The organism is Sphingomonas sp. Leaf28 (genome assembly GCF_001421685.1).
Classification (GTDB): domain Bacteria; phylum Pseudomonadota; class Alphaproteobacteria; order Sphingomonadales; family Sphingomonadaceae; genus Sphingomonas; species Sphingomonas aurantiaca.
Genome location: NZ_LMKX01000001.1, coordinates 1 through 112,594 on the forward strand (window position 1 = coordinate 1; position 112,594 = coordinate 112,594).

The window sequence follows — 112,594 nt, forward strand, 5'->3', positions numbered from 1 at the left end:
GTCACCATCACGTCGCAGTGGAATTCCACGACACGACAGCTCATCTCAAGGAGCCGCTCTGCACAATATTCTTTACGTATGGATACGTGAAGGACATATGAGAACGACTTAGCTTTAAACGATTACCCAGAGCCTTGAGGACCCTAGAAACCGCAAGCCGCCGCCCACATGTCCCTTCATCTAAACCTACAATGTCAAAGAGCCGACAAAAATACCGACACTCGCATAACCTCCCTTGCAGGAAGCTTGGAGCATCTGGTTTTTTGCGACCGCTGCAGAAGCCGGTGAGGCACTCCGCTGCGGTGACACCCCTCTACGGCCACCCCACACACCCGTCAAACGGTTTTTTACAGTTCCAGGTCACTTTTCGAATCTCAGCCCGACAACGCCTCCTCTGGTCCCCTGCGGGCCCCGGTCATCGCGGATGCAACCGGGCAAGTGCGATCCCGGCTAGATTCTGCGCGCGCCCGATATGGCGCAGACGAACGCGGTCGAAGCCCAACGCGATTTCGGCAAACCTGGCCCGGTGCGCCTTCAGCGCGGCCGAACGGCACGGCGCACGACCATTGGCCTGCGTGACGACAACCGTCGAATCGCCGAGCAGCACGACATCGAGGTCCCCATGACCCGCGGCGAGCTCCAGTGCGTGGATCGCGGCCAGCCACTCGGCATCGCTATTGTCGCCTTCGCCGAGATCATGGCGGTAGTGGACGACGCCCTTGCGGACGACCGCGCCCTCAATCTTGCCGGGATTGGGTCGGCACCCGCCGTCAAAGAACAGCTTGATCGGCAGCACCGACATCAGGCTTCGGCCTGTATGATCGGCACCGCCTCACTTGGCGCAGGCGCCTTGCGGTGGGGGAGCACTGCACCGACAGCTATCAGGCCAAGCCCCGCGACGGGCGAACCTCGACGGATCGACCGCAGACCGGCGAGCGCCAGTAGCGAAGCGGGAACCCCGCCATGCACGCCGCCCAAATGCGCCGCTGCCAATACCCCTACCCCGCCGGTTGCCGCGGGCGATGGAGTTTCCGCGGGTGTATCGGTCATAGCGACCGTATCCGCGACCGCCGCGCCACGCAGGCCCATCGGCGCCGCCTCGCCCGTCGTCGTGTCGCGCGTCGTCTGGTGCTCGAGTTCCGAGTTCAGCTCCGCGCCGAGCAGGAAGACATAGGCCGACAGCCACAACCACGTGAGCAGGATGACGACTGCGCTCAACGAGCCATAGGTCGCGCCATAATTGCCGAAGCGCGAGACATACACGCCGAACCCGATCGTCGCCGCCATCCACACCACTGTCGCCGCCAGCGATCCGGGCGTCAGCCACGCCCATTTGGCCTTATGCCGGTTGGGGCCGAACCGATACAGGCACGCCGCCGCCGAGACGCCCAGACAGGCGAGAACCGTGTAGCTCACCAGCCGGATCGCCAGCAGCACGATGTCCGGAGCCCCCGGGATCAAGCTGTCGAGCAGCGCGAACGCCGCCATCGAGAGCGCGGCGACCAGCGCGAGCACGACCGCGCCCGCAGTGATTGCGAAGGCGAGCAGGTTGAGGCGGATGAAACCGCGTGTCTCGCGCTCCTCATAGGCGATGTTCAGCGCCGTCACGATCGACGACGCCCCCTTCGTCCCGCCGTACAAGGCGATACCGAGCGCGACGACGAGGCCGAACCCCTTCTTGCCCTCCGACGTGCCGACCACCGTGGCCAGCTGGTCGGCGATGACTCGCGCCGCGTCGTCGGGGAGCACGTTGAACAGCGCGCGGATGTTGGCGACCACCGTCGCGGTATCTGCCACCAGCCCGTAGATCAGCACCACCGACGCGAGCAGCGGGACGATCGCGGCGAACCCGTAAAATGCAGTCCCCGCCGCGATCAGCCCGATATTGTCGTCGCCAGCCTCGGCCCAGGTCCGCTTGAGGACCTTCCACCAGTCGCGCGACGACATCGACCAGGGGCTGCTCGCGTCATTCTGGTCTCGTGGCTCGGTCTTGCTCAGCGTCTTGCCCCTTGGTCGTCGTACGTTCCCGCCCAACGCCGCGCGCGCGCAAACGTGCCCTCAGAGTTGCCGCAACGCCTGCGCCGGTCGCGCGCCGAGGATCGGCCAGGCCCCGATCAACCCAATCCCCATCGTCAGCCCCGCCCCGCCGAGCAGCGTGGCCATGATGGTCGGGTAATCCGGTCGCCATTCGAAGCTGAACAGCTGCGTGATCACATACCACGCGCCGCCAAGGCCGAGCAGCAGCGCGAGCACCGACAGGATGATGCTCAGGAACGCATATTCGAGCGCCTGTACCGCGAGCACCTGCCGCCGCGTCGCGCCGAGCGTGCGCAGGATCACCCCGTCATAGGTGCGCGCCTCGCGCGCCGCGGCGATCGCGCCGATCAATACCGCGACCCCCGCCAGGATCGCGACCGACGCCGCCGCGGTGATCGCGGTCGCCATCTGCGAGACGATATCGCGGACCTGCCCCAGCACGCCGCGCACCTCGATCACCGATACCGACGGGAAGCGCGGGAGCAACGCGCGCATCACCATCGATTCCTCGCCGGGCGCGAGATCGATCGTCGCGGCAAGATTGTGCGGCGCATCCTCGATCGCGTTGGGCGAGAAGACCATCACAAAGTTGAAGCCGAGAGTGTCCCAGCTGATCCGGCGGAACGAGGCGATCCGCGCAGTCCGTTCGACGCCGAGCAACGTGTAGCTGAGCGGATCGCCAATCTTCAGGTCGAGGGCCTTCGCCAGTCGCTCGTCGATCGAAACCAGAGGCGCCCCGCGATACTCGCGCGGCCACCAGCGGCCGGCGGTCAGTTCGCTGCCTTCGGGCAGGGTCGCGGAAAAGGTGATCCCGCGTTCGCCGCGCAACGCCCAAGCGCCTTCGGGCAAGGTCTTCAGGTCCGCGACCCGCGTCGTGCCATAGCCGGTGATCGTGCCGCGCATCGCCGGCACCGTCCGGATCACGGGGTGGATCGCGATCCGCTCGACGGTCCGGCGAAAATCGGCTTCTCGATGGGGGGGTACGTCGAGTGCAAACAATGCCGGCGCGCGCTTCGGCACGGTGAGTGCAATATTCGCATCGATGCTCGTGCGAATGCCGGCGAGCAGGACGAACAGCGTCAGGCCAAGACCGAGAGCGACGACCAGCGTGCCGGTGCGCGCACCCGGGCGGTGGAGCCCGGCGATCGCGAGCCGCAACAGCGGCCGCCGGGACCGGGGCAGCAATGCCGCGATCCGGCGTATCGCCCAGCCGAACGCGGCGAGCACCAACAGCACGCCCGCCACCGCCGCCAGGAATCCCGCGCTCAACCCGGGCTGTTCCGCGGTCGACAGCGCCAGCGCGACGATCGCGGCACCAGCGCCGACGACCCAGGGCAAGGTCCGGCGCAGTGGAACGGGGCGATTGCCGAACACGCCGCGTAGCAACCCAGCCGCGGGAATGCTGCCCGCCTCGATCAAGGGCGGCGCGGTAAAGGCTAGCGCGATCAGCATGCCATAGGCGGCCGCGAGCGCGAGCGGGCCGAACTGGAGCGAGAAGCTCGGCGCGACCGGCAGAACGTCGCCCGCCAGCCAGACGATCAGCGGCACCGTCGCAGCGCCCGCGACCAGCCCGGCGACAATCCCCATCGCCGCGACAACCGCGACCTCGAGCAGATAGATCTTCGCGATCAGGCCGGAGGTGGCGCCCAGCACCTTCAACGCCGCGATGCTACTGCGGCGAGCGGCGAGATAGGAGGAGACGCCGTTGCCGACGCCGATCCCGGCGATGACCAGCGCGGACAGGCCGACGAGCAGCAGGAACTGGCCCATCCGGTCGACGAAGCGCTCGGCCCCCGGCGCGGCGCGATCACGCGTCTTGGTTTCCCAGCCGCCGGTCGGGAACGCCGCCTTGAACCGGTCGACCGCGGCGGTGGGCGACGCGCCGGGCGACAGCCGAACGCGGTATTTGGTTTCGTACAGGCTGCCGGGCTGGACCAGCCCGGTCCGCGCGATACCCGCCATCGACACGATCGCGACCGGGCCGAGCGTGAAGCCCTCGCCAAGGCGGTCGGGTTCGCTCGCGATTACGCCAGCCACCGTGAAGTCGGCGACGCCCAGCCGCACGGTCGCGCCGCGACCGATGCCGAGCCTTTGCGCGAGCGCGGGGACGATCCAGATCGCGCTGGCATCGCGCACCGTCGTGGCCGATCCCCCTTGCACCGCAAGCGTGCCATAGAGCGGATACACCGCATCGACGCCCTTGAGCTGGACGGGCACGCTGTTCGTGCCGCGGATCGCGGTCGCCTGCATCCGCACTGTTTCGGACACCGTGCCGAGCCGGGCCATCGCGGCGCGCTCGTCCGGCGTCGCTGCGCGCTGCGACGTGCCGAATTCGACGTCGCCGCCGAGGATCGCGCTGCCACGCGCGGCAAGCTCGCCGTCGATCGACTGAGTCAGGCTACCGATTGCCGCCAGCGCGCCGACGCCGAGGAACAGGCACGCGAGCAACAGCCGCAGCCCGCGAAACCGAAAATCGAGCTCGCGACGGGCAAGCCGCCACGCCAGCCGCCATTCGCTCACCGCAGGCGATCCGCGGCGATCCGGCCGTCGGCAAGTTCGACGATCCGGTCGCAGCGCGCCGCGAGCACGGGGTCGTGCGTGATGATGATCAGCGTGGCACCGGTCGCGGCGCGGCGGTCGAACAGCAGGTCCATCACCGATGCGCCGGTTGCGGCATCGAGGTTGCCGGTCGGCTCGTCGCCGAACACGAGCGGCGGACGCGGGCCGAGCGCGCGGGCGATCGCCACGCGCTGCTGCTCGCCCCCCGAAAGCTGCGTCGGATAATGGCCGATCCGGTGCGACAGCCCGACCGCGGCGAGTTCGGCCTCGGCCCGCGCGAACGCATCGGGCATGCCGGCCAGCTCCATCGGCACCGCGACATTCTCCAGCGCCGTCATAGTCGGCAACAAGTGGAAGGCCTGGAGGATGATCCCGATCCGCCCGCGCCGCGCCCGCGCCAGCGCATCCTCGTCGAGCGTGCCGAAATCGAGCCCCGCCACTTCGACCCGGCCGCCGCTCGCCCGCTCCAGTCCGGACAACACCGCCATCAGCGACGACTTGCCCGAGCCCGACGGCCCGAGCAGCGCGACGCTGGTCCCGCGAACGACATCGAGATCGATGCCTTTCAGGATCGCGGTGGCGGCGGTCGATGCGCCGAGTGTCAGCGTGACATCGCGGGCCGAGATCACCATATCGGCGGAAGCAGGTTCGGACATGGAGACCAATATCTTGGAGAGAAAAATGCGACGCTGGCCTCTTTATGGGGGCGGACTGGCGCTTCTCCAAGCGGGGCTACTGGCCGGCTGCGACCGGACAGCCGAGCCCCCTGCCCCGCCGCCTGCGACCAATCTGGTCGCGCCGGTCGCCGCGACGCCCGCGCCACAGGGACCGCAGCGGCTGATCCTCGCCTTTGGGGACAGCCTGTATGCGGGCTATGGTCTCGACCGGGGGCAGAGCCTGCCCGACGCGGTGCAGGCGCGGTTGCGCAAGGACGGGATCAACGCGACGATCGTCAATGCCGGCGTGTCGGGCGATACGAGTGCCGCGGGGCGACAGCGGTTCGCGTTCGCGCTCGACAACATGACTCGCAAACCCGACCTCATCCTGATCGGGCTTGGCGGCAACGACGTTCTTCGCCAGATCTCGCCGGAGGAGACGCGCGCCAACATGACGGCGATGATGGACGAGGCGAAGCGTCGCGCGATCCCGGTGATGCTGACCGGTATGATGGCGCCGCCCAATCTCGGCCCGGATTATACGCGTGCATTCAATGCGATCTGGCCCGATCTTGCCAAGCGGTATGACGCCGCGCTCTACCCGTTCATCCTCGACGGGGTGATCGGCGACGGCCGCTTGATGCAGGCGGACCGCGTCCATCCCAATCGGACCGGCGTGGACCGCATCGCCGCCCGCGTTGCACCCGTGGTCGAAAGCGCGTTAGGACGGCCACGCTGACGGCTGTGCATTGGCACCGACGTCGACAGGTTTCGAGACGCGCGCGCGGATCATAACGTGTGCAATGATGATTCCGCACTATGACCGGCAAGGGCGGCGCGCGGGTAACAGGGAAAAGGGACACGGATGCAATTGAGCGGTTTGATCGCACGGCTGGGGCGACATCTCGATCTCACCGATGCCGAGCGCAAAGCGATCCTGCACGCCGAACGCGGCGAGCGGCGGTTGCGTGCGGGCGATGTCCTGGTCGCGGAAGGTGGCGAAAGCCACGCGCTGTACGTCGTGCGCCAGGGCTGGCTGCATTCGTCGACCAAGCTGGTCACGGGCGGACGGCAGATCCTGCGCTTCCATTATGCAGGCGACCTGATCGGGACGTCGAGCATGGCCTGGTCGCAGGCCGCCGCCACGCTGACCGCGATCTCGGACTGCATCGTGATCGACCTGCCCAAGACCGAGCTCGGCCTGCTCTTCCGCGCGCAGCCGCGGGTCGCCGGGCTGCTCTACGCGATCGCCGCGGCCGAGAATGTCGCGATGAGCGACCGGCTGACCACCATCGGGCGGATGGGAGCGAGCGAGCGCCTGTCGACTCTGCTGCTCGACATCATGGCGCGACTGCGCGTGACCGCAGGCGGGATCGTCGACTCGTTCGACCTGCCGTTGACGCAGACCGATATCGGCGATGCGCTGGGTCTGACCAAGGTCCACGTCAACCGTACGATCCGCGCGCTCGAAAAGTCGGGCGTGATCGAACGGACCGGGCGCCGGGTCCGGATCGTCGACGAAGCCGCACTGGTCGCGGCGACGGGCTTCACCGATCGCTACGGCGAGATCGAGACCGCGTGGCTACCGCCCGCGATCTGAGGCGGCCCTAATCCTCCCCTCCCCAGGGGGAGGATCCCGGCCTCAGGTGCGGTCGACGACGAACAGCGTGACCCGGTCATACTTGATATCGCCGGGGTTGAAGATCGCGTCGGGCACGAACGAACGGTCGGTGACCTCGATATCCTTCAGCCCCGCCAGCTTGAATGTGCCGAGCTTGATCTCCTTTGGGGGCTGACCGTCGCGCTCGAGCGTGATCGCGTCGACGAAGACGTCATCATGCTTGGTGTAGAGGATGTGCGGGGCCAGCGTGCAGACCATCCGGTTATACGTCGCGGTGATGCATTTGCGCAGCGCGATCGCCTGCAGCAGCAGCGCGTTGGCGTTGGACGGGGCGGACTGGTCTGGAGTCGAGGTCATGTTGTGCATCGCAGCATAAGTTGAAGGATCGGTGGCGTTAGGCCGAACGCGACACGGGCGACAAGGCCTAACTTGACGCTTTAGCCGGTTTAGCCCGTTGATTCGAGCGCATCGGTGTGCACGTCGAAGCCCACCAGACGCGCCGGGCCGAAGCTGGTGGTGAGCGCGGTATCGGTCGCGTCGCGGCCGCGCGCCATCAGGATCCGGCCGATCCGCGGGCGATTGTGCCGCGCGTCGAGCGTGTGCCACGTGCCGCCAAGATACACGTCGAACCAGGCGGAGAAATCCATCGGCGCGTCGACCGGCGGGATGCCGATGTCGCCCAGATAGCCGGTGCAATAGCGCGCGGGGATGTTCATGCAGCGGCACAAGGTGACCGCCAGATGCGCGAAGTCGCGGCAGACGCCCTGGCGCTCCTGGTAGACGTCCCACGCGGTCTTGGTCGACCGCGCGAAGTGATAGCCGAACTCGACATGATTATGCGTGAAGTCGACGATTGCCTGGACTCGCTGCCAGCCTGCGGGGACATGGCCGAACAGCGACCAGGCGGTCTCGGACAGGCGGTCGGTCTCGCAATAGCGACTGCCGAGCAGGTAGATCAGGATGTCGTCGGGCAGATCCGCGACCGCATGCTGGACCGCGTCGGGGGTCACCGAATCCGGCAGGCCGCTATCATCGATCGTGAAGTCGCACGACAGCGTCAGCCCGCCGCTCGGCACGGTGAACCGCGTGCATACGTTGCCGAATGCATCGAGATAGTCATAGGTCGGCACGTCTGGGCTGGCAGCGATCCGGTGCGGGGTCACCAGATCCTTGTTGCGCGACGGATGCACGCTGAGCATCGCCAGCATCGGCGTGTCGACGTCGGTTTCGAAACGTATGTCATAGCCGGCCCGGATCAGCATCGATGTCCCCCTGTTCAAGCTGTTAGCGATGGATGTTGCATAACCGTCTCATCCTCGTCGACAGTGATGTCGACCGACACGGTCATGTCGAGGAAGCTGCCGGGAAAGCCGCTCCAGGTGCCGGACACAGGGACCGCCTGGTAGATATCGCGTGCGATCGCGACGCGGATGAGACCGCGATTGCCGACGATGCCGTTGGTCGGATCGAACTCGACCCAGCCCGAGCCGGGAATGTAGACGCGCACCCAGGCATGCGTGCTGCCGCCGCCCGTCCGGCTCTCCCGACGTGTCGGGTTGTAGACATAGCCCGAGACGAACCGCGCTGCGAACCCCAGCGCGCGCACCGCCTCGATCATCAGCATCGCATAATCGCGGCACGTGCCCTTGCGCCTGGCGAGCGTCTCGATCGGCGACTGCGTGCCCTTTTCGGGGCGCTGGACATAGGTGAACTCGCGCTTGATCGCCGCGGTCATCTCGGACAGCATGGCAAGCGTGTCGGTCTGCCCGCCCGGCGCGACGAACCGGCGCGCCCAGCTGTCGATCTGGCGCAGCGGATCATGATGCTGGCGCTCGATCGAGCGGAGCAGGTCGGGCATGTCTTCCGACGAATAGGTGAACGGATAGAAGCGCGCATAGCGCTCGATATCGACGTTCTGCAGCTCGGCGGGGCTGTGATCGAGCCGGACCCGGCTGTCGATCACGAGATCCTTGGCGCGCTTGTCGAAGGTGGCGATCGCAACTGCATTGCCGAACACGTCGTGCAGCCAGCGGACCTCGGCGGGCTCCGGCGTGATCGTCAGCTGCGTGTCGATCAGCCGCTGGTCGTAGCTTTCGCGCGGCCGGACCATGATCCGGTGCTCGCCGAACGCAACCGGTTGGCGATACGAGTATTTGGTTACATGAGAAAGCGTTAGAGATGGCATCGAGGATCCACGTCGCATGAACAGCACTGCCAGCCTATCGCTGCTAGGGACCGAAGATGCCGCACCGGTCACAACGATCAACCCCAAAGGCGCGTCATCGTTCCTGCTGATCGGCGATCATGCGGGAAATGTCGTGCCCAAGGCGCTGGGGTCGCTGGGGTTGAACGAGGCTGAGCTGTCGCGGCACATCGGCTGGGATATCGGCATCGGCGAACTCGGCGCGCTGCTCGCCGAACGGCTCGACGCGGTGTTCATCCGCCAGACCTATTCGCGACTGGTGATCGACTGCAATCGCAGCCCCAGTCAGCCCGACGTGATCGCCGCGGTGAGCGACGCGACGGTCATTCCCGGCAACGCCGCGCTGTCCGAGACCGACCGCGCGGCGCGGTTCGCCGAGATCCACGAACCCTATCATGCGGCGATCGCGGCGGAGATCGCGCGACGCGACGCGGCGGGGATGACCACGCTGATCGTCGCGCTGCACAGCTTCACGCCGGCGATGAAGGGCGCATTGCGCGATCAGGACCGCCCCTGGCAGATCGGCATCCTGCACGACGGCGGCGACACCGCATTCGCGCACGCGCTTCTCGACGTCCTGCGCGACGAGCCGGACCTGGTGGTGGGCGACAACGAGCCGTACCGGATGGACCTGATCGACTACACCATCCCACGGCACGCTTATCCCGAACGCCGGCTCTATGCCGAGATCGAGGTTCGCCAAGACCTGCTCGGCGACGCAGCCGGCTGCGAAGCCTGGGCGAACCGGCTGGCGCGGCTTTTGCCGACCGCGGCCACCACTTATGGGTTCGAGCCGGACTGAGCGCCGACACGTCCGGTCGCGCCAGTGCGCGGCACGCGCTGGATCCACAGGCTGCCGCGTGTTGCATTGCGGTAACAGGTTCCATCCATTGCCGCACATGGCGAGATTGTCACTTGATATGATGTATCATTAAATTTACCCGAGCGGCGTACAGGGACGACACAAGGGAATTTCATGAAGACGATTCTGTTCGGCGCCACCGCCCTGGCTGCGCTCCTCTCGACGCCCGCTTACGCGCAGTCCGCGCCTGCTGATCCGAACGCTCCGCCCCCCGCCCCTGCTTCCACCCAGACATCGGTCGGCTCGACCAACCAGCGCGACATCATCGTCACCGCGCCGCTCCAGACCAGCGAGCGCGACGTGTTGCAGGGTACGACGGTCCTCACCGGCCAGGAGCTCACGCGTCAGTTGCGCCCGTCGATCGGCGAGACGCTCGCGCGTCAGCCCGGCGTCTCCGCCAGCTCGTTCGGACCGAGCGCGTCGCGTCCCATTCTCCGCGGCTTTCAGGGCGACCGGATCCGCGTACTGACCGACGGGATCGGCTCGATCGACGTGTCGAACACCTCGGTCGACCACGCCGTCATCATCGATCCGCTGCTCTCCGAGCGTATCGAGATCCTCCGCGGGCCCAGCGCGCTCCTCTACGGGACTTCGGCGGTCGGCGGTGTCGTCAACGTCATCGACACGCGCATCCCGCGCACCGTGCCCGAGAATGGCTACCGCGTGAACGGCATCGCCAATTACGGCTCGGCCGCCAACGAGCGGTCAGGCGGGATGGCGGGCGACGTCGCGGTCGGCCCGCATCTCGTCCTCCACGCCGATGGATCCTATCTGAAGTCGGGCGACCTGCGCACCGGCGGCTATATCCTGTCGCGCGACGCACGCGCGCAGGCGCTCGCCGCCGCCGCGCAGCCGGCAGATCCCAACGCCGCCGATCCGATCGACTTTGCCGCATCGGCGCAGCTCAAGGGCAAGCTCCCCAACACGCAGGCTGAGACCTGGACGGCGGGCGCCGGCGCCTCGATCATCACCGACACCGGCAGCCTCGGCGTGTCGTACAGCCATTATGACAGCCTGTACGGCGTGCCGATCCGCTACGCCACGCAAGTCGGCCAGGAGCAGGAAGCGCCACGTCTCGACATTGTCCAGAACCGGGTCGACCTGCGTGGCGAGATCGAGACGGGTGGCGACGTCATCAGCAAGATCCGAGTCCGCGTCGGGCAGGCGAGCTATCGCCATTTCGAGCTTGAGCAAGACGGCTCGGTCGGCACCGCGTTCTACAACAAGGGCCTCGAAGGACGCCTCGAAGTCGTCCAGGCGAACCGCGGCGGCTGGCAGGGCGCCTCGGGCGTGCAGTTCTACAACCGGATCTTCAACGTGGTCGGCGACGAGGCCTTCCTGCCCAAGAACGAAACGAACCAGACCGGGCTCTTCACGCTGCAGCAATATGAATCCGGCAAGTTCCGCGCCGAGGGCGGCCTGCGCTACGAGATCACCGATCTCGCAGCGCGGACGCCCGAGGACGATCTGCGCTTCTTCCGCGGCAGCCAGAGCTATCATTCGGTGTCGGGGTCGCTCGGCGCGTCCTATGCGCTCTCCGACAGCATCCGGGTCGGGCTGAACGGATCGCGCACCGAGCGCGCGCCGTCGGGCGAGGAGCTGTTCGCGAACGGCGCACACGCCGGCACGCAGGCCTATGAACTCGGCAACCCGGACTTCAGGCTGGAGAAGTCGTGGGGGCTCGAAGGCACGCTGCATGCGCATGGCGACGGCTTCAGCTTCGACGCATCGGCCTATTACAACTGGTTCTCGAACTATATCTCGGAGAATCAGGTCGCATCGTCGGTCTGCCAGGCCGCCGCCAATCCCTCGGGGCGCACCGTCGACCTGCCCTGCTTCCAGTATCAGCAGGCCAATGCGCGCTATTACGGGTTCGAGGCGGATGCGTCGGTGAAGGTCGCGCAGATCGGTGGCTATGCGGTCAACGCCGACGTGCTGGGCGATTACGTCCATGCCAACATCGTCGACCAGGGGCCCGTGCCGCGCATCCCGCCGATGCGCGTGCTCGGCGGGATCGAGGCGCAGGGCGACCGGATCAACGGCCGCGTCGAGGTGGAGCATGTGTTCGACCAGAACCGGATCGCCGCGTTCGAGACGAAGACCAACGACTATACGATGGTCAACGCGTCGATCGGCCTCAGCCCGTTCGGCAAGGACTCGAAGACGACGCTGTTGCTGAGCGCGAACAACCTGTTCGACGTCAATGCGCGCCGCGCGACGAGCTTCCTCAAGGACTTCGCCCCGCTCGCCGGTCGCGATTTCCGCGCGACGTTGCGCTTCGGCCTCTGACCTGACGGGGGGGGGCCGGCGACGCGTCGCCGGCTCCTTAGTCCTCGATCCGCTCGAGCCCCTCCGCATATACACGTTGCCGCGCCGCATAGGCCGCGGCCGACAGCTTCAGCGCCGCGATCGCCTCGGGCGACAGGTCGCGCACCGCCTTTGCCGGCGCGCCGACGATCAGGCTCCCCGCGGGGAACACCTTCCCCTCGGTCACCAGCGCGTTCGCCCCGATCAGGCAATCGTCGCCGATCACCGCGTTGTTGAGGATCGTCGCGCCCATGCCGACCAGCACATTGTCGCCGATCGTGCAGCCGTGGAGGATCGCGTGGTGGCCGATCGTGCACCCCTCGCCCACGCTCAGCGGCGCGCCGGGATCCGAATGCAGCATCGCGCCCTCCTGGATGTTGGTCCGCGCGCCGACCAGGATCGGCGTGTTGTCCGCGCGGATGACCGCGCCGAACCAGACGCTTGCACCCTGCCCCAGTCGCGCATCGCCGATCACGTCGGCGGACGGCGCGATCCACACGTCGTCCGCCACCGTCGGGCGTTTCCCCTCGATCGCATAGCGGGGCATCAGGCGTCCTGCGCCTTCACGCGCGCGCGATAGGCGTGGAGCAGCGGCTCGGTATAGCCGTTGGGCTGGCTGAGGCCATCGAACACGAGCGCACGCGCCGCCTGGAACGCCAGGCTGTCGTCCTCATGCCCCGCCATCGGCCGGTAGAGCGGGTCGCCGGCATTCTGCGCATCGACCTTCGCCGCCATCCGCCGCAGCGCCGCGTCCGCCGCGTCGGGCGTGGCTATGCCGTGGAGCAGCCAGTTCGCCATGTGCTGCGAACTGATCCGCAACGTCGCGCGATCCTCCATAAGGCCGACGTCATGGATATCGGGCACCTTCGAACAGCCGACGCCCTGGTCGATCCAGCGGACGACATAGCCGAGAATGCCTTGCGCGTTGTTCTCCAACTCCTCGCGCACCGCGTCCGGCTGCCAGTTGTGGCCGGTCGCGACGGGCACCGTCAGCAGCGCGTCGAGCGACGCGACGCCCTCGCGCTTGCGCTCGGCCTGCCGCGCGAAGACGTCGACACGGTGATAATGTGTGGCGTGCAGCGTGGCCGCGGTCGGCGACGGCACCCAGGCGGTCGACGCGCCGGTTTGCGGATGCCCGATCTTCTGGTCGAGCATGTCCGCCATCCGGTCGGGGGCGGCCCACATCCCCTTGCCGATCTGTGCCTTGCCGCCGAGACCGCAGGCGAGCCCGATCTGGACGTTGCGATCCTCATACGCCTTGATCCAGCTGGCGCCCTTCATCTCGCCTTTGCAGATCATCGGCCCCGCGCGCATCGACGTGTGCATCTCGTCGCCGGTCCGGTCGAGGAAGCCGGTGTTGATGAACACCACGCGGTCCTTAACCGCGGCGATGCACGCGGCGAGGTTGGCGGAGGTGCGCCGCTCCTCGTCCATGACGCCGACCTTGATCGTATGACGCGCGAGCCCCAGCAGATCCTCGATCGCGTCGAACAGCCGGTTGGTGAAACCGGCCTCGTCGGGGCCGTGCATCTTCGGTTTGACGATGTAGATCGACCCCGCGCGGCTGTTGCGCAGCGCACCCGCGCCGTTCAGATCGTGCAGCGCGATCAGCGAGGTGACGATCCCGTCGAGGATCCCCTCGGGCGCCTGGCTGCCATCCGGGAGCAGGATCGCGGGCGTCGTCATCAGATGCCCGACGTTGCGGACGAACATCAGGCTGCGGCCAGGCAGGCTTAAAGCGCTGCCATCGGGTGCGGTGTAGCGACGGTCATGATCGAGCGCGCGCGTCTGGGTCCTCCCGCCCTTTTCGAAGCTGGCAACCAGGTCGCCCTGCATCAACCCGAGCCAGTTGGCATAAGCGGCGACCTTGTCCTCGGCATCGACCGCGGCGACCGAATCCTCGAGATCGGCGATCGTGGTCAGCGCGGATTCGAGTACCACATCGGCAAGGCCTGCAGGATCGGAGCGGCCGATCGGATGCTCGCGATCGATCACAAGTTCGATATGCAAGCCGTTGTGGCGCAACAGGATCGTGTCGCCAGCATGCCCGACGAGCTGGCCCGGATCGGCAAGATCGGGGGTACCGCCGGTCCAGTCGGTCCATGACCCATTGGCGAGCGGCACTGCCTCGTCCAGGAACGCCTTGGCCCAGGCGATCACCTGCGCGCCGCGGGCTGCGTCATAGCCGCCGGGAGCCGCGGTGCCCGGAATCGCGTCGGTGCCGTACAGCGCGTCGTACAGGCTGCCCCAGCGCGCATTGGCGGCGTTCAGCAGGAACCGCGCGTTCAGGATCGGCACCACCAGCTGCGGCCCGGCGAGCAGCGCTACCTCCGCATCGACGTTGGTCGGCGCGACCGCGAACGGCGCAGGCTCGTCGACCAGATAGTCGATCTCGCGCAGGAACGCCTGGTACGCGGCCTGATCGATTGGCGTGCCGGCCTGCGCGTCGTGCCACGCATCGATCCGGGCCTGAAGGTCGTCGCGAACGTCGAGCAGCGCGGCATTCTCGGGCGCGAACCGCTGGTAGATATCCGCCATCCCCTGCCAGAACTCGGCGGCATCCAGCCCGGTCCCCGGCAGCACCCGCGTCTCGATAAACGTCACCAGCGGCTCGGCGATCTTCAGACCCGCCTTGTCGATCCCGTCGGCCATGCTGCTCTCCTTCTGCTCTGCCCCGCACGATAGACGCTGCTCACCTTCTCCACTAGACGTCGTAAACCGAAAGCTGTTGATCGCCAGGGGAACGAATGGATCCCGATATCGTCCTCTTCGCGGAAGTCGTCCGCACCGCCAGCCTCAGCGCGGCGGGGCGATCACTCGGCATCTCGCCGGCGATGGTGTCGAAGCGGATCGCCCGGCTCGAGGCGCGGCTCGGCGTCCGACTGCTCAACCGGACCACGCGGCGGCTCGACCTCACCGCCCGCGGCGCGGTCTATCACCGCGACATGATCGAGATCCTCGCGGCGATCCGCGAGGCCGAGGCGCGCGTCGCCGATCGCGCCGATGCGCCCGCGGGGCCGTTGCGGGTGAGCGCGCCGACCTCGTTCGGGCGGCTCCACATCGCCCCGCAGCTCAAGCCTTTTCTCGACTCGCATCCCGCGATCGCGCTCGATCTCGATCTGTCGGACGGCTTTTCCGACGTGATCGGCGACCGGCTCGACCTGGCGATCCGCATCGCGCCCGCCATCCCCACCGGGCTGACCGGCTACCGCCTCGCCGACAGCCGCCGCGTGTTGTGCGCGGCACCGCGCTATGTCGAGGAGCACGGCCAGCCCGGCGATGCCGCCGCGCTCGCGGGGCACCGCCTGCTGGCGGCCAAGGGGCAGATGCCGTGGCGGCTTACGGGTCCCGACGGCACGCTGACGATCGACCGGCCGAGCTACGTCGCGACGAATTCGAGCGAGGTCGTCCGCGAACTCACGCTGGCGGGCGTCGGCATCGCACTGCGCTCGCTCTGGGACGTCAGCGCCGATCTGGCCGGCGGCCGGCTGGTCCGGGTGCTGCCCGCCTTGGCTGGATCAGCGGAAATTGGGATCTTCGCGGTCCATGCGCCCGGCCCCGTCTCGTCGGGCACACGCGCGCTGCTGGGTTATCTGCGCGGGCTCTGGTCGCCATCCCCGCCCTGGGATTCCTGAACGAGGTCGATCGCCACCGCATCGATCCGCCGCAGCATCGCGACGAACTGCGCGACCTCCGCACCCGAAAACCCCGCGAAGATGCGCCGCTCTAGATCGAGCGCCTTGGGCGCGACCGACGCGTACAGCGTCTGCCCGTCCTCGGTCAGCCGTAGCAGATGCGAGCGGCGATCGTCGGGGTTCGCATGACGCTGCATCAGCCCGCGCTCGACCAGCGCGATCGCCGCGCGGCTGACGGTGACCTTGTCCATCCGGGTCTGCTGGCCGATCTGCTGCTGCGTGATCCCGCCCGCCTCGGCAACCACCGTCACCAGCCGCCACTCCGGAATCGTCAGCCCGAACAGCGCCTCATAGGTGTTCGCGACCGCTGCGCTGACGAGGTTCGAGGTGATCGACAAGCGATACGGGATGAAATCGTCCAGAACGAGCGCGCGGTCAGCCATGCGGAGATCGTAACGATTGACACCAGTTCTTCAACAGAGCAGATTGGTAACAACGGATACCAAGTAAGGATCGAGCGATGGACCATATGGACGTAAACCCGATGGGACTGGACGGGTTCGAGTTCGCCGAATTCACCTCGCCCGATCCCGACCGGATGGCGGCACAGCTCGAGCAGTTCGGCTTCGTCGCCGCCTCGACCCACCCGACCAAGGCCGTCACGCGCTACAAGCAGGGCCGCATCAACCTGCTGCTCAACCGCGAGGACGGCGGCCAGGCCGCCGTGTTCCGTGCCGATCACGGCCCGTCGGCAAACGGCATGGCGTTCCGCGTCCAGGACGCGAAGTCGGCGTTCGACGCAGCACTCTCGCGCGGCGCCAAGGCCGCGGATGCCAGCATGGGCGCGCTCGGCGAGGACAGCTATGTGCTCGAGGGTATCGGCGGCTCGTTGCTGTATCTGGTCGACAAGCACGGCGCGGCAGGCAGCCTGTACGACGACTGGAACCAGGTTCCAGGCGCGGCCGAAGCCGAGGCTGCCAACAATGTCGGGCTCGATCTGCTCGATCACCTCACGCACAACGTCAAGCGTGGCCAGATGCGCACCTGGGCCGAATTCTACGGCCAGATCTTCGGCTTCGAGGAACAGAAGTATTTCGACATCAAGGGCAAGGCGACCGGCCTGTTCAGCCAAGCGATGATCGCGCCCGACCGCGCGATCCGCATCCCCCTGAACGAAAGCCAGGACGACAAGAGCCAGATCGAGGAATTCCTCAAGGATTACAACGGCGAGGGCATCCAGCATCTGGCGCTGACCACCGACGATATCTTCGAGACGGTCGAGAAGCTGCGCGCGCGCGGCGTCAAGCTGCAAGACACGATCGAGACTTATTACGAGCTGGTCGACAAGCGCGTGCCGAACCACGGCCACGACCTCGAACGCCTGCGCCGCAACCGCATCCTGATCGACGGCAATGTCGGCGAGGAGGGGTTGCTGCTCCAAATCTTCACCGAGAACATGTTCGGGCCGATCTTCTTCGAGATCATCCAGCGCAAGGGCAATGAAGGCTTTGGCAACGGCAATTTCCAAGCGCTGTACGAGAGCATCGAGCTCGACCAGATCCGCCGTGGTGTGGTGACCGTCGACGCGTGATGGCCGAAACCCTCTCCCCTCAGGGGAGGGAAAGGCGCGCCAGCGCCGAGGGTGAGGGCTCGCGAGACGCCAGCGCGTGCCCTCACCCTTCCGCCGCGCAAGCGCGTCTCCCTCCCTCTCCCCGAGGGGAGAGGGTAGAAAAGAGAGTTTGAACGGCCGGCGGTCCGGGCGTTGATCGGAACAGGTGACGGAGAGGAAGCCATGACAATCCACCAGCCGACCAACACCGCAGGCGAGACCGCCGGCCAGAGCGAGTACCTCCCCGGTTTCGGCAACCACGTATCGACCGAGGCGGTCCCCGGCGCGCTGCCGATCGGTCGCAATTCGCCACAGCGCCCGGCGTTCGGCCTCTACACCGAGCAACTCTCCGGCACCGCCTTCACCGCGCCGCGGCATGAGAACCGCCGCAGCTGGCTCTACCGGATGCGCCCGACCGCCGAGCATCCGCCATTCGAACGTTACTCCGGCGCCAAGCGGTTCACGCCCGGCACAACCGACGTGCCGCTCGCGCCCAATCGCCTGCGCTGGGACCCGATCGAGGCTCCCGCCCCCGGCACCGACCTGATCGACGGCATGACGACGATGCTCGCCAACCGTGACCCCGCCGATCTCGAGGGCGTCGCGCTCCACGTCTACGCCGCGAATGCCGACATGACCGACCGCGTGTTCATAGATGCCGACGGCGAGCTGCTGTTCGTGCCGCAGCACGGCCGGCTGCGTTTGCTGACCGAGCTCGGCCGGATCGACATCGCCCCCGGCCAGATCGCACTGGTCCCCCGCGGCGTCCGCTTCCGTGCGGAACTCCCCGATGGCCAAGCACGCGGCTATGTCGCAGAGAACCACGGCGCGCTGTTCCGCCTGCCCGATCTCGGCCCGATCGGCGCCAACGGCCTCGCCAACCCGCGCGATTTCGAGACGCCCGTCGCCTGGTTCGAGGATCGCGACGAACCCGTCGAGGTCGTCCAGAAGTTCATGGGATCGCTGTGGACCACCACGCTCGATCATTCGCCACTCGACGTCGTCGCCTGGCACGGCAACCTGGCCCCCTGGCGGTACGACCTGTCGCGGTTCAACACGATCAACACGGTCAGCTTCGATCATCCCGATCCGTCGATCTTCACGCTGCTGACCTCGCCGAGCGACGTGCCCGGTCGCGCCAACGCCGATTTCGTGATCTTCCCGCCACGCTGGATGGTGGCGGAGGGGACGTTCCGCCCGCCCTGGTTCCACCGCAACATCATGTCCGAGGCGATGGGGCTCATCACCGGCGCCTATGATGCCAAGGCCGAAGGGTTCGCGCCCGGCGGTATCTCGCTGCACAATCTGATGTCCGGCCACGGCCCCGACCTGGCGAGCTGGCAGGGCGCGAGCGCGGCCGACCTGAAACCGCACAAGATCGACGGGACGATGGCATTCATGCTCGAGAGCTGCTGGCCCTACGCACCGACCGCCTATGCGCTGGACCATTCACAGCTCGATTACGATGCGGTGTGGTCGGATTTCCCCAAGGCGATCCTGCCGCGGTGACCCCGACGCTCCACGGCTATTGGCGCTCGACCGCCGCCTACCGGGTGCGCATTGCGCTTGCGCTGAAGCGCGTGGACTATACGCAGGTCACGCATGACCTGCGCACCGGCGCGCACCGCGAGCCGGGCTTTCGGGCGCTCAATCCGCAGGCACTCGTACCGGCCCTCGAAACCAACGACGCCGTCCTGACGCAGAGCCCCTCGATCCTCGAATGGATCGACGAGACCTATCCCGATCCACCTTTGCTCCCCGCCGACGCGCAGGGTCGGGCAACCGTCCGCGCGATGGCCGCGACGGTCGCGTGCGATATCCACCCGGTGAACAACCTGCGGATCCTGAACGCGCTGCGAAGCGAGTTCGGCGCCGACGATGCCGCCGTGAAACGCTGGATCGCGCGCTGGATCGGCGAGGGGTTCGCCGCGCTGGAGGTGATGATCGCGCGTCATGGCAGCGGCTTCGCATTCGGCGCGACGCCGACGATCGCCGACTGCCACCTGGTGCCGCAGGTCTATTCCGCCGAACGGTTCGGCGTCGACCTGACGCCCTACCCGCACCTCAAGGCCGCCGCCGACACGGCCCGCGCCCTGCCCGCTTTCGCTGCTGCGCACCCCGACCGGCAACCCGACGCGGATCGGCCATGAGCGACGGCGAACGGCTCACCGCCACGCCCGCCGGGATCAAACTCGCGCCGCTCGACGCGGTCGCCGAGGGCACGGCGCGCAACTTCGTGGTGCAGATGCGCGCCGGACGGTTCCACGGCTTTGTCGTGCGCAAGGACGACGCGGTGGTCGGCTATGTCGATCGCTGCCCGCACATGGGCCTGCCGCTGGCGCAGGTGCTCGACGACTATCTCACCCCGCGCGGCGACCTGATCGCGTGCAGCTGGCATTCGGCGCTGTTCGCGATCGACAGCGGCGCCTGTGTCGGCGGGCCTTGCGGCGGAACGAGACTGACGCCGTGGCCGGTCGCGGTGGTCGACGGGATGATCGTCACCACAGGCTGACGCGGCAGGCGCGGTGCGCTAAGGGAGCGCACCTCCTCCCCTGCACGATGAACCGATGACCCAAACACTCCCCATCCGCGTCGTGGCGCTGTATCGCTTCACGCCGTTCGCCGACATCGCCGCGATCCAGCCGCCGCTTGCGCTCGCATGCTGTTCGAACGGGGTGAAGGGGACGCTGCTGCTCGCGCCTGAGGGGATCAACGGGACGATCGCCGGGTCCGAGGCGGGGATCGATGCCGTTCTCGCGCATATCCGTGCGTTACCGGGGTGCCCCGACCTCGACGTGAAAGAATCGCGCGCCGAGACGATGCCGTTCCACCGCATGAAGGTGCGTCTGAAGCGCGAGATCGTCACGATGGGCGAGCCGTCGATCGATCCGCTGGGCGGCGTCGGCCATTATGTCGAGCCCTCGGACTGGAACGCGCTGATCGCCGAGCCGGGGACGATTCTGATCGATACGCGCAACGATTACGAGGTGTCGGTCGGCACGTTTGCCGGCGCGGTCGATCCGCACACGCGCAGTTTCCGCGACTTCCCGGCATGGTTTCGCGCGAATCGCGCCGAACTGGTCGGCGATGGCCCGCCGCCCAAGATCGCGATGTTCTGCACCGGCGGCATCCGCTGCGAGAAATCGACCGCGTTCCTCAAGGCCGAGGGGCTCGAAGAGGTGTATCACCTCAAGGGTGGCATCCTCAAATATCTAGAGACGGTGCCCAAGACGGAAAGCTTGTGGGAAGGCGAATGCTTCGTCTTCGACCAGCGCGTCGCAGTCGGCCACGGCCTCGTCCCCGGCAGCCACGTCCTGTGCCACGCCTGCCGCATGCCCGTCAGGATCGCCGATCGCGCCTCGCCGCTCTATGTCGAAGGGATCAGCTGCTCGGCTTGTCACGACGCGCGCAACGCGGATCAGCGGGCGGGTTATGCCGAACGCGAACGCCAGATGCGCCTAGCCGAAGCCCGCGGCGAAACCCATGTCGGCGCGGTACTACCCAAGACTCACGGGACCGACGATCACCACACCCTCCCGTCATCCTGACGAAAGTCAGGATCCAGAGCCAAGGATGTAGCGCGCGTTACCCAGGATCCTGACTTTCGTCAGGATGACGGACTTGGGGCAGCAAACCGCGCCGCCAACGCGGTGTTGCCCTGCGACAGCGCCAGCGAGTGCACGCTATTACCGGCAGCATCCGCAACCGAAGCGTCCGCGCCATGCTCCAGCAGCAGGTCGATAATCGCCGTCTTGCCCACCAGCGCAGCCATCATCAGCGCCGTCTGCCCGACGCCATTGCGGCGGTTCACGTCCGCCCCCGCGTCGATCAGGACCTGCGCGATCTCGGCATAGCTCTTGAAGCACACCCCCATCAGCGCCGTGTTGCCACGCGCGTCCGCCGCACCATCGACCTTCGCACCCGCCGCAAGCAATACCGCCGTGGCGTCGGCCTGTCCGTTATAGCTGGCGATCACGAGCGGCGTGTAGCCCTTCGCATCGGTCACCTCGATATCGACCCCCGCCTGCAACAGCGCGGGGATCATCTCCTCGCGCCCCATCCGCGCCGCGTCGAACAACAGTTCGACCAGCCGCTCCATCGGCGGCAAGGGGGGAAGTTCGCGCGCGTCGGTCATGTCAGGCCTCGATGATATGCGGCACGAACCGCGCGAGATTGCGCGTCACGACCGTGTCATCCTCCCGAACGCCGATCCCCGCGGCTTCGTTGCCGACCATCCACGCGCCGATCACCGGATGCCGCCCGTCGAACACCGGCGGCGGCGCATAGGCCTGCCGGATCGCACCCTCGGCGCCATAGCCCTGGTCGAGCACCGCATGCGCCGCGTCCCCGATCACCTCGACATTCGCACCCTCGCGGGAGAACAGCGGCTTCCGCACATATTTCGGCCCCAGGATCTCCGCGGCGGGGCCGTCGTCGAAGAACGCAGGCAGCAGGTTCGGATGCCCGGGATGCCGCTCCCAAAGCAGCGGCAGGATGCCCTTGTTCGACAGGATCGACTTCCATGCGGGCTCGATCCAGCGCACATCGGCGCGCGACAGATTGGGCGCATAAGGCTCGCGGAGCATGAACTCCCACGGGTACAGCTTAAACGCCGCCTGCACCTCATAGCCGTCGGTATCGACGAAGCGCCCATCCGCGGCGAGCCCGATATCCTTCATCTCGACGAACTTGGGCTCGATCCCAACCTGGCTCGCCAGATCCTCGAAGAAGCGGACGGTCTGCCGATCCTCGATCGCAGACGCATCCGCGGCGAAGTGGACGAAGCCTCCACTCGGGAACAGCGCGCGGAACCGCTCGCGCAGCTTGTCGAACAGGCTGTTGAACTGGTCCGTCCCCGCCGGCAGCTTTCCGCTGGCGAGCAGATCTTCAAGCCACATCCACTGGAACGTCGCGCATTCGAACACCGATGTCGGCGTATCGGCGTTGTATTCGTACAGCTTGGCCGGCCCAGTCCCGTCATAGGCAAAATCGAACCGGCCGTAGAGCGACGGCTGGCGCGTCCGCCACGTTTCCGCGACATAGTTCCACTGCTCGCGCGGGATTGCCAGCCGCTCCATCAGCACCTGATCGCGCACCACCTCGTCGACCAGATCGAGGCACATCGCGTGCAACGTCTCCGCCGCCGGCTCGAGGTCATTCTCGATCTCGGCCAGCGTGAAAGCATAGGCCGCGCCCTCGTCCCAATAGGGTTCGCCATCGGTGTCGTGATAGACGAAGCCGATCGCGTCCGCCCGCTCACGCCAGTCGCTGCGCGGGTCGACCGCGATCCGGCGCATCAGCTGTCCTTGCTGTCGTCGCGCTGGCCGATCTGCAGCGTCTGGCCAAGTTCCGGCGTCTTCGGCGCAGTCAGCCGCGCGAGCACGTCGTCCGCCGACGACTGGCCCGGCAGGATCCCCGCCAGCCGCAGCTTCTCGTCGAGATCGGCGCCCGTACGACGGTCTTCCAGCTCGCCCGCCGCCTTGATCCGCTCGCCGCGGATCGCCTGGCGTTCGCGGATCCGCGCGAGGCTGTCGGCGGCCGAACCCAGCTTGTTGCCCGCCCCCATGCTGCCCGACGCGACCGAGGCCTGCGCCTTCTGCACCGACTCGTTGACCTTGACGACCTCGACCTCGCGGCGGAGCTGCTCGATCTTGCGGTCGGTCTGCGCGACGGCGGTGTGGATCTGCTCCTCGGCGGCGCGCATGTCCTCGACCTGCGGGCTCTTCAGCGCGATGTCCTGTTCGAGATCGGCGATCCGCTGCGCGACCTGCCGCGCAAGATCCATATTGCCCTTCTCGACCGCGACGCGTGCCGACGCCTCATACTTGGCCGCCTGCGCACGGAAGCTCTCGACCTCGGTCTCGAGGATGCGGCGCCGCGCGACCAGTCCGGCGAGATCGTCGCGCGCCTTGCCTTGCGCCTTGTCCGCATCGCGGATTTCCTGGTCGAGGATACGCAGCGCGTTCGCATCGACGACCGCCGCACCGGCTTCGTGCGCACCGGCGCGACCGAGGGTGAAAAGCTTGCTCCAGATGGCCATGCCAGTCTCTCCGTTTGTATCTAAATCAGGCGGCAGGAATCTGCGCGTGGCGCAGGTCGGTGGCCGCATCGATCGCATTCTCGGCGAGCGTGCGCAGCTCGATCACGACGGTATCGAGCGGGCTCGACGTCGACAGTTCGCCGAACAGCTCGTAATAATCGCGACCGTCGACGGTGCCGATCCCGAAGTTCGACAGCGGCACCAGCTTCTGCGACTTCAGCAGGAAGGTGTTGAACGCTTGCTGGTTCTCCTGCTCGTCGCACGGCCAGAGCAAGGTCGAGCACGCGATCTGCGCCTCGCTGACGTTGACGAACAGCTCGAGATCGCCGTGCTGGTGCATCGTGACCAGCAATACCGGGTCCGCGCCTTCCAGGATCCGCGCGGTGAACTCTCCCGCCTTTGCGGGCTCTGACGTATCGAGCGCGGCCTTCAGGCTGCGGACGGTCCAGATATCGGTCAATGCAAGAACTCCCGTGCTTGTCGCGTGACGCACACATAGGACGTGTCGCGAACCCTTGCCATCCCCGCTCCCCACTCCGCCACCCCACGGTTTCCCGTCATCCTGACGAAAGTCAGGATCCAGGGTTACGAAGCGCGGCGGGTGTGGCTCTGGGTCCTGACTTTCGTCAGGATGACGGGGGGTTGCGCTTTGCTCGCCCGGCCGCTTTGCCCTATGCAGGCCGTCAACAAAGATACGAGGATTGCATGTTCGATCGCCTGTTCGGCCGCAAGCCAGCGCTTGACGACAACGCCCTGCCCGTCGTCCGCAACGTCACGCTGGGGCGCACAGTGACGGTCGATCCGCTCGCCTGGCGCCGGTTCGGGTCCGAGCTGCTGTTCCCGTTCGACCGCGACACGCTGGTGATCGTCGCGCAAGGGCTCGTGAACCTCAACGAGGGCGGGTTCGTCCACCGTTTCTACACCGACGACGACATCATGTTCCAGGCGGTGTCGAACGACCGCGCGGGCCAGGACGTGACCGACGTCACGCTGTTCGCGCCATGGGACAGCGCCTATCCCTCCTCGTCCGCCGAGCGCCCGGCATGGAAGAGCCGCCTCAAGGCGCGGACCTTCACCGCCGAGGGATTGCCCGAATATGGACGCTTCTGGTTCGGCCCCGAGGCGAGCGAGCAGGAACCGGTGACGTTCTGGGAAGATCTCCACGACGACCGCGACGGCATCGTCGACCGTCGCATCTTCCAGACCTGCATGCTGTTCGGGCGCGACCTGCCCGGTGACGACGGCCGCGAACTGCTGCTGGCGATCGACCAGGAGAATGAGGCGGGCGAGGTCTCGTTCGAGATCATGCTGGGCGTTGCACTGGAACTCGGCGAGTTCAGGGCCTAGCGTCACGAGCGAACGGCTCCGGGGGACTTGCCATGATCGACCAATACAGCTTCGGCGCCAACGCGCTCGCCTTTCTGATCGCGTTCGTCGCGGCGGGCGTGTTCACGATCGCGTTCAAGATCATCTATCAGGTGGCGACGCCCTATCACGAGAAGTCGCTGATCCGCGAGGGCAACACCGCCGCCGCGATCACGCTGGGCGCGGCATTGCTCGGCTATGTCCTGCCGCTCGCCTCGGCGCTCACGCATACCGTCTCGCTGGCCGAATTCGCGGTCTGGGCGCTGCTCGCCGGCGTCATCCAGATCGTCACGGCTTTGGTCGTCCAGCGTCTCGTGATGCGCGATTTCAACGCGCGGATCCAGCGCGGCGAAATCGCGGCGGCGACCTATATGGCAAGCATCTCGCTGTGCGTCGGCATCCTCAACGCCGCCTGCATGACGAACTGAGGAAGCACCCATGAAGCGTTCCAGATCGATCGTCCTCACCAGCCTGATCGCAGGCTCTGGCATCTCGCTGACCGCGTGCGACGGCGATGTCGGCGGCAAGCCGGTCGAGGCCCAAAGCTATGCCTCGGTGGCCGAATGCCGCGCGGCGGGTGCGCTGTCGGCGGTGCAGTGCGACACCGCGTTCGAGCAGGCCAAGACCGATGCGGCAAAGACCGCGCCGCGCTTCGAGGACAAGCAGACCTGCGAGGAGCAGTTTGGCGCCGCGCAGTGCGAACCCCGCAACAACGGCAATGGCGGCAGCTTCTTCACGCCGCTGCTGACCGGCTTCCTCGTTGGGCAAGCGCTCAACGGCGGCTTCGGCAATCGCGGCGCGCCGATGTACCGCGACCGCGACGGCAATTATTACGGTGGCGCCGGTGGCCGGATCAACCGCGACTATGTCACCGGCCGCACGCGCGTCGGCTCGGATGCGTTCACCCCGACGACCGCGCGGGCGCCTGCACGAGTCCAGACCCGCAGCTCGGTGATCTCGCGCGGCGGGTTCGGCGGCGGCTTCGGCGGCCGCGGCTTCGGCGGCTGAGCCTAATCCTCCCCCTAGCGAGGGAGGATCAGAAGCCCGGTCACGCGCTCCGCTCGACCCGCAGCATCGCCAGCGCAGCGACGCCCATCACCCCGGCCGCGATCAGCATCGCCCACACCGCGTCGCCAGGGAAGAACGTCCGCACCACCTGCCCCATCAACGACGACACGATCAGCTGCGGCAACACGATGAAGATGTTGAACAGCCCCATATAGACGCCGAGCTTGGCCTGGGGCAGCGCGTTCGACAGGATCGCATAGGGCATCGTCAAGATCGACGACCACGCGATTCCGATCAGCACCATAGGCCCGATCAGCACATATTGGTCGCGCACCACCAGGAACGACGCGAACCCCGCCGCCCCGCAGAGCAGCCCGAGGATATGCGCATCGCGTCGACCGATCCGCGCCGCCAGCGCCGGCATGACGAACGCCCACAGGGTCGCCACGCCGTTATACACCGCGAACAGCACCCCGACCCAGTTCGCGCCCTCGTTATACGCCGCGCTGGTCGTGTCCGTCGTGCCGAACACATGCTGCGTGACGATCGGCGTCGTGTAGATCCACATGATGAACAGCGCCGACCAGGTGAAGAACTGGACGAGCGCAAGCCGCTTCATTGTTTGCGGCATGGTGCCAAGATCGCCGACGATCTGGCTGAGAACGTTCGATTCCCTGCCCGACCTCACCAGCGCAGCGCTCGCCAGCAATGCCGCCCCGAACGCGACCAGCCCGCCACCCAGCAGATAGACCGGCTTGTCGAGACCGAACCGCGCAACCGCGGCGATCACGATCGCACCCAGCGCGATCCAGACCGGCGCGAGCCTCGCGTTCGACCGGACGACCGTGTCGTGCGGCGCAACCGGGCCCTCGTCCTCGAACGCGGCCATCTCGGCAGGCGGATATTCGCTGGTCGTCAGCACCGTCCACAGCACCGCGAAGAACAAGGCGAGCGCGCCGATATAGAATCCATACTGTACCGATGGCGGAATCCCGCCCGCGGGTGCGGTGTTCGCGACCTGGAACACGTCGGTCAGGATGATCGGGGCAAGGCTGCCGATCACCGCGCCCGCGCCGATAAAGCCGGTCTGGAAGGCGAAGCCCGCGGTGCGCTGGCGGCTGCCGAGCATGTCGCCGACGAACGCGCGGAACGGCTCCATCGCGACGTTGAGCGATCCGTCGAGCATCCACAGCAGGACGGCCGCGACCCACAGCACCGGTGCGTTCGGCATCGCCAATAGCGCGAACGTCGCGAGCATCGCCCCTGCCAGGAAATAGGGCCGCCGTCGCCCGAGCCGCCCCCAGGTCCGGTCGCTATAATGCCCGATCACCGGCTGGACGAGCAGCCCGGTCAGCGGCGCCGCGATCCAGAGGAACGCCAGATCGTCGACCGACGTGCCCAGCGACTGGAAGATGCGGCTGACATTGGCGTTTTGCAGCGCAAAGCCGATCTGGATCCCGAAAAACCCGAACGAGATGTTCCACAGCCCCCAGAACCCCTGACGTGGTTTCTCCCTACCCATTACGGCCATTCAGCGTCCTTCACCCGATGATCGTCGGATCACCAATTGCGTGGGCAGTACCGTGCTCTCGACGGGTCGATCGCCGATCCGCGCGAGCAGCATCTCGACCAGCCGCCGCCCGGCCAGCCCGCTATCCTGCGCGATCGTCGTCAGCGGCGGATTGGCAAGGCTGGCGGCGGGGATGTCGTCGAACCCGACGATCGCGACGTCATAGGGCACGTTGATCCCGGCCCCCGCCAGCACGCGCATTGCCGCCAGCGCGATCAGGTCGCTCGCCGCGACGATCGCATCGAACGGCACACCGCGGCGAAGCAGCTCGCGCGTCGCCTGCGTCGCATCCTCCTCGGTCGAGATCGTCTCGACCTGAAGCTTCGGATCCGCCGCGAGCCCGTGCTCGCCCAGCGCCGCGACATAGCCGCGATACCGGTCGTGAAACTCGGGATAATGATCGGTGGCGCTGCCCAGGAACGCGATCCGCCGCCGCCCGCGTTCGAGCAGGTGCCGCGCCGCCGCCGCGCCGCCCGCAATATTGTCGCACCCGATCGTCAGCCCCGGCTGCCCCGGCTGGACCGAGCCCCAGCGCACAAAATGCGTCCCCTGCGCGACGAGCGTCTCGAGCCGGGACCGGTAATCGGCGTAATCGCCATAGCCGAGCAGGATCAGCCCGTCGGCGCGGTGGCTGTCCTCGTAATCGGTATGCCAGTCGCTCGAGAATTGCTGGAACGACACGAGCAGGTCGTAGCCATGCGATCCGCACGCCGCCATCATCGCGCCGAGCATGCCGAGGAAGAACGGGTTGACCACGGTCTCGTCGGGGGTCGGATCGCGGAACAGCAGCAGCGCGATCGTCTTGGTCGTGCCGTTGCGCAGGTTCGAGGCGCTGCGATCGACGGTGTAGTTCAGCTGTCGCGCAATCGCCTCGATCCGCTGCCGCGTCGCCAGGTTGACCGTCGAACTGCCGCGCAGCGCGCGCGATACGGTAGGTTGCGAAACGCCGGCGAGTTGCGCGATGTCGAAAGAGGTCGGTTTGCCGCCGGATCGGCTGGAAGACTTGACAGCGGCATTCACGACGATCGGGTCCTCCAGCATCCTCGCGGTCCAGGGCCCCTCTGCGCGTGGGATGGCCGTGGGTCAGCATCACGCCAGAACCGCGCGGGCGTCAACATCGTCACCCCGCCGAGCGTGGCAAAACAGCCACAGAACCAAGGTGGTACCGGTACACTGCAGCCTGAATACGTATGCACCGCCCGGCTTCGGGGGCAGTGGGGCCGTCATCCCGGGCCGACCGGGATGACGGAGCGCCGCTCATCGGCGGGGTGCCATCAGCGGACCGCCGATCTCGGTGGCAGCGACAAAGGCCGGGCGCGCGCGCAGCCGGTCGAGATACGCCGCGACGTCCGGATGATCGCCCAGCAACCCGGCGCTTTCCGCGATCGCGAGGATATAGCACATCTGGATGTCCGCCAGCATCAGCTGCTCCCCCATCAGATACGGGCCGTCGCCGACCCCGGCACCGATATAGTCGAGGGTCTTGGTCACTTCGGGACCGGTGAACTTGGCGAGGCCATCGGGCAGCCCGCCCATCCGCTTGCCGAGCGAGGTCATCATGATCGGCAACGCAGCCGAGCTCTCGACATATTGCAGCCATTCGTCATGCACCGCCGCCGCATCGCTGTCGACCGGCGGCGAGAAGCGGCGCTCGCCATAACGCTCGTCGATATAGGCGAGGATCGGCGCGCTCTCGGCGAGCGTCAGATCGCCATCGACCAGCACGGGGGCCTTGCCGAGCGGATGGATCGCTTTCAGCTCGGGCGGCGCACGGAAGTTCGCGTCGCGCTCATATTTGACGAGGTCATATTCGATCCCGAGCTCTTCGAGCAGCCAGATCACGCGGATCGACCGCGAGTAGTTCAGATGGTGCAGCGTTAACATAAGCGTCCTTCGATACGGGAATGTGCTGCCACTCGGAACGGCTGGGCGGCATCGAAGGTTTCGTTGACCGCATCCCCGGAATCCTCCGGCGACGGAGACCATGATGACCAACCTGACCTGCGATGTCGCGATCATCGGCGCGGGCACCGCCGGCCTCGCCGCCGAGCGTAGCGCGCGCCGCAACGGCGCCAAGACGCTGCTGATCGACGAGGGCTTCGGCGGCACGACCTGCGCCAGCGTGGGATGTATGCCCTCCAAGCTCTTGATCGCGGCCGGCAATGCGATGCACGCGGTCGACCAGGCCAAGGTCTTCGGCGTCGACGCGTCTGCCAAGGTCGACGGCGTCGCGGTGATGGCGCGCGTGCGGAAAGAGCGTGATGCGTTCGTCGCCGGCGTCGAAAAGTCGATCGACAAATTGCCCGACGAAGTGAAGATCGAGGCACGCGCAAAATTCGCAGGCGCGACGATCCTTGCGCTCAGCGACGGGCGCCAGGTCCACGCGAAATCCGTCGTGATCGCGACCGGATCGAGTCCCGCCATCCCCGACATGTTCGACGCCGTGCGCGACCGCGTGCTGACCAACGAAAGCATCTTCGAGCTGAAGGACCTGCCCGGCTCGATCGGCGTGGTCGGCGCAGGCGCGCTCGGCCTCGAACTCGCGCAGGCAATGGCGCGGCTTGGCGTCAAGACGATGGTGTTCGACACGGGTGAGACGATCGGCGGGCTGAAGGACCCCCATGTCGCCGAGGCGTATCACGCGATCCTGTCGCGCGAGATGCCGATCCTGCTCGGCGTCGAACTCAAGGCCGAACCCCAAGACGGCGGCGTCGCGCTCTCCTGGACCGGGTCGGAGTCGGGCAGCAAGCGCTTCGACTATCTGCTCGTCGCGACGGGCCGGCCGCCGCGGATCAAGGACATCGGGCTCGAGACGACCGGGCTCGCGCTCGATGACCACGACATGCCCGACTATAATCCCAACACGATGCAGTGCGGCAGCGCGCCGATCTTCATCGCCGGCGATGCGGATCATGATCGCGCGGTGCTCCACGAGGCGTCGGCGGAGGGCATGATCGCGGGCCGCAATGCGGCCAGCTATCCCAAGGTCACGCCGGGCAAGCGCTCCGTCCCGTTCGCGATCACCTTCACGCATCCCAACGTCGCAGTGATCGGCAAGATCGCCAAGGACGACGACACCGACAGCGTGATCGGCACCGCCTCCTATGACGATCAGGGCCGCGCGAAGGTCGAGGCGTGCAATGCCGGGCTGGTGCGCTTCTACGCCGACCGCCGCGACGGCCGCCTGACAGGTGCGACGATGGCGGGCCCTGCGGTCGAGCACAGCGCGCACCTGATCGCCTGGGCGATCCAGAGCGGCTGGACCGCGACCGAGGTGCTCGACTTGCCCTTCTACCATCCGACGTTCGAGGAGGGGATGAAGGACGCGCTCCGCTCAATCTGCGCCGAAGTGCATTCCCCGACCCCGCCGGATCGCGACGACGGCTTCACGCCGGGGACTTGAGCCGACGCGACGCGGCCACTGCACCACCCCGGCAAAGGCCGGGGCCCAATTGGAAAGGTGGTCGTAACGAAGCGCAGCCCGCCTTTACTATGCGCCCCCAATTGGGCCCCGGCCTTCGCCGGGGTGGTGAAATCGGCGAAGGCGCATTCGTGAGCTACCCCTCCAGATCCAGATACGCGACGACGTCGTTCTCCGTCGCCAGATACAACCCCGCCTGCACATCCTCCTCCTGCCGCGCCGCGATCCCCAGCGCCTCGCTCAAGGGCCCGTAGAACAACGTCGTCGCCGCTCCGCCCTCCCCGCTATCGTCGAGATGATAAAGCCGGACCGAAACACCGGAAGAAATCGTCCGCATTACAACACCCTATCGCAAACCACATGACCGAGATTTCACGGAACCAAATGCGCACCAGCGCAACTTTGGCTGCCCTCGCGAGTTACGCTAGCAGATACAGGGGTTTATATGCATCAGGATGAAGGTTTTCCGGTATCGCGCCGTGGCGTGATTGCCGGCGGTGTCGCGTCGGCTACGCTGGCCGCGGCACCTGCCGCGCAGGCCCAGACACAGGGCAGCGCGCAGCCCGCGCCGCCGACGATGCCGGTCACGCTCAAGGTGAACGGCCGCACGACCAAGATCAACGTCGACACACGGACCACGCTGCTCGACGCGCTGCGCGAGAATTTGAAGCTCACCGGCACCAAGAAGGGCTGCGACCACGGCCAGTGCGGCGCATGCACCGTGATCGTCGAGGGTCGCCGGATCAACAGCTGCCTGACGCTCGCCGTCATGCACGAAGGCGAGGAGATCACCACGATCGAAGGCCTCGGCACGCCTGAGAAGCTCCACGCGATGCAGGCCGCCTTCGTCAAGCATGACGGCTATCAGTGCGGCTATTGCACGCCGGGCCAGATCTGCTCGGCTGTCGCCACGCTCGGCGAGATTAAGGCAGGCATCCCCAGCCACGTTACCGGCGACATCGCTGCGCAGCCGACCGTCAGCACCGACGAACTGCGCGAGCGGATGAGCGGCAACATCTGCCGCTGCGGCGCCTATGCCAACATCATCGACGCGATCCACGACGTCGCGGGCACGGAGCGCACGGCATGAAGGCCTTCACCTATGAGCGCGCCACCTCGGCCAAGGAGGCCGCGAGCGCCGCGGCCCGCATGCCGGGCGCCAAGTTCATCGCGGGCGGCACCAATCTGCTCGACCTGATGAAGCTGCAGATCGAGACGCCGCAGCATCTGATCGACGTCAACGGCCTGGGTCTCGACAAGATCACGCCGACCGCCGACGGCGGCCTCCGCGTCGGGGCACTCGTCCGCAACACCGATCTCGCCGCCGACGCGCGTGTCCGCAAGGATTACGGCGTGCTCAGCCGCGCGTTGGTGTCCGGCGCCAGCGGACAGCTTCGCAACAAGGCGACGACCGCGGGCAACCTGCTCCAGCGCACGCGCTGCCCCTATTTCTACGACACCACCAAGCCCTGCAACAAGCGCCAGCCGGGCAGCGGTTGCGCCGCGATCGGCGGGTTCAACCGCAACCTGGCGATCATGGGGACGAGCGAGGCGTGCATCGCCACGCATCCGAGCGACATGGCAGTCGCGATGCGCGTGCTCGACGCGACCGTGGAGACGGTGAACGCCGCCGGCGCCACCCGCGCGATCCCGATCGCCGACTTCCACCGGCTGCCCGGTGCGACGCCGAACATCGAGACGTCGCTCGCCCCGGGTGAGCTCATCACCGCGGTGACATTGCCCAATCCGATCGGCGGCACGCACATCTACCAGAAGGTGCGTGACCGTGCGTCCTATGCCTTCGCGCTGATCTCGGTCGCGGCGGTGATCCAGCCCGGCGGTCGTGGACGACTCGCCTTTGGTGGCCTCGCGCACAAGCCCTGGCGCGTCGAGGCGGCCGAGGCGCAGATGCCCAACGGCGCCAAGGCCACCGCAGCGGCGGTTCTCGCCGGCGCCCGCACCACCTCACAGAACGCGTTCAAGCTGCCGTTGGTCGAACGCACCATCGGCGCCGTGTTCGAAGACGCGAAGGCCTGACGCCCATGAAATTCGATACCCCCGCAACCGCCAATCCCACCGACCGGATGAAGGTGCTCGGCAAGCCGATCGATCGTATCGACGGCAAGCTGAAGACGACCGGCACCGCGCACTACGCCTATGAGCGGAGCGACGCCGCACCGAACGCGGCCTATGGCTACATTCTCGGTTCCTCGATCGCCAAGGGCCGGATCGAGAGCATCGACGTCGCCGACGCCAAGGCGGCACCCGGCGTGCTCGCGGTCGTCACCTATGAGAATGCCGGCAAGATCGGCAAGGCCAAGAACCACACCGCGCGGATGCTCGCCGGCCCCGACGTCCAGCATTACGACCAGGCAGTCGCCGTCGTCGTCGCCGAGACGTTCGAGCAGGCGCGCGCCGCCACTAAGCTGCTGCGCGTCAATTATGCGCGGGCGAAGGGCAATTTCGATCTCGCCGCGTCGCAGGGCTCGGCAACCAAGCCCAAGAGCGGCACCCCCGACACGGCCGTAGGCGACTTTGCCGGCGCGTTCGCCAAGGCGGCGGTGAAGGTCGACGAGCGCTACACGACGCCCGATCAGAGCCATCAGATGATGGAGCCGCATTCGACGACCGCGGCGTGGACGGGCGACAAGCTGACGCTGTGGACGTCGAACCAGATGATCGCCTGGGCTGTCGGCGACATGAGCGAGACGCTGCTGATCCCGAAGGACAACATCCATGTGATGTCGCCCTATGTCGGTGGCGGCTTCGGCTCGAAGCTCTGGATCCGCAGCGATGCGGTGATGGCGGCGCTCGGCTCGCGCGCGATCGGCGGACGGCCGGTCAAGCTCGCGCTCGCGCGCCCGCAGGTGATGAACAACACGACGCATCGCCCCGCGACGATCCAGCGCCTGCGCATCGGTGCGCAGAAGGACGGCAAGATCACCGCGATCGCGCATGAGAGCTGGTCGGGCGATCTGCCCGGCGGCGGACCGGAGACCGCGCCAAACGCGACTCGTCTGCTGTACGCCGGCGCCAACCGCCTAACCGCGACTCGTCTCGCCGTGCTCGACCTTCCCGAGGGCAATGCTATGCGCGCGCCGGGCGAGGCGGTCGGCCTGCTCGCGCTGGAGGCGGCGATGGACGAGCTGGCCGAGAAGCTGAAGATGGACCCGGTCCAGCTGCGGATCGTCAACGACACGCAAGTCGATCCCGAAAAGCCCTCGCGCCAGTTCTCGCAGCGCGATCTGGTCGGTTGCCTGAAGACCGGCGCCGAACGCTTCGGCTGGAACAAGCGCAATCCCGTACCCGGCCAGGTCCGCGACGGGCGCTGGCTGGTCGGCATGGGCATGGCGTCGGCGTTTCGCGACAACGTGACGATGAAGTCGGGCGCCCGCGTCGGCATCGACAAGAAGGGCATGGTGACGGTCGCCACCGACATGACCGACATCGGCACGGGCAGCTACACGATCATCGGCCAGACTGTCGCCGAGCTGATGGGCGTGCCGATGGACAAGGTCATCGTGCTGCTCGGCGACAGCAGCTTCCCGGCCTCGTCGGGGTCGGGCGGCCAGTGGGGCGGCAACAGCTCGACCGCGGGTGTCTATGCCGCCTGCATGGCGCTGCGCGAGTCGGTCGCGCGCAAGCTCGGTTTCAATTCGAACGATGTCGTGTTCGAGGACGGCAAGGTGAAGTCGGGCAACCGCAGTGTCTCGCTGTCGGACGCTGCGGGCGATGCCGGCCTCTCAGCCGAGGATTCGATCGAGTTCGGCGATCTGACCAAGACCTATGCACAGGCCACGTTCGGCGCGCATTTCGTCGAGGTCGGAGTCGATTCGGCCACCGGTGAGATCCGTGTCCGCCGGATGAGCGGTGCGTTTGCCGCCGGGCGAATCCTCAACCCGAAATCGGCGCGCAGCCAGGTCATCGGTGCGATGACGATGGGCGTCGGCGCGGCGTTGATGGAGGACGCGATCGTCGACACGCGGTTCGGCTATTTCGTCAATCACGACCTCGCCGAATACCACGTCCCCGCACACGCCGACATTCCGATGCAGGACGTGTTCTTCATGGACGAGCTGGACGAGAAGTCCTCGCCGATGAAGGCCAAGGGCATCGGCGAACTCGGCCTTTGCGGCGTCGGCGCGGCGATCGCCAACGCGGTCTACAATGCGTGCGGCGTCCGCGTCCGCGAATACCCACTGACGCTCGACAAGGTGATCGGCAAGATGGTCTGATACCCTGCCCTCCATCCGGCCGGAACATCGGCCGGATGGAGGGCAAAACCGGCTCTGGCGCGCGCGATTGCGTTGCGCTAGAAAACCGGCATGACCGTACCCGCCATTCTAAAAAACCTGCGACTCCCCGTCATCGGCTCGCCGCTGTTCATCATTTCCGGCCCGGAACTGGTGATCGCGCAGTGCAAGGCGGGTATCGTAGGCTCTTTCCCGGCCCTCAACGCGCGGCCGCAGGCGCTGCTCGACGAATGGTTGCACCGGATCACCGAGGAGCTGAGCGCGCACAACCGCGCCAATCCCGACCGGCCCGCCGCGCCCTTCGCGGTCAACCAGATCGTTCACAAGTCGAATGACCGTCTCGAAAGCGACCTCGCGACCTGCGCCAAGTGGCAGGTGCCGATCGTCATCACCTCGCTCGGCGCGCGCGAAGACCTGAACACCGCGGTGCACGGCTGGGGCGGCATCACTTTGCACGACGTGATCGACGACCGTTTTGCGCGCAAGGCGATCGAAAAGGGCGCCGACGGACTGATCGCGGTCGCGGCCGGCGCTGGCGGTCATGCCGGCCGCCTGTCGCCGTTCGCAATCATCCAGGAAATCCGCCAGTGGTTCGATGGTCCGCTCGCGCTGTCGGGCTCGATCGCGACGGGTGACGCGGTGCTGGCCGCACAGGCGATGGGTGCCGATTTCGGCTATATCGGCTCGCCGTTCATCGCGACGACCGAGGCCAATGCGGATCAGGCGTACAAGGACGGCATCGTCGCGGGCAAGGCCTCCGACATCGTCTATTCGAACCTGTTCACCGGGGTGCACGGCAACTATCTGCGCGCGTCGATCGAGGCTGCGGGTATGGACCCCGACAATCTGCCCGAGGGCGATCTCAAGACGATGGACTTCGGCGGCGGCAACGGGTCGAAGCCCAAGGCCTGGCGCGACATCTGGGGTTCGGGCCAGGGCATCGGCGCAGTCAGCAAGGTCGAGAGCGTCGCCGACCGGGTCGACCGTCTCGAACGCGAATATCGCGCCGCCCGCGCCCGCCTCGCGCTCTGAACCGGTGACGGCCTAGAACGCAGCGCGTTCTAGGCGGCCCTGCAGGGTCAGCACCGGGCTGACGATATCGACCTCGTCGAGTCCCCGGTCGAGCAGGCCGACCCGGCGGTGCAAATCGCTGCTCGCCTCGATCAGCGCGCGCGCGCGCACCGGCAGCACGTCGAGCAGGCTCTGGTCCGTCACCGGCGCATCGCCCAGTCGCCGCACCGGATCGAGCGCATCGCGCGGCTGCAACTCCCCCGCCTCGACCGCGCGCTGCGTCAACAGCCACGCAATGACGTGCATCAACCGGGTCGTGACCTTCAGCGACTCGCAGCTGAAACTCACACGGATCATCGCGTCCAGCGCCTCCCGCTCCCCCCGCCCCGCTTCGTCGAAATAGGTGCGCGCTTCATCCGCCAACACCATCGCTTCGCTGTACAGCGCATCGACCAATCGCCGATGCAGTTGCGATTCATACAGACCACTCATCGCGCCGGGATGGCATAGCCGCTTGGTGCAGCCCAGCGTGATGACAGCCGTGACGCGATGCCGATTGTACGAAACGTATCAAAATGAGGCATCTAGCCCGACTGGTCCCCGACAAACGGCGCTGTCGATAGACGCCCGACACGCCTTCTGAATAGCGCTCGGCCTTCGTCGTTCAGGCGATGATATCCGGGATCAGCATGTCCTCGCACGCGGCGATTTCGTCGCGAAGCCTCAGCTTGCGCCGCTTGAGACGTGCGATCTGCAACTGATCGGGGACCGGCGACAGGATGAGCGCCGCGATCGCATCGTCGAGGTCGCGATGCTCGACCCGCATCCCGTCCAGCCGTACCAGCATCTGAGCCTCGTCCACGCTGTCCCTGAGATACATGCCGATCCTCCGTCACCGGCGTCCTTAGCAAATGGGCGCGTGCTGGCGAGCGCTAAAGCGCCGCATCATGGGTAGCATGCGTCGAACACACGGGTCGTCGCATCAAATCAGTCGGCCAATCGATTTGGTCCATTTCCGATAAAGACATTTCGATGACGTGGTGGTTTACTCCGTCCCCCAACCCGAATGCAGGAGGTACTCCATCGTGCAGACGACGCATCAGACAGCCTTGGAAACCAAGCACGCCGTGCTTGATCAGCGAATCGCAGCGGAAACCCACCGCCCCTTGCCCGACGCTGCCATCCTCGCGCAGCTGAAGAAGCAGAAACTGCGACTCAAGGAAGAGATCGTCAGCCTGTAACGCGCTGAACGGCGGATACCAGGCGGCCACGCCCCGGATACAAGACCGGGGAATGGTCGCCCATCCGTCCGGCCCAAGCGCTGCCCATCCCACGCCTCTCGCAACGATAAGCAGCGTGGTTGCTAAATCCGACTACCGAGCGCGCCTGGGATCGATCGTCCCATCGAGTGCGATCCCCATTCTCCCCGCCGCGCACCACGCCACTGTCCCGCTGGTCTCTCCGATCCCGGGCAAGTCGAGCCAAACATGGCTGCCGACGTCGGCGGGTATGTCGAGTTCGATCATCAGCCCGGCCTCGGACAGATTGCGGACGCGCACCTCGTGCGCGCCCGGCTCGTCGCCGAGTCGGCACTGGCCGACCAGCAGCAGGCTGTCGCGCGGCAGCGCCCTTTTGCCCGCGGTCGAACCGGCCGAGGCCGAATCCGGCGCAATGCTATCTATAGTCCGGTCCCCGCCAGTCATATGATCGCACCTGTCCATCATCGTCCCGCGTTATCGAGGCCGCATAATTGTGGCCCGGCTCACCTGTTAGGCCCCAAAGCCTGCCAAATGGCTTAACGACGACGGGCAACCGATGCGACCCTGGTGACGCGCGCAGTGGGATCGTGCGGATCAATCCTCGCGCGAGACCTTCTCGTTGCGCTCATGCCGCTCCTGCGCCTCGACCGTCATCGTCGCGATCGGCCGCGCTTCGAGCCGGGCGAGGCTGATCGGCTCGCCGGTGACTTCGCAATAGCCATATTCGCCCTCGTCGATCCGGCGGATCGCCGCCTCGATCTTGGAGACGAGCTTGCGCTGCCGGTCGCGCGTGCGCAGTTCGATCGACCAGTCGGTCTCGCTCGACGCCCGATCGGTGAGATCGGCCTCACGCAGCGAATCGACCTGCAGCTGCGACAGCGTTTCCTGCGATTCCCGAAGGATCGCATCCTTCCAGGCCTGCAATTTCCCGCGAAAATAGGCCTGCTGCTTCAGGCTCATAAAGGGTTCGTCGGCATCGGGCCGATAGCTTTCGTCGTCGCTGTCGTTCGCAGCGTTTCGATTGATAGTCCCGGTATCGTCCATACGATTCATTACGGTCGCCATACCACTCTCCCTCTGGCCCCGTCGGATCAACCACGCTGATCTCCGAGGACCGCCCCCAAATGGTGAATGCGCCTATAGTCGCGCGCGAAGATCATCACAAGCGACCCGGCTTGCGCAAAAACAACCAGATCCGACATTATATTACGCCAATTCATTTTGCGGTTTCACGCACACCGAGGAAACGCGCCGTTGCCGGCCGGCAAACGCTGGACGAACGCCCGCGTCACTTATGTCCCATGGCGGCACGTTAAGGGTGAACCCGGCGAACAAGCCGACGTAAATAGGTGATTAACCCGCGCAGATATGGTTAATGCTCTTGCACTTAACGGTTTGTTTTGCAGTTAGTCTGCATGGCGATGCCGTAAACATTGCACACGGGGATCCGGCAACACGAGGGTGCCGGCAACGAAAGAGTGACGATATGTCGGTGAGGATGGCCTTGGCCAAATTGTGCGCCTGTGCGTGTGGCGGTGCCCTGATCGGCGGCGGCGCGGTGCATGTCGCGGAAAGCTCCAATCGAACCGCCAATACCAAGCGCATGCTCGTCAAGCGCGTTGCCCGCCCTCAGATCGCCGCAGTTCACCGACCGCGCGTGCGGCGCGTGACGACGACGACGCGGACGACCTGCGCGCCCACCGTCGTGACGGTGGCCAATGCCGCCCCGGTCCCGATCCCCGCGCCCGTCGGCGACGGATATATCGGTGGCGGCGGTGCGGGTGCCGCGCCCTTGGCCGTGGGCGGCAGCGGCGGCTTTTTCGGCAGCGGGTTCGGCGGTGGGTTCGGCGGCGGCTTTGGCGGCAGCGGCGGCTCGAGCGGCAGCATCGTGATCTCCTCCACCTCGAGCGGCGGATCGACATCGACCGGCGGGTCCGCGTCGAGCGGCGGATCGACCTCAACCGGCGGATCGTCGAGCAGCACCGGCGGTGCCGAGATATCGAGCACATCGTCCTCCGGCGGTTCGAGCGGCAACGTCTCGTCGGCCTCGGGCGGCTCGAGCGGCAACGTCTCCTCTGCCTCAGGCGGCTCGAGCGGCGACGTCTCGTCGTCGTCGAGCGGCAACGTATCGTCCGCGTCGAGCAGCGCGTCGTCGGCTTCGTCGGCCTCCTCCGCATCGTCTGCCAGCAGCGGCAGTTCGTCGGGCGGCAAGCCCGGCCATGACGGATCGAGCTATGGCTCGAGCAGCAAGGGCTGGGGATCGAGCGGCGGCTGGAACTCGACCGGTGGCTGGAGCTCGAACGGATCGTCGGGCAGTTCCGCCTCGTCGGGCAGCTCCGCCTCTTCCGCCAGCGGATCGAGCGCTAGCAGCGCGTCGAGTGCCAGCAGCGCTTCGAGCGCGAGCAGCGGAAGCTCGGGAGGCAGCACGGGATCGAGCGGCGGCCCGCCCGCGCCCGTACCCGCACCGCCGATGGTGTTGCTCTTCGGCGCCGCCGCCGCCGCACTCGTGGCGCGCCGGCGCTTCGCCACCCGAAAGGCCGTCGCCGCGTAAGCGCCGACACTAGGCAAAGAAAAGGCCCCGCAGGAGATGTCCCGCGGGGCCCTTTTTACGTTCGGTCAGGCGTCCTTTAGCGCCTTCTCGATATCCTTGATCGGGTGCCCGGTTAGGTCCTTGTCGAGTTCGCCGGCAAGACGGTTGCTGACTTCCTTGTGATAATGCTTCCGCAATTCGCCGAGCGTCCTGGGCGGTGCGACGACGATCAGCGTCTCATAGTCGTTCGCCAAGGCGCGCTTCTTGAGCATCGCGGCGGCGTCGGCGGCGAAGCGATCTTCCTCGATCTGGTGGAAGTCGGTCGGCTCCACCGAGCTCTGCACGCCGCCCTGCGGTGACGAGGCGCGCCCGGCCGAGTCGGTCGCCTGGTCGCGCGTCGCGGGATTGTCCTGCTCCTGCGCTTCCTCGACGATCAGATTGGGGAACGCATTGTCGCCCTCATTGCGCAGGAACAGCATTTTCCGACCATCGGCGACGAGCACCACGGCGTTGTGAGGAAGCTGCATGCGATATCTCCTTTTCGCGTTGCGTATGGTGGATGAACGCGCCGCGTCGCGCGGAGGTTGCCTGCGACCCTCGCCCTGCCGGGGGAGTACCAGGAGGATGGAGCCGTCTTGCGCCTGCGCACCCGCCTCGGCATAGCCTGCGCCATGCACGACATACGCCTGATCCGCGACGATCCCGCCGCCTTCGACGCCGCCCTTGCCAAGCGGGGTGTCGCACCGCAGTCCGCATCGCTGGTGACGCTCGACGAACAGCGCCGCGCGACGATCGCCGACTCGCAGACCGCGCAGACGCGTCGCAACGAACTGTCGAAGGCGATCGGTCAGGCCAAGGCGCAGAAGGACGAGGCCAGGGCGCAGGCACTGATGGCCGAAGTCGCGAGCCTGAAAGAGGCGCTGCCGACGCTGGAAGCCGATGAGGCGCGGCTGAGCGGCGAGCTCGGCGACCTGCTGGCGGCGATCCCGAACCTGCCTGCGGCCGACGTTCCCGAAGGCGGTGGCGAGGACGACAACGTGCTTGTTCACACCCGCGGCACGCCCACGACCTTCGCCTTTGCGGCGCGCGAGCACGATGCAATCGGCCCTGCGCTGGGCCTCGATTTCGAGACCGGCGCGGCGATGTCGGGGGCGCGGTTCACGCTGGTCCGCGGGCCCGCCGCCCGGCTGCAGCGCGCGCTCGGCCAGTTCATGCTCGATCATGTCGCCGAGGCGGGCTTCGAACAGGTCTCGCCGCCGTTGCTCGTCCGCGACGAAGCGGTGTTCGGCACCGGCCAGCTCCCTAAATTCGCGGAGGACCTGTTCCGCACCACCGATGGTCGCTGGCTGATCCCGACCGCCGAGGTGAGCCTCACCAACATCGTCCGCGAACAGATCCTGAGCGAGGCCGAACTGCCGCTCCGCTTCACCGCGCTGACGCCGTGCTTCCGCTCCGAGGCGGGTGCGGCCGGCCGCGATACGCGTGGCTATATCCGCCAGCATCAGTTCGACAAGGTCGAGATGGTCTCGATCGTCACCCCCGACATGTCGGAGGCCGAGCATGAGCGGATGACCGCCTGTGCGGAAGGCGTGCTCGACGCGTTGCAGCTGCCGTTCAGGCGGATGCTCCTATGCACCGGCGATATGGGGTTCACCGCTGCACGCACCTATGATCTCGAAGTCTGGTTGCCGGGCCAGGCGCGCTATCGCGAGATCAGCAGCGTCTCGACCTGCACCGATTTCCAGGCACGCCGGATGAACGCACGCTATCGTCCCGAGGGCGAGAAGGGCACGCGGTTCGTCCACACGCTCAACGGCTCGGCACTGGCGGTCGGCCGCACGCTCGTCGCGGTGCTGGAGAATTACCAGCAGGAGGACGGTTCGGTCGCCGTCCCCGCGGTGCTCCAGCCCTATCTCGGCGGCCTGACGCTGTTGGAGCCGACGCGCTGATGCGGATCCTCCTCACCAACGACGATGGCTATCACGCGCCCGGGCTGAAGGTGCTGGAGGCGATCGCCACAACGCTGTCCGACGATATCTGGGTGGTCGCGCCCGCCGACGAACAATCGGGCGCGGGCCATTCGCTGACGCTGTCGCGGCCGATCCGCGTTCGCAAGCATGGCGAGAAGCGCTATGCCGTCGCGGGCACGCCGACCGATGCGGTGATGATGGCGCTCGCCAAGATCATGAAGGACAGCCCGCCCGACCTGATCCTGTCGGGCGTCAACCGCGGCGCGAACCTTGCCGAGGACGTGACCTATTCGGGCACGGTGTCGGCGGCGATGGAGGGTGCGCTCGCCGGCGTTCGCTCGATCGCGCTGAGCCAGCTCTACAGCCGCGAAGGCATGGGCGACAGCGTACCGTTCGAAGCGGCGAAGGCATGGGGCGAGCGGGTGCTGCGGCCGCTGCTCGACGCGCCGCTCGCACCGCGGACGCTGGTCAATATCAACTTCCCCGCCGGTCCGGCCGATGCGGTCAAGGGCGTGCGAGTCGTCGGCCAGGGCCTGCGCGATTACGGCCGGTTGCAGATCGTCACCAACACCGATCCGCGCGGCTATGAGTATCACTGGTTCGCGCTGTCCGGCACGGTCGAGACGCCCGCGCACGCGACAGATCTCGAAGCGGTTGCCGACGGCTATGTCTCGGTGACGCCGCTGCATCTCGACCTGACGCATTTCGAATCGATGGACCTGCTCGAACGGGCCTATCGTTGATGCGATGTGCACGTGCGCTCGTCTCGGCAGCGGCGCTGCCGTTGCTGGGACTGGCCGCGTGCATTCCGCATGCCGATCGTCCCGCGGGCTATGGCACCGCGCCGACGCGCCCGTACCGCGTGCCGCCTGCGCGCCGCGACGATCCGCCGCCGCGCCGTGACGATACGCCGCCGCAGGATATTCCGGGACGCGACACCGGCGAGGTCACGACCCTCCCCGCCCCGCGCCCCGCCTGGGAAGCGCGTCCGGTGAGCGCCGATGCGAAGACGATCCCCGATTCGACCTATGTCGTGCAGCCCGGCGACACGCTGCGCCGCGTGGCCGATCGCAGCGGCGCGAGCCTGGAGGCCATCGCGCGCGCGAACGATCTCGACACGCCCTACACGATCCGCACCGGCCAGCGCTTGACGATCCCCGGCGGCCGCTACCACCAGGTCCGTCGCGGCGAGACCGGGATCGCGATCGCGCGCGCCTACGGCGTCGAATGGTCGCGGATCGTGTCCGCCAACGCGCTCGTCGAGCCCTATGTCCTGCGCGCCGACCAGCGCGTGTTGATCCCCGACGCGCCCGGTGGCGGCAGGCCGAGCGCGGCGGAACGCGCCCGCGCCTTCTCGCTCGACATCGACGACATCCTGACCGGCGGCGAGCCCGCGCTTGCCAGCAACCAGGCGCCCGCCAAGCCGATCGCGACGCCGCGCCGCGTACTGCCCTCGAACGCCGTCGTCACCGCGCCGGCGCGCCTCGCGAGCGGCGGGTTCCTGTGGCCGGTCGACGGCAGGGTCGTGAAGCGCTTTGGCCCGGGTGCGAGCGGCGAACGCAACGACGGCATCAAGATCGCGGTGCCGATCTCGACGCCGATCCACGCGGCAGCGGATGGCGTCGTCGCCTATGTCGGCGACGGAATCGCCGCGCTCGGCGGGCTGGTGATCATCAAGCATGGCGGCGGCTGGACCAGCGTCTATGGCCACGCATCGAAGCTGCTGGTGCAACGCGGGCAGAGCGTGAAGCGCGGCCAGACCGTTGCGCTGTCGGGCGACACCGGTTTCGCCGACCGCCCTGAACTCCACTTCGAACTCCGCAAGGGGCGGACCCCCGTCGACCCGACCTCGCAATTGCCGCGGAGCTGATTCCGTCCTTCCCCCTGACCGTCATCCCAGCGAACGCTGGGATCTCCCCGTTCGAGCCGCAGCACCCGCCCCATGAATATCCCGGCTTTCGCCGGGATGACGGACCGGGAGGCGCATGCTAGTCGCGCATCCATGACCTACCAGTCCGACCTGCTCACCACGCTGACCTCGCGCGGCTATGTCCACCAGATGACCGATGCCGCCGCGCTCGACTCGCTCGCGGGCAAGCAAATCGTGCCCGGCTATATCGGCTTCGATCCGACCGCGCCGTCGCTCCACGTCGGCAGCCTCGTCCAGATCATGCTGCTCCGCCGGCTCCAGCAGACCGGGCACAAGCCGATCGTCCTGATGGGCGGCGGCACCGGCAAGATCGGCGATCCGAGCTTCAAGGACGAGGCGCGCAAGCTCCTCGGCGAGGACGGCATCAAGGCGAACGTCGCATCGATCCGCCGCATCTTCGAACGCTTCCTGACGTTCGGCGATGGCCCCACCGACGCAGTGATGCTCGACAACGCCGAGTGGCTCGATGCGCTCGAATATATCCCGTTCCTGCGCGACGTCGGCCAGCATTTCTCGGTCAACCGGATGCTCGCGTTCGATTCGGTCAAGCTGCGGCTCGACCGCGAACAGTCGCTGAGCTTCCTCGAATTCAATTACATGATCCTCCAGGCGTACGACTTTCTCGAGCTGTCGCGCCGCGCCGAATGCCGGTTGCAGATGGGCGGATCGGACCAGTGGGGCAACATCGTCAACGGCATCGAGCTGTCGCGCCGGATGGACGGCACCGAGGTCTACGGCGTCACCACGCCGCTGATCACGACCGCGGACGGCGGCAAGATGGGCAAGACGATGTCGGGCGCGGTCTGGCTGCACGAGGACCAGCTGCCCCATTTCGATTACTGGCAATTCTGGCGCAACACCGACGACCGCGACGTCGGCCGCTTCCTGCGGCTGTTCACCGACCTGCCGCTCGACGAGATCGCGCGGCTCGAGTCGCTCGAGGGCGCGGAGATCAACGCCGCCAAGATCGTCCTCGCCAACGAAGCGACCGCGATGTGCCGTGGCCGCGACGCCGCCGAACAGGCCGCCGACACCGCGCGCAAGACGTTCGAGGAAGGCGCGTCGGGCGATTCGCTGCCCAGCCTGGCCGTTCCCGGTGGCGCGATCGGCATCGTCGAAGCCTTGGTCGGCCTCGGCTTCGTCGCCTCGAACGGCGAAGCGCGCCGCAAGCTGGCCGAGGGCGCGGTGCGCGTCGATGGCGAGCCCGTGCGCGAGCCCACGACCGCCCTCCCCGTTACGTCCCCCGTCAGGCTTAGCCTCGGGAAGAAGCGACATGGGATGCTAACCCCCTCATAATAGACGCATTATCGTTTCGAAGACGATCGCGTTAAGCATCACTGTTTGTAGCGGGTTCATCGTGCACCGGGTAGGATGGCTGCATGGCCACACCCGGGGGACGATCGATGCCACGCTACGCTACGGCGGTTCGAGATGCGCGCGGTGAACCCCGTGACGAGGTGATGCACCGCACGCATGCGCTCGATGCCGATGGGCAGACGGTAAAGCTGGTGCTGGTCAACATGTCGGCAAACGGGCTGATGGCGCGGTGCGACGGTGATCCGGCCGCAGGCGACCGATTGCAGATCCGCCTGCCGATCCTGGGCCCGGTCGACGCCGTCGTCCGCTGGTCGCTGGGCGGGCGGATAGGCTGCGAGCTCGAACGGACGATCCCGCTCGGCGAATATTACACCATGCTCACGCTGATGGCCCGCCACAGCTGAGGCCTCACCCAGATCGCAGCAACGCCACCCCGGCATCGCGGTCGAACAGGTACAGCGCAGTCCGCGCCGCCTGACCGCGCGGGCCCTCCAGACCGCCGTCGCGATCGATCAGCAGCCGCGCGTCGTCGTGCGCGCATTGGAGGAGGTCCGCCATCATGTCGGGCGTCGCCAGCCGGAACGCCATCTCGCCCGATTGCTTCGTGCCCAGCAGTTCGCCAGCGCCACGCAACCGCAGATCCTCCTCGGCGATCCGGAACCCGTCATTCGTTTCGCGCATCAGTGCAAGCCGCGCGCGCGACGTCTCGCTGAGCGAGCTCCCACGCATCAGCAGGCAGATCGACCGCCCGCTCCCCCGCCCGACGCGCCCGCGCAGCTGGTGGAGCTGGGCAAGGCCGAAGCGGTCGGCATGCTCGATCACGATCAGCGTCGCATTGGGGACATCGACGCCGACCTCGATCACCGTCGTCGCGACCAGCACCGCGCTGCGCGCGGCGGAGAACTCCGCCATCACCGCGTCCTTCTCGGCGGGCTTCATTCGACCATGGACGAGCGCCACCTTGTCCCCGAACCGCGCGCGAAGGACCTCGGCACGCATCTCGGCGGCGGCGAGGTCGCTCTTCTCGCTCTCCTCGACCAGCGGGCACACCCAATAGGCCTGCCCCCCGTCCGCCAGATGCCGACCAAGCGCGTTGACCACGTCGTCGAGCCGATCCTCCGAGATCACGCGCGTCTCGATCGGCTGGCGGCCCGGCGGCATCTCGTCGAGGCGGCTGACGTCCATCTCGCCGTACTGCGCGAGCGTCAGCGTGCGCGGGATCGGCGTCGCGGTCATCGCCAGCAGATGCGGCGGCGCGATCCCCTTGGCCTGGAGCGTCATCCGTTGCGCGACGCCGAACCGGTGCTGCTCGTCGACCACCACCAGCGCGAGATCCTTGTAGGCGACCGCATCCTGGAAGATCGCGTGCGTGCCGACGAGAATGTCGATCTCGCCGCTCGCCAGCGCCATCAGAGTCGCCTCGCGCACGCGGCCCTTGTCGCGCCCGGTGAGCACGCCGACCTCGATCGGCAGCCCGGCGAGCGTCTTTCGCAGCGTCTCGTAATGCTGCCGCGCGAGGATCTCGGTCGGCGCGAGCATCGCCGCCTGCGCGCCCGCCTCGACCGCGATCAGCATCGCCATCGCCGCGACCAGCGTCTTGCCCGAGCCGACATCGCCCTGCAGCAGCCGTAGCATCGGCGCGGTCTGCCCGAGATCGCCCTCGATCTCGCCGACCGTACGCGATTGCGCGCCCGTCAGCGTGTAGGGCAGCTTGAGCATGCCCCGCAGACGCCCGTCGCCGTGGAGCGCCCGCCCCCGCCGCTTGCGCGTGTCGGCGCGGACGAGCGTCATCGCGAGTTGGTTGGCGAACACCTCGTCATAGGCCAGCCGCTCGCGTGCCTTGGCGTCCGACGGGTCGGCATGGATCCGCTCCAGCGATTCGTGCCAGCCGGGCCATTCGCGTTTCGCCTTCAGCCCGGGCTCGATCCACTCGGCGAGGTCGGGCGCGCGCGCGACCGCCTGCGTCGTCAGCGCCGCCAGTCGCCGCGAGGTGAGCCCCTCCGAGAGCGGATAGATCGGCTCGCGCTCGCGCAACTCCTCGTCGGGTTCGACGATGTCGGGATGGACGATCTGGAGTTCCTGGCCATATTCGTCGAGCCGCCCCGATACGCGCTTCGCCTCGCCGATCGGCAGCAGCTTCTTCGCCCAGCCCGAACTCCCGCCGAAAAAGACGAGGCTGACATAGTTGCCATGCGCGTCGGTCGCCTGCACGCGTGTCGGTCCACGCCCGGCACTCACGCGGTGCTCGCGCGCGGTCAGCGTGATCACGATGATCCGCCCGGCATCGCTCGCCATCAGCTCGGTGCGGGGCAGGCGATCGACATAGCCGGTCGGCAAATGGAAGGCGACGTCGACGACGCGCGCGAGCCCCAGCCGGTCGAGCGGCTTGGCGAGCGCAGGCCCCACCCCTTTCAGGACGAGGGTTTCGGCGAACAGCGGATTGAGGATTTCGGGTCGCATGACTATCTGCTCCCTATAGCCCAGCCGACGCCCGCCGCCAGCGGTCGCCGGTCAATCGGCGTTGGAGATATCATGGACCACGAAACCCGCCTCAAGCGCCTCGGCTTCCGCAGCTCGCACCGCGGTACGCGCGAAGCCGACATGATGATCGGCGGCTTCTTCGAAACCTATGGCCGGACCTGGACGCCCGAACAGCTCGACTGGTTCGAGGCGCTGCTCGAGGAGCAGGACGTCGACATCATGGGCTGGGCGATCGGCTCGATTCCGTGCCCGCCCGAATGGAACGGCCCGATGATGCAGGCGATGCGCGACATCAATTACGTCACGGTCGTGAAGTAACCTACTCCCTCTCCCCTCCGGGGAGAGGGTCGGGGTGAGGGGCAGCCAAGCAGCGCAGCGCCTAGGACAGCCCCTCACCCAACCCTCTCCCCATAGGGGAGAGGGCTTCAGGAACGATATGCCAGATCTGAACAGTATCCTCTCCGCGAAAACCCCGCTGACGCTGTCGGGCGTGCCGTCGGGATTCCAGCCGTCGCTACTCGCCGATCTCGCGCGCGCCGCGAAGACGCGCGCGGTATTCATCGCGCCCGACGATGCGGCGATGCGCGCGATCGCCTCGACCGCGGCGTTCTTTGCGCCCGACCTCGAGATACTGAGCTTGCCCGCCTGGGATTGCCTCCCCTATGACCGCGCGTCGCCCACGCTGCGCGTCATGGCCGAGCGAGTCGCCGCGTTGCAGCGCCTGCAGGGCAAGCCCAAGGGCCCGCAGCTCCTCCTGACCACCGCGAACGCCGCGACACAGCGCGTCCTCACCCCGTTCCGCATCCGCCAGCTCGTCGCGCGGCTCGCGCCCGGCGAGCGGATCGGTCGCGACAAGCTTGCCACGTTGCTCCAGGCGAACGGCTATGTCCGCACCGACACTGTCCATGACCAGGGCGAATATGCGGTGCGCGGCGGCATCGTCGACCTGTACCCGTCGGGCGAGGACCACGCGCTGCGCCTCGATTTCTTCGGCGACGAGATCGAGAGCGTCCGCACCTTCGATGCCGTCGATCAGCGCACGACCGGCCGGATCGACGGCTTCGTCCTGCTCCCCGCCTCCGAAGCGCTGCTCGACGAGGACTCGATCAAGCGCTTCCGCACGCGCTACCGCGACGCGTTCGGCGCGACCGCGACGGGCGATCCGATGTACCAGGCGATCTCCGAGGGCCGGCGGATCGCGGGCATGGAGCATTGGCTGCCGCTGTTCGAAGACAAGATGGCGACGCTGTTCGACCATCTCGGCGCCGACGACGTCTTGGTACGCGACAGCGGCGTCGCGGCGGCGGCGGAAAGCCGGCTCGAATCGATCGCCGACTACTACGAGAACCGCAAGCGCGCCGAGGCCGCGCAACCCGGCAGCTACCGCCCGATGCCCGCCAAGGCGCTCTATCTCGACGCGCAGGACTGGTCGGGCGCGACCGAGGCCTTCGCCGCGCACATCACCTCGCCCTTCCACGAGCCGGAAAGCGCGACCGTGCTCGACTTCGCGGTCGACGGCCCGCGCGATTTCGGCCCCGAGCGCGCCGCACAGGCGAACATCTACGAAGCCGTCGCCGATCATGTCGAGAAACTGCGCAAGCAGGGCCGCAAGCCGATCCTAGCCAGCTACTCGATCGGCGCGCGCGAACGTCTCGGGAGCCTGCTCGCCGACCACGGGCTGAAGGGCGGCAAGCACGCCGAGACGTGGCAGGAGGCGCTCGGCGTCGCCGATACCGCCAAGAGCTTCGGCGTCGCGCTGATCGTCCTCCCGCTCGATCACGGCTTCACCGCGCCGGGCGTCGCCGTCCTCACCGAGCAGGACATGCTCGGCGACCGCCTCGTCCACCGCAAGAAGCGCAAGAAATCCGCCGACGCGTTCCTCGCCGAACTGGCCACGCTGACGCCGGGCGACCTCGTCGTCCACACCGAGCATGGCATCGGCCGCTACGAGGGGCTCACCTCGATCCCCGTCGGCCAGAGCCCGCACGACTGCGTCGCGCTGAGCTATGCCGGCGGCGACAAGCTCTACGTCCCGGTCGAAAATATCGACGTCCTCTCGCGCTACGGCTCGTCGGAAGAGGGCGCATCGCTCGACAAGCTCGGCGGCGAAGGCTGGCAGCGTCGCAAGTCGAAGATGAAGGAGCGGATCCGCGAGATCGCGGGCGAGCTCATCGCGACCGCCGCCGAACGCGCGCTGCATCCCGGCGACGTGCTCGAACCCGATTCGAGCGGTTACCCCAGCTTCGTCGACCGCTTCCCCTACGAGGAAACCGAGGACCAGGACCGCGCGATCGAGGAGGTTCTCGCCGATCTGTCCGCGGGCAAGCCGATGGACCGGCTCGTCGTCGGCGATGTCGGCTTCGGCAAGACCGAGGTCGCGCTGCGTGCCGCGTTCGTCGCGGCGATGGGCGGCAAGCAGGTCGCGATCGTCTGCCCGACGACGCTGCTCGCGCGCCAGCACTACAACAACTTCGTCAGCCGGTTCGAAGGCTTCCCGATGAACATGGGCCGCCTCTCGCGGCTCGTCACCGCGAGCGAGGCGAAGGCGACCAAGGAGGGGCTGGCGAACGGCACGATCGACGTCGTCATCGGCACGCACGCGCTGCTGGCGAAGAATATCGACTTCAAGCGGCTCGGCCTCGTCGTCGTCGACGAGGAGCAGCGGTTCGGCGTCACGCACAAGGAGCGGCTGAAGGCGCTCCGGGCCGACGTCCACATGCTCACGCTGACCGCGACGCCGATCCCGCGCACGCTGCAGATGGCGATGTCGGGCATCCGCGAGCTGTCGGTGATCCAGACCCCGCCGGTCGATCGGCTCGCGGTGCGAACCTACATCATGCCGTTCGACCCCGTCGTCCTGCGCGAGGCGCTGTTGCGCGAGCATTATCGCGGCGGCCAGAGCTTCGTCGTCACCCCGCGCGTCGCCGACCTGCCCGAAATCGAGGAGTTCCTGCGCGAACAGGTGCCCGAGATCCGCTTCGTCGTCGCGCACGGCCAGATGTCGCCGACCGAGGTCGAGGAGCGCATGTCCGCCTTCTACGACAAGAAGTTCGAGGTGCTCGTCTCGACCACGATCATCGAGAGCGGGATCGACATCGCGTCCGCCAACACGATGATCGTCCACCGCGCCGACCGCTTCGGCCTCGCCCAGCTCTATCAGCTGCGCGGTCGCGTCGGCCGCTCGAAGACGCGTGCGTACGCGTATCTGGTGACGCCACCCGAGCGGCAGATGACGGTGACCGCCGAGAAGCGGTTGAAGGTGCTGTCCGATCTCGATTCGCTCGGCGCCGGGTTCCAGCTGGCGAGCCACGATCTCGACATCCGCGGCGCCGGCAACATGCTCGGCGACGAGCAGACCGGGCATATCAAGGAGGTCGGGTTCGAACTCTACCAGGCGATGCTCGAGGAGGCGATCATGGACGCCAAGTCCGGCGGTCTCGCGTCCGCGCGCCCGAAGGACTTCTCGCCGCAGATCACGGTCGACGCGCCGATCCTGATCCCCGAGGACTATGTGCCCGATCTCGACCTCCGGATGGGGCTGTATCGCCGCCTGAACGAGCTCGACGAGAGCCAGGAGATCGAGGCGTTCGCCGCCGAGATGATCGATCGCTTCGGCCCACTGCCCGACGCGACCGAAAATTTGATCAAGGTCATCGAGATCAAGCTGAACGCGAAGCGCGCCTGCGTGTCGAAGATCGACGTCGGCCCGCGCGGCGTGCTGGTGTCGTTCCACAACGACACCCCGCCCAATGTCGACAAGCTGCTCGCCTATGTCGAACGCCTCAACGGCGTCGCGCGACTGCGCCCCGACAGCAAGCTGGTCCTCCAGCGCGCCTGGGGCGACCCGAAGGCACGCCTGCACGGCGCGCTGCAATTGTCCAAGGGGCTTGCGAAAGCGGCGGGATAAGCCCTGCTTCTTAGCCCTCTCCCCTCCGGGGAGAGGGTTGGGTGAGGGGCGCCGCAAGCGATGCGCTGCGCAACAGCCCCTCACCCCGACCCTCTCCCCGAAAGGGAGAGGGAGCACCGTTACGAAAAAGGCCGGACTACCCTGGGGTAGCCCGGCCTTTTCATCATCTCGAAGGTAACGCTTACTTCGGCAGCACGACACTCGGCCCAATGCTGTCCACAACCTTCCGCGCGTCGAACGCCCGGATATTATCGCGCGGAATCGGCCCCTTCCGCATCACGATCTCGGCAGTAGCCTCATACCGGTCGATCGTCCGGACGTCGAAGTCGTTGCCCCACGGGCCACCCCCAAAGCCGCCGCCGAAACCACCACCAAAGCCGCCATAGGGGCTCCAGTCACGCCAGCCGAAGCCGCGCCCGTAATAGCGCCACGACGGGCCCCAATAGCCACCGAAGCCGCCATAGCCGAACCCGCCACCGAGCCCCGGCGTCGAATAGGTACGCGACTGGAGATTGGTGTCGCGGTCGGCCATCAGGTAATAGTCATAGCCATTCTGCAGCGTGAGTTCGGCCGCGCGGAAGAACAGGTAGCGTTCGACGGTATCGCGCGACGTGACGCTGTTCCCTGCGAAGCTGACCAGGAACCGGCCCGGTTCGACCTGGCGATCGCTATAGCCGGTGCGGCTGAACCCCTGGCCCGTCGCAGGCCGATACGTTGTCTCGGTCGCGCATCCGGCCAGCAGCAGCGCGCCCGTTGCGAGCGCTGCCAAGGCGACCTTGCGACCCGGTTTCATCAACATGGTGTCGTCTCCGTTCGCGGCGAATGCGGCGAAACGCCGCTTATTAGCCGTCAGTGGTGGAACGGTTGATGAACGGGATCGCTCCAATGCGCCACCTCGCTGACGCATTTTTCATGATCCGATCAAGTGCAGCGCCAGCGTACGCCGGTGCGGGCGCCGCCGGTGTTCGAACAGATACAGCCCCTGCCACGTCCCGAGCGCCAGTCGCCCGTCGATCAGCGGGATGCTCAGCTGCACCTGCGTCAACGCCGTCCGCAAATGCGCAGGCATGTCGTCCGGCCCCTCGTCATCGTGCAAATACGCGCGCGATTCCGGCGCAATCCGCGCGAAATACGCTTCCAGATCGGTGCGGACATCGGGCGACGCGTTTTCCTGAATCAACAGCGACGCAGAGGTGTGACGGCAAAACACCGTCAGCAGACCTTCCGCCATACGCTGATCGCGGGTCCATCGCTGAACCTGGGCGGTGACATCGACGAGCCCCTGCCCGCTCGTGTCGATCGTGAGAATTGTGGTGGCTTGACGCATGCCGGACGAACGATCGACGACGCGGGTTGCTCCGGCCGCCCCATGCACCGCAAATCAACGATCGAGATTGGCTGGGGCGGCAGGGTTCGAACCTGCGCATGGCGGCATCAAAAGCCGCTGCCTTACCACTTGGCGACGCCCCAACAGAGGCGGCCTTATAGCGGGGCCGCGCCGCGTGAAAAGCCCCTGACGACGTCAATCGGCGAGATGATGCAGCCAGTTGTTGGCGTCGGGTGCGGTGCCGCGCTGGATCGATACCAAAGCGTCGCGCATCCGCATCGTCAGCGTACCCGGGGCACCGCTGCCGATCGTGAAGCGCCCCTCGGGGCTGGCGACCGTACCGATCGGCGTCACTACCGCGGCAGTGCCACACGCGAACGCCTCGACGAGCCGGCCGCTCGCCGCATCGGCGCGCCACTGGTCGATCGTATAGCCCTCCTCGCGGACCTCGATGCCTTGGGCGCGTGCGAGCGTCAGGATCGAGTCGCGCGTGATGCCGGGCAGGATCGTACCCGTCAGCGCCGGGGTCGCCATGCTGCCATCGTCGAACACGAAGAAGATGTTCATGCCGCCAAGTTCCTCGACCCAGCGGCGCTCGGCCGCGTCGAGGAACACCACCTGGTCGCACCCGTTGCGGATCGCCTCGGACTGCGCGAGCAGGCTGGCGGCATAGTTGCCGCCGCACTTGGCAGCACCCGTGCCGCCCAGTGCGGCGCGCGTATATTGCTGGCTCACCCAGATCGACACGGTCGGCGCACCGCCCTTGAAATAGGCGCCGACCGACGATGCGAGCACCATGTACAGATATTCCGCCGACGGCTTCACGCCGAGGAACACCTCGGAGGCGAACATGAACGGGCGCAGATACAGCGCGCCGCCATCGCTCTCCGGGATCCAGTTCGCATCCGCCTTGACCAGCCGCTCGACCGATTCGAGAAACAGCTCCTCGGGCAGCTCGGGCATGGCGAGCCGGCGCGCCGAATCCTGGAACCGGCGCGCGTTCGCCTCGGGACGAAACAGCGCGGTGCCGCCATCCGCCAGCCGATACGCCTTCATCCCCTCGAAGATTTCCTGCGCATAATGCAGCACCGACGATGCCGGATCGATCGTCAGCGGCGCACGCGCGGTGATCCTGGCATCGTGCCAGCCCTCAGTCTCGCTATAGCGGATCATCGCCATATGATCGGTGAAGACTCGCCCGAAACCGGGGTCGATAAGCCGCTTGGCGCGCTCGTTCGCCTCTACCGGAGTCGCATTAGGCTCGTGGCGAAACGCGAAGGGCGACGTAGAAGCTGGAGCAGGCATCGAATTTCTCTCTCAAGGCGGGTTGCCGACGACTACGGGCGATGTCTAAACCGGTCAACATGGCTGCCACAGCATCGACCGCATCACCCCTGTTTCTCCGCGAGACCGAACTCAGGCGCGGGCTTGAGCTACTCTACTTCGGATACAGCCACCTCACCCGCTCGATCGACCAGGGGCTGGCCGACGAAGGACTGGGGCGCGCGCATCACCGCGCACTCTATTTCATCGCGCGCAAGCCCGACATGACGGTCAGCGAACTGCTCTCGCTGCTGGCGATCACCAAGCAGTCGCTCGGCCGCGTGCTGAACGAACTCGCCGATCGCAAGCTCGTCGAGACTCGCCCCGGCGAACGCGACCGGCGCCAGCGCTTGCTGCGACTCACCGCCGCGGGGGCGAAGATGGAGAGCGAGCTGTTCGAGGCGGCACGCCAGCGCATGTCGGCCGCCTATGTCAGCGCCGGTCAGAATGCGGTCTCTGGCTTCTGGGCCGTCCTGGAGGGCCTCGTCCCCGAGGAGGAGCGGTCGCAGGTTATCGCGTTGCGCGGCTAGGATTCCCCGACGCCGCGGTCGTCCTAGCGGGCGGCGGCGGCCATCTCGGCGTTGCGCCGTTCGGACGCCGCGAGCGTCTCGGTCAACAGCGTGACGAGCGCGTCGTCGCGGTCGAGCACGTTCAGCCCTTCGCGAGTGGATCCGCCGGGACTCGCCACCCGGTCCGCCAGCACCGCGGGCGATATATCCGCCGCGGCCGCCATGATCGCCGAGCCCTCCAGCGTCGCCATCGCCAGACGCGCCGCCTGATCAACCGGCAGCCCCAAGGCAGCCCCCGCCTGGGCCAGCGCATCGGCAAACCGGAACACGAACCCCGGACCAGATCCGGCGAGCGCCGTCACCGCATCGAAATGCGCCTCGTCCGCGATCCATTCATAATGGCCGAGCGGCGCAGCGAACGCTTCCGCGGCCGCGATCGCGTCCTCCGACTCCGTATCAGTGTAGAGCGACGTCACGCCCTTGCCGATCGCAACCGGCAGGTTCGGCATCGCACGGACGATGGCATCCGCCGCGAACCGCGCCGACAGCGCAGCATGATCGATGCCGGCGAGGATCGAAAGCAACAGCTGCGGTTGCCCCTGCAGCGGGGCCACAAGCGCCTGCGCGGCGTCGATCTGCTGCGGCTTGAGCGCGAGCATCAGCGTGGCGGGTGCGGCCTCATCGGGGAGCGCGGTCAACGAGCGGACGCCATCGGGTGCCCCCGTGCCGCTCCGCGTGATCACCGTCACGCTCGCGGGATCGAGGCCGGTTGCGAGCCAGCGCCGCAGCATCGCCCCGCCCATGTTGCCGCAGCCGATCAGCCACAGCGGCCCCACCGGAAAACTCATGCCTCGCCGTGCGTTTCGATCAACGCCGCGGCAAGTGCGTCCTTCGGGCTCTTGCCGCCCCACAGCACGAACTGGAACACGGGGTAAAAGCGCTCGCATTCCTCGATCGCCGATTCGACGAGCAGTTCGGCGGCGTCGAGCGACATCGTCCCCTCCTCGCCGCCATCGACCATCGCCGCATGCCGGAACAGCAGGATGCCGCTCGACGACCACAATTCGAAATGGCCGATCCAGAGCTGCTCGTTGACCAGCCCGATTGTCTCGTACACCGCCTGCCGCCGATCGTCGGGCACCTTGATGTCAGGAAAAGCGAGGAATTGCAGGACGCTATCGTCTTCGCGCCACAGGGCGCGCAGTTCGTAGGTCGTCCAGCTGCCCTTGACGGTCGCGACGATCTCGTCGTCGTGACGCTCATGTTCCCAGCCATGCGCAGCGTAATAGCTTTCGAGCATGTCGATCGGGGCGGCATCTTCGTGGTCGTGGTCGGCGTGTTCAAGCATCATAGGGTCCTGGCGGTCCTTATCGCACGACAAAGGGTGCCGAGGCAAAAACGCCCCGACAACCCCATCGGACCCAATTCTGCGGAAAACTGTGGAAAAGTCAGTCGACCGACGCCCCGAGCGGCGCTGTGACGGCCGATTTTGCTTCAAGCGCATCGAGTCGCGCCTTCAGCGCGTCATTCTCGTCGCGCGCTGCGGCGGCCATCGCCTTGACCGCATCGAACTCTTCGCGGCTGACGAAGTCGAGCCCGCCCAGCCATTCGCGCGCGCGTTCCCGCGCACCAGATCCGGCTTCGCGACCAACACCTGCAAGCGTCCCGGCCGCACCGTTCAAGACTTTGACGATATCGTCGAACACGCGGTTTTCGGACTGCATTGCTTCAAAACCTCAACAGATTGCTGCGTTACAGCATTTGGGACGTATGGCTGGCCGGCGCAAGGGTTTCGGCGTCGGGGTTCAATTGCCCGATGCTGAACGCGAGCACGCCGGCAAAGCTGATCCAGACCATATAGGGCACCATCAGCCACGCCGCTGCCGGCCGGATCCGCGCGAAGACGACGGTCGCGGCGATCGACAGGATCAGCATCGCGACGATCACCAGTACCGCAGCACCGATCTTGTGCGCGCCGAAGAATGTGGGCGTCCAGAGGAGGTTGAGCACGAATTGCGCTGCGAACAGGCCCACGGCTAGGGGGCGCTGGCGGGCGCCACGCGCATTGAGGATCATCGCCAGCGCGAGCCCGATCATGACGTAGAGCGTCGTCCAGACGACCGGGAACACCCAGCCCGGCGGGTTCAACGCCGGCTTGGCGAGCGCCATGTACCAGCCATTCTCGCTGCCGACGGGTACCGAGCGGCCCGACACGAAGCCGAACAGCAGGATCAGGGGCACGGTCACGACCGCCCAGCGGAGGAACGACATCCTCAACTGGCCCTTCGAAGCGATACCGCCCACACACATCCTTCCGTCTTCACGCGGGCACGTCCTGCCGCGCATTTCGCGATCGGTAAACCGTGATCGGGCGATAATCGTTCCGCTAGTGGTTCATTCCGGCACGGCCGTCCCGGCGTCTACGGTCGCGCCTGCCCCCTGCCGCGCCGCGATCAGGAACTCGACATTGCCCTCGGGGCCGGTGATCGGACTCTGCACCACACCCTCGACGTGCCAGCCCTGCGCGGTCAGCCACGCCGCGACCTCGTCGCAGACCCGGCGGTGAATCGCGGCATCCCGGACGACGCCCCCCTTCCCTACTTCCTCGCGGCCAGCCTCGAACTGCGGCTTCACCAGCGCCATCAGCCGCGCCCCCGGCCTGGCAAACGACATCGGGCGTTCGAGCACCTTGGCCAGTCCGATAAAGCTCGCATCGCACACGATCAGGTCGACGGGTTCGGGGATATGCGCAGGCGTCAGGATCCGCGCGCTGGTCTGCTCGTGGACGATGACGCGGTCGTCTTGGCGAAGCGACCAAGCGAGCTGGTTGGTCCCGCTATCGACCGCATAGACCTTGGTCGCGCCGCCCTTCAGCAGCACGTCGGTAAAGCCGCCCGTCGATGATCCGACGTCGATCGCGACCAGACCCGTCACGTCCCAGCCGAAATGCGCGAGGCCGTGCGCAAGCTTGATCCCCCCGCGCGACACCCAGGGATGATCGCGGCCGCGGACGTCGAGCACAACGTCGTCGGGTAAAGTCTGGCCGGGCTTGTCGACCTTCTTGGTCCCAGCGAACACCAGCCCCGCCATGATCAGCGCCTGCGCGCGCGTGCGCGACTCGACGAGCCCCCTGTCGACCAGCATCTGGTCCGCGCGTATCTTCACCATGCCGATATCCTTGCCATCCGACAGCCTATCGTCGCGCCGTCCGGTCATCGCAAGCTGCCTTCCTTTCGCCGCAATGCCATTGCCTACCGAATTAGTGGGAGTATCTTCAGCATCGGAGAGCGTGGCCGCACGGCGTCCCCTAGAGCGTCGTTCGGCTACGCTCCCACCCTGCAAAAAGGGGTCCGGAGAAGGAGAAGCGCTGTGGGTAATTTCGCACCGTATGAGTCCGTCCAACCGACCATCCTCACCGTGCCGGGGCTCGGCGGCTCCGGCCCTTCGCACTGGCAGACACTGTGGGAAGACGCGCGGCCCGATACTGTCCGCGTCGAACTCGGGATGTGGAACACACCCCACCGCAACGCCTGGGTCACGCGACTCGACGAGGCGATACGCCGGGCGGATGCGCCGGTGATCCTCGCCGCGCACAGCCTGGGATGCCTAGCAGTCGCGTGGTGGGCCGAACTGAGCCCGCAGCCTTATGGCTGGCCGGTCGCGGGCGCGCTGCTGGTCGCGCCCGCCGATGTCGATCGCGGCGGCGCGCAGGCCGAACTGAAGGGCTTCTCACCGACGCCGCGCACGCCGCTGCCCTTCCCGTCGATCGTCGTGGCGAGCAGCGACGACCCCTGGGTCAGCCCCGAGCGCGCGCACAGCATGGCCGCGGACTGGGGCAGCCACTTCGTCGACGCCGGACCGCAGGGGCATCTGAACGCGGCCAGCGGGATCGGCTGGTGGCGCGAAGGTCAGGACCTGCTCGAACGCGTCATCGCGGCGAGCAGTGACGGGCGCGGCCAGCCATTGCCGCCAAGCCGGGCGCGCTCGATTTTGGCGGTGAACGCCACGGATGCCGCCCAGACGCATTATCTGGGTGGGTGACAAACGATCCACCACGCCGGCCGAGTCCGGGGTGGTGCTCCGTCACGGGATCCGAGAACCGTCCTCATCGAACCGCTCGGGGTTCGCGGCCTGCTCGGCCTTCGCCGCCGCGAGGCCGCCGCGCATCCGTCGCCACATCGCGATGTTGAGCGACACCATCACGATCACCGCGAGCGCGATGATCACGATTCCCTTGGTCGGACCGGTCATGCGCGCGCTTCGGCGACTCCGCCCGAATTATGCCGCAGCGCCTTGAGGACGGTGTCGACCAGCGCGGTCGAATCGAGCCCGGCCTCGGCATATTGGACGTCGGGCTTGTCCTGGTCCTGGAAGGTGTCGGGCAGGCGCAGCGTGCGCAGCTTGAGACCGCCGTCGATCAGCCCCTCGTCCGACGCCAGCGTCAGCACGTGCGCGCCGAACCCGCCGACCGAATTCTCCTCGATCGTCACCGCGACTTCGTGCGTCGTCAGCAACTTGCGGATCAGGTCGATGTCGAGCGGCTTGGCGAAGCGGAGATCGGCGACCGTCGTGCTCAGCCCCTTCGCCTCGAGGATCTCGGCGGCCTTGAGCGCTTCCTCAAGCCGGGTGCCGAGCGACAGGATCGCGACGGTCTTGCCGTCGCGCACGATACGGCCCTTGCCGATCTCGAGCAGTTCCGGAACCTCGGGCAGCGCGACGCCGGTGCCGTTGCCGCGCGGATAGCGCAGCGCGATCGGGCCTGCGTCATATTGCGCGGCGGTATGCGTCATGTGGACAAGCTCGGCCTCGTCCGCCGCCGCCATCACGACGAAATTCGGCAACGTCGCCAGATAGGTAACGTCGAACGACCCCGCATGGGTCGCGCCATCCGCCCCCACGAGGCCCGCACGATCGATCGCGAAGCGGACCGGCAGGTTCTGGATCGCGACGTCGTGGACGACCTGGTCATAGGCGCGCTGAAGGAAGGTCGAATAGATTGCGCAGAACGGGCGCAGGCCCTGCGCCGCAAGCCCCGCGGCGAACGTCACGCCATGCTGTTCGGCGATGCCGACATCGAAGAAGCGGTCGGGATAGGCCTTGGCGAACGCATCGAGCCCGGTGCCCGACGGCATCGCCGCGGTGATCGCGCAGATCCGCTCGTCCTTGGCGGCTTCCGCGACGAGCTGCGCACCGAAGACGTTCTGATATTGCGGCGGGCCCGGGGGGGCCTTGGTCTGGACGCCGGAGATCACGTCGAACTTCTGGACGCCGTGATATTTGTCCGCGGCGGCCTCGGCGGGGGCATAGCCCTTGCCCTTCTTGGTGACGACATGGACGAGGATCGGGCCCTCCTCGGCATCGCGGACATTCTCGAGCACCGGGATCAGGTGTTCGAGGTTATGACCGTCGATCGGGCCGACATAGTAAAAGCCCAGTTCCTCGAACAGCGTCCCGCCCATCGTCATGCCGCGCGCGAACTCGTCGGTCTTGCGCGCGGCGTTGTGGAACGGGCGCGGCAGGCGGCGCGCAAGCTTCTTGGCGAGTTCGCGGATGCCGAGGAACTCGCGACTCGACACGATTCGGCTGAGATACGCCGACAGCCCGCCGACCGGGGGCGCGATCGACATGTCGTTGTCGTTGAGGATGACGACCAGGCGATTGCCCGCCTGCTCGGCGTTGTTCATCGCCTCATAGGCCATGCCCGCGGACATCGCGCCGTCGCCGATGACCGCGATTCCCTTGCCGGGCGTACCCGCAATCTTGTTGGCGACCGCAAAACCCAGCGCAGCCGAGATCGACGTCGACGAATGCGCCGCGCCGAACGGGTCATATTCGCTCTCGCTACGCTTGGTGAAGCCGCTCAGCCCGCCGCCCTGGCGCAGCGTCCGAATCCGGTCGCGCCGCCCCGTCAGGATCTTGTGCGGATAGCATTGGTGACCAACGTCCCAAACCAACCGATCCCGCGGGGTGTCGAAGACATAGTGGATCGCGGTCGTCAGCTCGACCACGCCGAGGCCCGAGCCGAGATGCCCGCCGGTAGTGCCGACCGCGGAAATCGTCTCGGTCCGCAGTTCGTCGGCGAGTTGGCGGAGCTGGTCCGGGCGCAGCTTGCGGAGGTCGTCGGGCGTCGAAACGGTGTCGAGCAGCGGGGTCGCGGGAAGATCGGCCATCATCCTCGCTTAATGCAGCCCGCCTATCGTGTCGATTGTTACCGTGTCATGGCGTAGCATTCGCGCTGAAATTGCTCGGGAACTGCACCGCCATGGACTTTACGCATCGTTTTGCCCGCGAACCGGACATTGCCGCGATCTCGGCGCTGATGGCGCGTGCGATCGGGGCGTTGCAGGGGGATTTCCTCACGCCCTCGCAGGTCGCGGCAAGCCGGGCGGTCATGGGGCTCGACACCCAATTAATCGCGGACGGGACGTATCTGCTGGTCCATGCCGGCGACGGACGCCTGGCGGGCTGCGGTGGCTGGAGCCGGCGCGCGACGCTGTATGGCGGCGACCACAGCACATCGTTGCGTGATGCCGCCCTGCTCGATCCAAGCCACGATGCCGCGCGAATCCGCGCGATGTATACCGATCCGGATTTCGTGCGACGCGGCGTCGCCCGGCTGGTGCTGTCGGTATGCGAAGCGGCAGCACGCGATGCCGGGTTCGCGCGTGCGGAGATGATGGCGACGCTTGCCGGTGAGCCCTTGTACCGGGCGTGTGGCTATCAGCCGATCGAGCACATCGAAACGCCAGGAGAGGTACCGGTACCGATGATCCGGATGGGCAAGGCCCTTATTTAACCCCCCCCCGCCAGAGGAAGGATACGGTAGGTTCGGTACGAGCGTTCTACTTCGCTTCGCAGTCTGCGCAGCGGCCTCGTACCTCGATCACCGGACGAACAGGGGCAAAGCCGGCAGCTTCTGCGGCATTGCGGACGCCGCGCGTGATCACGTCATTGTCGAGATGCGTGGTCTGGCCGCACGAGTCGCAGACCAGGAAGATGCAATCATGCAGGCAGTCGGGGTGCGCGTTGGCGACGTACGCATTGGCGCTTTCGACCCGGCGGGCGAGGTTCGCGCCGACGAACAGGTCGAGGATCCGGTACACGCTGTTCGCCGCGACCCGACGCCCTTCCGATTTCGACACGGCTTCGGCGATGTCATAGGCCGAGGCCGGTTTGTCGAACCCCGCAAGTGCCGCAAACACGCTTGCGCGCATCGCCGTCCATTGCTCCCCCGCCTTTTCGAGCGTGGTTTGCGCCGCGACGGTGAGATCGGCGCCTTGCGGTTCGGTGTGGGTGTGGGCGTGCGCCATGGCGTACGAGGTAGGATGCCGGAGCAGTTCCAGCAAGCCGCTCAGGTGTCTGCCCGACGATTGAGATCATGCCCGAACGCGAGCAGGCCGACCCCGATGATCGTCCACAGCGTCTCCCCGCCACCGCTGTCGTGCGGAAGCGTCATCGCGCCCGCCATGATCCCGAGCCCGAGCGCGCCCATCGCAGCCGGCATCATATAGCCATGATGCAGCACGCCGCGGCCGAGCGCGAGCGCGCCCAGACCGATCGCGATCGTCAGCCCGACCTCATGGAAGATCGGATCCAGCAGGAAACCGCCCGCGGTCGACATCAACGCCACCAGCACCGAGGTCGCCAGGCAATGCACCATGCACAGACCGGACAGGCCGATCGCATAGCGGTCGAGTCCGGCGAAGCGGTGGGTATGCGTGGCTGAGGGCGTCATCGTGCCAGCAATATAGCCGCACGATTGACAGGATACAACATTACATCGAAGATTTTTCCACCCGAATTGATCGGCGTTGCATGGCCGACACGAAGCGATGGCGCCGCGCCCCCGTGTGGAGTATTTGCTCCGACATGCTTCAACCCAGCGCCGCCTTTATCACCAAAGCCCGCCCGCGCGCGGTCGCCCTGTGGCTCTATAGCGTCGCGGGGCTGATCGTCGCGATGGTCGTCATCGGCGGCATCACGCGGCTGACCGAGTCGGGGCTGTCGATCACGCAGTGGAAGCCGATCAGCGGCATCATTCCCCCGCTGAACGACGCGCAGTGGCAGGCCGAGTTCGCCAACTACAAGCGCATCCCCGAATATGCCGCGTTCAATGCCGACATGTCGCTTGGCGGGTTCAAGGCAATCTTCTTCTGGGAATATCTCCACCGCCTTTGGGGGCGGCTGATCGGGATCGCCTTCGCCGTCCCGCTGATCTGGTTCGCGGTGCGCAAGCGGATCCCGGCCGGCTATGGTTGGCGGCTGTCGGCACTGCTCGCGCTGGGCGCGTTCCAGGGGGCGATCGGCTGGTGGATGGTCGCATCGGGATTGTCGGTGCGAACCGACGTCAGCCATATCCGGCTGGCGGTGCATCTGCTGACGGCGCTGACGATCCTTGCGGGCATCATATGGACCGCGCTCGACCTGTCCGCCTTGCACCGCAACCCGCTTGCGGCCCCTGCCCGACTCGCACCTGTCGCGATCGCCGCACTCGCGTTGCTGTTCGTGCAGCTGGTGTACGGCGCATTCACGGCGGGGCTCGACGCAGGCTACGCTTTCGCCAGCTGGCCGCTGATGGGCGACGGGCTGTTCCCCGCCGATGTGCCCATGGTGAACCCCGCCTGGAGCAACGCGGTCGACAACCCGATCGTCGTCCAGTTCATCCACCGCTGGTTCGCGTTCGCCGCCGCGGCCGGGCTCGTCTGGCTGGCAATCACGGCGACCAAGGCCGGCAGCCGTGCAGGCTTCTTCGTCGTCGGCCTCGTCACGTTGCAGATCATGCTGGGCATCGCCACGCTGATGACCGGAGTCCAGATCGACGTCGCGGTGGCGCACCAGGGCAACGCCGCTCTGCTGCTTATCGCCGCCATGTTCGCCGCCCACGCGGTCGGCAGCGCACGTCGGGTATCATAATACCCGTCAGCAAACCGGCGGAAAGCTTGACTTGAAGCACCCCTTTCAGCATTAGGCCGGCATTCGCGCTGCGGGGCAACCTGCGGTGCGCTTGCATTCAATCTGGAAGGTCCAACGCCCATGAAGGCGCTCATGAAGACCACCAAGTCGGCCAAGCCGCACGAGGTGGAGAAGCAGTGGCATATCGTCGACGCGGAAGGTCTCGTCGTCGGTCGTGCCGCATCGATCATCGCCAACGTCCTGCGCGGCAAGCACAAGACGTCGTTCACTCCGCATGTCGATTGCGGTGACAACGTCGTCGTGATCAACGCCGACAAGATCCGCTTCACCGGCAACAAGGCCGCGAAGAAGATCTATTACAAGCACACCGGTTACGCCGGCGGCATCAAGGGCATCACTGCCGCCAAGGTCCTCGACGGCCGCTTCCCGGAGCGCGTTCTCGAAAAGGCTGTCGAGCGCATGATCCCGCGCGGCCCGCTGGGTCGTGAGCAGATGCGCAACCTGCGCATCTTCAAGGGCACCGAGCATCCGCACGAGGCACAGAACCCTGCCGTGCTCGACATCGGCAGCATGAACCGCAAGAACAAGGTGGGCGCATAATGTCCGACAACCGCCAGTCGCTCGCCGATCTCGCGAGCCTGACCAACCAGCCTGCGCCGGCTGCCCCCGCTGCACAGACGCTGCCGACCAGCGAAGGCGATATCGAAGCGCCGGTCTCGAACGAGCCCGTCCGCGAGCCGATGCCGTTGCGCGAGCAGATCCTCGACAAGCAGGGCCGCGCCTACGCGACCGGCCGTCGTAAGGACGCCGTTGCCCGCGTCTGGGTCAAGCCCGGCACCGGCAAGATCACGATCAACGGTCGTGACCAGGAAGTGTATTTCGCACGTCCGACGCTGCGTCTCGTCATCAACCAGGTGTTCGGTATTACCGAGCGCGAAGGTCAGTATGACGTCGTCTGCACCGTCAAGGGTGGTGGTCTTTCGGGCCAGGCCGGCGCGGTCAAGCATGGCATCAGCCAGGCACTGACCCGCTTCGAGCCGGTGCTGCGCGCCACGGTCAAGTCGGCAGGCTTCCTGACCCGCGACAGCCGCGTCGTCGAGCGCAAGAAGTACGGCAAGGCGAAGGCCCGTCGTAGCTTCCAGTTCTCGAAGCGCTAAAACTCGCTTTCAGTATCTGCGTATCAGAAGGGCGGTCCGGCAACGGGCCGCCCTTTCTGTATCTGGAGCAGGAAATGCGCTTGCCTAGCCCAGCGCGGCCAGGATCTCGTCGAGCGATGCGTTGCGAATCCCGCGGCGATCGAACGCGTTGAGCATCGCCGTCCACCAGTGGTGAAACCGCCGCAGGTCGGCAGCGTCGCGGACATAGGGCGTGTGGCCCGGCATAAGCGACGGCGAGTGGAAGGACAGGTTGAACAGCCTGAGCCCTTCGCCGGCCGCAACCGCGACAGCCTCCAGCGCCGCCGCGATCGGCATGTCCTCGGGCGTAAGCGCGATCCGCGACAGCAACCGCGCGCGTGCAAATAGCCCGCGCGCCTTCTGTAGGTGGCCAAGCGCCCGATATAATCCGCCGCCGCCCCGGCGCGCGTGGCCGGTAAAGACGGTCGTCAACGGCAGTTCGACGATGCCGCCCGATCGAAATGCCGCCGCCTTCGCCATCGTGAAGTCCGGGCCGCCATCGGCGCCGTAATTATAGCCGGGGCGCACCGAACTATCGATCCGGTAGCCGAGCGACGCCAGCAGGTCGAAGCTGTTGGGGCCGATCCCGTATCGCCCGGCCCTGTACGCACGCGGCGACGTTCCGAACGCCGCGGCGATCATCATCGTGAGCGTCTCGAGCTTGGCCTCCTCCAGCGCCCGCGGCAGAGTGCCGGCATAGCTCGCGGCGGCTGTCAGCGGCTCCTCGAACGGCGGATTCACCCAGGCGTGCAGCTGCGTACCGATCTCGGACCGGCCATCCTCGACGACTCGCGACAGGATCGCGACCGAGACGGGGTCGGTGACGATCGGGTGGTCGATCATGCAGTTGAGTGCGACACCGCGATCGGCGAAGCGGCGGTGCGCGTCGGGAAACGCCGCCATCGCGGTCGTCGCGCGATTGCGGGGACTAAGCGGCGCGCGCCAGTCGAATTCCTCTTCGACGTCCACGAAGACGGTGAAGCGGGTCCCGAACGCGTCGGGCCAGATCACGCGCTGCGCCGCGGTCGGCTGCGGCGGGCGGTACGTCACCGCTGGTCGTCGGCGGCGCGCTCCGCTTGCACGACGTCCGCGGCAGGCAGCTGCAGCGTCAGCCGATCCGCGCCGATCGTCAGCACGCCGCCCAGCTCGACCGCGAGATTCTGCGCCAGCCGCAGCGCGAAACCGGTGCCGAGCAACGGCGCACCGTCTTCGGCCGCCTGTTCGGCGTCGATGCTGAGCAACACGTCGGTCGCATGCGCGGCGAGCGCGGCTGGCCGATCGAACGCGATCGTGACCGTGTCCCCGACCGGCAGGACGACGATCCCGAGCTGCTCGCCCTGCCGCCCCGCCGAGACCAGCGCGGCGAGCAACCGGCCGACCAGCCGCTCGACCGCACGATCGTCGCCAAGGATATCGCAGTCACCCGCCGGCATCGCCACCGCCAGGCTCGCACCGCGTAACGTCGCAAGGGGCTCGAGATCACGCACGACGCGGTCGAGCAACGCCCGGACCGGCACCGTCGTCGGCCGCAGGTCGAGCGCATGCCCCTCGATCCGCGCTGCAGTATCGAGATCGTCGATCGCGGATAGCAGGTCACCCGCCTGCGTGCGGATCGCGGTCGCGCGGTCGCGATAGGTGGGCGATACGGGGCCGAGCAGCTGCGTCTCGATCAGCTCGGCGAACCCCGCGATCGCGTTGGTCGGCGTGCGCAGTTCATGGACGAGCTGGCGCAGCGAATCGGCGACGGGCGACGTCGCGCGCACCGGCTGCGCGACTTCGTCGCGGCGCGGACGGCGAGCGGTACCGCGAAAGCCGATGAAGCGGCCGGACGCATGTTCGAACGCGGGCACGCCCGACAGCCGCCACGATCCGAACGCATCCGACAACCCGCCGACTTCGAGTCGCGCGTCGCTGAACCGCGAGCGACGGCGAAAGGCACCTGCCGCGACCCCGTCGAGCTGCGCCTCGCCCTGCTTCGCAGCGAAAGCCAGCGACATCCCGATCAGCGCCGAGCGTGCGACGCCGTCGATCATCCGGATGACGCCCTGCGCGTCGGTTTCGAACCGGAAACTCTCGATCTCGGCAGCGGCGGGCGTCGGCGTGGCGGCTTCGGCGGTGCGGTCACGATTGAAAGCCTCGATCCGCGCGACGAGATCCGAAATCTCGAACCGGTCCGCGGGCGATGCGCTGGCAGGTTCGACCGTCGGCTCGGCCTCAGCCATTTCGGCATGGCGAAACGCCTCCGCGACAAACGGCAGACCGCGCGCGACCGCGCCGAGCGCCATGAACGGGGTCTCGCTGAGCGGCGCGCTGTAGAGCGACGCTTCGCCAGCGAGACGACGCGGTGCCGGCAGCTCGACAACGGACTCCGGAATGGCGGGCTCTGCGAGGCGCGGCTCTTCGATTACCAGCGCTTCAACAGCCGGCTCTTCGATGACCACCGGCTCCGGGGCGATCGGTTCGACAACGATCGCCTCCGCCACGATCGGCGGATCGGGCTGCGGCAACACGAAGTCGACCGGTCCGAAGCTCTGCAAGCCGCGCTCGACCTCCGCTGGCAAATCGCGCCGATGCCGCAGCACCGAACGGCTCGCGGGAGTCAGGCGCGGCAGGATCGCCAGCCAATCGTCGGACTCGAGCATCGCGGTCCGCAGGACCGGCGCGGCGATCGCCAACGTGTCCTCCGCGAAGAACCCGACCAGCTTGGCATCGGGGTGGGCAAAGGCGAGCGCACGCGCGCTGGCGGCGCGGACCTCGACCGGCACCGCCTGGCGCAGCAGGCGCAACCGCGCGATCGCCGGTTCGTCGACCGCCGCGCGACCGCGACCCATCAGGTCGACGAGCTGCCGCCACGCGGACTGCGCGCCGAAACCGGTGGCCATATCGGCAGCGAGGATCGTCTTCAGGCTATCGTCGAACCGCACATCGTTCCCCGGTTTGGGTGGGCGTACCACGCTCTCCGTACCGATTCCTTAACGCCGCCGGCCAAACGACGGAACAGCGCATTTGCGTGTCCGTAGACGTTCGTCGCATAGTGGGACAATTGCGTTTCGCCGCAACAATCTTATGGCTATGAGGAATGAATCGCTTGGTTTGCGATGCCTATCGGGAGTTGCGTGAAATGAGTTTTGACCGGATCGATCGGCAGATCCTGTCGTTGTTGCAGGCCGACGGTCGGATGACGAATGTCGACCTGGCTGACCAGGTGGGCCTGACGGCACCGCCATGCCTGCGCCGCGTCCGCGCGCTCGAGGAAGCGGGGGCGATCCGCGGCTATCATGCCGATCTCGATGCGAGCCGGTTGGGCTTCCCGATCACGGTGTTCGCGATGGTGTCGCTGCGCAGCCAGGCCGAGCATGACCTTGCCGCGTTCGAACATCATATCGCCGACATTCCGGAAATCCGCGAATGCCACATGCTCAACGGCGAAATCGACTTCATCCTGAAAATCGTCGCCGCGGACCTGAAGAGCTTCCAGGAGATCCTGACGACGCATCTGACGCCTGCGCCGAACGTCGCGAGCGTCAAGACGTCGCTGACGATCCGGACCGCCAAGGCGCTGTCGGGGATCCCGGTGGTGGTGGACTGACGCTTCGTCGCTGGGCGCCTGCTTGCTGACTTTACGACCCTGGCGGATCCCTTCAAGGAAGGGCTGGCGAGGCTGACGTGGAACCGGACACCGCTGTTCCGCGCCCTCCCCCAACGTCACCTCCGGCACCAGCTCCCTTTGGCGGGCGAGGATACTGATCCCCCAAACGAAAACGGGGCGGCATCGCTGCCGCCCCGTTTCCATTCGACAAGACGCCGGGCCGTTTAGGCAGCCGGTGCGCCGAGCCACGTGGTCCACAGACCCGCAATGTCCGCCTTGGGCGATGCCTTGACCGCCGAGAACGCGGTCGCGGCGCCAGCCTTGTCGCCCGAGCGGGCGAGCGCGATACCCAGATGCAGGTTCACGTCGTCGGCGTCGACGCCACCCTTGGTCAGCGCCAGACGATAGAGCTCGACCGACTTGGCATAGTTGTTCTGGCCGAGATATGCATCGGCGGTACCCGCGGCGAGCTTGCCGTTCGGTGCCGTCGCGGCGCGCTTTTCCAGACCCGACAGCGGGCCGTCGGCTGCGATGTTCTTGGTCGCATCCGCCAGCAGGCCCTTGGCCATCGTGTTCGCGGCCGGGATCTTGCCCGATGCCAGACCTTCCTTGATCACGGCCTGTGCTTCGCTCGGCAAGCCACGACGGTTCACGCTATCCGCATATTGCAGATAGTCGGTCTGGTCGGCGAGCGAGTTGGTCGCGCGCATCAGGCGGAAGATGTCGACCTTCTGGGGCTCGTCGAGCGTGATCAGCGCGTCCTTCTGGATGCCCGACAGGATCAGGACGTCGCGCCAGTTCTTGGCGGACGGATAGGCAGTGATCCACTTCTTCAGCCATGCCATCGTCTCGGGCTTGCGCTTGGCGGCATACGACTTGGCGATCGCATAGCGGTAATATTCCTCGGGCGCCTTCTGGCCCGACGCGCTCATCTGCGTGATCGAGGCGTCGAGATCGGCGGTGGCGCCGGCGACATCGCCGCTATCCATCTTCGCCTTGATGATCTGCAGCGGCAGGTTCGGATCGGAGTAGCCGAGTTCCTTGGCCTTGGCGAAATACTGGAGCGCGATCGGGTACTGCTTGCCGTTGAAGGCGAGCGCGCCGCGACGATAGGCATAGCGACCACGATCGGCAGCCGGCGTCGCCGGGTTGGCGATCAGCGCGTCGAGCGGAGTCGCCAGCGTGGTCTCGTTGATCGGTGCGTTCGGATTGGCGGTCTGAGCCGCGACCAGCTTCTCGGATTCCAGCTGATAGCGCAGCGCGGCGCCGATATACTTCTCGTAATCGGTCTTCGCGGCGGCAACGACCTGGTCGATTGCTGTCTGCGCGGTCGCATAATCCTTGGCGGTCAGCGCCGTCTGTGCGGCAAGCCCTGGCTTCTGCACTTCGGGGCTCAGCTTCACGGTCGCTGCGGCGTCGGCCTTCTTGTCCTTGGCGAAGGCGGGCGCGGTGAGCGCCATGCTGCTGGCGCCGGTCGCGAACGCCGCAACCAGTGCTAGCTTGGAAATGGTCTTCATGCGGAAACTCTCCCTCTGCGTCGGCCCGCTCACCTCGGTGGCGCGCCGCGACGCTATATGGTCCGTGGTGCATACGTTCAAGCAAGCGGTCCGGATCCCCCGTCTGCAAATTAGGCCCCTGCAAATTAGCGCGTGAACGTCGATTGAACGCACTCCCGGCGCCCGCTAGATCGCGGCGATGATCGCTGTCCTATCGCCCGCCAAGACGCTCGATTACGAGAGCGCCCTGCCCAAGCTCACGCCGACGACTCCGCGCTTTGCCGCCGAAGCACAGACGCTGGCGCATGCCGCCGCGCACCTGACGCAGAAGAAGTTGAGCGAGCTGATGCATATCTCGCCCGCGCTGGCCAAGCTGAACGCGGACCGGTTTCGCGACTTCGACACGCTACCCGAGCGGCCGGCGATGTTCGCGTTCGCGGGCGACGTCTATACCGGGCTGGAAGCCAAGACGCTCGACGAGGCGGCGGTGGACTACGCACAGGATCATGTCCGGTTGCTCTCGGGGCTGTACGGCCTGCTACGGCCGCTCGACCTGATGCGCCCCTATCGACTGGAGATGGGCACGCGCTGGGCGCCGCGGAAGACGAAGCTCACCGACTGGTGGGGCGACCGGATCGCGAAACTGCTCGCGGACGACGTCGAGACGGAGGGATCGGGGACGATCCTGAACCTGGCTAGCCAGGAATATTGGGCGGCGGCGGACGGCAAGTTGCCCAAGTCGATCCGGGTGGTCGCGATCGATTTCCGCGAGGGCGAGGCGCAGAAGTTCGTCAGTTTCCACGCCAAGAAGGCGCGCGGGATGGTGGCGCGCTGGCTGGTCGAGCACCGGATCGACACGGTGGAGGCGATCAAGGGATTCGACAGCGATGGCTATGCCTATGACGCGGCGGGCAGCAGCGACGCGCAGTTCCGGTTCGTGCGCAAGTGAGCAACGCGGTCGTCATCGGCGCCTCGGGCGGGATCGGCAAGGCGCTGGAAGAGGCACTGATCGACGAAGGCGCGTTCGACACGGTGTTCGGGTTCGCACGCTCGGAGAGCGGCGACCGGCATCTGGATCTGGAGGACGAGGCGAGCATCGCGGCCGCCGCCGCGCGGGTGGGATCACCGACGCTGGTGGTAGTCGCGACGGGGTTGCTGCACGACGGCGACAAGGGTCCCGAGAAGGCGATGCGCGAGCTCGATCCGGTGTGGATGGCGCGCAACTTCGCGATCAACGCGATCGGGCCGGCGCTGGTGGCGAAGCACTTCCTGCCGACGATGCCCAAGGCGGGGCGGATCGTGTTCGCGGTGCTGTCGGCGCGCGTGGGGAGCATCGGCGATAACAGGCTCGGCGGCTGGTATGGCTATCGCGCGTCGAAGGCGGCGCTGAACCAGCTCGTGAAGACGATCGCGATCGAGGACAAGCGCCGCAATTCGAGCGGCATCGTCGTGGGCCTGCATCCGGGGACGGTGGACACCGGGCTGTCGGCGCCGTTCCAGGGCAATGTGACGCCGGGCAACCTGTTCAAGGCGGACCGGGCGGCGGTGCAGTTGCTCGACGTCATCGACGGCCTGCGCGCACCCGACAGCGGCAAGCTGTTCGCGTGGGACGGGGTCGAGGTCACGCCATAGCCACGCGCAATCCTCCCCCGCCAGGGGGAGGTGGCTGGCACTTGCCAGACGGATGGGAAGGTAAGAGACAACCGGCGTTGCATGCCCCCCCTCCGTCGCCTGCGGCGCCACCTCCCCCTGGCGGGGAGGATCGCCACCCCTCCCCGCTCGATGACGCGGATTTCACCTGTCCGCCACCCTGCGTTCAGGTCCCCGCGCCCACTCTCGGCGCATCGTCCACCAAGGCCGAAACAGAGAGGATATCCCCGATGACGAAGTCCCTCCCCCTCGCGATCCTCGCCGGAGCCGCGCTGCTGTCCGGCACGGCCGCGATCGCCGCGACGCAGGCCAAGACCGTCCAGCCCAGGACCGTCGCGACGCATACCACGACGACCAAGACCACCACGCCGATGGGCAACACCCGCGTCGCCAAGCGCACCACGACGGTCGCCAAGGGCCGGATGGTCACCGCCAAGCTCGCGAACGGCAAGACCGTCACGTACAATTGCTCGCTCGCCGGCAACAAGACCAAGGCCGCCTGCAAATAAGCCCTGAATTCGCGATGAAACCCTTCTCCCCCGCGTGCGTACGCGTGCGCGGGGGTAGTAAGGCGCCACCCCCTCGGCTAAGGTGTGTCATCATACCGACACAAGCCGAAAGCCTTCAGATTTGACCGACGAGACCATGCTCGCCGAACCCACCGGCGGTGAGCCAGCCGGCATTGCCACCATCTCGATCGTCGACGAGATGAAGTCGAGCTATCTCGACTATGCGATGAGCGTCATCGTCGCGCGCGCGCTCCCCGACGTCCGCGACGGCTTGAAGCCCGTCCATCGCCGCATCCTATACGGTGCGCACGAAAGCGGCTTCGTCGCCGGCAAGCCGTACCGCAAGTCCGCGCGCATCGTCGGCGACGTGATGGGTAAATATCACCCGCACGGCGACAGCTCGATCTACGACGCGTTGGCCCGCATGACGCAGGACTGGTCGATGCGCGTGCCGCTGATCGACGGTCAGGGTAACTTCGGCTCGATGGATCCCGATCCGCCCGCGGCGATGCGCTATACCGAGGCGCGCCTCGGCAAGGTGGCCAACGCGCTGCTGGGCGATCTCGACAAGGATACGGTCGACTTCACGCCGAACTATGACGGCTCGGAGCGCGAGCCGTCGGTGCTGCCGGCGCGCTTCCCCAATCTGCTCGTCAACGGCGCTGGTGGCATCGCGGTCGGCATGGCGACCAACATCCCGCCGCACAATCTCGGCGAAGTGATCGCTGCGTGCCTCGCGTACATGGACAATGGCGCGATCACGACCGAGGAACTGTTTGAGATCGTCCCCGGTCCCGATTTCCCGACCGGTGCTATCATCCTCGGCCGTGCAGGTGCGAAGTCGGCCTATGAAACCGGCCGCGGCTCGATCATCGTCCGCTCGCGCCACGTCGTCGAGGAGGGCAAGGGCGATCGCCGCTCGATCGTCCTCACCGAAATCCCGTTCCAGACCGGCAAGAACGGCCTGGTCGAGAAGATCGCCGAAGCCGCCAAGGACAAGCGCATCGAAGGCGTCAGCGACATTCGCGACGAATCGAGCCGGATGGGCGTGCGCATCGTCATCGACCTGAAGCGCGACGCCACCCCCGACGTGGTGCTCAACCAGCTCTGGCGGCACACGCCTGCGCAGTCGAGCTTCCCCGCCAACATGCTCGCGATCCGCGGCGGCCGCCCCGAGCTGCTCAACCTGCGCGACATCATCGGCGCGTTCATCACGTTCCGCGAGCAGGTCATCACGCGCCGCTCGAAGTTCGAGCTCGCCAAGGCCCGCGAGCGCGCGCATCTGTTGCTCGGCCTCGTCATCGCGGTCACCAATCTCGACGAAGTCGTCCGCATCATCCGCGGGTCGTCCAGCCCCGCCGAAGCCCGCGGCAAATTGCTCGCGCGCGAATGGCCGGTCGCCGAGATCGCGCCGTACATCGCGCTCGTCGAGGCGGTCGAGGACAAGCAGCAGGAGGGCATCTACAAGCTGTCCGAGCCACAGGTCCGCGCGATCCTCGATCTGCGTCTCCACCGCCTCACCGCGCTCGGCCGCGACGAGATCGGCGACGAGCTGAAGGTGCTGGCGGCGTCGATCGCCGAGCTGCTCCACATCCTCGGTGACCGCGCCAAGCTGTACGAAGTCATGCGCGGCGAGCTGATCGCGATCCGCGACGAATTCGCCACGCCGCGCCGCTCCGAGATCGCCGCCGCCGCCAACGGCATCGACGACGAGGACCTGATCGAGCGCGAGGACATGGTCGTCACCGTGACCATGCAGGGCTATATCAAGCGCACCAGCCTCGACACGTTCCGCGCACAGGCACGCGGCGGCAAGGGCCGCGCGGGCATGTCGACGAAGGACGAGGATGTCGTCACCGAGCTGTTCGTCACCTCGACGCACACGCCGGTGCTGTTCTTCTCGAACCTCGGCAAGGTCTATCGCTACAAGGTCTGGCGCCTGCCCGAGGGTGGCCCCGCCACGCGCGGCCGGCCGATGATCAACCTGCTTCCGTTGGCGCCGGGCGAGACGATCTCGACCGTGCTCCCGCTGCCGGAGGATCTCAGCGAGTGGAGCCGCCTCCACGTGATGTTCGCGACGCAGCGCGGGCTCGTGCGCCGCAACGCGATGGATGCGTTCACCAACGTGCCGTCGAACGGCAAGATCGCGATGCGCTTCGAAGAGGGCTCCGAGGACAAGCTGATCGGCGTCGCGCTGCTCACCGAGCATGACGACGTGCTGCTCGCGACGCGGCTCGGCAAGGCGATCCGCTTTGCCGGCGACGACGTCCGCGAGTTCCAGAGCCGCACCTCGACCGGCGTGCGCGGCGTGACGCTGAAGGGCGACGACGAGGTCATCTCGCTGTCGGTCCTCCACCGTGTCGGCGCGACCCCCGAGGAACGCGAGACGTACCTGAAGTTCGCGCCGTGGAAGGGCGAGCGCGAGGGCGATCACGGGATGGGCGACGAACGCTACAACGATCTCAAGGACCGCGAGCAGTTCATCCTGACGGTCTGCGAGAACGGCTATGGCAAGCTGTCGAGCGCGTACGACTATCGTCGCACCGGTCGCGGTGGCCAGGGCATCACCAACATCGACAATATCGGCCGCAACGGCCCGGTCGTGGCGAGCTTCGCCGCGGCCAAGGGCCATCAGCTGATGCTGGTGACCAACCAGGCCAAGCTGATCCGCACGACCCTCGCGTCGCTGCGCGTCATCAGCCGCAATTCGGCGGGCGTGAAGCTGTTCGACGTGGCCAAGGGCGAGCATGTCGTCTCGGCCGCGCGGATCGAGGAAACCGAGGAGGACGCCGCGGTGAACCTCGCCGACGCGACGCCGGAACTGGCACCCGACACCGGTGCCACGATCGGCGAAGATACTGCGGCCGGCGATCCGACCGAGGGCCAGGGGGACGCAGAATGACCCGCGATCCGATCGCCTACAAGGTGCTGACGGGCGAGCAGCTGGCGACGCTGGAGAGCGGCAGCTTCGCCGGCGCGCCGGTGGATATCGCCGATGGCTATATCCACCTCTCGACCGCGGAGCAGCTGACCGAGACGGTCGACAAGCACTTCGCCGGCCAGTCAGACTTGCACGTCGCCGCCATCGATCTCGAAGCGATCGGTGACGACGTGACATGGGAAGAATCGCGCGGCGGCCAGCTGTTTCCGCACATCTATGGCGGCCCGCTGCTGCTCGAGACCGTACTCTCCTACGGCCCGCTCGAGCGCGACGACACGGGCAGGGTCAAACTCCCCGTCGCCGGGTAAGCCCAGCCAAAGCCATGTTTCCCCGCGAAGGCGGGGATCCAGTCTGGGCTCCCGCCTTCGCGGGAGAACAAGGACGCGAGAGCCGGTGTTCGATCGTGGCGTAGCGCTGCGGATTACCGGCGCCACATGAGTGTAACCGGCGGTTTACTCGGCCGCGGCACACTCCGCAGTGTTCGCCATCCTCCACAAACCATCACCCCTGCGAAGGCCAGGACCCAGTTGGCAAGGCCGATGGTGTTCGGACGCCTCGCGCCGTTACCCCCGTGCCGTCACCATCGCCGCCCAACTGGACCCCGGCCCTCGGCGGGGTGGTGGGTTACCGACGCTCGAAGGTGTCACCCCCTCACCCCGCCGCAAACGCGGCGCGGATGAAACGGGCGCACGCCTCCGGTGCGGTGATCGGGATCATGTGGCCGCCCTCGATCGTGTCGATCTTCGCGCCCGGGATTGCCGCGGCAGTCCGGTGACCGTTATAGGCCGGATCGAGGATCGCATCCTGTCGACCGAACAGGATCCGAGTCGGCACGCCGATCTCGCCATAGCGTTCGGCCATCGGCGTCAGATCGTCGTTGACGCCACCCAGATCCGCGGCCGCCGCCGCGATCGCGATCGGCCGCTGCGACAGCGCACCACCGCCACGAACCGCGAAATCTTCCGGCACCGCCTCGGGTTCGAAAATGCCCTCTAGCGTCTTGGCCGACGTCAACCGGCTGAGCGGCGTGCCGAGGACCTGCGCGAACCCGAGCCGCGCGCGCGCGGGCACGCGGGCGAGGCCGCGGAAGCTTTCGGGGACGCTCTCCTGCGGCCGGGTCAGCGGCGCGATCAGCGCGAGCGCGCGGATCAGGTGCGGATGGTCGAGCCCTACCGCCAACCCGATCGCGCCGCCGAGCGAATGCCCCACCAGCAAGGGACGATCGAGCCCGAGCTTCTGGATGAAATCGGAGATGATCGCGCCCTGCCCAACGATCCCGGGCATGGCGCCCGTTGCAGTCGAATAACCCGATCCCGGCCGATCGACGACGATCACGCGGTAATCGTCCTTCAGCAGGTCGACGAGCGCATAGCTGAAGTTGCGCAACTGCCCGCCAAGACCATGCACCATGACGATCGTCGGGCCGCTGCCGACGTCGATATAATGCAGCCGTGCGCCAGCGACGTCGAGGAACCGGCCATCCGCGGGCACCAGTTCCTCCGCCCGGCGCGCGATCCGGTTCGAATACAGCGATAGCGCGAGTCCCGACACAGCCGTGAACAGCGCACCACCGATCAACCCCTTGCTCGTCCGCCTCATCACCGTCTCCTTCATCATCTCTGTGCGCCGAACGCGCGGCCTTGTCCAAAGTCGCAGCGCATCTACCGCGGAACCCGTCCCCGCGTCGAACGTCCGACCTGCGAAGGAGATGCGCCGGTGGATCCACAGGCCCGAACGATACTCGAGACGATCGCGAAGCTTGCGCCGGACGCAAGCGACGCTGCGGAAACCGACGACGCTGCGTGGCTGGCCGATTTCCGCTACCAGACCACGCTGCTAAAGGCGTTTTCCGGCGATCCGGAGCCGGTGCACGCGATCACGCACCTGCTGGTACCGTCCGAGACCGGGAGGCTGGTGATTCGCCTGTATCGGCCCAAGCCCGGTCCGCTGCCGCTGCTACTCCACATCCATGGCGGCGGCGCGATCGCGGGATCGATCGACGGGCACGACCCGGCGTTGCGGGCGCTGGCCAACCGCACCGGCTGGCTGGTCGCTGCGCCCGCCTATAGACTTGCCCCCGAACACCCCTTCCCTGCGCAGCTCGACGATGGCTGGACCGCACTGACGGCGCTGAGCGCCCGCGCGAAGGTGCTGGCGATCGATCCGTCACGGATCGTCGTATCGGGCGACAGCATCGGCGGCACGCTGGCGACCGCCCTGGCAGCGCGCGCCGTTGCCGAGAACGGTCCGGCGCTGCACGGCCAGATCCTGCTCTATCCGAATACCGACCTGCGGCGCGGGGCCGACTATCCGTCACGGGAAAGCGAAGACGGCAACATCATCGATTCGGAGTCGCTCGAGCGGCAGATCGACCTGTATCTCGCCTCGGACGCCGACCGCGCCGATCCGCGCGTATCCCCGATCCTCGCCGACGACCTGGCCACGCTGCCCCCGACGATGCTCGTGACGTGCGAGAATGATCCCTTGCGTGACGAAGGCGAGGCGTATGGCCAGCGATTGCGCGAGGCGGGCGTTGCGGTCGATCATCGCCGAATCGACGGGATGATCCATGCTGTCCTGCAGATGGGCGGGCACACCGACGCGACGTCACGGCTGCTCGATCGCATCGCCGCGTGGCTAGAAAAGCGGTGAGGAGAATGGTGCACCCAGAGCGATTCGAACGCCCGACCCTCAGATTCGTAGTCTGATGCTCTATCCAGCTGAGCTATGGGTGCATCGCCTTGCCATCATGGCTCGGCCGCGCCGCTGTAAAGCGGAAAATCCTGGTGCACCCAGAGCGATTCGAACGCCCGACCCTCAGATTCGTAGTCTGATGCTCTATCCAGCTGAGCTATGGGTGCACTGGAGGGGCGCTGATAGCAGGCATTTTCGGGGGCGCAAGGGTCTCCTGCGAGAAAGTTGTGTGCAAAGCGTTGGCGGCATAGAGCGGCAGGCATGAAACACGCTCCCACGCCTCGCCTTGCGTCGTTCGCCGCCGTCCTCGTCGCCCTCGCCACGGCGGCGTGCAGCGCGGATACGAACAGCTATCCCTCGCTTGGTCTGCGGCCGGTCGAGAAGCTGGGATTCGCCGAGCCCGAGGTGAAGACGGCGGTGGCGGCGCCCGATCCGGCGCTCGATAAGGACATCGCCGCGATCACCGGCAAGCTCGCCGCGATCTCCACGGGTTTCGCGCGCGAGGCCGGCAAGGCGGAGGCGCTGGCGCGATCGGCGCGCGGCGCGGCGGTCGGCAGCGACGCGTGGATCGCGGCGCAGAGCGCGCTGGCGGGCCTCGACGACTGGCGCGCGCAGAGCTCGTCACTGCTAACCGACATAGAGGCGCGCGCGACCGACCGGGCGGCCAAGCTGCAGCCCGACTATCCCGCGCTGGGGGCTATCCGGGCTAAGGCGCAGGCCGAGACCGATCGCCAGACCGCGACGATCGCACGGATCCAGGCGAGCATGCCCTCAGCCTGAGCACGCCTTAGCCCCTCCCCCGCCACGGGGAGAAGAAGGCTCAGAACCCGTTCAACAGCGGCAGGATCGTCGAGTAATCGTCGGTCCACCCCGTGAACCTCTTGCGCGGCCGTAGCGGCCTCCAGTCGAGATCGGTCGCGCGCAGCGCTGCGATCGCGCGCGGCTCACGCGACAGCGCCACCCAGTCGGATGCGGAAGCGCGGTCGACCAGCAGGCTGGGTGGGCGATATTTCATCTCGACCGCGATCCAGCCCCCCTCCCGCGCGGCCGCCGCGATCACCGGTTCGAGATCAATGAACCGGTTCGAGATGTGCACCAGCAGCAAGCCATCGCGTGCCAACACCCGGCCATAGGTCGCGAACGCCTCGCGCGTCATCAGGTGCATCGGCACCGAATCGGACGAGAACGCATCGAGCGCGAGCAGATCGAGGCTGTCGGCCGCATCATGCGCCAGCGCGATCCGCGCATCGCCCAGCCGGATCTCCGGATTGGGCTGGCAGCGCGACAGATAGGTGAACTGGCCGGTATCGCGCGCGATGCGGACGATCGCCGGGTCGATCTCGTAGAACCGCCAGCGCTGGCCGGGTCGGGCATAACAGGACAGCGTCCCGGTCCCCAACCCGACGACGCCGATCCGGGCGCCGGGGCCGTACAGCGCGGGCGCCGCAAGCATCGCCTGTCCCACGCCCGAACCGACCGCGTAATAGGTCGTCGGCGTCCGCTCGCGCGCGGGCGATCCGCGCAGCTGGATGCCGTGGACGGTCGTGCCGTGATCGAGTTCACGCGTACCGCCATTGGGGCCCGGCTCGTCTCGCACCGTATAGACGCCGAAATAACTGCGGACGCGCGCGCCGGACTCGATCGAGAGTTCGAGGCTGCGATACCCGCCGAACAGGATCAGCGCGCCGGCGAGCACGATCATGTACGGCACGCGGGCGCCGATCGCCGCCAGGCCCAGCGTCGCGATGACCAGGAAGTCGACACCCTGCCGGCTCTCACCGAACGCACGGGACGGGTCGGTGATGCGCAGCCCGGCAACAACTGCCATCACGATGATGATCGCCGCGAGCGAGATCCACTTGGTCGGCCCCTCCGCCGTCCAGAGGCGCCGGACCTGCCCGAACAGATAGAGTTGCGGCACCAGCGCGCCCGCGGCGAGGATCAGCAGCGGATATTCATAGGTCCAGTCGAACACCACCGGCGCGACCAGCGCGGCGAACACGCCCCCAAGCGCCCCGCCCGCCGACATCGCCAGGTAGAAGCCGGTCAGCCGGTCGGGTGCTGGGCGTTTTCGGTACAGCGCGGTGTGCAGCGCGACCGAGATCATGAACAGCAGCAGCAACGCGATCCCCGCGCTGAAGAACGGCCGCTCGTTCACGCCGCCCATGATGATCCCGCCGAACAACAGGATCGTGATGGGCGCGATCCGCGTGAGCAGGTCGGCGAGCCAGCGATCGTTCGCGAACGCGACGCTGAAGCTCAGCAGATACAGCCCAAGCGGGATCACCCACAGCAGCGGCATCGCGACGATATCGGTGGTGATATAGGTCGAGGTCGCCAGCATCATCCCCGACGGCACCAGCGCCAGCGCGATCCAGTGCGCGATCCGCCGGGCGCCAGGCGGCGCGCTGGTCGCGGCGATATGGTCGACTGCCGCGGTCTTCGGCAACCGCGTGGCGCAGGCGAGCACCAGCACGATCAGCAGGACATAGCCGCCACTCCATAACAGGCTCTGGCCGCGGACCGCCATCAGCGGCTCGACCAGCAGCGGGTAGGCGATCAGCCCGGCGAAACTGCCGAGGTTCGAGGCGGCATACAGCGCGTACGGATCGCCGCCCCCGCTCGCATCGCTGAACCAGCGCTGGATCAGCGGCGCCTGTGCGGAGACAGCAAAGAACAGCGGCCCGATCGACAGCCCGAGCAGCCACGGCACCCAGAGCGCCGGCTGCGCCTCCGCCGACGGCGCCATTGCGACCAGCCCGATCGGCAGCCACAAGGCAGCGACGATCAGCACGCCAAGATGGATCGCCGCCTGCGCCCGCGGCCGCACCCGGCCGAGCCAATGCGCATAGGCATAGCCCGCGAGCAGCAGCGCCTGGTACACCAGCATCGCTGAGTTCCATACCGCCGGCGCGCCGCCCAGCCGCGGCAGCGCCATCCGCGCGACCATCGGCTGGACGAGGAACAGCAGGAACGATCCCGTCAGGATCGTCGCGACGAACATCGTCCGGCACCAGCGTGCCATCAACGGACGATGCGCGCCCAAGGAGTTATCGGACATAGGCGGGACGGTCGATCCGGTAGAGGATGTGGCGGCGAAGCGGGTCGGCTTCGGCGAGCTTGGGGTGATCGAAACCGCCGTCGACCACGCGGGTCATGCCGAGCCGCTCCATCAGCGTCCGGCTCGACCGGTTGGCGGGCACGGTAATCGCCCAGATCGTCGGCAGGTCGAGCCGGGCCCAGCCCCAGGCCAGCGCGGCCTTGGCGGCTTCTTGCGCGTAACCCTGCCCCCACGCATCGCGGACCAGGCTCCAGCCGATCTCGGGCTTGTCTTCGATCGGCGTACCGGCCGGGCCGGGCTTGATCCCGCACCAGCCGATGAACGCGCCGGTATCGCGCCGTTCAAGCGCCCAGAAGCATGCGCCATAATCGGCAAGAATAGCGGTCTGACGTGCCACCACCGCCGCCGAATCGGCCAGCGAGGGCGGCGGCCCGAGATACGCCATCACCGCCGGATCGGCGCACATCGCGTGATGCGCAGCGGCATCGTCATCGCGCCAGCCGCGCAAGGTCAGCCGCTCGGTCTCGATCATCCGCCGAGCAGTTTCGCCGCATGCGCCGCGTGATAGGTCAGCACGCCCGAACAGCCCGCGCGCTTGAACGACATCAACGTTTCGAGAACCATGACGTCGCGCTCCGCGGCCCCAGCAGCAACCGCTGCCTCGATCATCGCATATTCGCCCGACACCTGGTAGGCGAACACCGGCACCTCGAACGCCTGGCGAACACGGACGATGATGTCGAGATACGGCAGGCCCGGCTTGACCATCACCGTGTCGGCGCCTTCCGCCAGGTCCATCGCGACCTCGCGAAGCGCTTCCTCGGCGTTGGCGTTGTCCATCTGGTAGGTCTTCTTGTCGCCCTTCAGCAGCCCGCGGCTGCCGACCGCATCGCGGAACGGGCCATAGAACGCGCTCGCATATTTGGCGGCGTAGGACATGATCTGGACGTTGTGATGCGAGTCCGCCTCGAGCGCGCTGCGGATCATGCCGATGCGCCCGTCCATCATGTCCGAGGGCGCGATGATGTCCGCGCCCGCGTTCGCCTGGTTGAGCGCCTGCGCGACGAGCATCTCGGCGGTCGTGTCGTTGACGACATAGCCCGCCGCGTCGACCAGCCCGTCATGGCCGTGGCTGGTATAGGGATCGAGCGCGACGTCGGTCAGCACGCCGACCTCGGGTACCGCGTCCTTGAGCGCGCGGATCGCCTGACACATCAGATTGTCGGGGTTGAGCGCCTCGCGCCCGTCGTCGGTGCGGCGTTCGGGTTGCGTGTAGGGAAACAGCGCGATGCACGGGATGCCGAGGTCGCGCGCCTCGCGGCCGCGCGCGACGATGCCGTCGACCGACCAGCGCGAGACGCCCGGCAGGCTGGCGATCGGTTGCTCGACGCCCTCTCCTTCCGCCACGAACAGCGGCCAGATCAGGTCGGCGGGAGTCAGCACGGTCTCGGCATGGAGGCGGCGGCTCCAGGCGGAGGCGCGGGTGCGACGGAGGCGAAGCGCGGGATAGCTTGCGGTCATGCTTGGGGCTTTGCGGGATGACCGCGGACGGATCAAGCGTTACCCCACACGCGTTACGCGTGCGGAACCGCCTGTCGTGCGTTTGGGAGCCCTATGTCGAACGATACGATCAACTCTGCCGCGCTCGTCGTCAACGCCAAGTCGCGCAAGGGACAAAAGCTGTTCAAGCGCGCCTGCGCGGCGATGTCCGGGCTTCCCTACGAAGTCGACGCGCACGCGGTCGAGGACCCGAAGGACCTCGAGGCGACCGTGCTGCGCGCGCTTGCCAAGAAGCCCGATTTGCTGATCCTGGGTGGCGGGGACGGCACGGTCAGCGGACTGGTCGACCTGATGGTCGGGCATGACGTGATCCTGGGCGTGCTGCCGCTGGGCACCGCAAACAGCTTCGCGCGCACGCTGGGCATTCCGCTGACGATCGAGGGTGCGGTCGGGGTGATCCGCACCGGCAAACCGCGGCGGATCGACCTGGGGATGATCGACGGCGATTATTTCGCGAACTGCGCGGCGATGGGCATCAGCCCGAAGATCGCCGAGACGGTGCCGCACGGGTTGAAGAAGATACTCGGCAAGGTCGGCTATCTTAGCTGGGCGGCGTATCAATATCTCCGCTTCCGCCCGTTCACGCTGATCGTCGGCGAAGGCCCGACCGCGGTAAAGATCCGGGTCGTCGAGGTGCGGATCTCGAACGGGCCCTATCATGGCGGCACCGAACTGGTCGACGCGGCCGCGGTCGATTCGGGCGAGATCGTCGTCCAGGCGGTGATGGGCCATGTGAAGCGCCGGCTGGTGCAGAACTGGGTCTCCAGCGTCTTCCGGCTGCAGTCGCGTCACGAGAAGGTCCGTGATTTCCGCGGCAAGAGCCTGAAGATCAACACCATCCCGCCGCTGCCGATCTCGATCGATGGCGAGGTTCTGGCACGTACACCGGTGACGGCGAAGGTGGCGGCGGGAATTATCCGGGTGATGGCGCCGGCCTAAACGCCGCGACCGGCCGCCCGCAACTGGCGGCCCCACTCCCCTCCTTGTTCTCTCGCGAAGGCGGGAGCCCAGTTTGGGTCCCCGCCTTCGCGAGGACACAAGGTTGTCCGCTCACGGTAGTTCGGTCGCACGATAGGCTAGGCGGCCGAGGTTACCCGCGGATCGGGTATATCGAGCGTAGCGCACGTCCCGACCGCGCCATTCTCGATCACGATCGTCCCGCGCAGCTGCCGCGCGAGGCTGCCGATCATCCGCATCCCCAGGCTCTGCCGCGACGCCGCCTTCAGATCGAAGTCCGCCGGCAGCCCCGCGCCCGTATCCGAGACCGTCAACACGATTCGTCCGTCCGCGCTGCGGATCGTCACCGCGATCGCGCCGCCGGCGTCGTCATAGGCATATTTGATCGCGTTGGTGACGAGCTCGGTCACGAGCAGCCCGACCGGGATCGCCGTGTCCGCGCTGATCAGGATCGCGTCGATATCGCACTCTATGCGGTGGTTAGGCGCCTGCTCGGCCAACCCCGTGGCGATCCCGCAGACCAGATCGTCGAGCGCGACGATGCCGACCTGCTCGCCACGCCAGAGCTGGTCATGCGTCTGCGCGATCGCGGTGATCCGCGCCTGCGCGTCACCAAGCAGCCGCGTGATCCGCGGATCGTCATCTTCCTGCATCTGCAGGTTGAGCATCGCGGAGACGAGAGCGAGGCTGTTCTTGACGCGGTGGCTGGCCTCGCGCGTGAGGAGCTCCTGATGCTCCATCGCATCGCTCAGCCGCTGCTCGGCCTGCTGTCGCTCGATCGCGACGCCGATCAAATTGGCAAAGCCCTGCATGAAGGCGAGATCGGCGGGCTCGAACTTGCCTTCATCGGGACTGTCGACCTCGAGCACGCCGAACCGCTTGCCCGACGTCTCGACCAGCACGTTGATCGCGCGGCGGATCTTGTGCTCGGCCATGAACGCCGGCGTGCGGAAACGGTCCTCATTCTCGAGATGGTTCGAGATTACCGGCTCGCCGGTCTCGAGCGCGAACCCCGCGGGCGAGGCGAGATCGGTGCGCATCTCGGTCGACCCGACCACGCCGGGCGCCCAGCCGATCCCCGCGCGCACCAGCAAGCTGTTCTGTTCGGGGCGATATTCCAGGAACTTGCAATATTTCGAACGCATCCCCTCGCCGCACAGCTCGGTCGCCCGCTGCAGCATTGGTTCGAGATCACGTGCCCGCAGCGCCTCGATCCCGAAATCGGCAAGGATGGACTGCTGGCGCAGGCGATATTGAAGCTCGCCTGCGCCAGGAGGGGTGTCGCCGCCGGGGGAGTGTTCGATGACCGGCATTTCCCTCAGCGCGTCAGCTTCTTGTACGCCAGACGAGTCGGGCGGTCGGCGGCATCGCCCATGCGACGACGCTTGTCCTCCTCGTACGACGCGTAATTGCCCTCGAACCACTCGACATGGCTGTCGCCCTCGAAGGCGAGGATGTGCGTCGCGAGGCGATCGAGGAAGAAGCGGTCATGGCTGATGACCACCGCGCAGCCTGCGAACGTCTCCAGCGCCTCCTCGAGCGCACGCAGCGTCTCGACGTCGAGATCGTTGGTCGGCTCGTCGAGCAGGAGGACGTTGCCACCCTCCTTGAGCATCTTGGCCATGTGGACGCGGTTGCGCTCACCGCCCGACAGCTGTCCGACCTTCTTCTGCTGGTCGGGCCCGCGGAAGTTGAACGCGCCGACATACGCCCGCGTGCCCATCTCCTGCTTGCCGAAGCGGAAGATCTCGAGCTCGTCGGAGATTTCCTGCCAGACGTTCTTGTTCGGATCGAGATCGTCGCGGCTCTGGTCGACATAGCCGAGCTTGACGGTCGAGCCGACCTCGATCGTGCCCTCATCGGGCGTTTCCTGGCCGGTGATGAGCTTGAACAGCGTCGACTTGCCCGCGCCGTTCGGGCCGATCACGCCGACGATACCGCCTGGGGGCAGCGTAAAGTCGAGACCGTCGAACAGCAGCTTGTCGCCGTACGACTTGGTCAGGCCCTTCGCCTCGATCACCTTGCCGCCGAGACGCGCGGGCAGCTGGATCAGGATCGCGGCCTTGCCGGCGACGCGGTTCTCCTGCTTCTCCATCAGCTCGTCGAACGCACGGATACGCGCCTTCGACTTGGTCTGGCGCGCCTTGGGAGTCTGACGCATCCACGCCAGCTCGTCGGCGATCGCCTTCTGCTTGCCCGCCTCTTCGCGCTCTTCTTGGCTGAGGCGCTGCGCCTTCTTCTCCAGATAGCCCGAATAGTTGCTCTCGTAGGTGTAATAGCGCCCGCGATCGAGCTCGAGCACCCAGTTGACGACGTTGTCGAGGAAGTAGCGGTCATGCGTCACGAGAATGACGTTGCCGGTATATTCCTTGAGGTAGTTTTCCAGCCACGACACGCTTTCGGCGTCGAGATGGTTGGTCGGCTCATCGAGCAGCAGGATCTGCGGCTTCTCGAGCAGCAGCTTGCACAGAGCAACACGGCGCTTCTCGCCGCCCGACAGGTTCACCACCGACGCATCGCCCGGCGGGCAGCGCAGCGCTTCCATCGCCTGTTCGAGCTGGCTGTCGAGCGCCCAGCCATCGACCGCGTCGATCTTGGCCTGCAGCTCGCCCATCTCCTCCATCAGCGCGTCGAAGTCGGTGTCGTCCTGCGGATCGCCCATCTCGGCCGAGATCGCGTTGAACCGGTCGACCAGATCCGCGACCGGGCGCACGCCGTCCTTGACGTTGCCCATCACGTCCTTGGTCGGATCGAGCTGCGGCTCCTGCGCGAGATAGCCGACGTTGACGCCTTCGGCCGCCCAGGCCTCGCCAGTGAAATCGGGATCCATGCCGGCCATGATCTTCATCAAGGTCGACTTGCCCGAGCCGTTCGGGCCGATGATCGCGATCTTGGCCGACGGGATGAACTGCAGATGGATGTTGTTGAGAACGGGCTTGTTGGCACCGGGGAAGGTCTTCGACAGACCCTTCATGACGTAGGTATACTGGACGGCCATGTGGGTGCCGAGCTCCATGCTTGAATGAGGGCGGGATTTGACGTGCGCAGATAGCGATGCGGCGAGCCGTTGGCAAACGGGGAGCGGCACCATAGGCTGCCCCGATGATGAAACGCACCCTGCTCGCGGTATTGGCCGCGTCCGCCCTCACCTCTCCTCTAGCGGCGCAACGTGCCGCCGCGCCTGCGACCGCAGCCGACGCGAAGGTCGCCGCGCTGCGCGACAAGGCGCTGACCGACGACACGGCGTACAAGATCGTCGAGGGGATCACGACCGAGGTCGGCCCGCGGATGACCGGCACCGAGGCAGCACCGCGGGCGCGCGCCTGGTCGGTCGCCAAGCTGAAGGCACTCGGGTTCAAGAATGTCCGGGTCGAGACATACCAGTTGCCCGTCTGGTCGCGCGGAACGGAGAGTGGTGACCTCGTCGCACCCTATGCGCAGAAACTGCATCTGGTCGGCCTCGGCAATTCGGGCGCGACACCGGCGGGCGGGCTGACGCTGCCGATCGTGTATTTCGCAACATATAATGATTTGGCGCTCGCCGCCGACGGCAGCCTGAAGGGCAAGATCGCCTTCGTCTCGAACGCGATGCAGCCGACCCAGGACGGGTCGAGCTATGGATCGCAAGGCACTGCGCGCTTTGTCGGGCCGAACGTCGCCGCCAGAAAGGGTGCGGCGGCGATCGTGATCCGGTCGATCGGCACCGATCATGGTCGCGGACCGCACGCGGGCAACACCAATTTCGACGCGGGCGTAACGCCGATCCCCGCGGCGGCGCTGTCGGTGGCGGACGCCGAGCATGTCGAGCGACTGCTAAAGCTCGGAAAGCCCGTGACGATGAAGCTGGTGCTGGAAGACAAGCAGGTCGGCATGCGCGACTCCGGCAACGTCGTCGCCGAGGTTCCGGGCACCGATCCCAAGGCCGGCATCGTCCTCGTCGGCGGCCATCTCGACAGCTGGGATCTCGGCACCGGCGCGATCGACGACGCATCAGGCGTCGCGATCACCGCCGCCGCCGCCAAGATCGTGATGGACAGCGGCCAGCGTCCACGGCGGACGATCCGTGTCGTCTGGTTCGGCGATGAAGAGAGCGGCGGCTTCGGCGGGGCCGCTTATGCCAAGGCGCATGCCGGCGAGCGTCATGCCACCGCCGCCGAATCGGACTTCGGCGCCGATAGCGTCTGGCGGTTCGAGAGCAGCCTGCCCGACGCCGCCAAGCCAGTGGTCGATCGCCTCGCGGTCGCGCTCGCGCCGCTCGGGATCATCCGCGGTGCCGGTGTCCCGCACGGCGGCACCGATGTCGGCCCGACGATCGCCACAGGCGTCGCTGGGATCGACCTCAACCAGTCGGGTCTGCGCTACTTCGACTATCATCACACGCCCGAGGATACGCTCGATCGGATCGACCCCGAACAGCTTCGCCAGAACGTCGCGGCGTGGACTGCGATGATCGCGACGGTGGCCAATGCACCCGAAGAAATCGGCCCGATCGTGCTCGAACAGTGACCAGTTGCAGCAACCGAAACGTCATCGTTCTGCCGCAAAGCTTGCGGAGAGATGAATTTAGCGGATTGACCCCCCGCAGGGGTCCGCTATTTGACGTGACTTCGCGACGGCAATCGGGTCGGCCGCGAGTGAAACTATGCTTGGGAGCATTCGAATGAAGAAGATCGTTCTGATCGCTGCTGCCGCCGGCCTGATGTCCGTCGCAGCCTGCAGCAAGTCGCCAGAAGCCGCCGCCGTTGAGAACAACGCGGACATGCTGGCTGACAACATGGAAATGCAGGCTGACAACATGGACGCGATGGCGGACAACACCTCGAACGCAGTCGCTACCGACGTGCTCGAGAACGCAGCTGACAACATGAACGCTGCTGCCGACAACGTCCGTGACGCTGCCGACGAAAAGACCGACAACATGAACTAAAATTCTTTCGGGCGTTTGCGCTCGATAGGGTTTTATTGTCGGAAAAGGGCGTTCCTTCGGGAGCGCCCTTTTTTATTTGTGCCAACCACGTTGCACTCTTTTGCCAAATGCCCGCGTGCGCTAACGCAGATGCCGGTGGGGCCTGTAGCTCAACGGTTAGAGCTGGCCGCTCATAACGGCTAGGTTGCGGGTTCGATTCCTGCCGGGCCCACCAACTTCCAGAATTTGGCCCCGCAACGGCACTGTGTCTGCCCGGAAGCCCCGCAATCGGTCGAGAGATCCGATGGCACCGCGTACCCCGCTCAAATCATGTAGAAGAATCGGCGCGCGTCGATGATCCGACCGTGAGCAGGCCTGCAGCAAAACCGTCCGCCATTTCGACTGGCCGTGATTTCGTAAATATTAAAGATCTCATCTTTAACCTTTGTGAACATTCTACCCTGCAGGAACGTTTTCGACAGCAGCGGCGATGTTTGCCGTGCTTTCGGGAGAATCTGTAATGTTTATCAAATCCTTCGCCATGGCGGCCGCTGGCCTCACGCTCGTCGCTGCACCGGTCATCGCCAGTGCCGCGCCGGTCAGCCCTGCTGCCAGCCTGTCGGTCAGCAAGGCCGTCCGCACGAGTTCGCCGACCGCGAACAAGAGCAAGATCGGTGGCGATGGTGGCATCATCATCATCGCACTTGCCGCGGTTGCGGTTGGCGGTGGTCTGTATCTCGCCATCGATGGCGACAGCGACAATTCGGACAGCAACTAATCTACCGGGCCGGTGTGCAAGCACCGGCCCACATCCTCAGACCATCGATCAGGCGACGATGCCGCCAGCCTTCAGTGCGGCGATCGAGTCCGTCGCGTAGCCGATCCCCGCCAGTACATCCTCCATGTCCGAATTCTCGCCCGCCATTCGCGGCGTGGTGGTTGGAGTTCGGGAATAGCGTGGCGCAGGCGCCGGCTGGACCACCCCACCCGCCTCGACAAACGTTCCCCGCGCGACATTGTGCGGATGCTTCGGCGCATCGCGCATCGACAGCACCGGCGCAAAACACGCGTCGCCATGTTCGAGGATCGTGCACCATTCGTCGCGGGTCTTGGTGGCGAACATAGCCGCCATCTTCTCCTTCAGCGCCGGCCAGCTGCGCGGGTCCATCTGCCGGTCGAACGCCGGGTCGGCGGCAAGCCCGGCCTTGTTGCGCAGCACCGCGTAGAACTGCGGCTCGATCGCGCCGATCGCCACGTATTCGCCGTCGGCGCAGGCATAGGTGTCGTAGAAATGCGCGCCGGTATCGAGCAGGTTCGCGCCGCGCTCGTCGCACCACAGGCCCTGGCCGTGGAAACTCCAGATCATGCTCATCAGCAGCGCCGCGCCATCGGTCATCGCGCAGTCGATCACCTGCCCCTGCCCGGTCGTCCGCGCATGCAGCAACGCGCTGACCATTCCGAACGCCAGCATCATCCCGCCGCCGCCGAAATCGCCGACCATGTTGATCGGCGGCGTAGGCTTCTCGCCCGCGCGCCCGAACGCATGCAGCGCGCCCGCCAGCGCGATATAGTTGATGTCGTGCCCCGCCGCCTGCGCATAGGGGCCGTCCTGCCCCCAGCCCGTCATCCGCCCGTAGACCAGCCGCGGGGTGGTCCCCAGCAGCACGTCGGGCCCTAGCCCCAGCCGTTCGGCGACACCCGGCCGAAATCCCTCGACGAACCCATCCGCCGACGCGACCAGATCGCGAACGACGCGGATCCCGTCGGCGGACTTGAGATCGACCGCGATGACCTTGCGCGATCGCAGCAGGATGTCCTTGGTGGGATCACCGCCCGGCCCGCCCTTTTTCGCGCCCGGTCGTTCGATCCGGATCACCTCCGCACCGTGATCGGCAAGCATCATGCATGCGAACGGCGCCGGCCCGATCCCGGCAAGCTCGACGATCCGGATCCCGGCGAGCGGCCCGCTCAACGCCGCAGCCCGATACCGCCGTGGTGATCGCGACGAAGATTCACAGCCGCCATGACGCCTCTCCGATGGCCTTTTATCGGCGCAGCGTCCCAGCATGCGCAGATCGGGTCAAGCGACCGGCAGTTACCCGATCGGCAGGTCGAACAGCAATTCGCGGACGTAGCGGACCGGCGGCGATCCATGCGCGAGCAGCGCGTCGTTGTAGCGCTTGAGATCGAACGCCGCGCCCTGCCGCTTCTTCGCCTCGTCGCGCAGCGCCATATGCTCGGAATAGCCGGTGAAGTAGCTCAGCAGCTGCGTCGAGCCGAGCGATGCGCGGACCCATTTGCCCGCCGCCTCGCGCTCCTGCTGGAACGCGGTGTGCGTCATCAGCTGCATCGCCTGGTCGCGGGTCATGCCTTCGGTGTGGATGCCGATGTCGAGCAGCGAGTTCGAGATCGACCGCAGCCGCATCTTGAGCACAGTCAACTTGAACAGCGGATCGCCGTTCAGATAGCCCTGGTCCGCCATCATGCCCTCGGCATACACCGCCCAGCCCTCGACGAACGGCCCCGAGCCGAGCACCGCGCGCAGCGTCGACTGCGACGCATTGGCGTGCGCGAGTTGGAGATAATGACCCGGCATCGCCTCGTGCACCGCGAGGTCGTGGATCATATAGTCGTTATATTCGCTGAGAAACGACGTCGCCTGCGCCTCGGTCCAGTCGTCGGGGATCGGCGAGACCGCGAAGAACGTGCCGAGATTCTTCTCGAGCGGGCCGGGTGAATCGCAATAGGCAACCGCAACGCCCTGCTGGAACTTGGGCATCGTGATGATCTTCACGGGGCCGTCCGGCATGCCGACAAGGCCCTTGTCGCGGACGAACGTGGTCGCCTGCGCCAGCGCCTTGGTCGAGGCGTCGATCATGCCGTCGCGTGGCGGACGCTTGGCGTAGGTGAGTTCGAGCGCGGCCTGGATCGCGGCCTGTTGCTGCGCGTCGTTCGGTTTGTCGGGAAGCAGCAGCGCGCCGGGCTTTGCGCCGAATATCTGCCGCGCGATCGCGTACATCTGCGCGCGCGTGTCGACGATCGCAGCCTGGGCACGGCGCTTGATCTCGGGCCGGGTCAGGTCGGATTGCAGCGCGAAAGCGAGCTTCTTGTCGTACAGCGCTGCGCCGAGGCGGAAGTCGCCCTTCGCGGCCGGCACCAGCGTCTTGTCGAGCCAGAGCTGATGCTCGGCCACCGCAGTCTTGAGCGAGGCCAGCGCCGCGTCGAACCGCTTGGCGTCGGCCGCCGACAGCGTGTCGCGATGCGGCGCGAGCATGCTCTCGGCGATGTCTACGATCCCGCTATTCTGCTTGGCGACCGTCGTTGCGTAGATCGCGGGGACACGCGCCGGCACGATGTTCGCGCGCGCCTGAGCGAGCAACGCGGGCAGCGCCGCCATCCGCGCGGTCGCGGCGTTCAGGCGCTGTGGCCAGGGGGCGAAATCGCGCGCGGCGAGCGCATAGAGCGAGCTGCCGGCGATGTCGTTATAGACCTGAGGATCCCACGCCCATCCGCCGAGCGTCTCGGCATCCCAGATGTCGTAGCGCAGCGCGTTGTCGAGCAGCGCCGCGTCGACCTGCTCCTCGCGCGGGAGCGCCTTGCGGTCGATCCGCTGGAGATCGGCGAGCATCGCCTTGGAGAACGCCGCGCGCTTGGCGCGACCCGCCGCCGACATGTCGGTGATCTGCGCGTCGAAGCGGTGATCGCCGAGCGCGGTCGCGGACGACGGATTGAGCCGCGCGAGGCCGTCGACATAGCGCTTCGACAGCGCCGCGAACGCGGTGCCCTGCGCAGGCTGCGCGGCGAGCGCGGGGGTGGACATCGACGAAGCGGGGAGCGCCAGGATCGCGGCGCCGAGGAGCAGGCGGAGTTTACGCATCATGAATTCCTGACGATCAGCGCTGCGGTGCGGTGCCGAGCTGCGTGTTGAGATAGACGGTGACGAGCGCGGCGCGCTTGGCGTCCTCGATCTTGTCGGCGCCCGCGGCGTGGCCGCCTTCGGGGTTCTCGTAATAGAAGAACGGATCGCCATACGCCTCGAGCCGCGCGGCGAACTTGCGCGCGTGGCCGGGGTGGACGCGGTCGTCCTCGGTCGAAGTGTAGATGAACGGCGCGGGGTAGCGCACGCCGCGCTTCAGATTCTGGTACGGCGAATATTTCGAGATGAACGCCCAATCCGCCGGTTTGTCCGGATCGCCATATTCGCCGATCCACGATGCGCCCGCGGACAGATGCGAATAACGCTGCATGTCGAGCAGCGGCGATCCCATCACGATCGCGCCGTACAGATCGGGGCGCTGTTCCATCGCGACGCCGACGAGCAGCCCGCCATTGGAGCGGCCCGATACCGCGATCTTGCGCTTGGCACTGACACCGGTGCGCACCAGGTCGTCACCGACCGCGTGGAGATCGTCATAGGCCTTTTGCCGGTTCTCGCGCAGCGGCATCTGATGCCAGCGCGGACCATATTCGCCGCCGCCGCGGATGTTGGCGAGCACGAACGCATTGCCCTCCTCGACCCAGAACAACCCGGCCGGACCCGAACGATAGGGCTGGTCGACCAGATAGGTCGGCGTCTGCGCATTGCGGAAACCGCCATAGGCGTGGACCAAAGCCGGCACCGGTCCACTCGTCCCCTTCTTGCGCACCAGGAAGTACGGGATCTTCGTCCCGTCCTTCGATGTCGCGAACCGCTGGTCTACCTGCATCGTCGACGCATCGAACCGCGCGGGCAGCGTATCGACCGCCACTGGCTGTGCGCCCGGGCGGACCGCATAGAGCGCGGGCGGGCTGAGAAAGCTCTCGACCGTGGCAAAGGCGACATCGTCCTTGCCTGCGGTGGCGTCGAGATGGATCGTCGATGCGGCGGGCAAGGCTGCGACCGACTGCGTCCAGCCGCCGTCGGCGCCGCGCGTCAGCGAGACGAGCCGCCCCGACACGTCGTCGAGCATCTTGACCCACAGGACCGACCGGCTCGAATCGACCTGTTCGACCGCCTGTGTCGCAGCCGGCACGAGCACGCGCTCGATCCTCGGCGCGCGCCCCGCGAGCACGTCGGCGATGCTGTACGCCACCACCGATCCGCTCGGCACGCCGCGCCAGTCGGACGCGAGCGTGGCGATCAGTCGGCCGTCGAGCACGGTATTGATCACCGCATCGTCGGGCAGCGGCGTCGCCACCAGCCGTCCGTCGTCGGCGACATGACTGCGCTTCGAATGGAAGAAATCGACGTCGCGCACGACCAGTGGAAAGGTGCGGTCGCCGTCGGGAAACACGCTGACGTTGATCCCGACATCATCCTGCGTCGCGCTCGCGATCTCGGTTGCCGCACCAAGCGGCGTGCCGCGCCTCCAGAGCTTGGCGGTGCGCGGATAGCCCGACTTGGTCAGGCTGGCCGCGCCGAAATCTGTCGCGACGTACAAGGCGTCAGGCCCCGCCCAGCTCAGCCGCGTCTTGAAGATCGGTACGGAGAAACCGTCGGCGACAAACTTGCCCGACGGGATATCGAATTCGCGTTCGACCACCGCGTCGCCACCGCCGTTCGACAGCGCCACCATGCAGCGATCATAGGATGGCGAGCGGCAGGTGACGCCCTTCCACACCCAGCTCTTGCCCTCGGCCTTGCCCAGCACATCGACGTCGATCAGCGTCCGCCACACGGGCTTGCCGCGCGTGAACGACGCGAGCGACGCGACCCGCCACAGCCCGCGCACGTTCGCCTTGTCCTGCCACAGGTTGAGCACCTGATCGCCGAGGATCTGGTCGGGGTTCGCAATCTGGCGATCCGCCTGCAACAGATCGAGCGCGCGCCGACGATAGTCCGCATAGCCGGGCTTGGCCTCGAGCGCCGCCAGCGAGCGCGTGTTCCACGCGGCGACCGTATCGAGCGCACGCTTACCGTGAATATCCTCAAGATACGCGTTCGGGTCGGCGGCGGGCGTCTGGCCGATCGCGCTCGTGGAGAGTGCCAGCAGCAGGACGAGAGGCGATCGAAGGGACATCGTCGGACTTTCTGTAAACGGTCGCCCATCCCTTAGGCACAAGGAATCACTTCGTCACCGTTGGGCAGAAGGAATGACTTCGACCGTTGGGCAGAAGGAATGACTTCGTCATGCGCCGCAGCGTACAAGGGCCGCAAAACAGAAGGAGAGGATGATGGCCGTGCCACCGAAGCGTCCGCCGCAGTTCGGCGATTACCAGAACGCAATCTACTTTGCGGGGCTGAACGGCGTGCTGCCGGGGGTGCCGGTCGACTTCGCGACGCTGGAGGCGCGCGCCGCCGCCGCGCTGCCCCCCGCGACGCTTGCCTATCTGCAGGGCGGGTGCGGCGACGAGCATACCCAGCGCCACAATGCCGATGCCTTTGCGCACTGGGGCATGACGCCGCGGATGATGGTCGATTGCACGCGTCGCGACCTGTCGGTCGAGCTGTTCGGCATGACGCTGCCGACGCCGCTGTTCATGAGCCCGGTGGGCATCAACGGCATCTGCACGCAGGACGGGCATGGCGACCTCGCGGCGGCCAGGGCGGCGGTGATCACCGGCGTGCCGCTCTGCCAGTCGACGCTGTCGAACGATCCGCTCGAGGACGTCGCCGCACAGCTCGGCGAGACGCCCGGCTTTTTCCAGCTCTACACGCCGAAAAACGATGCGCTGACCGAGAGCCTCGTCTGCCGTGCCGAGGCCGCCGGGTACAAGGCGATCGTCGTGACGCTCGACACCTGGGTGACGGGCTGGCGACCGCGCGACCTGAATGCGGCGAACTTCCCGCAGCTTCGCGGGCACGTGCTGGCCAATTACTTCAGCGACCCGGTGTTCCGCGGGCTGCTGGACCGCACGCCCGAGGAGGACAAGGCCGCGGCGGTGCAAGCCTGGGCCGGTGTGTTCGGCAAGGTGCTCACCTGGGCGGACATGCCGTGGCTGCGCTCGCTGACCAAGTTGCCGCTGGTGCTGAAGGGCATCTGCCACCCCGACGATGCGCGCCGCGCGATCGATGCGGGTGCCGACGCGATCTACTGCTCGAACCATGGCGGGCGACAGGCAAATGGCGGCATCGCCGCGATCGACATGCTGCCCGCCGTCGTCGCCGCATCGGGACGCACGCCGGTGCTGTTCGATTCAGGCATCCGATCGGGCACCGACATGGTGAAGGCGCTGGCGCTGGGCGCGACCGCGGTCGGTGTCGGACGGCCCTATGCCTATGGCCTCGCGCTCGGCGGCGCGGAGGGGGCGGCGCACGTCCTCAAATGCCTGCTCGCGGAGGCGGACCTGCTGATGGCGGTCAACGGGTATCCGACAATCGCCGAGGTGCGTGCGGCCGGGGCCGAGCGTCAATCACGGTAAGCCCGCGGGCGGATCAACTGCTGTGATCGGCGATGATCTGCCACGCGGCCCCGCGCCGTTCGAAGACCAGGGTCGTCATGCCGCTTTCCGCGGTCGACGGCCCGGTCAGCGTCCAGCGCGCGAACAGCATTGCATGGCGCGGATCGATCCCGTGCATCTCCAAAAATGCGAACGACAGCGTGCCGCGCGCGTTGCCGACGCCGCGAAAGCTCGGGCGATATTTGGCGGAGATCGCCTCCTTGCCGCGCAGCAACCCCTTGGGCGTCACGAACACCGCATCATCGGCATAGACCGCCATGAACCGCGCGAGATCGCCCGCATTCCACCCTGCGGCGCTCGCCTCCATCGCCTGGCGGATCGCGGTCGCCGCCGGAATCGGGGCCGGAATCTGGGCTGCTAGCGGCACCGGTGCCGCCGCGATGGCCATCATCGCGACCGGCAGCATCAGATGGCGCATCATTCTCTCTCCACCAGATCCAGCAGCACCGCCTCGTCGACCGGCTCGGAAAACAGGAAGCCCTGGTACAGGCCGCAGCCGCCCGCGGTAAGCAGCTCGAGCTGCGACGGGGTCTCCACGCCTTCCGCGATCACCGCGAGCCCCAGCGATCGCGCCATCGTGATCGCGCCGGCCACCACCACGCGGTCGCGCGCGCTGCCGTCGATATCGCGGACCAGCGACTTGTCGATCTTGACGTAATCGAGCGGCAACGACTTGAGATAGGCAAGGCTCGAATAGCCCGTGCCGAAATCGTCGATCGCGACACGGCACCCTGCCCCGCGCAGTTCCGCCAGCAACGCCGATGCCACGGCGAGATCCTCGATCAGCCCGGTCTCGGTGATCTCGACGGTCAGGCGACCGCGCGGAAAGCCGCTCGCGTCGACCCGCGCGAGGAACAGCGCCGCGAAACCGGGCCGCGAGATATCCGCCGCGGTCAGGTTCAGCGACACGCGCAACGTCCCCAGCGCGGCGGGCCACGCCACCGCCCGCGCCAGCACGAGGCGCTGGATGTGATCCGACAACGCGATGCCGAGATCTGCGCGGTCGGCCGCGTCGAACAGCGTATCCGCGCCGAGCGGCCCGAGCGTCCGGTGGTTCCACCGCGCCAGCGCCTCGACCCCGGCGATCCGGCCGCCCGCAATCTCGACCTGCGGCTGCCAGCGCAGATCGATCTCGTCGCGTTCGATCGCGTGGTGCAGGTCGATCGCCAGCGCATCGATCGGCGCGACCCCGTCGGGCAACGCCACGTGCAGCACCGACCCGTCGCTCGCCTTGGCCTCCGCCAGCGCCTCGCTCGCGCGGCGCAGCAAGGCCGCAGCGTCGTCGCCCGGCTGGCGCTGCGCCACGCCAAACCGGCACCCAAGCACCGCGCGCGTATCCGCCACGCGAAACGGCCGTGCGAGGGCCGCATCCAGCGCGGTGATCGCCGCCGTCACCGCGGCACCCGACGCCTCCAACACCAGCGCGAATTCAGAGCCGCCAAGCCGCGCGACCATCGAATCGACCCCGATCGCCGCGTGCGCGACGCGTTCGGTCCGTCGTACCGCCGTCTCGATCAACGCGTCGACGGCAGGCCGGCCATGCGCGGCGTTGACGATGTCGAGCCGCGACAACGACACCAGCACCACCGCGACCGGGCAATCGGCGGCGATCCGGCCGATGATCCAGCGGCGGACGTCGCCGGTCTCGCGGTCGTACAGCGACGCGCCGGGAATGCGGCGGCGATCGATCGCGCTGCCCGCGCTGCGCACCGCATGCCGCCCGGCGAACCGCAGCGCCTGGACCAGTTCGCCGTCAGTCGCAGGGCTGGTGAGGAACTGCGTGGCGCCTGCATCGAAGAACTCTCCGATCGCCTCGACGTCGCCGCGCGACACCAGCACGAGCAGCGCCGCGCCATTGGTGGCGACCAGTCCGCCCAGCGCGAGCGTCGCCGCCAGCCCCTCGTCCAGGTCGCCACGCGCATCGACCAACGCGACGGCCGCGCCGCTCGCGAGGAACCGGCTTTCGATCGCGACGGCATCGCCGAACACCGCCGCCTGCCAGTCCGCACCCGCCCCCGCGCGCGCGAGAATCTCCGCGATTTCACCGCGTTGACGGAACGATACCGCGAACAGCGTCGTTGCTGTCTGCATGTCTTCCATATCCGTCGCACCCTCCCCCATCGGTGCGAGCTTAGCTGGCGCATCGCCCCCCGCCAATGCATTTGCAACACCAGCTGCGGCCGATCCGGCCTTGTTACCGGAGCAGCCACGTCCTAGCTCTGCTGCCATGACGCCCGCGCCATCCCTCACGCAAAAGCCGTTGCAGGATACGCATGGCCGCACGATCAAGTATTTGCGGATTTCGGTGACCGACCGCTGCGACCTCCGGTGTCGTTACTGCATGTCTGAGCAGATGACGTTCCTGCCGCGCGCCAAGCTGTTGAGCCTCGAGGAGATCGCGATCATCGCCGAGCGCTTCATCGCGCGCGGCGTGACCAAGATCCGGCTGTCGGGCGGCGAGCCGCTCGTGCGCCGCGACGTTGCCGAACTCGTCCAGCGGCTCGGCCACAATATCGGCTCCGGCCTCGAAGAACTGACGATGACGACCAACGGCACGCGCCTCGCGCAGCACGCCGAGGCGATGGTCGATGCCGGCATCCGCCGCGTCAATGTCAGCATGGACAGCCGCGATCCCGAGCGCTTCCGCTACATCACGCGCCACGGCGATGTCGAACAGGTGATCGGCGGGATTTATGCCGCGCGTGATGCCGGCCTTGCGATCAAGATCAACATGGTCGCGCTGAAGGGCTTTAACGAGGACGAGATCGCGCCGATGCTGGCGTGGTGCCGCGACGAGGGCTTCGACCTGTCGCTGATCGAGACGATGCCGCTCGGCGCGATCGACGAGGATCGCACTGATCGTTTCCTGCCGCTCACCAAGGTGTTCGACGAACTTGGACAGCAGTTCACGCTCGCACGCGATGCGCACAAGACCGGCGGCCCCGCGCGCTACTGGAACGTCGATGGCACGCGTACCCGGCTCGGGCTGATCTCGCCGCTGACCGCCAATTTCTGCGAAGGCTGCAACCGCGTCCGCCTGACGACCGAGGGCAAGCTGTACATGTGCCTGGGCCATGACGATCAGGTCGATCTCAAGGCCGCCTTGCGCGAAGGCGGTACTGCCGGTCTCGACGAAGCGATCGACGCAGGCCTGTTCGCCAAGCCAAAGGCGCACGACTTCCGCATCGGCCAGGGCGAAGGCCCCGCCGTCGCGCGCCACATGAGCGTCACCGGCGGATGAGTCGGTACGAGCGGCGGGCGCTGGTTGCGTCCAACACCCCGCCCGCTCGTGCCGCTGAGGCCGAACTCGCCGACATGGGCGAGTGGGTATCGGTCGAAGACGCCGACGTCATCATCGCGCTCGGCGGCGACGGGTTCATGCTCCAGACGCTCCACGCCATGCTGGAGCGCCGCAAGCCGCCCGTACCCGTGTTCGGGATGAACCTGGGTACCGTCGGCTTCCTGATGAACGAATGGCGCCATCACGGGCTCGGCGACCGGCTGGAGCGCGCCAAGCCGTTCAAGGTCATCCCGCTCAGCATGACCGCGATCGGCGTCGACGGCCGGACGCACACGCTGCCCGCGATCAACGAGGTGTCGTTCCTGCGCGAGACCCGCCAGACCGCCAATCTGGAAGTGACGGTGAACGACCGCATCGTCCTGCCCGAACTCGCCTGTGATGGCATCCTGGTCGCCACACCGGCGGGATCGACCGCGTACAACCTATCGGCGCATGGCCCGATCCTGCCGCTCGGTTCGGGCATGATCGCGCTGACCCCGATCAGCCCGTTCCGCCCGCGGCGCTGGCGTGGCGCGATCCTGCCCGACAAGGCCCGCATCGGCATACGCGTGCTCGACCCCGGCAAGCGCCCGGTGTCCGCGGTCGCCGACCAGCGCGAGATCCGCGACGTGGCGCGCGTCGACATCTGCATGGACCGCGCACGCGAGCTGACCCTGCTGTTCGACCCTGAGCACGCGCTCGACGATCGCATCACGATGGAACAGTTCGTCGCCTGACCGTCGAATTCCGGCCGAAGTTCACTTTTTACGAGAAACCCGCTTGCATCGCCCGACTGGCCGTTTATAGAGCCGCCTCCGGCAACGTTCCCTGATAGCTCAGCGGTAGAGCTCTCGACTGTTAATCGAGTGGCCGTAGGTTCGAATCCTACTCAGGGAGCCATTTTCCTCGTTCACGAGGATGCCTAAACCGCCGCGAGTGCTTGTAAGCCCGCGGAAATCTCCACATTCGACATTCGACCTGGTCGACGATGGACCAGGGGCATCCAGCATGATGTTGGGGCACTTCGGGGACATTAATTTCACGCGCCGGGGGCGCCGCGTGCTGACCGACACAAAGTGTCGGACAGGCGATCGCGATGCCACGATGTATCTCAACGATACCCCAGGCGGGCGGCGCTCAATAGCTAACGCGTGGCTCCGTGGTCGGACGCTTCCGCGCAGTTGTTGCCGTTCCGAACCGTGAAGCGCTTGCTCGAATGCGGTCATTCGTTCAGCATCCCTCGATGACGGATCGAGAGCCCTTCCACGCCTTGATTACAGAGGTTTGCGTAGAACGCGGTTGGTGCGGATCGGTGGTCGATGACCGCCCGATGCACGTTACCGATTTCTTGCCTGATAGAGGAATGGTGACGGTCGATCAGTTCGTCGGGTGGCTGTTCGAAGCCGATGGCGTCGATCCCAGCGAAGACCTCCCAAAATGGCAAAAGCACATCGACGGGCTTCGCGACGCGTTCATACACCACATGGGTAGCAGTTCCTTCGATGTCGAACGTTTGGCGTGGTTCGACAACTAGCGCCCAATTGCAGACGTTCGAGCGTCATGTCCAGTTGCTTCAAAGCAGGCGATAGCTAAGCATAGCTTAGCAGAGGAGGCATTGGCTAGATCATGAATATAATTGAACTTGACGCTAGCTACTGGAAGACGATTGCTGAATTTTACCGAGCGCTATTAGATCAGCTTGGCGCCCCGGAATGGCATGGTAGGAACGTCAATGCTCTAGTCGATTCGATGGTTTATGGCGATCTCAACAGGGTTGACCCACCGTTAACGGTTATGATCACAAAGCTTCACAGCGCCGGTATTGAAGTGCAAGCCGAGCTGCGGGTGGCGATAGGCGCACTGGTGTCTCACGGAGCCCACTGTAGCATCGGACCGGGTGATAACGCGTCCATCAAGATTGAATGGCCGCTTCCGAACGGCGTGCTCATTGAAAGCTGAATGACTGCTTCCTTTCCCATTCCGGCCATTCCGCTTCCGCCCAAGAGTTGCCGTCAAGGACCGGGAAGCGCTTGCCTGAAAGCAGTCGTTCGTTCAGCGTCTTCGCATGACGGATCGAGACCCATTCGATGCCTTGATGCACGAGGTTTGCGTCGAACGTGGTTGGTGCGGATCGGTCGTCGATGACCGCCCAATGCATGTCACCGATTTCTTACCGGCGAATGGAAGCGTAACAGCCGACCAGTTCGTCGGCTGGCTATTCGCTGCCGATGGTGTCGATCCGAACGACGACCTCCCCAAATGGCAGCCGCATATCGATGCGTTACGAGGCTCGTTCATTCGCCACATGGGTAGCCCCTCCGTCGATGTTGAGCGTCTTGGGTGGCTCAACAGTTAACGATCAAAAGGATGGCAGCGTGGATGTGTCGGTAGGATCAGCCAACGAATGGGATCGACTAATCGCGGAAGGCGATCTGGACAGGAAAATCGGCTTCATCGTGAGCGATGAAAATGCAGGCGATTTTCACGTATCGTTGTTCACCTTGTTGGACGAAGAAGGCGCGTTTTCCAAAGCATGGGAAGATTTCGCGTATTCCCGCAATCAGCCGTTTCGGACTGTCCGATTGGACGATCTTATGAAAGCGCTTTCCGATGCTCGGGACCGCCTCGTCCGATTGTAACCCCGTTTCGCACCGCGACAGCAACGACCGCTTTCCCGAAGGTCGCGCTCGAAAGCCGCCATTCCGTTTTCCTTCCCAACCCAGACATTCCCGAAATTCGATCCTTTTCGAGAAGGGCCGAGTCGGCAGAAAGGGTCCTAAACTTACCATTTTGGAGTTGATGCGGTTCCCAAATCGGACATTCCATCATCGGTGGTAGGCTGTCGTAAATCGTTATAGATCAGCGTCGGAGGTTGGGGGTGGTTCGATGCGATGGATAGATCGGCTGCCACACACTAAATGGCGAAGCGCGGTCGCACTGTTTGTTACCTGTGTGGCCGTAGTGTGGACGCTTTACGAAGTAGGCGGCACCGTTCTCGACGGATTTACGATTATCTTTTGGCGTCAGGAGTGCCAAGAGCGGAGTTGGTTTGCTGCTATCGCGGGATGGTCACTACCGGCCGTTCTTTTTGTCAGCTTATGGCTTCAAGCAAAGGCAATTCGATACCCAGGCGGATTTAACGTAGTCGTCGCAGTACTGCTGCCGATAGCAGGATAGGGATTTCATGGGTTTGCGGCCGTCTATGAGGAGGGGCAGCTCAGTGAATGTGTTGCACGGCCGCTAGAAAGGGCAGTTAAGGTCTGTAACGTCGATCTATCTGTCTATCGTAAGAGCATAGGTCACGATGGCAGGCCGGTTTTCACTTTGATACCGCCCGGTAATACGGACGCTGCGTTCTCGTGCTTTGAGCGATGGGCGGGTTGGAGTCACAAGGCATCCGTAAACATCGATAACTCGGTTTACGTCTATTACCGGAGTACGCACCGGTAGGCTCTCGCGATTGTTTCTCACGTCCGGACCACATCTGCTGATATCCTAACAGCCGACGGACCGCTCTCCACCAAACCCGGACATTCCCGAAATTCGATCCAAAACGGGAAGCGGCCGTTGGCTCGATGTCCGGACTAGTGCAGTTTGACCGGATGCCGCAGCGCCTGAACCTAACCGCCCTCCTCGTTGACGAATATGACACCGCCATCGACTTCTTCGTCGGAAAGCTTGGCTTCAAGTTACGTGACGACATAGCGCTGACAGAGGGAAAACGGTGGGTGGTGGTCGCGCCGCACGGCGCGGTGAGCGGACTGCTACTGGCGCGGGCTGTCGGTGACAGACAACGTGAAGCGATCGGCGATCAGAGTGGCGGTCGAGTGTTCCTGTTCCTTGAAACGGACGACTTTGCCCGTGACCACCTAGCCTACACCCAGCGAGGCATCCGGTTCGTCGAGCCGCCTCGCCAAGAACCGTATGGCATCGTGGCCGTCTTCGAGGACCTCTATGGCAACCGGTGGGATTTGATCGAACCTGTCATCGTCACGCGATGATTCCCAATTTAGCATCCTTTTTGAGAATGGCCGCAGCGTCAGCGAACGTTCGCTAACGCTTTCTGCCTTCCCAATAGCGGCCATTCCGCTTTCCTTCCCCACAGCGGACATTGACCATTCTCCATCTACCCGGCAGCTTGCCGAGATGAACCGCCGTATCGTGCTCATCATTTTGCTGGCGCTGGGGGCGCGTGGGATGGGCGTTCTGACAGTTGCTCTCTTTCGGCTACGAACGTCCGCTAACTACCAAGCTTCGCCCAAAGCGGCCGGTCCGCTTTCCTCCCATACCGGCCATTCCGCTAACGCCCAAAACAGTCGTTCGGCAACGACGGCGTCGTTCCCCGTTCCAGACACTCGTTCACATCCGGCTGTTCAGTTTAATCGCCCACCTGGTTGCTCGTGAGCGCAAAGCTTGCCAGTCTCGCCGTTGCGTTGAGGAGAGCAGCCCCGTGTCTCGTTTGTTGATGCTGGCGGTCGCCATCGCCACCCTGTCCTCCGCGGCCTGGGCACAGAACAATCCGACGCTGAGCGAGGCGGAGCGCGGTATCCGGCGCGACGACGGACCGGCGGTCCACCTGCGCATCGATGCGCTCGACCTGCGCGCGCATCTCGTCGGCCGCATTGCCGACGTTTCAGTCGAGATGCTGATCGGCTCGGACGACGCGGACGGCCATGAGGCGAACCTGTCACTGACGCTTCCCGCCGATGCGGTCGTCACCGGCTATGCGCTCGACGTCGGCGGCAGGATGATCCCCGGCCAGCTGCTCGAGGCGCCGAAGGCACGCAACGTCTATGAGGACGAGGTGCGTGCGGGCATTGATCCCGGGCTGGCGGAGGTCGTCGGCAACCGGTTCACGACGCGCATCTTTCCCGTGGATGCGGCCCATCCCCGCCGCTTCCGACTGACCTTCGTGGCGGCGCTCGACCCGGCCGTGGGGCTGGTGTTGCCGTTCGCGCGCGACGCGGCGATCGGGCGGGTAACGATAGCGGTCGACGCCGACGGCTATGCCACCGCGCCCTCCGTCCGCTTCGCCGGCCAGCCGCTCGACCTGACGCGCAGCGGTGAGAGCTGGCGGGGTGAAGCTATGCTCGGCCGTGCGGTGATGCGTGAGGGGCTGACGATTACCGGCGGCGCGGTCGCCGCGCCGATGGTTGTCACGCACCGCCCAGGCGGGCAGGCCTTTTTCGCGATCGCCGACGGAGCACCGGGCGAGCCCGAGACGCCGGCGCGCGGCGGGCGGCTGCGCGTCTATTGGGACCGCTCGCTCTCCCACCGCGCGGCCCGCACCGATCTGGAGGCGGACATGCTGGTGCGCCTTGCCGAACGGACCGCGCCCACTGCCATCGACCTCATCACTTTCGCGAGCGACCGGCCGGAGGTCACGACGGTCGCGAACGCCGCGGCGTTGCGGGCAGCGCTTGCCCGCGTCACCTATCGCGGCGGCACCTCGCTCGCGCGGCTCGATGCGCTGGCGCTGCCCGCGGCGACGCGATGCGTGCTGGTGTCCGACGGAGAGGTCACGATCGATCGCGGCGCCGCCTTCGTGCCCGATTGTCGGCTCGCAGCCCTTACCGCCGCGCCAAGCGCGAACGGCGCACGGCTCGCGCGGCTAACGCAACGCACGGGCGGTGCCGTCGTCCGCCTGGCCGCCGGCGGCGAGGACAAGGCGCTGGCCAACCTCAGCGCGGGCGAAGCGACTCCCGTCTCCGTCCGCGACGCGGCCGGACGGCGGCTCGACGCACGCGCCATGCCGGCTGGTCCGGGCCAATGGCTTCTCGTCGGTCCGATGCCGGCTGCGGGGGGCGTGGTGGTGCGGCTCGGCCGCGGTGGCGAGCGGCGCTACAATGCCGGGGCTGCATCGATCGCCGCCGAGGGACCCGCGGCGCTTTGGGCCGCGGCGCGTGTCGCAGACCTCGCGGACGACCCTGCACAACACGCCGCCATGGCGGACACTGCACGCCGTTATCAGGTCGCCGGCCCCGGCATGTCGTTTCTGGTGCTGGAGCGCCCCGACCAGTATCTGCGCGCCGACCTGACCCCGCCGGACGGCTTCAGCAAGGAATGGCTGGCGCAATATGGCAAGGCCAAGCAGGATCAGGACAACGCGCGTCGCGATGCCCGGCAGGCGCGGCTCGACTTCGTAGTCGGCCAGTGGCGCGACCGACGCGCCTGGTGGGCCACACGCTTCGTGCCGGCCACCCGCGATCAGGTGAAGCGCATGCACCGCGACGGGGTAGGCGAAATCGGCGTTCCTCCGCCTCCGCCGCCGCCGCCGCCGCCGCCAGCACCGCCGCCGCCTTCGCCCACTTCCGAACCGGACCAGCCGGCCGTCATGACGCCGCCGCCCATTATCGCGGCGCCCGCCCCGCCTGTCGCAAGGGGAAGCAACCTGGGCGACATCGTCGTCACCGGCGCAATCCGCCAGGATCGACTTCCGACCGCGCAGGAGCCGCCTCCTGCTGCGATAAAGCTCGACATGGCGGACCTGATTGCCAAGCGCCCCTATATCGCTGCGCTCGACAATGGTGCGCCCCCCGAGCGATTTGCCGTGCTCCTCGATCAGGAACGTCAGTACGGTTCCGTGCCGACGTTCTACCTCGATACGGCAGAGTGGTTCCGGCAGAAGGGCGATGCGGCCACCGCCGCGTTGCTGCTGCTGTCCGCGCTGGAACTGCCGACCAGCGACGACGAGACGCGTCAGATCGTCGCCTTCCGGCTCGAGCGCGATCGTTCCTTCGATCGCGCGGTCGAGCTCACGGAGCAGCTCGCCGCCGCCAATGCGGAGTTCCGGCCCCAGCCGACCCGCGATCTCGCGCTGGCGCTCGCGGCCCGTGGCAGGTCTGCCGGCCGCGCAGGACGCGGCGACCTGGAGCGCGCGTTCCAGCTTTTGGTCGACACTGCGCTGAACCCCGCGTCGGGCGACTTCGACGGGATAGAGGTGATCGCTCTGATGGAGGCGAACGCGCTTGTCGCACCGATCAACGCGGCAGGCGGGCGCTGGACGCTCGACAAGCGCCTCGTCGGCCTGACCGACACCGATGCGCGCATCGTGATCGAATGGACCGCCGACGACGCCGACATCGACCTTTGGATCGACGAACCCAATGGCGAGCGCGTCATGTATTCGAACAAGCGGAGCAGCGCCGGCGGGCAGATATCCAACGACATGACCGACGGCTATGGGCCGGAGGAATACGCCATCCGCCGCGCCCCGGCCGGTCCGTACCGGGTGCGCATCAATGGCTACGACGCCGACCGGATCAACCCGAACGGCCCCGGCCATGTGCTGATCCGCCTGCAACGGAACTTCGCGCGCACGAGCGAGGCGCAGGAACTGGTGGATCTCGACCTTTCGTTCCAGAACGGGCGGGATCGGAACAACGAAGACGACACGAAGCCGGTGGCGACACTGCGGGTCGGAAGTTAACTCGCGATGCCGAGACGAGCTCTCCAGCGCGCGCGGAGCGACTTGTCGACTGCGTGTGGCCCGAGCAGGGGTTCGAGACGGCCTGACGAATGCCGGCGCATTGCCCCGGAACCGGACGTTCGGGGTGTCCAACCCGCTTTCCAACTTCGGCCCGTTGATCGCCAATCTAGACCGTGTTCAGGGCCCATGCGCGCTGCTTGATAGGTTCAATCTAGTTGAAGAAAGCGAGCGTGCGTTGCACGCCCCATGCGCCACGATGGCCCGCATGGGCCCGGCAGCGCGAGGCTACCGGCCCGATAAGCGGTCGTCCGTCGCGCACGTCGGAGATCCCAGCCTCGGCAATCCGTATTTCTTCCGCAAAATGAATTACGCTCGGGTAGCGAGCGTTGTTTTCATTAGCCAAAAGGCTTCAGGCGTGGCGATGGCGAGAAACGGTAATCAAGGGAACATGACATGAAACGATGGACGTGGATCCTCCATCGCATCGCCCGGCAAATCTGGTTCCGCGCCGGCGTCATCAGCCTGCTCAGCGTGGCCCTGGCGATCCTTGCCGGCATCATCACGCCGTACCTTCCCTACACATTCGACGTGGACATCGGCCAGCGTTCGGTCGGCACCATTCTCCAGATCATGGCATCCAGCATGCTGGCGGTGACGACGTTTTCGTTGACGGCGATGGTGAGCGCCTATTCGTCCGCAACGCAGCTCGCCACACCGCGTGCGACGCAGCTGATGGTCAGCGATCCGACGTCGCAGAACGCGTTGTCGACGTTTCTCGGCGCGTTCGTCTTTTCGATGGTCGGCATCGTCGGGCTGAACACGAGTGCCTATGGCCATGACGGCCGCATCATCCTGTTCGCCGCGACCGTCGTCATCATCATGCTGGTGGTCGGCACTCTCCTGCGCTGGATCGGCCATATCACTGCGTTCGGGCGCATGGCCGACGTGATCGATCGCGTCGAGGAGGCCGCGACCCGAGCCATGACAGGCTTCGCGGCTGCGCCGCACCTGGGCGGACGTGCGGCGATCGCCGTACCGCCGGGTGCGGTGGCAATCGCCGGATCACAGACCGGCTATGTCACGCATATCGACGTCGCGGCGCTTCGGGCCATCGCCGAGCGTAACAAGTTCGGGATCCACGTCGGCGTGCTGCCGGGGACGATGGTGCATCCGATGCGCGATCTGGTTCACGTCGAAGGTCCTGTCGACGATGCGGTACGCGCGGCTCTAATCAGGAGCTTCACCATCGAACGGCACCGCAGCTTCGACCAGGACCCCCGCCTGGGCCTGATCGCGCTGTCCGAGATCGCCAGTCGCGCGCTGGCGCCGGCGACCAATGATCCCGGGACCGGAATCGAGGTGCTGAATGCGCTTTTGCGGGTGTTCCTGACGCTCCGGTCGCAACCGACGAACGCAAGCGGCGAAAATACCGGACGTCACCGGGTGTATCTTGGCAGACCTTCGCTCGACGATATGCTGACCGACGCCTTCGGACCAATCCTTCGCGAAGGTGGTAAAGAGGTCGAGGTTTCCCTTCGCCTGACCAACACGCTTGCGGCGATGCACGCGAACCTGCCTCTGATGCGTAGGCCGATCGAAAGCTGGGCCGCTCGTCATGCACAGCGTGTGGGCGAAACGATGGAGGACGCCGACGACATTGTCGTGTTCGAGCAGACCTACAGGCAGCTATGGCCTGCTATCGCTTGATTCAGACGCAGGCGGATCCGTATCGACCGACCATGTCCGTCGCAGCCGAACGCGCGCCAGACCGCGGACCGCCCTTCCCCCTCGCTCGACGATACCCTGCGCGATTACCGTACGCTGCTACAGGGATCCGCAGCACATCGCGCGGTCCGCACGACGTTCAAGATCGTGAAGGCCGGCGACGCCGACGCCGGTAAGGGGCACGGCAGTGGATCGTTCGACCCGCTGAATCCCGCACGAAACACCATTGCCTGCCATCGGCGCAACGTTCGTGATCGAAGGGTCACGTTCGCGAGCCTCGCGCGGAGCGGTACGGGGTTCAGGTGGATCGGGCCGTCTCCGTCATGGCGAAGGTCTTCGATAGACCATGGTAGAGCTTCTCGCGGCACACCCACTGGCTGGCCGCGTCCGCGATGAACGCGGTCGCGAACATCGGCAGCATGAGGCCGCGGCTCGCGGTCGTCTCCGACAGGATGATGACCGCGGTCAACGGCGCACGGACGACGCCCGCGAAATAGGCGACCATGCCCAGGATCACGATCGCGCTGGCAGGCTCGCCCGGGAAGACCTCCCGCAGCAGGTTGCCGACGCCGGCGCCAACCGCGAGCGACGGCGCGAAGATCCCGCCGGGCAGGCCCGCGATCGCCGTCGCGGCGGTGACGACCAGCTTGGCCGGCCCGAACCAGAGCGGCGCATCCACGCCGACGATCATCGCGCGCGCCGGCGCATAGCCGGTCCCCCATGTCAGCCCGGTCACGACGCCGAGCACCGCGACGACACCCCCGCAGACACCGGCGAACGCGACCGGATGCGCGCGCGTCCATCCCGTCACGCGCGTGCGGCTGACCGCCATCGCCAGGAGAATGCGCGAGAACAGCCCGCCGGTCATGCCACCCGCGATCCCTGCGACCGGCGCGACGAGCAACGCGGACAGCAACGGCATATGCGCGCCGATCGCGCCAAAGTAGATATAGTCGCCCTGTACCGATTGCGCGACCATCCCCGCGATGACGATCGCGGCGAGGACGAGCAGAGTCACCCTCTGCTCATAGGCGGATGCGAGCTCCTCGATCGCGAACAGCAGCCCGGCGAGCGGCGTGTTGAACGCCGCCGCGACGCCCGCAGCACCACCAGCGATGACGACTCCGCCCCGCAAGGGCACGCGGACAAGACGGTGCGTGAACCCCATGACGGCCGCCGCCAGCTGGACGGTCGGCCCTTCCCGACCGACCGATGCGCCACCCAGCACCGCGCTGATCGTCAGCACCGCCTTGGCCGCCACGGTCCGGATCGAAATGAGCGTTCTGGTGGCGTCGTTCGGATTGGCCTGCGCCGCGATCACTTGCGGAATACCGGATCCCCGCGCGAGCGGCGCATAGCGACGGGTCAACCAGACCAGCCCCATGAACGTCAACGGCGTCGTGATCAGCGGCACCCAGTGCCAGGTCGCGGCAAACCGACTGAAAACCTCGGCCGCCCAATCGGCCGCCTGGGCAAACAGCGTCGCGACGATCCCGATCAGGATCGCGCCGACCAGGATTGCGCCACGCGTCCGGAACTGCGTCGATCGCGGTCCGCGCGCACGCAGCAACGCCCTATATCGCGACGGCGTCCAGCGCTTGGACGGTAAAAGGCGATTGAAGAGGCCAGCCATGCCGCCCTTTTAGGTCCCGCACCCGATTAGGCTACCCTCGGCACCGAGCGCGTCTGCGGTTCAGACCCAAACCCAGATACTCGCGCGCCCTCCCCCGCTCCCCAACTTCAGACATTCGTTCGTCCCCGCGCCGACTGCGCTTGGCGAATGATGTTCGTCATGGATGTCGTGAATGGAGAGGAAAGCCGCCTGCGAGCCTGTGGGGGGCGATCAACGGCACGCTGCCGTTCGTTCAGCGAGCGGCGGCAAGGCGCCGATTGGCGAGCCCCAGATCGACACCCGCGTGTCCGCCCTGACGCTAAGATACCGAAACCGGCCCTGTCGCCTCTAACGCGTCGATCGGCGATCCATTCTCACATATCCACCGTAGCGCCACTACAGAATGCCATTTCGCAACAATTCAACACAAATGCACTTTAAAGGTATTGTTTGGGTATTGACGAATGCAGGCGATCGACGGAATCTGTCGATCGAACCGGTCAAAGCGTCAGGGCGCAGCCGGATAAGGGGTAGGTATATGATCTTCGACCAGACGGTGTCGCGCATTGCTCTTGCGGGGTCGCTTTTGTTCTGCGCGGTCCCGGCAATGGCGCAGGAGATTGCAGCGGATCCCGCGCAGACACCGGCGCAGGCCAAGGTCGAGGCGGACGCCACGACCGCGCTTGCCGCACCCGATCGCGCACCCGCACCCGCATCGGACGATACGGTCGTCGTGACCGGATCCCGCATCCAGCGCCCGAACATGACGTCGGCTGCGCCGATCACGTCGGTGACCGCGCAGGACATCCGTGCGCAGGCGCCGACCAACATCGAGGACGTGCTCAACCGCCTTCCGCAGATCGCGCCGGACGCGCAGCAGAATTATCAGGATTCGGACGGCCGCCAGCGCATCAAGCTGCGCAGCCTGGGCTTCGAGCGCACGCTGACCTTGATCGACGGCAAGCGCATCGGCACGCAGAACGGCGCGGACGTCGGCATCATCCCACCGTCGCTGCTCGAGCGCGTTGATGTGCTGACCGGTGGCGCCTCGTCGGTCTATGGGTCTGATGCGGTCGCGGGCGTGGTCAACTTCATCCTGAAGAAGGATTTCGAAGGACTGCAGATCGACGGCAACTATAATTTCTACAATCACGACAACAAGGATACGATCGTCTCATCGCTGGCGCGCGCGAACAGCTTCGGCAGCCCGCGCGGTTTCAGCAACGACGGTGGCCGCGCCGACATCACCGTGACCGCGGGCAAGAAGCTGTTCGACGGCAAGCTGCGCCTGTCGGGCTTCGTCAACTACCGCCATACCGATGCGGTCGACTATGACGCGCGCTCCACCTCGGCATGCCAGCTGATCCAGACTGGCAAGGACGGCCCGCTCTCCTGCTCGCTCTCGACCTATTCGCGCAGCGGCTACGTCTCGCCGCGCTCGGGCGCGAACAACGGTGCCGCCTACGTCAACGATCCGAACGGAACGCGCACCTTCGTTCCCTACGGCGTGGGAGCGGGCAACGCGGCCAACCCGTATGACGGCTATTCCTATCAGCGCGGGTCGGAGCGGTGGAACGCGGGCGGCTTCGTCAGCGCGGATCTGACCTCCGATATCGAAGTCTACGGATCGGGCATCTGGTTCCGCGATAAGTCCGAGAACGTCTATCCGGCACGGATCTACAGCTACACCGTCTATGGCGACCAGCCCTATCAGGTGAACTGCAACAATCCGTATCTGTCGGGGTCGCAGGCGACCGCGATCTGTGGCGGTGCGGCGGGGACGAACACGAAGGCACCGATCGAGCTGCGCTATCGCTTTAACGATCTCGCCGACATTCCCGATACCTATATCAACAGCGGCGTTCGCGCGACCGGTGGCTTCCGCGGCAAGGTCGACGATATCTGGACCTGGGACGTCGGCGGAGTCTACGCCCGCAACCAGCAGGTCGTGAATTACGGGAACCTCCCCGATTACAACCGCGTCAACCAGTCGCTCGACGTCGTCAACGTGAACGGCGTGGCGACCTGCGCCAGCGGCGTCGCGGGCTGCGTGCCGTTCAACGCCTTCACCGCCAACACCCCTGGCCAGCCGCTGGCGAGCTGGCTGTTCACCGCACCCGGTGGCACCACGAAGGGCGTGGGGACGCTCTGGGACGGCCTGATCTCCGTCACCGGCGATCTCGGCAAATACGGCGTCACCTCGCCGCTTGCCACCCAGGGCGTGGCAATCGCGCTCGGCGCCGAATATCGTCACGACAACTACACCTCGACCGCCGACACCTTCTACCGCGACCTGAACGGCGGCAACGACCTCGACATCTCGCAGAGCGTGTGGGAATCGAACATCGAGGTACAGGCGCCGCTGATCGAGGATCGACCCTTCGCGCATCTGTTGCAGGCGAACGGCGGCTACCGCGTGTCGAAATACAGCAGCAATCCAAAGACCTTCAACACCTGGAAGATCGAGGGCATCTACGCCCCCGTCAGCGATCTGACCTTCCGCGGGTCGTACAACAAGGCGCAGCGCGCGCCGACGGTGATCGAGATCGGCCAGGCGCGGAACATCAGCTATGGCCTGCAAGGCGGCTCGCAGAATGATTTCTGCGCACCGACCGTCACGACCAATCCGACCACCGGCGCCATCAGCTACGGCACGCCCGTCGCGTCGCGCGACGTCTGCCGTGCGACCGGGCTGTCCGACGCGCTGTATGGCAGCCCCACGCTGCTGTGTAACCAGGGCGACGGCAACCAGTGCACTGTCCAGTCGGGGGGATACACTGCGGATCCGGAGACCGCCTACACCTTGACCTACGGCCTCGTGGTGAAGCCGAGCTTCATTCGCGGCCTGGTGTTCTCGGTCGATCGCTATCAGATCAGGATCGACAACTCGCTGGGGTATAACGATTATACCTACTACACCGATGGCTGCCAGCGCTCGAACGGCGATCCGTTCTTCTGCTCGGGCATCGTCCGCCAGCCCGGCACCGGTATCCTCTACGCACCGGCC

The 112,594-nt window shown here is 66.5% G+C and carries 108 protein-coding genes and 5 tRNA genes (1 of these 113 cut by a window edge); 57 read left to right on the forward strand and 56 right to left on the reverse strand.

Features of this window, described 5'->3' with window-relative positions:
- Nucleotides 1-415 precede the first annotated feature (415 nt).
- The 4 genes from ASE79_RS00005 to ASE79_RS00020 are packed head-to-tail and all read right to left on the reverse strand — an operon-like array spanning nt 416 to nt 5,252.
- The gene (locus ASE79_RS00005; RefSeq protein WP_199861025.1) at nt 416-802 is read right to left on the reverse strand and encodes a reverse transcriptase-like protein; all 387 of its coding nucleotides are present in this window, start codon (nt 800-802) and stop codon (nt 416-418) included.
- Nucleotides 802-2,034, reverse strand: a complete 1,233-nt coding sequence (locus tag ASE79_RS00010; RefSeq protein ID WP_235516698.1) for a YihY/virulence factor BrkB family protein — start codon at nt 2,032-2,034, stop codon at nt 802-804. The genes ASE79_RS00005 and ASE79_RS00010 overlap by 1 nt, the downstream gene beginning before the upstream one ends.
- A gap of 24 nt (nt 2,035-2,058) precedes the next feature.
- Nucleotides 2,059-4,557, reverse strand: coding sequence for an ABC transporter permease (locus ASE79_RS00015; protein WP_056410447.1), 2,499 nt, complete (start codon nt 4,555-4,557; stop codon nt 2,059-2,061).
- The gene (locus tag ASE79_RS00020; RefSeq protein ID WP_056410451.1) at nt 4,554-5,252 is read right to left on the reverse strand and encodes an ABC transporter ATP-binding protein; all 699 of its coding nucleotides are present in this window, start codon (nt 5,250-5,252) and stop codon (nt 4,554-4,556) included. Before ASE79_RS00020 ends, ASE79_RS00015 begins: the two co-directional genes overlap by 4 nt.
- A 25-nt stretch (nt 5,253-5,277) precedes the next feature.
- Here ASE79_RS00020 and ASE79_RS00025 point away from each other — a divergent pair, with 25 nt between their 5' ends.
- Nucleotides 5,278-5,991 (forward strand): arylesterase, encoded by a 714-nt coding sequence (locus ASE79_RS00025; protein ID WP_056410453.1) that lies wholly within the window; start codon nt 5,278-5,280, stop codon nt 5,989-5,991.
- 132 nt (nt 5,992-6,123) lie between these two features.
- Entirely contained in the window at nt 6,124-6,852 is a 729-nt protein-coding gene (locus ASE79_RS00030) for a Crp/Fnr family transcriptional regulator (protein WP_162236976.1), read from the forward strand.
- Nucleotides 6,853-6,894: 42 nt separating this feature from the next.
- Here ASE79_RS00030 and ASE79_RS00035 read toward each other — a convergent pair whose 3' ends face one another.
- The 3 genes from ASE79_RS00035 to ASE79_RS00045 all read right to left on the reverse strand — a co-directional run bounded on the left by ASE79_RS00035 (nt 6,895) and on the right by ASE79_RS00045 (nt 9,058).
- Nucleotides 6,895-7,239 carry a hypothetical protein gene (locus tag ASE79_RS00035; protein WP_416354489.1) on the reverse strand — a complete coding sequence of 115 codons (345 nt, stop codon included), beginning with the start codon at nt 7,237-7,239 and terminating at the stop codon, nt 6,895-6,897.
- A gap of 80 nt (nt 7,240-7,319) precedes the next feature.
- Entirely contained in the window at nt 7,320-8,135 is an 816-nt protein-coding gene (locus ASE79_RS00040) for a transglutaminase-like domain-containing protein (protein ID WP_056410465.1), read from the reverse strand.
- A gap of 14 nt (nt 8,136-8,149) precedes the next feature.
- Nucleotides 8,150-9,058: a transglutaminase family protein gene (locus ASE79_RS00045; protein ID WP_056410468.1), complete on the reverse strand. Its 909-nt coding sequence runs from the start codon at nt 9,056-9,058 to the stop codon at nt 8,150-8,152.
- A 16-nt stretch (nt 9,059-9,074) separates the two neighbouring features.
- On the opposite strand from ASE79_RS00045, the gene ASE79_RS00050 reads away from it, so the two are divergent.
- A complete protein-coding gene (locus ASE79_RS00050; RefSeq protein ID WP_056410470.1) occupies nt 9,075-9,878 on the forward strand; it encodes an N-formylglutamate amidohydrolase in 804 nt (267 codons plus the stop codon).
- A gap of 174 nt (nt 9,879-10,052) precedes the next feature.
- Nucleotides 10,053-12,227 carry a TonB-dependent receptor gene (locus ASE79_RS00055; protein ID WP_056410473.1) on the forward strand — a complete coding sequence of 725 codons (2,175 nt, stop codon included), beginning with the start codon at nt 10,053-10,055 and terminating at the stop codon, nt 12,225-12,227.
- A 37-nt stretch (nt 12,228-12,264) separates the two neighbouring features.
- Here ASE79_RS00055 and ASE79_RS00060 read toward each other — a convergent pair whose 3' ends face one another.
- Together ASE79_RS00060 and ASE79_RS00065 are read right to left on the reverse strand one after the other, a co-directional pair.
- The gene (locus tag ASE79_RS00060; RefSeq protein WP_056410476.1) at nt 12,265-12,792 is read right to left on the reverse strand and encodes a gamma carbonic anhydrase family protein; all 528 of its coding nucleotides are present in this window, start codon (nt 12,790-12,792) and stop codon (nt 12,265-12,267) included.
- Entirely contained in the window at nt 12,792-14,897 is a 2,106-nt protein-coding gene (locus ASE79_RS00065) for a malate synthase G (RefSeq protein WP_056410481.1), read from the reverse strand. Before ASE79_RS00065 ends, ASE79_RS00060 begins: the two co-directional genes overlap by 1 nt.
- Before the next feature lie 95 nt (nt 14,898-14,992).
- On the opposite strand from ASE79_RS00065, the gene ASE79_RS00070 reads away from it, so the two are divergent.
- Nucleotides 14,993-15,880, forward strand: a complete 888-nt coding sequence (locus ASE79_RS00070) for a LysR family transcriptional regulator (RefSeq protein ID WP_056410484.1) — start codon at nt 14,993-14,995, stop codon at nt 15,878-15,880.
- Here ASE79_RS00070 and ASE79_RS00075 read toward each other — a convergent pair.
- Nucleotides 15,835-16,323, reverse strand: coding sequence for a MarR family winged helix-turn-helix transcriptional regulator (locus tag ASE79_RS00075; RefSeq protein WP_200910294.1), 489 nt, complete (start codon nt 16,321-16,323; stop codon nt 15,835-15,837). The two genes, ASE79_RS00070 and ASE79_RS00075, sit on opposite strands and share 46 nt — an antisense overlap.
- A 77-nt stretch (nt 16,324-16,400) precedes the next feature.
- On the opposite strand from ASE79_RS00075, the gene hppD reads away from it, so the two are divergent.
- The 5 genes from hppD (at nt 16,401) to ASE79_RS00100 (ending at nt 21,037) form a co-directional block, all read left to right on the forward strand.
- Complete coding sequence (gene hppD, locus ASE79_RS00080; RefSeq protein ID WP_056410486.1) at nt 16,401-17,471, forward strand: 4-hydroxyphenylpyruvate dioxygenase; 1,071 nt, start codon at nt 16,401-16,403, stop codon at nt 17,469-17,471.
- Between the two features lie 201 nt (nt 17,472-17,672).
- Nucleotides 17,673-18,998, forward strand: coding sequence for a homogentisate 1,2-dioxygenase (gene hmgA, locus ASE79_RS00085; protein ID WP_056410489.1), 1,326 nt, complete (start codon nt 17,673-17,675; stop codon nt 18,996-18,998).
- Nucleotides 18,962-19,639 carry a maleylacetoacetate isomerase gene (maiA, locus tag ASE79_RS00090; protein WP_235516699.1) on the forward strand — a complete coding sequence of 226 codons (678 nt, stop codon included), beginning with the start codon at nt 18,962-18,964 and terminating at the stop codon, nt 19,637-19,639. Before hmgA ends, maiA begins: the two co-directional genes overlap by 37 nt.
- Nucleotides 19,636-20,001, forward strand: coding sequence for a Rieske (2Fe-2S) protein (locus ASE79_RS00095; RefSeq protein WP_056410497.1), 366 nt, complete (start codon nt 19,636-19,638; stop codon nt 19,999-20,001). The genes maiA and ASE79_RS00095 overlap by 4 nt, the downstream gene beginning before the upstream one ends.
- Before the next feature lie 55 nt (nt 20,002-20,056).
- Nucleotides 20,057-21,037, forward strand: coding sequence for a rhodanese-related sulfurtransferase (locus ASE79_RS00100; protein WP_056410500.1), 981 nt, complete (start codon nt 20,057-20,059; stop codon nt 21,035-21,037).
- 59 nt (nt 21,038-21,096) lie between these two features.
- Here the strand turns inward: ASE79_RS00100 and ASE79_RS00105 are convergent, their stop codons facing one another.
- From ASE79_RS00105 to ASE79_RS00120, 4 genes are read right to left on the reverse strand one after another with little or no spacing between them, the layout of a single operon-like run.
- Nucleotides 21,097-21,624 (reverse strand): ankyrin repeat domain-containing protein, encoded by a 528-nt coding sequence (locus tag ASE79_RS00105; protein ID WP_056410502.1) that lies wholly within the window; start codon nt 21,622-21,624, stop codon nt 21,097-21,099.
- 1 nt (nt 21,625) lies between these two features.
- Nucleotides 21,626-22,786, reverse strand: a complete 1,161-nt coding sequence (locus ASE79_RS00110; protein WP_056410505.1) for a glutathionylspermidine synthase family protein — start codon at nt 22,784-22,786, stop codon at nt 21,626-21,628.
- Nucleotides 22,786-23,529 (reverse strand): PspA/IM30 family protein, encoded by a 744-nt coding sequence (locus ASE79_RS00115; protein WP_056410509.1) that lies wholly within the window; start codon nt 23,527-23,529, stop codon nt 22,786-22,788. Before ASE79_RS00115 ends, ASE79_RS00110 begins: the two co-directional genes overlap by 1 nt.
- 25 nt (nt 23,530-23,554) lie before the next feature.
- Nucleotides 23,555-23,989 carry a YjfI family protein gene (locus tag ASE79_RS00120; protein ID WP_056410511.1) on the reverse strand — a complete coding sequence of 145 codons (435 nt, stop codon included), beginning with the start codon at nt 23,987-23,989 and terminating at the stop codon, nt 23,555-23,557.
- Between the two features lie 245 nt (nt 23,990-24,234).
- Here ASE79_RS00120 and ASE79_RS00125 point away from each other — a divergent pair, with 245 nt between their 5' ends.
- Genes ASE79_RS00125 through ASE79_RS00135 form a run of 3 tightly spaced genes read left to right on the forward strand, consistent with a single transcriptional unit; the run spans nt 24,235 to nt 25,902 of the window.
- Nucleotides 24,235-24,876 (forward strand): DUF2491 family protein, encoded by a 642-nt coding sequence (locus ASE79_RS00125; RefSeq protein ID WP_056410515.1) that lies wholly within the window; start codon nt 24,235-24,237, stop codon nt 24,874-24,876.
- A 32-nt stretch (nt 24,877-24,908) separates the two neighbouring features.
- Nucleotides 24,909-25,322 carry a DUF350 domain-containing protein gene (locus ASE79_RS00130; RefSeq protein ID WP_056410519.1) on the forward strand — a complete coding sequence of 138 codons (414 nt, stop codon included), beginning with the start codon at nt 24,909-24,911 and terminating at the stop codon, nt 25,320-25,322.
- A 10-nt stretch (nt 25,323-25,332) separates the two neighbouring features.
- Nucleotides 25,333-25,902, forward strand: a complete 570-nt coding sequence (locus ASE79_RS00135) for a DUF1190 domain-containing protein (protein WP_056410522.1) — start codon at nt 25,333-25,335, stop codon at nt 25,900-25,902.
- 40 nt (nt 25,903-25,942) lie between these two features.
- Here ASE79_RS00135 and ASE79_RS00140 read toward each other — a convergent pair whose 3' ends face one another.
- The 3 genes from ASE79_RS00140 to ASE79_RS00150 form a co-directional block, all read right to left on the reverse strand.
- Nucleotides 25,943-27,433 carry an MFS transporter gene (locus ASE79_RS00140; RefSeq protein ID WP_056410523.1) on the reverse strand — a complete coding sequence of 497 codons (1,491 nt, stop codon included), beginning with the start codon at nt 27,431-27,433 and terminating at the stop codon, nt 25,943-25,945.
- A complete protein-coding gene (locus ASE79_RS00145) occupies nt 27,434-28,513 on the reverse strand; it encodes a LacI family DNA-binding transcriptional regulator (RefSeq protein WP_056410526.1) in 1,080 nt (359 codons plus the stop codon).
- A 216-nt stretch (nt 28,514-28,729) separates the two neighbouring features.
- Nucleotides 28,730-29,356 (reverse strand): glutathione S-transferase family protein, encoded by a 627-nt coding sequence (locus ASE79_RS00150; RefSeq protein ID WP_056410529.1) that lies wholly within the window; start codon nt 29,354-29,356, stop codon nt 28,730-28,732.
- A gap of 103 nt (nt 29,357-29,459) precedes the next feature.
- On the opposite strand from ASE79_RS00150, the gene ASE79_RS00155 reads away from it, so the two are divergent.
- Nucleotides 29,460-30,875, forward strand: coding sequence for a dihydrolipoyl dehydrogenase (locus ASE79_RS00155; protein WP_156359462.1), 1,416 nt, complete (start codon nt 29,460-29,462; stop codon nt 30,873-30,875).
- 154 nt (nt 30,876-31,029) lie between these two features.
- Here ASE79_RS00155 and ASE79_RS00160 read toward each other — a convergent pair whose 3' ends face one another.
- A complete protein-coding gene (locus ASE79_RS00160) occupies nt 31,030-31,230 on the reverse strand; it encodes a hypothetical protein (protein ID WP_056410535.1) in 201 nt (66 codons plus the stop codon).
- Nucleotides 31,231-31,338: 108 nt separating this feature from the next.
- On the opposite strand from ASE79_RS00160, the gene paoA reads away from it, so the two are divergent.
- From paoA to ASE79_RS00180, 4 genes are all read left to right on the forward strand, one after another.
- Complete coding sequence (gene paoA / locus ASE79_RS00165) at nt 31,339-31,983, forward strand: aldehyde dehydrogenase iron-sulfur subunit PaoA (RefSeq protein ID WP_056410538.1); 645 nt, start codon at nt 31,339-31,341, stop codon at nt 31,981-31,983.
- Nucleotides 31,980-32,930 carry an FAD binding domain-containing protein gene (locus ASE79_RS00170; protein WP_056410541.1) on the forward strand — a complete coding sequence of 317 codons (951 nt, stop codon included), beginning with the start codon at nt 31,980-31,982 and terminating at the stop codon, nt 32,928-32,930. Before paoA ends, ASE79_RS00170 begins: the two co-directional genes overlap by 4 nt.
- 5 nt (nt 32,931-32,935) lie before the next feature.
- A complete protein-coding gene (gene paoC, locus ASE79_RS00175) occupies nt 32,936-35,128 on the forward strand; it encodes an aldehyde oxidoreductase molybdenum-binding subunit PaoC (RefSeq protein ID WP_056410544.1) in 2,193 nt (730 codons plus the stop codon).
- A gap of 90 nt (nt 35,129-35,218) precedes the next feature.
- The gene (locus tag ASE79_RS00180) at nt 35,219-36,178 is read left to right on the forward strand and encodes an NAD(P)H-dependent flavin oxidoreductase (RefSeq protein WP_055877391.1); all 960 of its coding nucleotides are present in this window, start codon (nt 35,219-35,221) and stop codon (nt 36,176-36,178) included.
- 12 nt (nt 36,179-36,190) lie between these two features.
- Here ASE79_RS00180 and ASE79_RS00185 read toward each other — a convergent pair whose 3' ends face one another.
- A complete protein-coding gene (locus tag ASE79_RS00185) occupies nt 36,191-36,649 on the reverse strand; it encodes a DUF1465 family protein (RefSeq protein WP_056410547.1) in 459 nt (152 codons plus the stop codon).
- Between the two features lie 172 nt (nt 36,650-36,821).
- Nucleotides 36,822-37,004, reverse strand: coding sequence for a YdcH family protein (locus tag ASE79_RS00190; protein WP_235516700.1), 183 nt, complete (start codon nt 37,002-37,004; stop codon nt 36,822-36,824).
- Between the two features lie 238 nt (nt 37,005-37,242).
- Here ASE79_RS00190 and ASE79_RS00195 point away from each other — a divergent pair, with 238 nt between their 5' ends.
- Entirely contained in the window at nt 37,243-37,398 is a 156-nt protein-coding gene (locus tag ASE79_RS00195; RefSeq protein ID WP_082445084.1) for a YdcH family protein, read from the forward strand.
- Between the two features lie 132 nt (nt 37,399-37,530).
- On the opposite strand, the gene ASE79_RS00200 is transcribed toward ASE79_RS00195, so the two are convergent.
- The 5 genes from ASE79_RS00200 to ASE79_RS00220 all read right to left on the reverse strand — a co-directional run bounded on the left by ASE79_RS00200 (nt 37,531) and on the right by ASE79_RS00220 (nt 40,473).
- Nucleotides 37,531-37,860 (reverse strand): PilZ domain-containing protein, encoded by a 330-nt coding sequence (locus ASE79_RS00200; RefSeq protein WP_162236977.1) that lies wholly within the window; start codon nt 37,858-37,860, stop codon nt 37,531-37,533.
- A gap of 150 nt (nt 37,861-38,010) precedes the next feature.
- Nucleotides 38,011-38,481 carry an RNA polymerase-binding protein DksA gene (dksA, locus tag ASE79_RS00205; RefSeq protein WP_056410556.1) on the reverse strand — a complete coding sequence of 157 codons (471 nt, stop codon included), beginning with the start codon at nt 38,479-38,481 and terminating at the stop codon, nt 38,011-38,013.
- Between the two features lie 579 nt (nt 38,482-39,060).
- Entirely contained in the window at nt 39,061-39,627 is a 567-nt protein-coding gene (locus ASE79_RS00210) for a hypothetical protein (protein ID WP_056410559.1), read from the reverse strand.
- A 21-nt stretch (nt 39,628-39,648) separates the two neighbouring features.
- Nucleotides 39,649-39,945, reverse strand: coding sequence for a hypothetical protein (locus tag ASE79_RS00215; RefSeq protein ID WP_082444973.1), 297 nt, complete (start codon nt 39,943-39,945; stop codon nt 39,649-39,651).
- An 87-nt stretch (nt 39,946-40,032) separates the two neighbouring features.
- Nucleotides 40,033-40,473 (reverse strand): host attachment family protein, encoded by a 441-nt coding sequence (locus ASE79_RS00220; protein WP_056410566.1) that lies wholly within the window; start codon nt 40,471-40,473, stop codon nt 40,033-40,035.
- Nucleotides 40,474-40,617: 144 nt separating this feature from the next.
- Here ASE79_RS00220 and serS point away from each other — a divergent pair, with 144 nt between their 5' ends.
- The 5 genes from serS to ASE79_RS00245 all read left to right on the forward strand — a co-directional run bounded on the left by serS (nt 40,618) and on the right by ASE79_RS00245 (nt 45,567).
- Nucleotides 40,618-41,895, forward strand: a complete 1,278-nt coding sequence (gene serS / locus ASE79_RS00225) for a serine--tRNA ligase (RefSeq protein ID WP_056410570.1) — start codon at nt 40,618-40,620, stop codon at nt 41,893-41,895.
- On the forward strand, nt 41,895-42,659 hold the full coding sequence (surE, locus tag ASE79_RS00230) for a 5'/3'-nucleotidase SurE (protein ID WP_056410573.1): 765 nt from the start codon (nt 41,895-41,897) through the stop codon (nt 42,657-42,659). Before serS ends, surE begins: the two co-directional genes overlap by 1 nt.
- Nucleotides 42,659-43,786 (forward strand): M23 family metallopeptidase, encoded by a 1,128-nt coding sequence (locus tag ASE79_RS00235; protein WP_056410574.1) that lies wholly within the window; start codon nt 42,659-42,661, stop codon nt 43,784-43,786. The genes surE and ASE79_RS00235 overlap by 1 nt, the downstream gene beginning before the upstream one ends.
- A 132-nt stretch (nt 43,787-43,918) precedes the next feature.
- Nucleotides 43,919-45,142, forward strand: a complete 1,224-nt coding sequence (gene tyrS / locus ASE79_RS00240) for a tyrosine--tRNA ligase (RefSeq protein WP_056410576.1) — start codon at nt 43,919-43,921, stop codon at nt 45,140-45,142.
- Nucleotides 45,143-45,225: 83 nt separating this feature from the next.
- Entirely contained in the window at nt 45,226-45,567 is a 342-nt protein-coding gene (locus tag ASE79_RS00245; protein WP_234422833.1) for a PilZ domain-containing protein, read from the forward strand.
- 4 nt (nt 45,568-45,571) lie between these two features.
- Here ASE79_RS00245 and recG read toward each other — a convergent pair whose 3' ends face one another.
- The gene (recG, locus tag ASE79_RS00250; protein ID WP_056410583.1) at nt 45,572-47,623 is read right to left on the reverse strand and encodes an ATP-dependent DNA helicase RecG; all 2,052 of its coding nucleotides are present in this window, start codon (nt 47,621-47,623) and stop codon (nt 45,572-45,574) included.
- 72 nt (nt 47,624-47,695) lie between these two features.
- Between recG and ASE79_RS00255 the strand changes: the two genes are divergently transcribed.
- On the forward strand, nt 47,696-47,962 hold the full coding sequence (locus ASE79_RS00255) for a succinate dehydrogenase assembly factor 2 (protein ID WP_056410591.1): 267 nt from the start codon (nt 47,696-47,698) through the stop codon (nt 47,960-47,962).
- A gap of 118 nt (nt 47,963-48,080) precedes the next feature.
- The gene (gene mfd / locus ASE79_RS00260; protein WP_056410593.1) at nt 48,081-51,551 is read left to right on the forward strand and encodes a transcription-repair coupling factor; all 3,471 of its coding nucleotides are present in this window, start codon (nt 48,081-48,083) and stop codon (nt 51,549-51,551) included.
- 181 nt (nt 51,552-51,732) lie between these two features.
- Here the strand turns inward: mfd and ASE79_RS00265 are convergent, their stop codons facing one another.
- The 4 genes from ASE79_RS00265 to ASE79_RS00280 all read right to left on the reverse strand — a co-directional run bounded on the left by ASE79_RS00265 (nt 51,733) and on the right by ASE79_RS00280 (nt 54,183).
- Nucleotides 51,733-52,344, reverse strand: coding sequence for a CC0125/CC1285 family lipoprotein (locus ASE79_RS00265; RefSeq protein ID WP_199861110.1), 612 nt, complete (start codon nt 52,342-52,344; stop codon nt 51,733-51,735).
- Nucleotides 52,345-52,461: 117 nt separating this feature from the next.
- Nucleotides 52,462-52,878 (reverse strand): secondary thiamine-phosphate synthase enzyme YjbQ, encoded by a 417-nt coding sequence (locus ASE79_RS00270; protein ID WP_056410596.1) that lies wholly within the window; start codon nt 52,876-52,878, stop codon nt 52,462-52,464.
- Nucleotides 52,879-52,946: 68 nt separating this feature from the next.
- A tRNA-Gln gene (locus ASE79_RS00275) sits at nt 52,947-53,021 on the reverse strand.
- Between the two features lie 52 nt (nt 53,022-53,073).
- Nucleotides 53,074-54,183, reverse strand: coding sequence for a branched-chain amino acid aminotransferase (locus tag ASE79_RS00280; protein ID WP_056410599.1), 1,110 nt, complete (start codon nt 54,181-54,183; stop codon nt 53,074-53,076).
- Between the two features lie 59 nt (nt 54,184-54,242).
- Between ASE79_RS00280 and ASE79_RS00285 the strand changes: the two genes are divergently transcribed.
- On the forward strand, nt 54,243-54,731 hold the full coding sequence (locus ASE79_RS00285; RefSeq protein WP_107958825.1) for a MarR family transcriptional regulator: 489 nt from the start codon (nt 54,243-54,245) through the stop codon (nt 54,729-54,731).
- Nucleotides 54,732-54,754: 23 nt separating this feature from the next.
- Here ASE79_RS00285 and ASE79_RS00290 read toward each other — a convergent pair whose 3' ends face one another.
- From ASE79_RS00290 to ASE79_RS00310, 5 genes are all read right to left on the reverse strand, one after another.
- Complete coding sequence (locus ASE79_RS00290; RefSeq protein ID WP_056410604.1) at nt 54,755-55,558, reverse strand: pyrroline-5-carboxylate reductase family protein; 804 nt, start codon at nt 55,556-55,558, stop codon at nt 54,755-54,757.
- Complete coding sequence (locus tag ASE79_RS00295) at nt 55,555-56,058, reverse strand: YbjN domain-containing protein (RefSeq protein ID WP_082445085.1); 504 nt, start codon at nt 56,056-56,058, stop codon at nt 55,555-55,557. Before ASE79_RS00295 ends, ASE79_RS00290 begins: the two co-directional genes overlap by 4 nt.
- A gap of 100 nt (nt 56,059-56,158) precedes the next feature.
- Entirely contained in the window at nt 56,159-56,434 is a 276-nt protein-coding gene (locus ASE79_RS00300) for an accessory factor UbiK family protein (protein WP_056410610.1), read from the reverse strand.
- 28 nt (nt 56,435-56,462) lie between these two features.
- Nucleotides 56,463-57,020, reverse strand: coding sequence for a TspO/MBR family protein (locus tag ASE79_RS00305; RefSeq protein ID WP_235516701.1), 558 nt, complete (start codon nt 57,018-57,020; stop codon nt 56,463-56,465).
- Between the two features lie 84 nt (nt 57,021-57,104).
- Nucleotides 57,105-57,878 carry a TlyA family RNA methyltransferase gene (locus ASE79_RS00310; RefSeq protein ID WP_056413067.1) on the reverse strand — a complete coding sequence of 258 codons (774 nt, stop codon included), beginning with the start codon at nt 57,876-57,878 and terminating at the stop codon, nt 57,105-57,107.
- A gap of 201 nt (nt 57,879-58,079) precedes the next feature.
- Between ASE79_RS00310 and ASE79_RS00315 the strand changes: the two genes are divergently transcribed.
- A complete protein-coding gene (locus ASE79_RS00315; protein WP_056410618.1) occupies nt 58,080-58,751 on the forward strand; it encodes an RBBP9/YdeN family alpha/beta hydrolase in 672 nt (223 codons plus the stop codon).
- A gap of 42 nt (nt 58,752-58,793) precedes the next feature.
- On the opposite strand, the gene ASE79_RS20635 is transcribed toward ASE79_RS00315, so the two are convergent.
- On the reverse strand, nt 58,794-58,961 hold the full coding sequence (locus ASE79_RS20635; protein WP_156359463.1) for a hypothetical protein: 168 nt from the start codon (nt 58,959-58,961) through the stop codon (nt 58,794-58,796).
- Nucleotides 58,958-60,880 (reverse strand): 1-deoxy-D-xylulose-5-phosphate synthase, encoded by a 1,923-nt coding sequence (gene dxs, locus ASE79_RS00320; protein WP_056413070.1) that lies wholly within the window; start codon nt 60,878-60,880, stop codon nt 58,958-58,960. Before dxs ends, ASE79_RS20635 begins: the two co-directional genes overlap by 4 nt.
- 92 nt (nt 60,881-60,972) lie before the next feature.
- Between dxs and ASE79_RS00325 the strand changes: the two genes are divergently transcribed.
- Complete coding sequence (locus ASE79_RS00325) at nt 60,973-61,506, forward strand: GNAT family N-acetyltransferase (protein ID WP_056410621.1); 534 nt, start codon at nt 60,973-60,975, stop codon at nt 61,504-61,506.
- A 46-nt stretch (nt 61,507-61,552) separates the two neighbouring features.
- On the opposite strand, the gene ASE79_RS00330 is transcribed toward ASE79_RS00325, so the two are convergent.
- Nucleotides 61,553-62,020 (reverse strand): Fur family transcriptional regulator, encoded by a 468-nt coding sequence (locus ASE79_RS00330; protein ID WP_056410624.1) that lies wholly within the window; start codon nt 62,018-62,020, stop codon nt 61,553-61,555.
- Nucleotides 62,021-62,061: 41 nt separating this feature from the next.
- On the reverse strand, nt 62,062-62,445 hold the full coding sequence (locus ASE79_RS00335; RefSeq protein ID WP_056410627.1) for a MerC domain-containing protein: 384 nt from the start codon (nt 62,443-62,445) through the stop codon (nt 62,062-62,064).
- A 134-nt stretch (nt 62,446-62,579) separates the two neighbouring features.
- Here ASE79_RS00335 and ASE79_RS00340 point away from each other — a divergent pair, with 134 nt between their 5' ends.
- From ASE79_RS00340 to rpsI, 3 genes are all read left to right on the forward strand, one after another.
- Complete coding sequence (locus tag ASE79_RS00340) at nt 62,580-63,623, forward strand: COX15/CtaA family protein (protein WP_056410630.1); 1,044 nt, start codon at nt 62,580-62,582, stop codon at nt 63,621-63,623.
- 120 nt (nt 63,624-63,743) lie between these two features.
- Entirely contained in the window at nt 63,744-64,223 is a 480-nt protein-coding gene (gene rplM, locus ASE79_RS00345; RefSeq protein WP_082444974.1) for a 50S ribosomal protein L13, read from the forward strand.
- On the forward strand, nt 64,223-64,780 hold the full coding sequence (gene rpsI, locus ASE79_RS00350) for a 30S ribosomal protein S9 (RefSeq protein ID WP_082444975.1): 558 nt from the start codon (nt 64,223-64,225) through the stop codon (nt 64,778-64,780). Before rplM ends, rpsI begins: the two co-directional genes overlap by 1 nt.
- An 84-nt stretch (nt 64,781-64,864) precedes the next feature.
- Here rpsI and ASE79_RS00355 read toward each other — a convergent pair whose 3' ends face one another.
- A complete protein-coding gene (locus ASE79_RS00355) occupies nt 64,865-65,848 on the reverse strand; it encodes a hypothetical protein (protein WP_056410633.1) in 984 nt (327 codons plus the stop codon).
- On the reverse strand, nt 65,845-67,722 hold the full coding sequence (locus ASE79_RS00360) for a sensor histidine kinase (protein WP_200910295.1): 1,878 nt from the start codon (nt 67,720-67,722) through the stop codon (nt 65,845-65,847). The genes ASE79_RS00355 and ASE79_RS00360 overlap by 4 nt, the downstream gene beginning before the upstream one ends.
- A 197-nt stretch (nt 67,723-67,919) precedes the next feature.
- Between ASE79_RS00360 and ASE79_RS00365 the strand changes: the two genes are divergently transcribed.
- Entirely contained in the window at nt 67,920-68,387 is a 468-nt protein-coding gene (locus ASE79_RS00365) for an Lrp/AsnC family transcriptional regulator (RefSeq protein ID WP_055880606.1), read from the forward strand.
- A gap of 224 nt (nt 68,388-68,611) precedes the next feature.
- Here the strand turns inward: ASE79_RS00365 and ASE79_RS00370 are convergent, their stop codons facing one another.
- Complete coding sequence (locus ASE79_RS00370; RefSeq protein WP_056410636.1) at nt 68,612-69,904, reverse strand: hypothetical protein; 1,293 nt, start codon at nt 69,902-69,904, stop codon at nt 68,612-68,614.
- 178 nt (nt 69,905-70,082) lie between these two features.
- Here ASE79_RS00370 and yaaA point away from each other — a divergent pair, with 178 nt between their 5' ends.
- The 5 genes from yaaA (at nt 70,083) to ASE79_RS00395 (ending at nt 75,291) form a co-directional block, all read left to right on the forward strand.
- Nucleotides 70,083-70,832, forward strand: a complete 750-nt coding sequence (yaaA, locus tag ASE79_RS00375) for a peroxide stress protein YaaA (protein WP_056410638.1) — start codon at nt 70,083-70,085, stop codon at nt 70,830-70,832.
- Nucleotides 70,829-71,515, forward strand: coding sequence for an SDR family NAD(P)-dependent oxidoreductase (locus tag ASE79_RS00380; protein WP_056410641.1), 687 nt, complete (start codon nt 70,829-70,831; stop codon nt 71,513-71,515). Before yaaA ends, ASE79_RS00380 begins: the two co-directional genes overlap by 4 nt.
- Nucleotides 71,516-71,763: 248 nt before the next feature.
- Nucleotides 71,764-72,042 (forward strand): hypothetical protein, encoded by a 279-nt coding sequence (locus ASE79_RS00385; RefSeq protein WP_056410644.1) that lies wholly within the window; start codon nt 71,764-71,766, stop codon nt 72,040-72,042.
- 121 nt (nt 72,043-72,163) lie between these two features.
- The gene (gene gyrA / locus ASE79_RS00390) at nt 72,164-74,944 is read left to right on the forward strand and encodes a DNA gyrase subunit A (RefSeq protein ID WP_056410647.1); all 2,781 of its coding nucleotides are present in this window, start codon (nt 72,164-72,166) and stop codon (nt 74,942-74,944) included.
- Entirely contained in the window at nt 74,941-75,291 is a 351-nt protein-coding gene (locus ASE79_RS00395) for a DUF952 domain-containing protein (RefSeq protein WP_056410650.1), read from the forward strand. Before gyrA ends, ASE79_RS00395 begins: the two co-directional genes overlap by 4 nt.
- A 343-nt stretch (nt 75,292-75,634) precedes the next feature.
- Here ASE79_RS00395 and ASE79_RS00400 read toward each other — a convergent pair whose 3' ends face one another.
- The gene (locus tag ASE79_RS00400) at nt 75,635-76,582 is read right to left on the reverse strand and encodes an alpha/beta fold hydrolase (RefSeq protein WP_156359464.1); all 948 of its coding nucleotides are present in this window, start codon (nt 76,580-76,582) and stop codon (nt 75,635-75,637) included.
- Between the two features lie 117 nt (nt 76,583-76,699).
- Between ASE79_RS00400 and ASE79_RS00405 the strand changes: the two genes are divergently transcribed.
- Nucleotides 76,700-77,635 (forward strand): alpha/beta hydrolase, encoded by a 936-nt coding sequence (locus tag ASE79_RS00405; protein WP_056410653.1) that lies wholly within the window; start codon nt 76,700-76,702, stop codon nt 77,633-77,635.
- A 6-nt stretch (nt 77,636-77,641) separates the two neighbouring features.
- Here ASE79_RS00405 and ASE79_RS00410 read toward each other — a convergent pair.
- Nucleotides 77,642-77,718, reverse strand: a tRNA-Arg gene (locus ASE79_RS00410).
- Nucleotides 77,719-77,767: 49 nt separating this feature from the next.
- A tRNA-Arg gene (locus ASE79_RS00415) sits at nt 77,768-77,844 on the reverse strand.
- 94 nt (nt 77,845-77,938) lie between these two features.
- On the opposite strand from ASE79_RS00415, the gene ASE79_RS00420 reads away from it, so the two are divergent.
- Nucleotides 77,939-78,457, forward strand: coding sequence for a hypothetical protein (locus ASE79_RS00420; RefSeq protein WP_056410656.1), 519 nt, complete (start codon nt 77,939-77,941; stop codon nt 78,455-78,457).
- A gap of 40 nt (nt 78,458-78,497) precedes the next feature.
- Here the strand turns inward: ASE79_RS00420 and ASE79_RS00425 are convergent, their stop codons facing one another.
- Genes ASE79_RS00425 through hemB form a run of 3 tightly spaced genes read right to left on the reverse strand, consistent with a single transcriptional unit; the run spans nt 78,498 to nt 82,259 of the window.
- Nucleotides 78,498-80,738 carry a fused MFS/spermidine synthase gene (locus ASE79_RS00425; RefSeq protein WP_056410659.1) on the reverse strand — a complete coding sequence of 747 codons (2,241 nt, stop codon included), beginning with the start codon at nt 80,736-80,738 and terminating at the stop codon, nt 78,498-78,500.
- Nucleotides 80,728-81,270, reverse strand: coding sequence for a GNAT family N-acetyltransferase (locus ASE79_RS00430; RefSeq protein WP_056410663.1), 543 nt, complete (start codon nt 81,268-81,270; stop codon nt 80,728-80,730). The genes ASE79_RS00425 and ASE79_RS00430 overlap by 11 nt, the downstream gene beginning before the upstream one ends.
- Nucleotides 81,267-82,259 carry a porphobilinogen synthase gene (gene hemB, locus ASE79_RS00435; RefSeq protein WP_056410665.1) on the reverse strand — a complete coding sequence of 331 codons (993 nt, stop codon included), beginning with the start codon at nt 82,257-82,259 and terminating at the stop codon, nt 81,267-81,269. Before hemB ends, ASE79_RS00430 begins: the two co-directional genes overlap by 4 nt.
- A 93-nt stretch (nt 82,260-82,352) precedes the next feature.
- On the opposite strand from hemB, the gene ASE79_RS00440 reads away from it, so the two are divergent.
- Nucleotides 82,353-83,237, forward strand: coding sequence for a diacylglycerol/lipid kinase family protein (locus ASE79_RS00440; protein ID WP_056410669.1), 885 nt, complete (start codon nt 82,353-82,355; stop codon nt 83,235-83,237).
- A 137-nt stretch (nt 83,238-83,374) separates the two neighbouring features.
- Here ASE79_RS00440 and ASE79_RS00445 read toward each other — a convergent pair whose 3' ends face one another.
- Both ASE79_RS00445 and ettA read right to left on the reverse strand, forming a co-directional pair.
- Nucleotides 83,375-84,568: a sensor histidine kinase gene (locus tag ASE79_RS00445; RefSeq protein WP_082444977.1), complete on the reverse strand. Its 1,194-nt coding sequence runs from the start codon at nt 84,566-84,568 to the stop codon at nt 83,375-83,377.
- Nucleotides 84,569-84,573: 5 nt separating this feature from the next.
- Nucleotides 84,574-86,253, reverse strand: a complete 1,680-nt coding sequence (gene ettA, locus ASE79_RS00450) for an energy-dependent translational throttle protein EttA (RefSeq protein ID WP_055880597.1) — start codon at nt 86,251-86,253, stop codon at nt 84,574-84,576.
- 104 nt (nt 86,254-86,357) lie between these two features.
- Here ettA and ASE79_RS00455 point away from each other — a divergent pair, with 104 nt between their 5' ends.
- From ASE79_RS00455 to ASE79_RS00470, 4 genes are all read left to right on the forward strand, one after another.
- Nucleotides 86,358-87,761, forward strand: coding sequence for a M20/M25/M40 family metallo-hydrolase (locus ASE79_RS00455; protein ID WP_056410671.1), 1,404 nt, complete (start codon nt 86,358-86,360; stop codon nt 87,759-87,761).
- 154 nt (nt 87,762-87,915) lie between these two features.
- Nucleotides 87,916-88,182, forward strand: a complete 267-nt coding sequence (locus ASE79_RS00460) for a hypothetical protein (RefSeq protein WP_031393308.1) — start codon at nt 87,916-87,918, stop codon at nt 88,180-88,182.
- 138 nt (nt 88,183-88,320) lie between these two features.
- Nucleotides 88,321-88,396, forward strand: a tRNA-Ile gene (locus tag ASE79_RS00465).
- A 285-nt stretch (nt 88,397-88,681) separates the two neighbouring features.
- Complete coding sequence (locus ASE79_RS00470; protein ID WP_056410673.1) at nt 88,682-88,939, forward strand: hypothetical protein; 258 nt, start codon at nt 88,682-88,684, stop codon at nt 88,937-88,939.
- 48 nt (nt 88,940-88,987) lie between these two features.
- Here the strand turns inward: ASE79_RS00470 and ASE79_RS00475 are convergent, their stop codons facing one another.
- The 3 genes from ASE79_RS00475 to ASE79_RS00485 form a co-directional block, all read right to left on the reverse strand.
- Complete coding sequence (locus tag ASE79_RS00475) at nt 88,988-90,133, reverse strand: CaiB/BaiF CoA transferase family protein (protein ID WP_056410676.1); 1,146 nt, start codon at nt 90,131-90,133, stop codon at nt 88,988-88,990.
- A gap of 123 nt (nt 90,134-90,256) precedes the next feature.
- Entirely contained in the window at nt 90,257-92,038 is a 1,782-nt protein-coding gene (locus tag ASE79_RS00480) for a DUF885 domain-containing protein (protein ID WP_056413086.1), read from the reverse strand.
- 16 nt (nt 92,039-92,054) lie between these two features.
- On the reverse strand, nt 92,055-94,160 hold the full coding sequence (locus tag ASE79_RS00485; RefSeq protein ID WP_056410679.1) for a prolyl oligopeptidase family serine peptidase: 2,106 nt from the start codon (nt 94,158-94,160) through the stop codon (nt 92,055-92,057).
- A 154-nt stretch (nt 94,161-94,314) separates the two neighbouring features.
- Here ASE79_RS00485 and ASE79_RS00490 point away from each other — a divergent pair, with 154 nt between their 5' ends.
- Nucleotides 94,315-95,502, forward strand: a complete 1,188-nt coding sequence (locus ASE79_RS00490; RefSeq protein ID WP_056410682.1) for an alpha-hydroxy-acid oxidizing protein — start codon at nt 94,315-94,317, stop codon at nt 95,500-95,502.
- A 13-nt stretch (nt 95,503-95,515) separates the two neighbouring features.
- On the opposite strand, the gene ASE79_RS00495 is transcribed toward ASE79_RS00490, so the two are convergent.
- Nucleotides 95,516-95,962: a YybH family protein gene (locus ASE79_RS00495; protein WP_056410685.1), complete on the reverse strand. Its 447-nt coding sequence runs from the start codon at nt 95,960-95,962 to the stop codon at nt 95,516-95,518.
- The gene (locus ASE79_RS00500) at nt 95,959-97,632 is read right to left on the reverse strand and encodes a putative bifunctional diguanylate cyclase/phosphodiesterase (protein ID WP_321163313.1); all 1,674 of its coding nucleotides are present in this window, start codon (nt 97,630-97,632) and stop codon (nt 95,959-95,961) included. The genes ASE79_RS00495 and ASE79_RS00500 overlap by 4 nt, the downstream gene beginning before the upstream one ends.
- Before the next feature lie 136 nt (nt 97,633-97,768).
- Between ASE79_RS00500 and moaA the strand changes: the two genes are divergently transcribed.
- The 10 genes from moaA (at nt 97,769) to ASE79_RS00540 (ending at nt 107,957) form a co-directional block, all read left to right on the forward strand.
- On the forward strand, nt 97,769-98,782 hold the full coding sequence (moaA, locus tag ASE79_RS00505) for a GTP 3',8-cyclase MoaA (protein WP_056410690.1): 1,014 nt from the start codon (nt 97,769-97,771) through the stop codon (nt 98,780-98,782).
- Nucleotides 98,779-99,558 (forward strand): NAD kinase, encoded by a 780-nt coding sequence (locus ASE79_RS00510; RefSeq protein ID WP_056410692.1) that lies wholly within the window; start codon nt 98,779-98,781, stop codon nt 99,556-99,558. Before moaA ends, ASE79_RS00510 begins: the two co-directional genes overlap by 4 nt.
- A gap of 88 nt (nt 99,559-99,646) precedes the next feature.
- Nucleotides 99,647-99,721, forward strand: a tRNA-Asn gene (locus tag ASE79_RS00515).
- Between the two features lie 343 nt (nt 99,722-100,064).
- Nucleotides 100,065-100,355: a hypothetical protein gene (locus ASE79_RS20640; RefSeq protein WP_162236978.1), complete on the forward strand. Its 291-nt coding sequence runs from the start codon at nt 100,065-100,067 to the stop codon at nt 100,353-100,355.
- A gap of 92 nt (nt 100,356-100,447) precedes the next feature.
- A complete protein-coding gene (locus ASE79_RS20095; protein ID WP_156359466.1) occupies nt 100,448-100,780 on the forward strand; it encodes a barstar family protein in 333 nt (110 codons plus the stop codon).
- 106 nt (nt 100,781-100,886) lie between these two features.
- Nucleotides 100,887-101,177 carry a hypothetical protein gene (locus ASE79_RS20645; protein WP_162236979.1) on the forward strand — a complete coding sequence of 97 codons (291 nt, stop codon included), beginning with the start codon at nt 100,887-100,889 and terminating at the stop codon, nt 101,175-101,177.
- 19 nt (nt 101,178-101,196) lie between these two features.
- The gene (locus tag ASE79_RS00525; RefSeq protein ID WP_156359468.1) at nt 101,197-101,460 is read left to right on the forward strand and encodes a hypothetical protein; all 264 of its coding nucleotides are present in this window, start codon (nt 101,197-101,199) and stop codon (nt 101,458-101,460) included.
- A gap of 963 nt (nt 101,461-102,423) precedes the next feature.
- Entirely contained in the window at nt 102,424-102,822 is a 399-nt protein-coding gene (locus ASE79_RS00530; RefSeq protein ID WP_082445089.1) for a VOC family protein, read from the forward strand.
- A gap of 464 nt (nt 102,823-103,286) precedes the next feature.
- On the forward strand, nt 103,287-106,250 hold the full coding sequence (locus ASE79_RS00535; RefSeq protein ID WP_056410701.1) for a VIT domain-containing protein: 2,964 nt from the start codon (nt 103,287-103,289) through the stop codon (nt 106,248-106,250).
- A 453-nt stretch (nt 106,251-106,703) separates the two neighbouring features.
- Nucleotides 106,704-107,957, forward strand: coding sequence for a DUF2254 domain-containing protein (locus ASE79_RS00540; RefSeq protein ID WP_056410703.1), 1,254 nt, complete (start codon nt 106,704-106,706; stop codon nt 107,955-107,957).
- Nucleotides 107,958-108,273: 316 nt separating this feature from the next.
- Here ASE79_RS00540 and ASE79_RS00545 read toward each other — a convergent pair whose 3' ends face one another.
- On the reverse strand, nt 108,274-109,608 hold the full coding sequence (locus ASE79_RS00545; protein WP_056410708.1) for a chloride channel protein: 1,335 nt from the start codon (nt 109,606-109,608) through the stop codon (nt 108,274-108,276).
- A 517-nt stretch (nt 109,609-110,125) separates the two neighbouring features.
- Here ASE79_RS00545 and ASE79_RS00550 point away from each other — a divergent pair.
- A protein-coding gene (locus ASE79_RS00550) for a TonB-dependent receptor plug domain-containing protein (protein ID WP_056410711.1) crosses the window boundary here: on the forward strand, nt 110,126-112,594 show its 5' portion. Its footprint extends 603 nt past the window's final position; 2,469 of the gene's 3,072 nt are visible here — the first part of the coding sequence; it begins with the start codon at nt 110,126-110,128; its stop codon lies off the right edge, out of view.

What these genes read in the sequence shown, in the direction of transcription:
- ASE79_RS00545 (WP_056410708.1), bottom strand. Translation starts at nt 109,608, where the DNA reads ATGGCTGGCCTCTTCAATCGCCTTTTACCGTCCAAGCGCTGGACGCCG.
- ASE79_RS00155 (WP_156359462.1), top strand. Translation starts at nt 29,460, where the DNA reads ATGACCAACCTGACCTGCGATGTCGCGATCATCGGCGCGGGCACCGCC.
- ASE79_RS00105 (WP_056410502.1), bottom strand. Translation starts at nt 21,624, where the DNA reads ATGACCGACGCGCGCGAACTTCCCCCCTTGCCGCCGATGGAGCGGCTG.
- ASE79_RS00110 (WP_056410505.1), bottom strand. Translation starts at nt 22,786, where the DNA reads ATGCGCCGGATCGCGGTCGACCCGCGCAGCGACTGGCGTGAGCGGGCG.
- ASE79_RS00180 (WP_055877391.1), top strand. Translation starts at nt 35,219, where the DNA reads ATGACCGTACCCGCCATTCTAAAAAACCTGCGACTCCCCGTCATCGGC.
- ASE79_RS00440 (WP_056410669.1), top strand. Translation starts at nt 82,353, where the DNA reads ATGTCGAACGATACGATCAACTCTGCCGCGCTCGTCGTCAACGCCAAG.
- dksA (WP_056410556.1), bottom strand. Translation starts at nt 38,481, where the DNA reads ATGGCGACCGTAATGAATCGTATGGACGATACCGGGACTATCAATCGA.
- recG (WP_056410583.1), bottom strand. Translation starts at nt 47,623, where the DNA reads ATGCGACCCGAAATCCTCAATCCGCTGTTCGCCGAAACCCTCGTCCTG.
- ASE79_RS00290 (WP_056410604.1), bottom strand. Translation starts at nt 55,558, where the DNA reads ATGAGTTTTCCGGTGGGGCCGCTGTGGCTGATCGGCTGCGGCAACATG.
- ASE79_RS00255 (WP_056410591.1), top strand. Translation starts at nt 47,696, where the DNA reads ATGGACCACGAAACCCGCCTCAAGCGCCTCGGCTTCCGCAGCTCGCAC.
- ASE79_RS00115 (WP_056410509.1), bottom strand. Translation starts at nt 23,529, where the DNA reads ATGGCCATCTGGAGCAAGCTTTTCACCCTCGGTCGCGCCGGTGCGCAC.
- ASE79_RS00430 (WP_056410663.1), bottom strand. Translation starts at nt 81,270, where the DNA reads ATGATCGAGACCGAGCGGCTGACCTTGCGCGGCTGGCGCGATGACGAT.
- ASE79_RS00530 (WP_082445089.1), top strand. Translation starts at nt 102,424, where the DNA reads ATGCCGCAGCGCCTGAACCTAACCGCCCTCCTCGTTGACGAATATGAC.
- ASE79_RS00160 (WP_056410535.1), bottom strand. Translation starts at nt 31,230, where the DNA reads ATGCGGACGATTTCTTCCGGTGTTTCGGTCCGGCTTTATCATCTCGAC.
- ASE79_RS00040 (WP_056410465.1), bottom strand. Translation starts at nt 8,135, where the DNA reads ATGCTGATCCGGGCCGGCTATGACATACGTTTCGAAACCGACGTCGAC.
- serS (WP_056410570.1), top strand. Translation starts at nt 40,618, where the DNA reads ATGCACGACATACGCCTGATCCGCGACGATCCCGCCGCCTTCGACGCC.
- ASE79_RS00310 (WP_056413067.1), bottom strand. Translation starts at nt 57,878, where the DNA reads ATGGTGAAGATACGCGCGGACCAGATGCTGGTCGACAGGGGGCTCGTC.
- ASE79_RS00500 (WP_321163313.1), bottom strand. Translation starts at nt 97,632, where the DNA reads ATGCAGACAGCAACGACGCTGTTCGCGGTATCGTTCCGTCAACGCGGT.
- ASE79_RS00295 (WP_082445085.1), bottom strand. Translation starts at nt 56,058, where the DNA reads ATGCTTGAACACGCCGACCACGACCACGAAGATGCCGCCCCGATCGAC.
- ASE79_RS00325 (WP_056410621.1), top strand. Translation starts at nt 60,973, where the DNA reads ATGGACTTTACGCATCGTTTTGCCCGCGAACCGGACATTGCCGCGATC.
- ASE79_RS00480 (WP_056413086.1), bottom strand. Translation starts at nt 92,038, where the DNA reads ATGCGTAAACTCCGCCTGCTCCTCGGCGCCGCGATCCTGGCGCTCCCC.
- ASE79_RS20635 (WP_156359463.1), bottom strand. Translation starts at nt 58,961, where the DNA reads ATGACCGGTCCGACCAAGGGAATCGTGATCATCGCGCTCGCGGTGATC.
- ASE79_RS00220 (WP_056410566.1), bottom strand. Translation starts at nt 40,473, where the DNA reads ATGCAGCTTCCTCACAACGCCGTGGTGCTCGTCGCCGATGGTCGGAAA.
- ASE79_RS00365 (WP_055880606.1), top strand. Translation starts at nt 67,920, where the DNA reads ATGAGTTTTGACCGGATCGATCGGCAGATCCTGTCGTTGTTGCAGGCC.
- ASE79_RS00420 (WP_056410656.1), top strand. Translation starts at nt 77,939, where the DNA reads ATGAAACACGCTCCCACGCCTCGCCTTGCGTCGTTCGCCGCCGTCCTC.
- yaaA (WP_056410638.1), top strand. Translation starts at nt 70,083, where the DNA reads ATGATCGCTGTCCTATCGCCCGCCAAGACGCTCGATTACGAGAGCGCC.
- surE (WP_056410573.1), top strand. Translation starts at nt 41,895, where the DNA reads ATGCGGATCCTCCTCACCAACGACGATGGCTATCACGCGCCCGGGCTG.
- ASE79_RS00300 (WP_056410610.1), bottom strand. Translation starts at nt 56,434, where the DNA reads ATGCAGTCCGAAAACCGCGTGTTCGACGATATCGTCAAAGTCTTGAAC.
- ASE79_RS00265 (WP_199861110.1), bottom strand. Translation starts at nt 52,344, where the DNA reads ATGAAACCGGGTCGCAAGGTCGCCTTGGCAGCGCTCGCAACGGGCGCG.
- ASE79_RS00035 (WP_416354489.1), bottom strand. Translation starts at nt 7,239, where the DNA reads ATGCACAACATGACCTCGACTCCAGACCAGTCCGCCCCGTCCAACGCC.
- ASE79_RS00140 (WP_056410523.1), bottom strand. Translation starts at nt 27,433, where the DNA reads ATGGCCGTAATGGGTAGGGAGAAACCACGTCAGGGGTTCTGGGGGCTG.
- ASE79_RS00025 (WP_056410453.1), top strand. Translation starts at nt 5,278, where the DNA reads ATGCGACGCTGGCCTCTTTATGGGGGCGGACTGGCGCTTCTCCAAGCG.
- ASE79_RS00285 (WP_107958825.1), top strand. Translation starts at nt 54,243, where the DNA reads ATGGCTGCCACAGCATCGACCGCATCACCCCTGTTTCTCCGCGAGACC.
- ASE79_RS00020 (WP_056410451.1), bottom strand. Translation starts at nt 5,252, where the DNA reads ATGTCCGAACCTGCTTCCGCCGATATGGTGATCTCGGCCCGCGATGTC.
- ASE79_RS20645 (WP_162236979.1), top strand. Translation starts at nt 100,887, where the DNA reads ATGACGGATCGAGACCCATTCGATGCCTTGATGCACGAGGTTTGCGTC.
- ASE79_RS20095 (WP_156359466.1), top strand. Translation starts at nt 100,448, where the DNA reads ATGAATATAATTGAACTTGACGCTAGCTACTGGAAGACGATTGCTGAA.
- paoC (WP_056410544.1), top strand. Translation starts at nt 32,936, where the DNA reads ATGAAATTCGATACCCCCGCAACCGCCAATCCCACCGACCGGATGAAG.
- ASE79_RS20640 (WP_162236978.1), top strand. Translation starts at nt 100,065, where the DNA reads ATGACGGATCGAGAGCCCTTCCACGCCTTGATTACAGAGGTTTGCGTA.
- ASE79_RS00340 (WP_056410630.1), top strand. Translation starts at nt 62,580, where the DNA reads ATGCTTCAACCCAGCGCCGCCTTTATCACCAAAGCCCGCCCGCGCGCG.
- ASE79_RS00400 (WP_156359464.1), bottom strand. Translation starts at nt 76,582, where the DNA reads ATGAGGCGGACGAGCAAGGGGTTGATCGGTGGTGCGCTGTTCACGGCT.
- ASE79_RS00540 (WP_056410703.1), top strand. Translation starts at nt 106,704, where the DNA reads ATGAAACGATGGACGTGGATCCTCCATCGCATCGCCCGGCAAATCTGG.
- ASE79_RS00235 (WP_056410574.1), top strand. Translation starts at nt 42,659, where the DNA reads ATGCGATGTGCACGTGCGCTCGTCTCGGCAGCGGCGCTGCCGTTGCTG.
- ASE79_RS00200 (WP_162236977.1), bottom strand. Translation starts at nt 37,860, where the DNA reads ATGACTGGCGGGGACCGGACTATAGATAGCATTGCGCCGGATTCGGCC.
- hppD (WP_056410486.1), top strand. Translation starts at nt 16,401, where the DNA reads ATGGACCATATGGACGTAAACCCGATGGGACTGGACGGGTTCGAGTTC.
- ASE79_RS00485 (WP_056410679.1), bottom strand. Translation starts at nt 94,160, where the DNA reads ATGTCCCTTCGATCGCCTCTCGTCCTGCTGCTGGCACTCTCCACGAGC.
- ASE79_RS00170 (WP_056410541.1), top strand. Translation starts at nt 31,980, where the DNA reads ATGAAGGCCTTCACCTATGAGCGCGCCACCTCGGCCAAGGAGGCCGCG.
- ASE79_RS00270 (WP_056410596.1), bottom strand. Translation starts at nt 52,878, where the DNA reads ATGCGTCAAGCCACCACAATTCTCACGATCGACACGAGCGGGCAGGGG.
- ASE79_RS00395 (WP_056410650.1), top strand. Translation starts at nt 74,941, where the DNA reads ATGACCCGCGATCCGATCGCCTACAAGGTGCTGACGGGCGAGCAGCTG.
- ASE79_RS00445 (WP_082444977.1), bottom strand. Translation starts at nt 84,568, where the DNA reads ATGCCGGTCATCGAACACTCCCCCGGCGGCGACACCCCTCCTGGCGCA.
- ettA (WP_055880597.1), bottom strand. Translation starts at nt 86,253, where the DNA reads ATGGCCGTCCAGTATACCTACGTCATGAAGGGTCTGTCGAAGACCTTC.
- ASE79_RS00145 (WP_056410526.1), bottom strand. Translation starts at nt 28,513, where the DNA reads ATGCTGGAGGACCCGATCGTCGTGAATGCCGCTGTCAAGTCTTCCAGC.
- rpsI (WP_082444975.1), top strand. Translation starts at nt 64,223, where the DNA reads ATGTCCGACAACCGCCAGTCGCTCGCCGATCTCGCGAGCCTGACCAAC.
- dxs (WP_056413070.1), bottom strand. Translation starts at nt 60,880, where the DNA reads ATGGCCGATCTTCCCGCGACCCCGCTGCTCGACACCGTTTCGACGCCC.
- ASE79_RS00075 (WP_200910294.1), bottom strand. Translation starts at nt 16,323, where the DNA reads ATGGCTGACCGCGCGCTCGTTCTGGACGATTTCATCCCGTATCGCTTG.
- ASE79_RS00335 (WP_056410627.1), bottom strand. Translation starts at nt 62,445, where the DNA reads ATGACGCCCTCAGCCACGCATACCCACCGCTTCGCCGGACTCGACCGC.
- tyrS (WP_056410576.1), top strand. Translation starts at nt 43,919, where the DNA reads ATGACCTACCAGTCCGACCTGCTCACCACGCTGACCTCGCGCGGCTAT.
- ASE79_RS00005 (WP_199861025.1), bottom strand. Translation starts at nt 802, where the DNA reads ATGTCGGTGCTGCCGATCAAGCTGTTCTTTGACGGCGGGTGCCGACCC.
- paoA (WP_056410538.1), top strand. Translation starts at nt 31,339, where the DNA reads ATGCATCAGGATGAAGGTTTTCCGGTATCGCGCCGTGGCGTGATTGCC.
- ASE79_RS00130 (WP_056410519.1), top strand. Translation starts at nt 24,909, where the DNA reads ATGATCGACCAATACAGCTTCGGCGCCAACGCGCTCGCCTTTCTGATC.
- ASE79_RS00490 (WP_056410682.1), top strand. Translation starts at nt 94,315, where the DNA reads ATGGCCGTGCCACCGAAGCGTCCGCCGCAGTTCGGCGATTACCAGAAC.
- ASE79_RS00385 (WP_056410644.1), top strand. Translation starts at nt 71,764, where the DNA reads ATGACGAAGTCCCTCCCCCTCGCGATCCTCGCCGGAGCCGCGCTGCTG.
- ASE79_RS00150 (WP_056410529.1), bottom strand. Translation starts at nt 29,356, where the DNA reads ATGTTAACGCTGCACCATCTGAACTACTCGCGGTCGATCCGCGTGATC.
- ASE79_RS00280 (WP_056410599.1), bottom strand. Translation starts at nt 54,183, where the DNA reads ATGCCTGCTCCAGCTTCTACGTCGCCCTTCGCGTTTCGCCACGAGCCT.
- ASE79_RS00245 (WP_234422833.1), top strand. Translation starts at nt 45,226, where the DNA reads ATGGCCACACCCGGGGGACGATCGATGCCACGCTACGCTACGGCGGTT.
- mfd (WP_056410593.1), top strand. Translation starts at nt 48,081, where the DNA reads ATGCCAGATCTGAACAGTATCCTCTCCGCGAAAACCCCGCTGACGCTG.
- ASE79_RS00055 (WP_056410473.1), top strand. Translation starts at nt 10,053, where the DNA reads ATGAAGACGATTCTGTTCGGCGCCACCGCCCTGGCTGCGCTCCTCTCG.
- hmgA (WP_056410489.1), top strand. Translation starts at nt 17,673, where the DNA reads ATGACAATCCACCAGCCGACCAACACCGCAGGCGAGACCGCCGGCCAG.
- ASE79_RS00125 (WP_056410515.1), top strand. Translation starts at nt 24,235, where the DNA reads ATGTTCGATCGCCTGTTCGGCCGCAAGCCAGCGCTTGACGACAACGCC.
- moaA (WP_056410690.1), top strand. Translation starts at nt 97,769, where the DNA reads ATGACGCCCGCGCCATCCCTCACGCAAAAGCCGTTGCAGGATACGCAT.
- ASE79_RS00135 (WP_056410522.1), top strand. Translation starts at nt 25,333, where the DNA reads ATGAAGCGTTCCAGATCGATCGTCCTCACCAGCCTGATCGCAGGCTCT.
- ASE79_RS00100 (WP_056410500.1), top strand. Translation starts at nt 20,057, where the DNA reads ATGACCCAAACACTCCCCATCCGCGTCGTGGCGCTGTATCGCTTCACG.
- ASE79_RS00535 (WP_056410701.1), top strand. Translation starts at nt 103,287, where the DNA reads ATGCTGGCGGTCGCCATCGCCACCCTGTCCTCCGCGGCCTGGGCACAG.
- ASE79_RS00425 (WP_056410659.1), bottom strand. Translation starts at nt 80,738, where the DNA reads ATGTCCGATAACTCCTTGGGCGCGCATCGTCCGTTGATGGCACGCTGG.
- ASE79_RS00070 (WP_056410484.1), top strand. Translation starts at nt 14,993, where the DNA reads ATGGATCCCGATATCGTCCTCTTCGCGGAAGTCGTCCGCACCGCCAGC.
- ASE79_RS00185 (WP_056410547.1), bottom strand. Translation starts at nt 36,649, where the DNA reads ATGAGTGGTCTGTATGAATCGCAACTGCATCGGCGATTGGTCGATGCG.
- hemB (WP_056410665.1), bottom strand. Translation starts at nt 82,259, where the DNA reads ATGACCGCAAGCTATCCCGCGCTTCGCCTCCGTCGCACCCGCGCCTCC.
- ASE79_RS00370 (WP_056410636.1), bottom strand. Translation starts at nt 69,904, where the DNA reads ATGAAGACCATTTCCAAGCTAGCACTGGTTGCGGCGTTCGCGACCGGC.
- ASE79_RS00305 (WP_235516701.1), bottom strand. Translation starts at nt 57,020, where the DNA reads ATGTGTGTGGGCGGTATCGCTTCGAAGGGCCAGTTGAGGATGTCGTTC.
- ASE79_RS00470 (WP_056410673.1), top strand. Translation starts at nt 88,682, where the DNA reads ATGTTTATCAAATCCTTCGCCATGGCGGCCGCTGGCCTCACGCTCGTC.
- ASE79_RS00495 (WP_056410685.1), bottom strand. Translation starts at nt 95,962, where the DNA reads ATGATGCGCCATCTGATGCTGCCGGTCGCGATGATGGCCATCGCGGCG.
- ASE79_RS00190 (WP_235516700.1), bottom strand. Translation starts at nt 37,004, where the DNA reads ATGCTGGTACGGCTGGACGGGATGCGGGTCGAGCATCGCGACCTCGAC.
- ASE79_RS00460 (WP_031393308.1), top strand. Translation starts at nt 87,916, where the DNA reads ATGAAGAAGATCGTTCTGATCGCTGCTGCCGCCGGCCTGATGTCCGTC.
- rplM (WP_082444974.1), top strand. Translation starts at nt 63,744, where the DNA reads ATGAAGGCGCTCATGAAGACCACCAAGTCGGCCAAGCCGCACGAGGTG.
- ASE79_RS00510 (WP_056410692.1), top strand. Translation starts at nt 98,779, where the DNA reads ATGAGTCGGTACGAGCGGCGGGCGCTGGTTGCGTCCAACACCCCGCCC.
- ASE79_RS00050 (WP_056410470.1), top strand. Translation starts at nt 9,075, where the DNA reads ATGAACAGCACTGCCAGCCTATCGCTGCTAGGGACCGAAGATGCCGCA.
- ASE79_RS00045 (WP_056410468.1), bottom strand. Translation starts at nt 9,058, where the DNA reads ATGCCATCTCTAACGCTTTCTCATGTAACCAAATACTCGTATCGCCAA.
- ASE79_RS00095 (WP_056410497.1), top strand. Translation starts at nt 19,636, where the DNA reads ATGAGCGACGGCGAACGGCTCACCGCCACGCCCGCCGGGATCAAACTC.
- ASE79_RS00065 (WP_056410481.1), bottom strand. Translation starts at nt 14,897, where the DNA reads ATGGCCGACGGGATCGACAAGGCGGGTCTGAAGATCGCCGAGCCGCTG.
- ASE79_RS00060 (WP_056410476.1), bottom strand. Translation starts at nt 12,792, where the DNA reads ATGCCCCGCTATGCGATCGAGGGGAAACGCCCGACGGTGGCGGACGAC.
- ASE79_RS00455 (WP_056410671.1), top strand. Translation starts at nt 86,358, where the DNA reads ATGATGAAACGCACCCTGCTCGCGGTATTGGCCGCGTCCGCCCTCACC.
- ASE79_RS00330 (WP_056410624.1), bottom strand. Translation starts at nt 62,020, where the DNA reads ATGGCGCACGCCCACACCCACACCGAACCGCAAGGCGCCGATCTCACC.